The sequence below is a fragment of the Halalkalibacter sp. APA_J-10(15) genome (genome assembly GCF_023017105.1).
Taxonomy (GTDB): Bacteria; Bacillota; Bacilli; order Bacillales; family Bacillaceae_D; genus Halalkalibacter.
Map to the genome: position 1 here is coordinate 461372 of NZ_JALKEV010000001.1, position 115343 is coordinate 576714.

Annotated in this window: 97 protein-coding genes, 3 pseudogenes and 1 other annotated feature (2 of these 101 running past the window's edge); of the genes and pseudogenes, 70 read left to right on the plus strand and 30 right to left on the minus strand. The window is 39.4% G+C overall.

What is annotated here, in order from left to right:
- The 3 genes from MW695_RS02050 to MW695_RS02060 all read left to right on the plus strand — a co-directional run.
- A protein-coding gene (locus tag MW695_RS02050) for a glycosyltransferase family 2 protein (protein WP_247102541.1) crosses the window boundary here: on the plus strand, nucleotides 1–1333 show its 3' portion. It extends 92 nt beyond the left edge of the window; 1333 of the gene's 1425 nt are visible here — the last part of the coding sequence; the start codon falls outside the window, past its left edge; it ends in the stop codon at nucleotides 1331–1333.
- A gap of 21 nt (nucleotides 1334–1354) precedes the next feature.
- Nucleotides 1355–4618, plus strand: a complete 3264-nt coding sequence (locus MW695_RS02055) for a hypothetical protein (protein WP_247102544.1) — start codon at nucleotides 1355–1357, stop codon at nucleotides 4616–4618.
- 61 nt (nucleotides 4619–4679) lie between these two features.
- Entirely contained in the window at nucleotides 4680–7709 is a 3030-nt protein-coding gene (locus tag MW695_RS02060) for an ATP-binding response regulator (RefSeq protein WP_247102546.1), read from the plus strand.
- A gap of 267 nt (nucleotides 7710–7976) precedes the next feature.
- Here the strand turns inward: MW695_RS02060 and MW695_RS02065 are convergent.
- A pseudogene (locus MW695_RS02065) lies at nucleotides 7977–8502 on the minus strand (GNAT family N-acetyltransferase).
- Nucleotides 8503–8874: 372 nt separating this feature from the next.
- Here MW695_RS02065 and MW695_RS02070 point away from each other — a divergent pair.
- From MW695_RS02070 to rbsB, 7 genes are all read left to right on the plus strand, one after another.
- Nucleotides 8875–10011: a type II asparaginase gene (locus MW695_RS02070; protein ID WP_274169691.1), complete on the plus strand. Its 1137-nt coding sequence runs from the start codon at nucleotides 8875–8877 to the stop codon at nucleotides 10009–10011.
- A 290-nt stretch (nucleotides 10012–10301) separates the two neighbouring features.
- Nucleotides 10302–11288 (plus strand): LacI family DNA-binding transcriptional regulator, encoded by a 987-nt coding sequence (locus MW695_RS02075; RefSeq protein WP_247102548.1) that lies wholly within the window; start codon nucleotides 10302–10304, stop codon nucleotides 11286–11288.
- Nucleotides 11281–12177 carry a ribokinase gene (gene rbsK, locus MW695_RS02080; RefSeq protein ID WP_247102556.1) on the plus strand — a complete coding sequence of 299 codons (897 nt, stop codon included), beginning with the start codon at nucleotides 11281–11283 and terminating at the stop codon, nucleotides 12175–12177. Before MW695_RS02075 ends, rbsK begins: the two co-directional genes overlap by 8 nt.
- Nucleotides 12174–12563, plus strand: a complete 390-nt coding sequence (rbsD, locus tag MW695_RS02085) for a D-ribose pyranase (protein ID WP_247102560.1) — start codon at nucleotides 12174–12176, stop codon at nucleotides 12561–12563. The genes rbsK and rbsD overlap by 4 nt, the downstream gene beginning before the upstream one ends.
- A gap of 16 nt (nucleotides 12564–12579) precedes the next feature.
- Nucleotides 12580–14073: a sugar ABC transporter ATP-binding protein gene (locus tag MW695_RS02090; RefSeq protein ID WP_247102564.1), complete on the plus strand. Its 1494-nt coding sequence runs from the start codon at nucleotides 12580–12582 to the stop codon at nucleotides 14071–14073.
- Entirely contained in the window at nucleotides 14063–15007 is a 945-nt protein-coding gene (locus tag MW695_RS02095; RefSeq protein WP_247102565.1) for an ABC transporter permease subunit, read from the plus strand. Before MW695_RS02090 ends, MW695_RS02095 begins: the two co-directional genes overlap by 11 nt.
- Before the next feature lie 14 nt (nucleotides 15008–15021).
- Nucleotides 15022–15942, plus strand: coding sequence for a ribose ABC transporter substrate-binding protein RbsB (gene rbsB, locus MW695_RS02100; protein ID WP_247102567.1), 921 nt, complete (start codon nucleotides 15022–15024; stop codon nucleotides 15940–15942).
- 308 nt (nucleotides 15943–16250) lie between these two features.
- Here rbsB and MW695_RS02105 read toward each other — a convergent pair whose 3' ends face one another.
- Nucleotides 16251–16973: a DUF3801 domain-containing protein gene (locus tag MW695_RS02105; RefSeq protein ID WP_247102569.1), complete on the minus strand. Its 723-nt coding sequence runs from the start codon at nucleotides 16971–16973 to the stop codon at nucleotides 16251–16253.
- Nucleotides 16974–17226: 253 nt separating this feature from the next.
- Between MW695_RS02105 and MW695_RS02110 the strand changes: the two genes are divergently transcribed.
- Entirely contained in the window at nucleotides 17227–17316 is a 90-nt protein-coding gene (locus MW695_RS02110) for a putative holin-like toxin (RefSeq protein ID WP_247102572.1), read from the plus strand.
- A 448-nt stretch (nucleotides 17317–17764) separates the two neighbouring features.
- On the opposite strand, the gene MW695_RS02115 is transcribed toward MW695_RS02110, so the two are convergent.
- On the minus strand, nucleotides 17765–18628 hold the full coding sequence (locus MW695_RS02115; RefSeq protein ID WP_247102573.1) for a helix-turn-helix transcriptional regulator: 864 nt from the start codon (nucleotides 18626–18628) through the stop codon (nucleotides 17765–17767).
- A 124-nt stretch (nucleotides 18629–18752) separates the two neighbouring features.
- On the opposite strand from MW695_RS02115, the gene yicI reads away from it, so the two are divergent.
- On the plus strand, nucleotides 18753–21074 hold the full coding sequence (gene yicI, locus MW695_RS02120; protein WP_247102575.1) for an alpha-xylosidase: 2322 nt from the start codon (nucleotides 18753–18755) through the stop codon (nucleotides 21072–21074).
- 112 nt (nucleotides 21075–21186) lie between these two features.
- Here the strand turns inward: yicI and hepT are convergent, their stop codons facing one another.
- Genes hepT through MW695_RS02135 form a run of 3 tightly spaced genes read right to left on the minus strand, consistent with a single transcriptional unit; the run spans nucleotide 21187 to nucleotide 23169 of the window.
- The gene (hepT, locus tag MW695_RS02125) at nucleotides 21187–21594 is read right to left on the minus strand and encodes a type VII toxin-antitoxin system HepT family RNase toxin (protein WP_247102576.1); all 408 of its coding nucleotides are present in this window, start codon (nucleotides 21592–21594) and stop codon (nucleotides 21187–21189) included.
- Complete coding sequence (mntA, locus tag MW695_RS02130; protein ID WP_247102578.1) at nucleotides 21584–21982, minus strand: type VII toxin-antitoxin system MntA family adenylyltransferase antitoxin; 399 nt, start codon at nucleotides 21980–21982, stop codon at nucleotides 21584–21586. Before mntA ends, hepT begins: the two co-directional genes overlap by 11 nt.
- Before the next feature lie 59 nt (nucleotides 21983–22041).
- Nucleotides 22042–23169, minus strand: a complete 1128-nt coding sequence (locus MW695_RS02135) for a response regulator (RefSeq protein ID WP_247102580.1) — start codon at nucleotides 23167–23169, stop codon at nucleotides 22042–22044.
- Between the two features lie 475 nt (nucleotides 23170–23644).
- On the opposite strand from MW695_RS02135, the gene MW695_RS02140 reads away from it, so the two are divergent.
- Both MW695_RS02140 and MW695_RS02145 read left to right on the plus strand, forming a co-directional pair.
- Entirely contained in the window at nucleotides 23645–27664 is a 4020-nt protein-coding gene (locus tag MW695_RS02140) for an LPXTG cell wall anchor domain-containing protein (RefSeq protein WP_247102582.1), read from the plus strand.
- Between the two features lie 318 nt (nucleotides 27665–27982).
- Nucleotides 27983–28834 (plus strand): hypothetical protein, encoded by an 852-nt coding sequence (locus MW695_RS02145; protein WP_247102584.1) that lies wholly within the window; start codon nucleotides 27983–27985, stop codon nucleotides 28832–28834.
- 52 nt (nucleotides 28835–28886) lie between these two features.
- Here MW695_RS02145 and MW695_RS02150 read toward each other — a convergent pair whose 3' ends face one another.
- Both MW695_RS02150 and MW695_RS02155 read right to left on the minus strand, forming a co-directional pair.
- Nucleotides 28887–29636 carry a response regulator transcription factor gene (locus tag MW695_RS02150; protein ID WP_247102586.1) on the minus strand — a complete coding sequence of 250 codons (750 nt, stop codon included), beginning with the start codon at nucleotides 29634–29636 and terminating at the stop codon, nucleotides 28887–28889.
- Between the two features lie 3 nt (nucleotides 29637–29639).
- Nucleotides 29640–31499: a cache domain-containing sensor histidine kinase gene (locus MW695_RS02155; RefSeq protein WP_247102589.1), complete on the minus strand. Its 1860-nt coding sequence runs from the start codon at nucleotides 31497–31499 to the stop codon at nucleotides 29640–29642.
- Nucleotides 31500–31654: 155 nt separating this feature from the next.
- On the opposite strand from MW695_RS02155, the gene MW695_RS02160 reads away from it, so the two are divergent.
- The 3 genes from MW695_RS02160 to MW695_RS02170 all read left to right on the plus strand — a co-directional run bounded on the left by MW695_RS02160 (nucleotide 31655) and on the right by MW695_RS02170 (nucleotide 34873).
- Nucleotides 31655–32959 carry an ABC transporter substrate-binding protein gene (locus MW695_RS02160; protein ID WP_247102592.1) on the plus strand — a complete coding sequence of 435 codons (1305 nt, stop codon included), beginning with the start codon at nucleotides 31655–31657 and terminating at the stop codon, nucleotides 32957–32959.
- A 207-nt stretch (nucleotides 32960–33166) separates the two neighbouring features.
- Nucleotides 33167–34051 carry a carbohydrate ABC transporter permease gene (locus MW695_RS02165; RefSeq protein WP_247103101.1) on the plus strand — a complete coding sequence of 295 codons (885 nt, stop codon included), beginning with the start codon at nucleotides 33167–33169 and terminating at the stop codon, nucleotides 34049–34051.
- The gene (locus MW695_RS02170) at nucleotides 34052–34873 is read left to right on the plus strand and encodes a carbohydrate ABC transporter permease (protein WP_247102596.1); all 822 of its coding nucleotides are present in this window, start codon (nucleotides 34052–34054) and stop codon (nucleotides 34871–34873) included.
- 134 nt (nucleotides 34874–35007) lie between these two features.
- On the opposite strand, the gene MW695_RS02175 is transcribed toward MW695_RS02170, so the two are convergent.
- Nucleotides 35008–35949: an arsenic resistance protein gene (locus tag MW695_RS02175; RefSeq protein WP_247102598.1), complete on the minus strand. Its 942-nt coding sequence runs from the start codon at nucleotides 35947–35949 to the stop codon at nucleotides 35008–35010.
- A gap of 625 nt (nucleotides 35950–36574) precedes the next feature.
- Here MW695_RS02175 and MW695_RS02180 point away from each other — a divergent pair.
- The 5 genes and pseudogenes from MW695_RS02180 (at nucleotide 36575) to MW695_RS02200 (ending at nucleotide 40713) form a co-directional block, all read left to right on the plus strand.
- Nucleotides 36575–36724 carry a YwzD family small protein gene (locus MW695_RS02180; RefSeq protein ID WP_247102601.1) on the plus strand — a complete coding sequence of 50 codons (150 nt, stop codon included), beginning with the start codon at nucleotides 36575–36577 and terminating at the stop codon, nucleotides 36722–36724.
- A gap of 592 nt (nucleotides 36725–37316) precedes the next feature.
- Complete coding sequence (locus tag MW695_RS02185) at nucleotides 37317–38567, plus strand: multi antimicrobial extrusion protein MatE (protein ID WP_247102604.1); 1251 nt, start codon at nucleotides 37317–37319, stop codon at nucleotides 38565–38567.
- 169 nt (nucleotides 38568–38736) lie between these two features.
- Nucleotides 38737–39636, plus strand: a complete 900-nt coding sequence (locus MW695_RS02190; RefSeq protein ID WP_247102606.1) for an alpha/beta hydrolase — start codon at nucleotides 38737–38739, stop codon at nucleotides 39634–39636.
- A 111-nt stretch (nucleotides 39637–39747) separates the two neighbouring features.
- A pseudogene (locus tag MW695_RS02195) lies at nucleotides 39748–39996 on the plus strand (LbetaH domain-containing protein); the annotation flags it as partial.
- A gap of 72 nt (nucleotides 39997–40068) precedes the next feature.
- Nucleotides 40069–40713: an alpha/beta fold hydrolase gene (locus MW695_RS02200; protein ID WP_247102608.1), complete on the plus strand. Its 645-nt coding sequence runs from the start codon at nucleotides 40069–40071 to the stop codon at nucleotides 40711–40713.
- A 140-nt stretch (nucleotides 40714–40853) separates the two neighbouring features.
- Here MW695_RS02200 and MW695_RS02205 read toward each other — a convergent pair whose 3' ends face one another.
- The gene (locus MW695_RS02205) at nucleotides 40854–41687 is read right to left on the minus strand and encodes an SDR family NAD(P)-dependent oxidoreductase (protein WP_247102611.1); all 834 of its coding nucleotides are present in this window, start codon (nucleotides 41685–41687) and stop codon (nucleotides 40854–40856) included.
- Nucleotides 41688–41797: 110 nt separating this feature from the next.
- Here MW695_RS02205 and MW695_RS02210 point away from each other — a divergent pair, with 110 nt between their 5' ends.
- The 10 genes from MW695_RS02210 (at nucleotide 41798) to MW695_RS02255 (ending at nucleotide 52619) form a co-directional block, all read left to right on the plus strand.
- On the plus strand, nucleotides 41798–42730 hold the full coding sequence (locus MW695_RS02210) for a helix-turn-helix transcriptional regulator (protein WP_306421058.1): 933 nt from the start codon (nucleotides 41798–41800) through the stop codon (nucleotides 42728–42730).
- A 50-nt stretch (nucleotides 42731–42780) separates the two neighbouring features.
- A complete protein-coding gene (locus MW695_RS02215) occupies nucleotides 42781–42996 on the plus strand; it encodes a hypothetical protein (RefSeq protein WP_247102613.1) in 216 nt (71 codons plus the stop codon).
- Nucleotides 42997–43215: 219 nt separating this feature from the next.
- Complete coding sequence (locus tag MW695_RS02220) at nucleotides 43216–43677, plus strand: MarR family winged helix-turn-helix transcriptional regulator (RefSeq protein WP_252120609.1); 462 nt, start codon at nucleotides 43216–43218, stop codon at nucleotides 43675–43677.
- 11 nt (nucleotides 43678–43688) lie between these two features.
- Nucleotides 43689–43901: a binding site (T-box leader), on the plus strand.
- Between the two features lie 43 nt (nucleotides 43902–43944).
- Nucleotides 43945–45192 (plus strand): tyrosine--tRNA ligase, encoded by a 1248-nt coding sequence (gene tyrS / locus MW695_RS02225; protein ID WP_247102615.1) that lies wholly within the window; start codon nucleotides 43945–43947, stop codon nucleotides 45190–45192.
- Between the two features lie 1045 nt (nucleotides 45193–46237).
- Nucleotides 46238–47098: a PHP domain-containing protein gene (locus MW695_RS02230; RefSeq protein WP_247102617.1), complete on the plus strand. Its 861-nt coding sequence runs from the start codon at nucleotides 46238–46240 to the stop codon at nucleotides 47096–47098.
- Between the two features lie 37 nt (nucleotides 47099–47135).
- On the plus strand, nucleotides 47136–47933 hold the full coding sequence (locus MW695_RS02235; RefSeq protein WP_247102619.1) for a sugar phosphate isomerase/epimerase family protein: 798 nt from the start codon (nucleotides 47136–47138) through the stop codon (nucleotides 47931–47933).
- A complete protein-coding gene (gene surE, locus MW695_RS02240; RefSeq protein ID WP_247102629.1) occupies nucleotides 47930–48730 on the plus strand; it encodes a 5'/3'-nucleotidase SurE in 801 nt (266 codons plus the stop codon). The genes MW695_RS02235 and surE overlap by 4 nt, the downstream gene beginning before the upstream one ends.
- Nucleotides 48727–49803 (plus strand): ABC transporter substrate-binding protein, encoded by a 1077-nt coding sequence (locus MW695_RS02245; RefSeq protein ID WP_247102632.1) that lies wholly within the window; start codon nucleotides 48727–48729, stop codon nucleotides 49801–49803. Before surE ends, MW695_RS02245 begins: the two co-directional genes overlap by 4 nt.
- A gap of 15 nt (nucleotides 49804–49818) precedes the next feature.
- A complete protein-coding gene (locus tag MW695_RS02250; protein WP_247102635.1) occupies nucleotides 49819–51546 on the plus strand; it encodes an ABC transporter permease in 1728 nt (575 codons plus the stop codon).
- On the plus strand, nucleotides 51543–52619 hold the full coding sequence (locus MW695_RS02255) for an ABC transporter ATP-binding protein (protein ID WP_247102637.1): 1077 nt from the start codon (nucleotides 51543–51545) through the stop codon (nucleotides 52617–52619). The genes MW695_RS02250 and MW695_RS02255 overlap by 4 nt, the downstream gene beginning before the upstream one ends.
- An 89-nt stretch (nucleotides 52620–52708) precedes the next feature.
- On the opposite strand, the gene MW695_RS02260 is transcribed toward MW695_RS02255, so the two are convergent.
- Nucleotides 52709–53278 carry a cupin domain-containing protein gene (locus tag MW695_RS02260; protein ID WP_247102639.1) on the minus strand — a complete coding sequence of 190 codons (570 nt, stop codon included), beginning with the start codon at nucleotides 53276–53278 and terminating at the stop codon, nucleotides 52709–52711.
- Nucleotides 53279–53542: 264 nt separating this feature from the next.
- Between MW695_RS02260 and MW695_RS02265 the strand changes: the two genes are divergently transcribed.
- Complete coding sequence (locus tag MW695_RS02265; protein WP_247102640.1) at nucleotides 53543–55072, plus strand: AbgT family transporter; 1530 nt, start codon at nucleotides 53543–53545, stop codon at nucleotides 55070–55072.
- 346 nt (nucleotides 55073–55418) lie between these two features.
- Here MW695_RS02265 and MW695_RS02270 read toward each other — a convergent pair whose 3' ends face one another.
- Complete coding sequence (locus MW695_RS02270; RefSeq protein ID WP_247102643.1) at nucleotides 55419–55598, minus strand: H-type small acid-soluble spore protein; 180 nt, start codon at nucleotides 55596–55598, stop codon at nucleotides 55419–55421.
- A 69-nt stretch (nucleotides 55599–55667) separates the two neighbouring features.
- Nucleotides 55668–57221: a histidine kinase N-terminal 7TM domain-containing diguanylate cyclase gene (locus MW695_RS02275; RefSeq protein ID WP_247102649.1), complete on the minus strand. Its 1554-nt coding sequence runs from the start codon at nucleotides 57219–57221 to the stop codon at nucleotides 55668–55670.
- A 175-nt stretch (nucleotides 57222–57396) separates the two neighbouring features.
- On the opposite strand from MW695_RS02275, the gene MW695_RS02280 reads away from it, so the two are divergent.
- Nucleotides 57397–58188: a sugar phosphate isomerase/epimerase gene (locus MW695_RS02280; RefSeq protein ID WP_247102652.1), complete on the plus strand. Its 792-nt coding sequence runs from the start codon at nucleotides 57397–57399 to the stop codon at nucleotides 58186–58188.
- 275 nt (nucleotides 58189–58463) lie between these two features.
- On the opposite strand, the gene MW695_RS02285 is transcribed toward MW695_RS02280, so the two are convergent.
- Together MW695_RS02285 and MW695_RS22860 are read right to left on the minus strand one after the other, a co-directional pair.
- A complete protein-coding gene (locus tag MW695_RS02285; RefSeq protein ID WP_247102656.1) occupies nucleotides 58464–58862 on the minus strand; it encodes a bactofilin family protein in 399 nt (132 codons plus the stop codon).
- Nucleotides 58863–58891: 29 nt separating this feature from the next.
- Nucleotides 58892–59830 (minus strand): M23 family metallopeptidase, encoded by a 939-nt coding sequence (locus MW695_RS22860; RefSeq protein WP_247102659.1) that lies wholly within the window; start codon nucleotides 59828–59830, stop codon nucleotides 58892–58894.
- Nucleotides 59831–60163: 333 nt separating this feature from the next.
- Between MW695_RS22860 and MW695_RS02295 the strand changes: the two genes are divergently transcribed.
- The 10 genes from MW695_RS02295 to MW695_RS02340 all read left to right on the plus strand — a co-directional run bounded on the left by MW695_RS02295 (nucleotide 60164) and on the right by MW695_RS02340 (nucleotide 70948).
- Nucleotides 60164–61192 carry a LacI family DNA-binding transcriptional regulator gene (locus MW695_RS02295; RefSeq protein ID WP_247102671.1) on the plus strand — a complete coding sequence of 343 codons (1029 nt, stop codon included), beginning with the start codon at nucleotides 60164–60166 and terminating at the stop codon, nucleotides 61190–61192.
- Nucleotides 61193–61233: 41 nt separating this feature from the next.
- Complete coding sequence (locus MW695_RS02300; RefSeq protein WP_247102674.1) at nucleotides 61234–63204, plus strand: ABC transporter substrate-binding protein; 1971 nt, start codon at nucleotides 61234–61236, stop codon at nucleotides 63202–63204.
- Between the two features lie 148 nt (nucleotides 63205–63352).
- Nucleotides 63353–64351: an ABC transporter permease gene (locus MW695_RS02305; RefSeq protein WP_247102684.1), complete on the plus strand. Its 999-nt coding sequence runs from the start codon at nucleotides 63353–63355 to the stop codon at nucleotides 64349–64351.
- A gap of 3 nt (nucleotides 64352–64354) precedes the next feature.
- On the plus strand, nucleotides 64355–65503 hold the full coding sequence (locus MW695_RS02310) for an ABC transporter permease (RefSeq protein WP_247102687.1): 1149 nt from the start codon (nucleotides 64355–64357) through the stop codon (nucleotides 65501–65503).
- Nucleotides 65504–65525: 22 nt separating this feature from the next.
- Nucleotides 65526–66572, plus strand: coding sequence for an ABC transporter ATP-binding protein (locus MW695_RS02315; RefSeq protein WP_247102691.1), 1047 nt, complete (start codon nucleotides 65526–65528; stop codon nucleotides 66570–66572).
- Entirely contained in the window at nucleotides 66553–67548 is a 996-nt protein-coding gene (locus tag MW695_RS02320) for an ABC transporter ATP-binding protein (RefSeq protein ID WP_247102694.1), read from the plus strand. The genes MW695_RS02315 and MW695_RS02320 overlap by 20 nt, the downstream gene beginning before the upstream one ends.
- Nucleotides 67549–67575: 27 nt before the next feature.
- The gene (locus tag MW695_RS02325; protein ID WP_247102697.1) at nucleotides 67576–68127 is read left to right on the plus strand and encodes an HAD family hydrolase; all 552 of its coding nucleotides are present in this window, start codon (nucleotides 67576–67578) and stop codon (nucleotides 68125–68127) included.
- Nucleotides 68128–68135: 8 nt separating this feature from the next.
- Nucleotides 68136–69476 (plus strand): MATE family efflux transporter, encoded by a 1341-nt coding sequence (locus tag MW695_RS02330; protein WP_247102700.1) that lies wholly within the window; start codon nucleotides 68136–68138, stop codon nucleotides 69474–69476.
- A 25-nt stretch (nucleotides 69477–69501) separates the two neighbouring features.
- On the plus strand, nucleotides 69502–70164 hold the full coding sequence (locus tag MW695_RS02335) for a hypothetical protein (RefSeq protein ID WP_247102704.1): 663 nt from the start codon (nucleotides 69502–69504) through the stop codon (nucleotides 70162–70164).
- 139 nt (nucleotides 70165–70303) lie between these two features.
- Nucleotides 70304–70948 (plus strand): peptidylprolyl isomerase, encoded by a 645-nt coding sequence (locus tag MW695_RS02340; protein ID WP_483299837.1) that lies wholly within the window; start codon nucleotides 70304–70306, stop codon nucleotides 70946–70948.
- Between the two features lie 285 nt (nucleotides 70949–71233).
- Here MW695_RS02340 and MW695_RS02345 read toward each other — a convergent pair whose 3' ends face one another.
- From MW695_RS02345 to MW695_RS02365, 5 genes are all read right to left on the minus strand, one after another.
- Nucleotides 71234–72799, minus strand: coding sequence for a plasmid pRiA4b ORF-3 family protein (locus tag MW695_RS02345; protein WP_247102711.1), 1566 nt, complete (start codon nucleotides 72797–72799; stop codon nucleotides 71234–71236).
- 41 nt (nucleotides 72800–72840) lie between these two features.
- A complete protein-coding gene (locus MW695_RS02350; protein ID WP_247102718.1) occupies nucleotides 72841–73305 on the minus strand; it encodes a VanZ family protein in 465 nt (154 codons plus the stop codon).
- A 32-nt stretch (nucleotides 73306–73337) separates the two neighbouring features.
- Entirely contained in the window at nucleotides 73338–74180 is an 843-nt protein-coding gene (locus tag MW695_RS02355; RefSeq protein ID WP_247102722.1) for an SDR family oxidoreductase, read from the minus strand.
- Between the two features lie 123 nt (nucleotides 74181–74303).
- Nucleotides 74304–75608 (minus strand): hypothetical protein, encoded by a 1305-nt coding sequence (locus MW695_RS02360; RefSeq protein WP_247102724.1) that lies wholly within the window; start codon nucleotides 75606–75608, stop codon nucleotides 74304–74306.
- Nucleotides 75609–75810: 202 nt separating this feature from the next.
- On the minus strand, nucleotides 75811–76437 hold the full coding sequence (locus MW695_RS02365) for a GntR family transcriptional regulator (protein ID WP_247102727.1): 627 nt from the start codon (nucleotides 76435–76437) through the stop codon (nucleotides 75811–75813).
- A gap of 229 nt (nucleotides 76438–76666) precedes the next feature.
- On the opposite strand from MW695_RS02365, the gene MW695_RS02370 reads away from it, so the two are divergent.
- From MW695_RS02370 to MW695_RS02390, 5 genes are read left to right on the plus strand one after another with little or no spacing between them, the layout of a single operon-like run.
- The gene (locus tag MW695_RS02370) at nucleotides 76667–77581 is read left to right on the plus strand and encodes a phosphate/phosphite/phosphonate ABC transporter substrate-binding protein (protein ID WP_247102729.1); all 915 of its coding nucleotides are present in this window, start codon (nucleotides 76667–76669) and stop codon (nucleotides 77579–77581) included.
- Between the two features lie 13 nt (nucleotides 77582–77594).
- Complete coding sequence (phnC, locus tag MW695_RS02375; RefSeq protein ID WP_247102732.1) at nucleotides 77595–78365, plus strand: phosphonate ABC transporter ATP-binding protein; 771 nt, start codon at nucleotides 77595–77597, stop codon at nucleotides 78363–78365.
- Complete coding sequence (gene phnE / locus MW695_RS02380; protein ID WP_247102740.1) at nucleotides 78362–79153, plus strand: phosphonate ABC transporter, permease protein PhnE; 792 nt, start codon at nucleotides 78362–78364, stop codon at nucleotides 79151–79153. The genes phnC and phnE (MW695_RS02380) overlap by 4 nt, the downstream gene beginning before the upstream one ends.
- Nucleotides 79150–79965 carry a phosphonate ABC transporter, permease protein PhnE gene (phnE, locus tag MW695_RS02385; protein WP_247102744.1) on the plus strand — a complete coding sequence of 272 codons (816 nt, stop codon included), beginning with the start codon at nucleotides 79150–79152 and terminating at the stop codon, nucleotides 79963–79965. The genes phnE (MW695_RS02380) and phnE (MW695_RS02385) overlap by 4 nt, the downstream gene beginning before the upstream one ends.
- A 14-nt stretch (nucleotides 79966–79979) precedes the next feature.
- Nucleotides 79980–80765, plus strand: a complete 786-nt coding sequence (locus MW695_RS02390) for a tyrosine-protein phosphatase (protein ID WP_247102747.1) — start codon at nucleotides 79980–79982, stop codon at nucleotides 80763–80765.
- A 336-nt stretch (nucleotides 80766–81101) separates the two neighbouring features.
- On the opposite strand, the gene MW695_RS02395 is transcribed toward MW695_RS02390, so the two are convergent.
- Nucleotides 81102–81851: a zinc ribbon domain-containing protein gene (locus tag MW695_RS02395; RefSeq protein WP_247102751.1), complete on the minus strand. Its 750-nt coding sequence runs from the start codon at nucleotides 81849–81851 to the stop codon at nucleotides 81102–81104.
- Between the two features lie 15 nt (nucleotides 81852–81866).
- A complete protein-coding gene (locus tag MW695_RS02400; protein WP_247102754.1) occupies nucleotides 81867–83306 on the minus strand; it encodes a zinc ribbon domain-containing protein in 1440 nt (479 codons plus the stop codon).
- A 316-nt stretch (nucleotides 83307–83622) separates the two neighbouring features.
- Between MW695_RS02400 and MW695_RS02405 the strand changes: the two genes are divergently transcribed.
- The gene (locus tag MW695_RS02405) at nucleotides 83623–84333 is read left to right on the plus strand and encodes a response regulator transcription factor (protein ID WP_247102757.1); all 711 of its coding nucleotides are present in this window, start codon (nucleotides 83623–83625) and stop codon (nucleotides 84331–84333) included.
- Nucleotides 84334–84751: 418 nt separating this feature from the next.
- A complete protein-coding gene (locus MW695_RS22620; protein WP_260505822.1) occupies nucleotides 84752–84877 on the plus strand; it encodes a hypothetical protein in 126 nt (41 codons plus the stop codon).
- 259 nt (nucleotides 84878–85136) lie between these two features.
- Here MW695_RS22620 and MW695_RS02410 read toward each other — a convergent pair whose 3' ends face one another.
- The gene (locus MW695_RS02410) at nucleotides 85137–86819 is read right to left on the minus strand and encodes a methyl-accepting chemotaxis protein (RefSeq protein WP_247102765.1); all 1683 of its coding nucleotides are present in this window, start codon (nucleotides 86817–86819) and stop codon (nucleotides 85137–85139) included.
- Nucleotides 86820–87044: 225 nt separating this feature from the next.
- On the opposite strand from MW695_RS02410, the gene MW695_RS02415 reads away from it, so the two are divergent.
- Genes MW695_RS02415 through MW695_RS02425 form a run of 3 tightly spaced genes read left to right on the plus strand, consistent with a single transcriptional unit; the run spans nucleotide 87045 to nucleotide 90611 of the window.
- Entirely contained in the window at nucleotides 87045–87983 is a 939-nt protein-coding gene (locus MW695_RS02415) for a TAXI family TRAP transporter solute-binding subunit (protein WP_247102767.1), read from the plus strand.
- On the plus strand, nucleotides 87973–88458 hold the full coding sequence (locus MW695_RS02420) for a DUF1850 domain-containing protein (protein WP_247102769.1): 486 nt from the start codon (nucleotides 87973–87975) through the stop codon (nucleotides 88456–88458). The genes MW695_RS02415 and MW695_RS02420 overlap by 11 nt, the downstream gene beginning before the upstream one ends.
- A 14-nt stretch (nucleotides 88459–88472) precedes the next feature.
- The gene (locus MW695_RS02425) at nucleotides 88473–90611 is read left to right on the plus strand and encodes a TRAP transporter permease (protein ID WP_247102771.1); all 2139 of its coding nucleotides are present in this window, start codon (nucleotides 88473–88475) and stop codon (nucleotides 90609–90611) included.
- A gap of 581 nt (nucleotides 90612–91192) precedes the next feature.
- Here MW695_RS02425 and gloA2 read toward each other — a convergent pair.
- The gene (gene gloA2, locus MW695_RS02430) at nucleotides 91193–91579 is read right to left on the minus strand and encodes an SMU1112c/YaeR family gloxylase I-like metalloprotein (RefSeq protein ID WP_247102774.1); all 387 of its coding nucleotides are present in this window, start codon (nucleotides 91577–91579) and stop codon (nucleotides 91193–91195) included.
- Nucleotides 91580–91734: 155 nt separating this feature from the next.
- On the opposite strand from gloA2, the gene MW695_RS02435 reads away from it, so the two are divergent.
- The gene (locus MW695_RS02435; RefSeq protein WP_247102777.1) at nucleotides 91735–92349 is read left to right on the plus strand and encodes a zinc ribbon domain-containing protein; all 615 of its coding nucleotides are present in this window, start codon (nucleotides 91735–91737) and stop codon (nucleotides 92347–92349) included.
- A gap of 72 nt (nucleotides 92350–92421) precedes the next feature.
- Here the strand turns inward: MW695_RS02435 and MW695_RS02440 are convergent, their stop codons facing one another.
- Nucleotides 92422–92565 (minus strand): hypothetical protein, encoded by a 144-nt coding sequence (locus MW695_RS02440; RefSeq protein ID WP_247102779.1) that lies wholly within the window; start codon nucleotides 92563–92565, stop codon nucleotides 92422–92424.
- A 369-nt stretch (nucleotides 92566–92934) separates the two neighbouring features.
- Here MW695_RS02440 and MW695_RS02445 point away from each other — a divergent pair, with 369 nt between their 5' ends.
- The 3 genes from MW695_RS02445 (at nucleotide 92935) to MW695_RS02455 (ending at nucleotide 94792) form a co-directional block, all read left to right on the plus strand.
- The gene (locus MW695_RS02445; protein WP_247102782.1) at nucleotides 92935–93360 is read left to right on the plus strand and encodes a hypothetical protein; all 426 of its coding nucleotides are present in this window, start codon (nucleotides 92935–92937) and stop codon (nucleotides 93358–93360) included.
- Nucleotides 93361–93439: 79 nt separating this feature from the next.
- Entirely contained in the window at nucleotides 93440–94156 is a 717-nt protein-coding gene (locus MW695_RS02450) for a YebC/PmpR family DNA-binding transcriptional regulator (protein ID WP_247102785.1), read from the plus strand.
- 117 nt (nucleotides 94157–94273) lie between these two features.
- A complete protein-coding gene (locus tag MW695_RS02455) occupies nucleotides 94274–94792 on the plus strand; it encodes a hypothetical protein (protein ID WP_247102786.1) in 519 nt (172 codons plus the stop codon).
- A gap of 124 nt (nucleotides 94793–94916) precedes the next feature.
- Here MW695_RS02455 and MW695_RS02460 read toward each other — a convergent pair whose 3' ends face one another.
- Nucleotides 94917–96236 carry a Na+/H+ antiporter family protein gene (locus MW695_RS02460; protein WP_247102788.1) on the minus strand — a complete coding sequence of 440 codons (1320 nt, stop codon included), beginning with the start codon at nucleotides 96234–96236 and terminating at the stop codon, nucleotides 94917–94919.
- 242 nt (nucleotides 96237–96478) lie between these two features.
- Between MW695_RS02460 and MW695_RS02465 the strand changes: the two genes are divergently transcribed.
- Entirely contained in the window at nucleotides 96479–96733 is a 255-nt protein-coding gene (locus MW695_RS02465) for a hypothetical protein (protein ID WP_247102790.1), read from the plus strand.
- 445 nt (nucleotides 96734–97178) lie between these two features.
- Here MW695_RS02465 and MW695_RS02470 read toward each other — a convergent pair.
- The 3 genes and pseudogenes from MW695_RS02470 to MW695_RS02480 form a co-directional block, all read right to left on the minus strand.
- Nucleotides 97179–97340: pseudogene (locus MW695_RS02470) on the minus strand (IS1595 family transposase); the annotation flags it as partial.
- A gap of 338 nt (nucleotides 97341–97678) precedes the next feature.
- Nucleotides 97679–98533 carry an SGNH/GDSL hydrolase family protein gene (locus tag MW695_RS02475; RefSeq protein WP_247102792.1) on the minus strand — a complete coding sequence of 285 codons (855 nt, stop codon included), beginning with the start codon at nucleotides 98531–98533 and terminating at the stop codon, nucleotides 97679–97681.
- A gap of 14 nt (nucleotides 98534–98547) precedes the next feature.
- Nucleotides 98548–100410, minus strand: coding sequence for an InlB B-repeat-containing protein (locus MW695_RS02480; RefSeq protein ID WP_247102794.1), 1863 nt, complete (start codon nucleotides 100408–100410; stop codon nucleotides 98548–98550).
- A 181-nt stretch (nucleotides 100411–100591) separates the two neighbouring features.
- Here MW695_RS02480 and galE point away from each other — a divergent pair, with 181 nt between their 5' ends.
- Entirely contained in the window at nucleotides 100592–101605 is a 1014-nt protein-coding gene (gene galE, locus MW695_RS02485; RefSeq protein ID WP_247102797.1) for a UDP-glucose 4-epimerase GalE, read from the plus strand.
- 67 nt (nucleotides 101606–101672) lie between these two features.
- Here the strand turns inward: galE and galU are convergent, their stop codons facing one another.
- Complete coding sequence (gene galU / locus MW695_RS02490) at nucleotides 101673–102557, minus strand: UTP--glucose-1-phosphate uridylyltransferase GalU (protein WP_247102800.1); 885 nt, start codon at nucleotides 102555–102557, stop codon at nucleotides 101673–101675.
- A gap of 321 nt (nucleotides 102558–102878) precedes the next feature.
- Here galU and MW695_RS02495 point away from each other — a divergent pair, with 321 nt between their 5' ends.
- From MW695_RS02495 to MW695_RS02540, 10 genes are all read left to right on the plus strand, one after another.
- Complete coding sequence (locus MW695_RS02495; protein ID WP_247102808.1) at nucleotides 102879–103997, plus strand: glycosyltransferase; 1119 nt, start codon at nucleotides 102879–102881, stop codon at nucleotides 103995–103997.
- Between the two features lie 16 nt (nucleotides 103998–104013).
- Complete coding sequence (locus tag MW695_RS02500; protein ID WP_306421060.1) at nucleotides 104014–105141, plus strand: glycosyltransferase; 1128 nt, start codon at nucleotides 104014–104016, stop codon at nucleotides 105139–105141.
- 15 nt (nucleotides 105142–105156) lie between these two features.
- Nucleotides 105157–105927: a glycosyltransferase family 2 protein gene (locus MW695_RS02505; RefSeq protein ID WP_247102830.1), complete on the plus strand. Its 771-nt coding sequence runs from the start codon at nucleotides 105157–105159 to the stop codon at nucleotides 105925–105927.
- Between the two features lie 83 nt (nucleotides 105928–106010).
- Nucleotides 106011–106799, plus strand: coding sequence for an ABC transporter permease (locus MW695_RS02510; protein WP_247102840.1), 789 nt, complete (start codon nucleotides 106011–106013; stop codon nucleotides 106797–106799).
- Between the two features lie 34 nt (nucleotides 106800–106833).
- Nucleotides 106834–108417, plus strand: a complete 1584-nt coding sequence (locus MW695_RS02515; RefSeq protein ID WP_247102842.1) for an ABC transporter ATP-binding protein — start codon at nucleotides 106834–106836, stop codon at nucleotides 108415–108417.
- 14 nt (nucleotides 108418–108431) lie between these two features.
- Nucleotides 108432–110399: a glycosyltransferase family A protein gene (locus tag MW695_RS02520; RefSeq protein ID WP_247102845.1), complete on the plus strand. Its 1968-nt coding sequence runs from the start codon at nucleotides 108432–108434 to the stop codon at nucleotides 110397–110399.
- Nucleotides 110392–111888, plus strand: coding sequence for an ATP-grasp fold amidoligase family protein (locus MW695_RS02525; protein WP_247102848.1), 1497 nt, complete (start codon nucleotides 110392–110394; stop codon nucleotides 111886–111888). The genes MW695_RS02520 and MW695_RS02525 overlap by 8 nt, the downstream gene beginning before the upstream one ends.
- Nucleotide 111889: 1 nt before the next feature.
- Nucleotides 111890–113515, plus strand: coding sequence for an acylphosphatase (locus MW695_RS02530; RefSeq protein WP_247102853.1), 1626 nt, complete (start codon nucleotides 111890–111892; stop codon nucleotides 113513–113515).
- A 30-nt stretch (nucleotides 113516–113545) separates the two neighbouring features.
- Nucleotides 113546–115177: an acylphosphatase gene (locus MW695_RS02535; RefSeq protein WP_247102860.1), complete on the plus strand. Its 1632-nt coding sequence runs from the start codon at nucleotides 113546–113548 to the stop codon at nucleotides 115175–115177.
- 47 nt (nucleotides 115178–115224) lie between these two features.
- Nucleotides 115225–115343: the 5' portion of an ATP-binding protein gene (locus MW695_RS02540; protein WP_247102861.1), read on the plus strand. Its footprint extends 1489 nt past the window's final position; the window shows 119 of its 1608 coding nt (coding positions 1–119); it begins with the start codon at nucleotides 115225–115227; its stop codon lies beyond the right edge, outside the window.

Genomic DNA, 115343 nt, shown 5'->3' on the forward strand with positions numbered 1-115343 from the left:
GTTGACAGCCTTTATTCAACTTCGTAAGGAGCGCCAATTAGATAAATATGAAGACAATGAAGAGTATTTGCAGGATTACTATACGAAGCCAGTATCCATATTAATCCCGGCTTATAATGAAGAAGCGGGGATTATAGAGAGTATACGTTCTTTGTTAAGCTTACAATACCCACAGAAGGAAATGATTATAATTAATGATGGCTCCACTGATCATACAGTTGAGCGAGTCATTTCTCATTTTCGAATGGAAAAGATTGAGCTTTCCTATCAGGAAACATTATCTACTGCATCAATAAAAGCCATCTATCAATCTAAAATGATCCCAAGTCTATTATTAGTTGATAAGGAGAATGGTGGAAAAGCGGATGCTTTAAATGCGGGTATGAATGTGTCGAAATACCCTTATTTTTGCTCCATCGATGGGGATTCAATCTTGGAGCAGGATGCCCTGCTTAAAGTGATGAAGCCGATCATGAAATCAGGTGAAGAAGTGATTGCCTCAGGTGGGAGTGTACGTGTAGCAAATGGCTGTGAAATTCAAATGGGCAAAGTGATGAAAATCGGTTTATCGAATAAGCCACTTGTCATTATGCAAGTCATCGAGTATTTACGAGCTTTCTTTACTGGGCGAATTGGACTGAGCCGGCATAATTTACTTCTCATTAATTCTGGTGCTTTTAGTGTCTTTTCAAAGAAATGGGCGATGGCTGCAGGGGGGTATTCTAATAAAACGGTCGGTGAGGACATGGAGCTTGTCGTTAGACTTCACCGATATATTAGGGAGCAGAAGCAAAATAAACGAATCGTGTTTGTCTCAGATCCTGTTTGTTGGACAGAAGCTCCGGAAACACTGAAACAGCTTGGTAGGCAGCGTAGTCGTTGGCATAGAGGATTAATTGAAAGTTTATGGACTCATCGGAAAATGACGTTAAACCCCCGTTATGGTGTCGTAGGAACGGTATCATTTCCATACTATTGGCTTGTGGAAATGATTGGACCGATCATGGAATTATTGGGTTATGCAATGATCATTGTTTATTTGCTTATGGGTGGGGTTTATCTTGAATTTGCTGCTCTTCTAATGATCGTCATGGTTGTTTACGGTTCGATCTTTTCGATGGTAGCTGTTTTACTAGAGGCATGGAGTTTAAATAGGTATACGAACGTACGTGATTTAGTGACGCTGTTTTTATTTTCATTGTTTGAAACGTTCTGGTTCCGACCATTAACAGTGATCTGGCGTTTCCAAGGTTGTTTACAGTGGATGTTTAAATATCGTAAATGGGATACCCTTGAACGAAAAGGGTTAAATAAAATGAACGAGCATGCTTAGAAACGGGAGAAAGGAAAGATAATGAAAAAGTTAGTAGTGGCTTTAATAAGTGTTGCGGTTATTTTTTTGATTCCTTTTGTGCTTTGGCACTTTGAGAAATCTGATGAATTAAATATTGCGATTATCGATAAAACCGTTCCTGATGAATCTTATCGAGAGCACCATGGCTTAACATGGCTGCTTAATCATTGGAGGGTGACCGAAGAACGACTAAGTGCTTCTGAGGATTATCAAGGCTTTCGGCCAAATGAAAAGGAAGAAAGCTATGATATTCAACAGCTCTTAACGGATTACGACGGAATTGATTTGATCTATTTAGCGGATACGTATGGTGTTTATGAAGAGGACTTGCCTTGGGTGAATGAGAATGAACGAGAAGGCTCCCGTTCTAACCTTATTTACGGCGGTCTTGAAGTAGAGGAATGGTACAATATTTATACTAGACTAACGGATGGAACGCGCAGCACGCTTGTGGCGGAATTTAATACGTTCGCCTCTCCGACAAACACTGAGGTACAAAGTAGTGTAAGCAACTTTCTTGGAATAGACTGGAGCGGATGGGTTGGGCGCTATTTTGATGAACTAGATCCAGAATTAAATGAAGAAATTCCGCAATGGATTTTAGATGAGTATCCTGAATGGGACTACGAAGGTTCTGGATTTGTTATCGTTAATGACCTGAACTATGATTTAGTTGTTCTATTAGAAGAGGAGCATGTTGAGAAAGGTGGAATACGGCTACAATTTACGGAGCAGGGGCAGGAATTCTTTGATTTAGAGAAAAGCCCAGAGTATGCCTATTGGTTTGATATTATAGAAGCACGAGAAGAAGATCATGTGCTAGCGACTTATGATTGGCCATTAACGAGTTTGGGTGAAGAAATGCTGATCGAAAAAGGGATTCCCCTTCAGTTTGATGCCGTTATTCATCGCCAGGAAGGACCATCTGATCGTTTTTACTTTGCTGGGGATTACGTTGATGTTGCTGAAATTCCTTCCTTTTATCAATACAAATGGATGGCTCATTTGCAAACGTGGCGTAAAGGTTTCTCCAAAGAAGAAAACGCCTTTTTCTGGACGACCTATGTTCCAATGATGGAGATTATTATAAATCGAGCAGGTGAAGAGATTGAATACGAGCCTGTAACAGAAGATGGTTTAAATGAGACGAAAGAGTATCCTTCTATTGGAGAGAATCAATATAACTTCCGGATCGTCGGGGATCTTTATGAAGTATATGTTGATGGTCAGTGGGAGGAAATGACGATTAAAGGTGTGAATATGGGGATGGGGAAACCAGGTAGCTTTCCTGGTGAAGCGATGATTAGTGAAGAGGAGTATAGACGTTGGTTCAATTATATTGGCGAAATGGGCGCCAATACCATTCGAGTCTATACCATTCACCCACCTGGATTCTATCGCGCGTTAAAAGCATACAATGAAGCGAACCCGGATCAGCCGCTTTATTTGTTTCATGGTGTGTGGTTCAATGAAGAATCTGAAGTATATGAAGAAACAAAGGATGCTTTCGTTGGTGGAAATACGATCCCATTTCAAGAGGAAATGAAGATGATTGTTGATGTTATACACGGTGATACTCGAATTGAATATACGCCAGGACATGCTTATGGAATCTATGATGTTGATGTATCTGATTATGTCATTGGATGGATTATTGGGATTGAGTGGTATCCGCGCTTTGTGGAAGAAACAAATGATGTGCACTCTGATTTAGGTGATTATGATGGCCGTTTCGTCAAGACGGAGAAAGCTGAAGCGTTTGAGTATTGGTTAGCTGAACAAATGGACCTTGTGTTGAGTTATGAGGCTGATCATTATGGCTTTGTTCGACCAATTAGTTTTACGAATTGGGTAACGACGGACCTTTTGACACACCCAGCTGAACCAAATGAGGAAGAAGATCTTGTTGGAATTGATCCAAATGTGGTCAAGCTAAAGGACGGGATGGAAGAGGTTGGACAATTTGCTTCCTATCACGTTTACCCATATTATCCAGACTTTTTGAATTTTGAGGAAAGGTATTTAGAATATATCGATCATCGTGGACAACCGAATAACTATGCGGCTTATCTTGAAGACTTACATGAGGTTCATGATATACCAGTACTTATAGCTGAGTTTGGTGTTCCAGCTACTAGGGGAAAAACCCATAACAATCCATTCGGTTGGAATCAAGGCCATTTAGCGGAGGATGAACAAGGTGAAATTGTTGTCTCATTGTTCGAAGATATTTTGCATGAAGGGATGATGGGCGGGTTAATTTTCACTTGGCAGGATGAATGGTTTAAGCGGACGTGGAATACGATGGAATATGATAATCCAGAGCGCAGACCGTATTGGTCTAACCCACAAACGAGTGAGCAGCAATTTGGCTTAATGAGCTTCGATCGCCATAAAATTCGGATAAATGGGAGTCCGTCAGAGTGGGAGGAATCCGTTCCGCTTTATGACGATGGTGATGAGTTATTAGAACAATTTATCGTAGATCACGATGAAACTTATATGTATTTGAGAATTGATTTGAATGATTTTGATTGGAGTAAGGATGCTTTTCCGGTTGTGCTATTTGATACGATTCCAGACCAAGGTAATGAACAGATCGAGGGATTTGATGGTTTATCGTTAAATAATGGCATCGACTTTATGATGAAGTTGAAGGGGAAAAAGAGCTCTTCTCTTCTAGTGGATTGGTATTATGATTTCTTCGAATATGAATATGTTCATGTTCACATGATGATAGATTGGGACATTGATAATCCAAAACCTGTAAATAATACAGGGGTTTTTAACCCGATAATGTACGCATTAAACCAGGCGCTCTACATTCCAAGCCGTGATTTACACGTTGATTTTGAAGATTATGAAACGGGTAAACTACGTTACGGTATTGGTGATCCAGATCATGAGGACTATGATTCCCTTGCCGACTTTTATTACAATGAAGAACTGCAAATGTTTGAAGTGCGTATTCCTTGGCTCTTGTTGCAGTTCCGTGATCCGAGTCAGCGTGAAGTGATAGGAGATTTTTATAAGGATCCGTATGAATTTAGTCAGTTTGTTGACGGCATTCAATTAGCCGTTCTAATCGTTAATGAGCAAGGAGATTCGTATGAAATACTTGATTCCTTTCCTGCATTAGAAAATGGTCGCTTCAGTGAACCATTAGAGTTGTACGAATGGGAAACATGGGATTTGCCGTTGTATGAAGAGAGATTGAAACAGTCGTATGATGCTGTGAAAGAGGCATTTCGAGCGATAGAATAGAGACTGCCGTTATATAGTTATAAGGGATTGGGGTTTGCAGGCAGAGAGTGGGGCTGAAGCTATGTCAAAAAAACGAATACTGCTCATTGTGACAATATTTATGATTGTCCTCACCGCTTTTCGATTTGGATGGATTCACCTCCACGCGAAGCCTGAGCATCCTCCGATTGAAGCGGGGGTGCTTGATCTTCGTGGCTGGGACCAGCTGTCTGATTATGCGATTGGCTTAGATGGAGAATGGGAATTTTATCCGAATCTCCTACTTAACGAATTAGGTGAACAGACTGAATCAGAGTATGTTCAAGTGCCAGACGATTGGACGGGTACAGAAGGGATGGAGGGCTCTTTCGGTTACGGGACGTATCGTTTAGTTATTCATGTTGATGACGATTTGAACGAGACGTTTGGTTTTCGCGTTCATTCCATTTATAGTTCGTCGAAATTCTATGTAAATGGCGAGCTCATCGGCCAAGCAGGGCAACCTTCTGATGAAAAATCAAGCTACGAGCCATTGAATAACCCTTATTCAGCCTATGTTGAAATAGACGGTGGCAATGAATTAGAGGTTATGATACAGGTGGCTAATTTCCATGATCCGAATGAAGGTGGAATTGGTCATTCTATTTCATTTGGGTTAGAAGAACCATTAAGGAGTGAAATGAAATTAGTCGAGGGGATCGCGATTTTCGCCTGTGTCATTTATTTGTTTCATGCTTTGTATGGCTTTGTTTTATTTCTGATTGGCAATCGTGATCGCCGCTTATTTTTCTTTTCAGTTGTGCTTTTATGTACGGTTATAGGAACGTTCATTGGGGAACGGTTTATATTTGAATGGTTTTCATTTAGCTTTGAATGGCGTAACGATATTCTATATGTTGCCGGTATAATCGGGGGCTACTCTTTACTACAATGTATTCGTGATTTTCTACCTCGTTTTATGACGAGGAAAGTATTGACCCTATATGAGATTGCTTGCCTGATCTCTCTAGTCCTTGTACTTATCTTACCTGTTTCCCTAAACCTACGTATAGAAGCGATTTATTTAACGTTAATGCTTTTACCAACATTATTGCTCATTGCGCTTATGTTCAAATCGACGATAGCGATTGATCAGGATCGGATTTTTCTCTTGCTCGCGTCTATTGCTGCGGTAGGTAGCTTATTCTGGCTAGTGGCGATGCATACATTTAACATGATGATGGTTTCCTATCCGTTTGATTTGCTTATTGCGCTGACCTGTTTATCGACATATTGGTTCAAGCAATATTTTAATCGTCTGAAAGAATCGCAGCAGCTAGCTACTAAGTTAACAGAAGCTGATAGGCAGAAGGATCAGTTTCTTGCGGATGTCGCACATGAAATGCGTAATCCGCTTCATGGGATTATTAATATCTCTCAAGCTGTTTCAGAGCGGGAGAAGGATCAGTTAACGGAGCGAAGTAGACAGGATCTAACGTTACTGAATGATGTTGGCAGGCGTATGTCGCTTTTATTAAATGATCTACTTGAATTAGCAAGATTCAGAGAAAACCGTATCACGTTACACAAAAAGGCGGTTTCTGTTCAAAGCGCAGCAAGCGCGGTGATTTCGATGCTATCGTATATGGTTGATGAAAGGCCGATCACACTGCGTCAGGACATGTCTGACGAGCTTCCTCCTGCTGTTGCAGATGAAAATCGTCTCATTCAAATTTTATTTAACCTTGTTCATAATGCGATTAAATATTCAGAGAGTGGGGACATTGTCATTCGGGGTACATATGAAAATGAGAGAATCCATCTTGCTGTAGAGGATCAAGGTCAAGGAATGACGGCAGCTGATATTGAGGCGATCTTTCAACCGTACGAACAGGTCCGTGGTACCCAATCGAACGAGGGGGGATTCGGATTAGGATTGAGTATATGCAAACAATTGGTTGAGTTGCATGGGTGTACGCTGAACGTCGATTCAACTCTTGATAAAGGATCAATCTTTTCTTTTACTCTTCCAGTAGCATCGGAATCTGTCGGTGAGCATAACCAAGTCACATCGGTTATTGTGGAGAATTCCTCCTGGAATGAAGTGGCGGCTATAACGAATGAGTCTCAAAGTGATGTAGCTGGAACGATTCATCTATTAGTGGTTGATGATGATCGGGTTAATTTAAAAGTGCTTGAAAGTGTTTTCTTTGAAGAATACTATCAGCTTTGTACGGTGGTATCAGGGGCGCATGCTTTGGAAAAGCTCGATCGTGGGAAGTGGGATATTGTTATTTCTGATGTGATGATGCCGCAAATGACGGGCTATGAATTGACTGAACAAATTCGAAAGAACTATTCGATGACTGAGCTACCAGTACTGTTGTTAACAGCGTACAATCACGACATTGATATAGAAGCGGGCTTTCGCGCTGGAGCGAACGATTATGTGAGCAAGCCGGTTAATGGTCTTGAGTTAAAGGCACGAGTCGAGTCGCTTGTTGAAATGAAGAGATCGGTGAAAGAGGCATTAAGGCTAGAAGCGGCGTGGCTCCAAGCTCAAATTAAGCCTCATTTTATTATTAATACGTTCAATGCGATTGTGGCGCTTAGTCGAATTGATTTGGAGAAAATGGATGGACTCATTGAGGAGCTGTCACAATATATTCGTTACAGCATTCATTTTCAAAATGCGGATGATATGATTCCATTAAAGGATGAGCTTCAGCTAGTCCGCTCCTATGTCACGATTGAACAGGAGCGTTTTCCAGATTATTTCGAAGTAGAGTGGAAGGTTGATGAAACGCTTGAATTGAGTGTACCACCACTGGTGATTCAAACAATTGTTGAGAACGCGATTCAGCATGGACTATTAAAGCGACCTAAACGAGGGTTGCTAGAGGTTAAGGTGCACGATCGTGGCTCTTTTGTAGAGGTATCTGTTAGTGATAATGGACACGGCATAGAGAAAAGTAGAATCCATCATTTATTAGATCGTGGTGAAGAAAGCATGCATTCAGGTATAGGATTAGCAAATACAAATTACCGACTTAAACAATTATTCGGAAGAGGTCTTCAACTAGAGAGTGAATTAGGTGTAGGGACGTCGGTATCTTTTAAGATTCCGAAGTGAGTGACGGAAAGCTCTAGCTGATGTTAGAGCTTTTTGGCGGTATTTATAGATTGCAAACTCTTATTAGGAGCTAAATAAATAAGAAATGGGGTTTGATTTCACGCAGAGGGGCGACAAAGAAACGAGTAAACCCAATGTTTCTGAGTGCGTGTCAGAAATCTAATTTGATTACGGTTAAATTTTTGCGTGAGGTATAAAAAGGTTACTCCCAAAAGGAAATGACTGAACACGGTCTTCAACTAACGCTACCCGTTAATGCAATAAGACTCAAAGTTCTATCCAATATCTTTTTATAATAATTCCAACTTCTTCGATAAAATCTGAGTCAGGAATACCGCCGTTATTAATGATTGTTTTAGATGAACCAATATTACCTGCATCACAAACCACTAAAGCCTTTTTTATACCCAATTCCTTTGCTTTTATAAGAGATAAAGCCAATAAATCCGTTGCAAACCCTTTTCTTCTTTCCGAGGAACGGATACCATAACCAATATGACCTCCACTTTCTAACAGAGTATTTGTTAATTGATGCCTTATATTCACAGCCCCAATAACTCTATTCTTTTCGTTTATTAACCAATACGTTTGAATGAGGTACCCAACCTTCAGGAAGATTAGTAGCATTTTCATTTTCTTCTAAAGATAATACCATCTTCTCAAAGTTTGAAGGGTCTTTCTGAATAACCCAAGGTACCATATTTTCTCCACTATCTAGCCACTCGCTATAAAAGTTGAGATATTCTTCCTTTAAATTCACTGTCGGTTTAACTAAATATAGACTATTCCTCATTGATCAAACTCCCTTGACTTCATTTTAACCCTCTCCCTTTATACTTCAAAAGCTGTCAACTCTTCTTCATCTCTGCTGCCCGTTGAAGAGGAAATTATCATCTAATAATACCATGAAATAGTAAATAAATCCCTTTTATATGCTAGTAGTAACAATTTTTACGTAACAGCCTTTCTATAAAAAGTGAGCGTGTTTACATAATAGGAAATGTTTTATTTATAATAATGAAAGCGCAACTAAAATTATTTTCATGTAATAATTTCTTACAATAATCACCAAGAAGTAGGAGGTTCCTGCTATATTTCTAGCATACTACTTTTCTAATAAATAGTCAGAAATAGTAGTAGTAGAGATGAAGGAGGAATTTACAGCATGAAGAAGTTTACGTTTACGCTCATGGCATTTGTTACACTGATGGTGGCATGCTCACAGGAGACGGTTGAGCAAGCTGAGGCTGATCCGATTGAAGATGGAGAAGCCGTTGTCGCGGAGGAAGGAAATGGAGAAGAGGAAGCAGAACAGCAGGAATTTAATGAGGATTTACCAAACATTTCGATTCTAGCAACTGGTGGGACGATAGCTGGATCTGGTAGCGTGGGAACGAATACGACTGATTATCAGGCAGGGGATATTGCCATTGAAGCATTGATTGAAGCTGTGCCTGAAATGACCGAGATTGCTAACATTAATGGTGAGCAAATTGTGAATATAGGAAGCCCTGATATTACGAACGAGCACTTGCTAACATTAGGTAATCGTATTAATGAATTATTAGCGACAGATGATGTTGATGGGATTGTTGTCACACATGGCACAGATACGATGGAAGAAACAGCATACTTTTTAAATTTAGTCGTAAAAAGTGATAAGCCTGTCGTGTTAGTTGGAGCGATGCGGCCAGCAACTGCCATGAGTGCTGATGGTCCGTTGAATTTGTATAATGCGGTTTTAGTTGCGGGGCATGAGGAATCAGTTGGTCGCGGGACGCTTGTTTCCTTTAATGATCGAATTGCTTCAGCGAGACATGTTACGAAGACAGACACAACAGCTGTAGATACATTTGTGGCTACAGAAGAAGGGTACCTTGGAAGAATCGTTGGCGGTGTACCACATTATTATACTGAAATAACAAAATCGCATACGACCGAGACGCCATTTGACATCTCAGATTTAGAGGAATTACCACAAGTCGATATCATTTACGGTCATCAAAATAATGATCCATACATGCTTGATGCAGCAGTTGAAAATGGAGCAGAGGGGATTATTTTTGCAGGTCCAGGTAACGGTTCCATGTCATCGGTCATGCAGGAGGCGGCAATGGACATAATGGAAGAGGGTATGCCAATCGTTCGTACTTCGCGAGTAGGGAATGGAACGGTTTCGCATAAGGATGATTATTTGACTGCTGATTCATTGAATCCGCACAAAGCTCGCATACTGCTAATGCTTGCGCTCACGGTTACAGATGATGAAGAGGAAATTCAAGAATACTATGATTCGTATTAATAGAGAGAGGTGAATGGGAACCCCTCCAACTGGTGATGGAAGCCATTGAAAAAGTTAAAACCAAACTTTTTCAATGGCCTCTGGTGATGGCTGGAGGGGTTTTGTCGATGGATGTCAAGTGAGCGCTTTCAATTGTATTTAGAGTGTTAAAAATTAAAAATGAGGCGTTTTCATGTCAAGATAGGTCACTCTCGATAAAAAAGTGAGCGTTTTCACTAAGAATAACAGTTGACAAGAGTGCACGGACATATTATAGTATCTGTAACCGGTTACAGGCGAGGCGAGAGAACATGACAACAATCAAAGATGTAGCAAAGTATGCCGATGTGTCGGTTGCTACAGTATCTAGAGTGTTAAACAAAAAAGGATATGTGAGTAAGGATGCAGAAATAGCTGTATTAAAGGCCATTAAGGATTTAAATTATAAGCCGAATTCTGTTGCGCGATCTTTGTATCATAAGACATCTAAGATGATCGGCTTGCTCATTCCAGACATTTCGAATCCGTTTTTCCCAGAATTAGCACGTGCCGTTGAGGATGTTGCGTTAACATACGGATACACGGTTGTGATCTGTAATACGGATGAAGATAAAAAGAAGGAACAGCAATATGTGGATGCGCTTAAGCAAAAGTATATTGATGGTCTGATCCTATCAACGAATCAATTATCGATCGATGATTACAAAAGCTTACACGTACCATTGGTTGCTCTTGACCGCTCAATTAGTGATTCTGTTCCAATCGTAACAGCGAACAACTTTATCGGAGCACAACAGGCGACAGAGTACCTCATAGACAATGGAAGTACGTTTATAGCTCATTTAAGAGGGCCGGTTGGAGTGAAGACTGCTGACCAGCGCTACAAAGGATTCAAAGAAGTTGTGGAAAAGAAAGGAATTGCTCATGTAGTCGTGGAGTCTGAATTCAACATTCACCATGCTAAAAAGACCGCACTTGATTTGTTTGAACGTTATCCATATATCGATGCGATATTTGCCAGTAGTGATATTATGGCAGCTGGAGTGATGAAGGCAGCAAAGCAGGTGGGTAAAGAGATTCCAACGGATGTGCAATTAATTGGATTTGATGGGATTCCGCTTGGTGAGATGCTGACTCCTTCATTATCAACCGTTATCCAGCCAATTTATGAAATGGGTGCCATTTCTACAAGGCTATTAATTAAGCAAATTGAAAAGCAACCATTAGAAACATTGCATTATGAATTAGAGACACAATTGAATATACGCGAAACGACGAGGAGTGAAGAATATGAGTAAATCAAAGCCTATTATTACGGTTATCGGAAGTATCAATATGGATATGGTGACAATGACGGGCCGAGTACCGGAGCAAGGTGAGACAGTCATGGGTGAGGGCTTTCGCACAATGCCTGGTGGAAAGGGAGCGAACCAAGCCGTTGCGGCAGCTCGCCTAGGTGCAGAAGTTCATATGATAGCAAGAGTAGGGGAAGATTCTTTTGGTAAAGAGCTTCAGTCTCATTTGAAGGAGCAAAATGTTAATATCGACAATGTGGAACCGGTTACAGATAATCATACAGGTGTTGCGACCATTGTGCTTTCGGAGCGAGATAATCGAATTATCGTATCAGCGGGTGCTAATTATGATGTGACACCTGATTATATCATGCAGCATTTAGCTATTATTGATCGAAGTGATATCGTTATCGTTCAATTAGAAATTCCGATTGAAACGGTTGAATGTGTAACCGGTTACTGCAAAGAAAAAGGAATACCGATTCTGTTAAATCCGGCCCCAGCTCATCCGTTATCGCCTGCTATCTTAGATGCTGTGACTTATTTGACACCTAATGAGAAGGAAAGAGATGAGATGGAGCTTGATAGAGAGACCTATAAGGAGAAGCTAATTGTCACGCTAGGGGAAAAGGGCGTCAGTTATTTAACAGATGACCTAGCGGAAGAAATTCTTCCCGGATATAAGGTTGATGTAGTCGATACAACAGGTGCTGGTGATACCTTTAATGGTGCTTTGGCTGTGGCGCTTGGACGCCAAATGAAGATGAAGGATGCGATTCAATACGCGAATGCAGCCGCTGCATTATCGGTGCAGAAATTCGGAGCGCAAGGTGGGATGCCGACCGATGAAGAAGTGAGGGATTTTTTAGCAGAAAGGGCTCATGCAGAATGAAGAAAAAGGGGATTTTAAATAGAGATATTTCAAGTGTTCTAGCTAAGCTCGGACATACGGATCAAATTGTCATTGCCGATTGTGGGTTGCCCATTCCTGATGGTGTACCATGTATTGATTTGTCATTGGAGTTAGGTGATCCGACCTTTTTACGGACGTTAGATGTTGTGTTAGCTGATATGGAAGTAGAAAAAGGTATTGTTGCGAAGGAAATAAAAATGAGAAATGCCCAGATGTGTGAAACCATTCAGCAATATGAATTTCCAATTGAGTACGTAGACCATGAACGCTTAAAGAAACAGAGTCAAACGGCAAAGGCTGTTATTCGTACAGGTGAGACGACTCCATATGCCAATATTATTTTGCAGGCTGGTGTTATTTTCTAATTGGAGGTGAGTGTAGATGATTGAGATGACGGAAATCAACAAGTCCTTTAATGGGAATCAAGTATTGAAGCAGGTCAACTTTGAAATTAGAAAAGGAGAAATCCATGCACTAATGGGGGAAAATGGCGCTGGAAAGTCAACGCTAATGAAAATTCTTTCAGGTGTATACGAGCGAGATTCAGGAACGGTTGTCGTGAAGGGTAAAGACGTTCACTATACAAGTCCTAAGCAGGCAGAGAAGGATGGTATTGCTGTTATTCATCAGGAGCTGAATATCTTACCAGAGCTAACAGTTGCAGAGAATTTATTCCTAGGGAATGAGAAAACGCTTGGGAAAACGGGTTGGATGAAGACGAAGGAAATGAACAAGATCGCTGAGAAGCAGCTGGTCAAGCTAGGCTTGAAGCTTAAACCAACGACGTTAGCGAAACACCTTTCAGTTGGAAAGCAGCAAATTATTGAGATTGCCAAGTCACTCATGACCAATGCAGAGGTCATTATTATGGATGAGCCAACTGCCGCTTTGACTGATCGCGAAATTGATACGTTATTTGAGATGGTGGAGAAATTAAAGCAAAGTGGTGTCTCGTTTGTTTATATTTCTCATCGCATGGAAGAAATTTTTTCGATATGTGACCGAATTACTGTTTTACGAGATGGACAATATGTTGGTACGAAAACGATTAAGGACACGAGCTTTGATGAGATTGTGCAAATGATGGTTGGACGAGAGCTTGGTCAACGTTTTCCTGAGCGGAAAGAGAATGTGGGTGAAACGAAGCTTTCTGTAAAGAGTTTGTCACGTAATGATGAATTTAAAAACGTTACCTTCGATATAAAAAAAGGAGAGATTTTTGGCATCTCTGGATTGATGGGGGCAGGTCGATCTGAGTTAGTGGAGACGATCTTTGGTTATCGAAAGGCTGACCGTGGTGAGGTGTATATTGACGGTCAAAAAGTAACGATACGGAGCCCGGCAGATGCAATTGCCCAAGGGGTTGCTTTCGTTTCAGAAGATCGAAAATCAAAAGGATTAGTGGTTGATTTTTCTATTCGAGAAAATTTGAATATAACCAATTTAAAGACCCTGTCTGAAAAGGGCTGGATGATTCAATCTCGTGAAAAGGCATTGTATACCGAAATGGCTAAAAAGCTTCACATTCGCTCTTCTGGCTCTGAACAAAAAGCAAAGTCATTAAGTGGCGGTAATCAACAAAAGGTGGTCATTGCCAAATGGCTTGGGATGAAGCCCGATGTGTTAATTCTAGATGAACCTACTCGCGGAGTTGACGTTGGTGCGAAGAAAGAAATCTATTCGATTATGAATGATTTAGCGAGTCAAGGTGTGGCTATTATCATGGTTTCCTCTGAGCTACCTGAAATCATTGGAATGAGCTCACGAGTAGCGGTGATGTGTGAAGGTGAGCTTATGACCATATTAGATCGGAAGGAATTATCAGAAGAGAAGATTATGCATTATGCGACAGGGGGAGATAAGCATGTTCGCTAATAAACGGCTGAGTTCTATTCTAAGTATGTTAGGTCCTTTTATCGGCCTTATACTTATTGTTATCATCATTTCAATCTTGAATCCGAGCTTTTTATCCGCATCTAATTTGTTAAATATTTTGCGGCAAGTATCCATTAATGCGTTAATTGCATTTGGAATGACGTTTGTTATTTTGACAGGGGGAATTGATTTATCGGTTGGCTCCATTCTCGCATTTTCAGGAGCGGTAACAGCTTCATTAATTGCCTCGGGCGTTGATCCTGTGCTTGCGGTGTTAATCGGATTAATTGTTGGAACAATACTTGGTGCCTTTAATGGATTTGTCATTGCAAAAGGGAAGGTAGCCCCTTTTATTGCAACATTGGCGACGATGACAATCTATCGTGGATTAACGTTATTCTTTACAGGTGGACAACCTATTTCCGGTATTGGGGACAGTTCGTTTTTCGCGATGATTGGTCGAGGCTACTTCTTTGGCATTCCTATGCCAGCTGTGACGATGATGCTAGCATTTGTTGTTTTGTATTTAATTTTGAAGAAGACCACATTCGGTCGTCGTGTATATGCCGTTGGTGGTAATGAAGAAGCGGCGATCTTATCAGGAATTAGTGCGAGTCGCATTAAAATATACGTGTACTCGTTAACAGGTTTTCTATCTGCGTTAGCAGGTGTTATTTTAACGTCAAGATTAAGCTCAGCCCAGCCAACTGCGGGACAGATGTACGAGCTTGATGCAATTGCGGCGGTTGTACTTGGAGGAACGAGCTTAACTGGTGGACGAGGTTGGATCGTCGGCACGTTAATAGGTGCCTTGATCATAGGAGTTCTGAACAATGGTCTCAATTTATTGGGAGTGAGTTCATTTTTTCAACAAGTTGTCAAAGGTAGTGTGATCTTATTAGCGGTACTATTAGACCGCAAAAAAAATGCATAAAGGGGAAGGTTAAAATGAAAAAGAAATTAATGATGTTAGTTGTAACAATTATGAGCATGTGGTTAATGGCGTGCTCGATGGAATCTCCAGTAGAGAATGGTGATCGTGCAGACGGCGATAGTGATGAATTAGTTGTAGGGTTTTCCATTTCAACGTTAAACAACCCGTTCTTTGTGACATTGCAGGAAGGGGCGGAAGCTAAGGCAGATGAGCTAGGAATTGAATTAATCACCGTTGATGCGCAAGATGATGATGCGAAGCAAGTGAACGATGTGGAAGATCTCATTCAGCGTGGTGTTGATATTATTTTAATTAACCCGACCGATTCTTCTTCCGTTGTGTCAGCTGTCGAGTCGAGTAATGCTGCGAACATTCCGGTTATTACAGTGGACCGTGGATCTGATGGTGGAGAAATTACGGCTCATATTGCTTCAGACAATGTAGCAGGTGGCGAAATGGCGGCAGAATTATTAGTTGAGTTAGTCGGTGAAGGCGCTCAAGTAGCTGAACTAGAAGGTCTTCCAGGTTCATCAGCAGCACGTGAACGTGGAGAAGGGTTTAATAACGTAGCAGACAATGATCTAGATGTTGTAACGGCACAATCAGCGAACTTCAATCGAGCAGAAGGTTTATCCGTGATGGAAAACATTCTCCAAAGCAATCCAGATATCGTCGGTGTTTTTGCTCATAACGATGAAATGGCTCTTGGGGCATTAGAAGCAGCTATTGCGGCTGGGCGTGATGATTTAGTTATTGTAGGGTTTGATGCGACAGAGGATGCTGTTGCAGAAGTGGATGCTGGTCGTTTAGCCGGTACAGTTGCACAGCAACCCGTCTTAATCGGAGAGGAAGCGATTGAAGCGGCAATGAGCCTATTTAATGGTGAGGATATAGAAGAATTTATTCCAGTTGAGCTTGATCTTATTAGAGATTAGCTGTAAAAGAATCTGCGTTTAAGGTTGGATGAAAGGGGAATCCATCATCCAACCTTAAAGCCTTTGTCGTGCTGGTAGGCCAAACGGAACCTCATTCCGTTAAAAGGAAGAAATACGTCGTTTAAGCGTATGAAGAGGAACGTCATTCCGTTAATGAGCCAAAAAAAGAGAAATGTGAAGCACAAATAGTCAAATAGCGGAATGAGGTTCCATCAAGAAGGTTGTAATAAGAGGAGGGTCCTGAAAAAGTAAAAATCAACCTTTTTCAGGGCTCTCTCCTGCATGATTTTCTAATCTGAACAGATCTATTAGTTAATCGTTAACTGATAGGTACAGCCACATGCGCCACAACTGCATACTAACCAATTACACGTTTGACATTTATAATCGAATTGTGAGTCAAGGCCCTGTTTACAGTCAAAGCAGTGTGTGACTCGTTGAGCAGACTGCGGTTTGGAAAAAAGGAAATCGACCATTGAGCCTAGTAAGCTTGAGTTTTTTTGAGTGGGTGGGGGAACCTTTTGTGTTTGCATATAGGTTCGATTTTTCGCTTTTATTTCAGCTATTCGTGCTCTTGTTGCTTTTCTTTGCGCTTGTTGTTGGCGCCTGTCCTCTTGTTGCTTTTGTAGTTGTGCCTCGAATCGTCGCTGTTTTTCCTGTTCTTCTCGCTCTTGCTGCTTAACGTATTCATCGACCTTAGCGACTAATGCTTCGTCATCTTTAGCGGTTATTAAAAGATAGACGTTTTGTGTCGATGATGGATTGTTTCTTTGTATGTCGTAGCAAATGCCGATTAGCTTCTTGCTGTCATGAAAATGAGGCAGGATAGTGTCTGTAGTGTTAGGGAGTAAGGAGATCTCTCCATGCTTCGTAAACGCCTTTAATTGATCCTTTATCGTAAAAAAAGTGATTTTCTCCCGTTTTGATATCGCGACAATAGCAGGTAGCTGTAATTCAACGTGGGTAAATGTTTGCTTCATGACCAACCTCGCTTTATCCTTCTTATGATCTAGGTATATCGTAACACGCATGACTGAAAGAGAGAAGATGTTGAAATTAAATAAACGTTTAATTAAATGGAGTCTAGAGCAATTGAAATCAAATTTCTTTTAAGTCTATCGTTAAATAGTCGTTCACTTTTATGATGGCATGAAGTTATTTTACAATCTAATTAGAAATATCAAGATGGGAGGAACTCGAAGGAAAAATAAGGTATACTAGAAGGCAGGTATTAGATAAGAAGGTGAAGGGTTAGCTGATCCCCTAATGGAAGGGGGTGATGCGTTGACTGCTTTTGAGGGCATCTCATTGATGATTATGTTTGGAATGCTTGTGATTTCAATCTTATCATTTAAGGATGAGGACAAGAAGTAGCCACCCTTTGCTGGCAGCATAAAGGGTGGCTGTGTGTCACCGGTTTTAGAAGATGACAGCTTCCCAAAACTGGGAATATCTAATGCTCAGAATGGCTAATGTTACCAGCATTGGCCATTCGTTTTTTTAGTGTATGTGTTGATAGGTTAAAAATACCATAAAGTGAGTCAATTCGCAAATGGTTGAGTAAAAATAAATCCTAGTATGTGCTGCGCGAAGAGGAGATTGCCGCCATCAGAGAGTTAATGAGTACTCCCCCTGCCGTTAAATAACGGAAAATCCGTAGGTTGAGGAGATAGGGTCCTCCTCCTTGCGCTATTTCAGCAAAAATAGGGTGAAATGGGTCTGGAAAGCTTAAATAGAGGAATGAGGAACCCAAACGCTGTGAATAGACGAACTTGAGAGGGAATAGCGGATTGAGGAACCGCTACACTGAGAATGCCCCCAACTACCCACGACCTTTCCGAAATTCAGATGGTGTACATGATTTCTTTCGTTTGAATATGCGAATGAAATAACTTGTGTTCTCAAAACCTACCTCAAGAGAAATGTCGAGAACGGAGCGATCTGTCTCCTTTAGTAGCTTCGCGGCTTTATTAATGCGGACATGATTCATGTAGTCAATTGGTGTCATTTTAATATACGATTTGAAAAAACGACTAAAGTGACCGTCGCTCATTTGAATATGCGAGGCAAGGTCGTTAACAGTAAGACGTTCTTGAAGGTTTTTATCCATATACGTGAGCACCTGCTTCAGACGAGTGATGTTCTCGCTCTTTTCGGTTCGAGCTGGTGATTTCCGTTTAACCTCATATTCGTCCATAAGGTAAGCGAATAGGAGAAAGAGCTCCCCTTTTATTAGCAAAGGATAGGTTGAATTCTTTTCATCATAATGTGAGAGGATGGCTTCGATATGACGAAAAGCGCTAGCTTCTTTAATGAGAATTGGTTCGTCATCGTCCCACTCTAAAAGTCGGTCAATGAAATGACTTTGTATCGTATCATAGGTCGCGCTGTTGATGAGCTGACTATGAAAGACGATTGCTTGCAAGCGGAAAGGCTCGTTGCCCACTGGATAAGCAGCGTGTAGCTGTCCGCTCGGAATGAATAACGCCTCTCCCTCCTGCAATGTCACTTCAGATGCACCGACCCGAATTAGCGCTTGACCATGTTCCATAACGAGAAATTCCATCTCATGGTGCCAATGCCATTGAAAAATCACATCCCCATCAAGATAATCGACCATATAAATATGAAAGGCAAACATCGGGTCACCGTGAACGCGATCCTCTAATAATGTATCCTTATTCATTTTATTCTCTCCAATATATCAGAATTGTGTTATGATTATGTGTCAATTATACAAGAAATACTCGTAATTAATCAGTATTATTTTAATTATAAAATAAAATAAGTGAACGAGAGGGGAATGCGAGATGAAATTCAGTAATGGACAATGGCTGACAAAAGAGGGTTATCAATTAATTAGTCCAGTCGAATTGTTTGATGTTGATCAGCATAAGGATTCGGTTACGCTAGTTGGTCCTCCAAAACCAATTGTGAATCGTTCGGGGCAGCTTGATACACCGTTAATTGAAGTGAATTTATCTTCACCGATGAAAGATGTGATTCGAGTACAAGTGGATCATCATAAAGGAGCACGTGATCTTGGGCCTCATTTTGAAATCAAAGAGGATGAAAATGTAACCGTTTCAATTAAAAACAATGATGAAGGTGTTGTTTTTTCAAGTGGAGATGTAAGCGCACAAATTAGTAAAGAAGGTGGATGGGAGCTTGGCTTCTATTATAAAGATGAGCTTCTAACAGCGAGTGAATTCAAAAGTGTTGCCCATGTTATTGCTGATGATGGCCAGACGTATATGCGTGATCAGCTCAGTATTGATCCTGGTGAATATGTGTATGGATTAGGTGAGCGTTTCACGCCATTTGTGAAAAATGGTCAGGTCGTTGACATTTGGAATAAGGATGGCGGTACGAGCTCTGAGCAGTCGTATAAAAATATCCCGTTCTACTTAACGAATAAGAATTACGGTGTGTTTGTTAATCATCCTGAAAATGTTTCATTAGAAGTAGCTTCAGAGCATGTGTCAAAGGTACAGTTTAGTGTGCCAGGGCAGAAGCTAGATTACTTTATCATTGGTGGCTCGTCGATGAAGGAAGTGTTGGAGAATTACACATCGTTAACGGGTAAGCCAGCATTACCTCCTGCGTGGACGTTTGGGTTATGGCTGACGACTTCCTTTACAACAGATTATGATGAGGACACAGTTAATTCCTTTATCGATGGAATGGCAGAGCGTGACCTGCCGCTACATGTGTTCCATTTCGATTGCTTCTGGATGAAGGAATTCCAATGGTGTAACTTTGAGTGGGATGACCGTATCTTTCCTGAGCCTCAGCAGATGCTTGAGCGCTTGAAGGCGAAGGGCTTGAAGATTTGTGTTTGGATTAATCCGTATATCGCACAGCGTTCTAGCTTGTTTATGGAAGCGAAGGAGAATGGCTATTTCATTAAAAAAGAAAATGGTGATGTATGGCAGTGGGATTTGTGGCAGCCTGGAATGGGAATTGTCGATTTCACGAATCCAGCAGCGTGCCAATGGTATGCGGATAAGCTACGTGATCTTGTTGATATGGGTGTCGATTCCTTTAAGACAGATTTCGGTGAGCGTATTCCGACAGATGTCGTATACCATGACGGTTCTGATCCAGTGAAGATGCATAACTATTACACGTTCCTCTATAATAAAGTCGTCTTTGATGTGCTAGAGGAGAAGCTTGGCAAAGGGGAAGCTGCATTATTCGCTCGTTCAGCAACGGCTGGTGGTCAGCAATTCCCGGTTCATTGGGGAGGAGATTGTACGGCAACGTATGCATCGATGGCGGAGAGCTTACGTGGTGGGTTGTCGTTAGGAATGTCAGGGTTTGGCTATTGGAGTCATGACATTGGAGGCTTTGAAAGCACAGCAACGGCGGATGTGTATAAGCGTTGGGCCGCATTTGGTTTATTATCGAGTCATAGCCGTCTCCATGGAAGTAGATCATATCGTGTTCCGTGGTTATATGATGAGGAAGCCGTTGATGTCGTCCGTCACTTCACGAAGCTGAAATGTCAGCTCATGCCATATTTATTCAGTGAGGCCAATGAGTCCTCACAAAAAGGAATTCCGATGATGCGACCGATGGTACTTGAATATTCGAATGATCCGAATTGTGATCAGCTTGATCGTCAATACATGTTAGGTCAGTCTTTACTTGTAGCGCCAATCTTCAATGAAAAAGGAATCGCTAAATATTATTTACCAGAAGGAACGTGGTCGGACTTTGTAACAGGTCGTACGATTGAAGGAGGAGCGTGGAAGCAGGAGCACCATGATTATTTAAGTGTGCCACTCTTTGTTCGCCCGAACTCTGTCATTGCGGTTGGTCACAATGATACGAAGCCTGACTATGATTTCGCTGATCACGTCGACTTCCAGCTATTTGCGCTTGAAGCAGGAAACAAAGCGGAAACGACTGTTTACGCTGAGCAAGGTGAGGAGGAAGTATCGTTTACAGCAACGCGAGAAGGAGAAACGATTACGATCTCGGTTACAGGAGCCAGTAAGCCATATACGGTTACGTTACGTGGTGTGAATCGTGTAGCAGGTGTGACTGGAGCAACAGCTGAGGATAGAGAGCTTGGTATAAGCTTAACTCCTGCAAAAGGTGAAAGTACGATTGTCGTTACGTTGTAAGGTGGTACCGAAAGAGTTACAAATCAATTTTTTCAGTTCCCTTTTGTAAGAGGACGTATCCTGTAAGGTCAATGCTGACCTTATGGGATGCTTTTTTTCCTCTAGGTGGATATTATTTATGAGCAAGGATTGCTTTCGTATATGAGGTGAAATCAACTAAATGATTCTCAATCACTTTCTCTAAAATTTGAATGTTGATTTCTTGATAATCATGTACAGCTACATTTCGAAAACCTACCATTGCTTTCATACGATGGGATAATGATGAAGGTATGAGGCCTTCCTGTTCGATGATGGTAAAGGCATCACGGCTATTTTGTGGAATACCTAGCTGCTTCGTTGCAACAATATGCATCGCTAAATCAATACACGCTTCGCAAGCTCTTTGTAAGTTGAGAACAATGGAGTCTTGTTTGGTGAAATCTGTTAGGTTGTTACGGTTATTGTCATAAACGTCTTTAATTCGTGTTAGGCAGCGTTCCACAGTACTTACTTTGTTTAATATGACATTATTCTCCATATATAGTCCCCTTTTCGTTGATTGTATCTAAAACGGGTTTGCGTTCTTCGTTCAGTTTTGCATACATTTTGAGCGCTCTCATTTCATACCACATTCGCTTTGTCTCGTCTGAGCAGTAAATGATTTTGCCTGATTGGATAATTTCAACTCGAAAGACAATGCTTGCTTCTTTCAAGTCAATGAGATCCACATCGCGATTAAGTTGTGACGCTAATTTTTGTGCAAGCATAAAGCGTTCATAATTAGTCAAAGACGTTTCGCTTAAGTAAGCAATATCAATATCACTGTCGTTTCGGAAAAATCCATTCGTTGCAGAACCAAACAGAACAATGAAAATAGGGGAAACTCTTTCAACAAGACAGGCTATTATGGCATGCTTATCCACCAATGGAAATCCCTCCATTTCCTGTTTGCAATTATTATATCATCTCTTATAGGCCTTGCGCATTAGTATTGTTGCTTCCACCGTGAGTACCAATCGCTAATAACTGGATCTATTTCTAAGTTCATATTTGATAAACTTTTCGATAATTGTTGATATTGGTAGTCGACAAACATTCGGTAGTTTAAGCTTGCGTATGTTTTCATTAAGGAAAAGGATATTTGTTCATCTTCAGGTCTGATTTCAAGTATTTTTAAATACCAGTGAACGGCTTTTTCTAAATCATTGGTTTCCATATAACAATTTGCAATAAGTCTGGCACGATGAAGCCATAATTCCTCTAATTCAAACCTTTCATTCTCTAGCCATATGTAATCATTTGTTACTAAATAAGACCCTGAATACAAGGACATAATGTCTTCATAAATCTCAAGAGTACTATTAGTGATTGAAGGAGCTGCTTCTAATTTTCGTTTCCATTCATTTTTATCTAATATAACGTTTTTTAATTCTAGTAAATATCCTTCATGTACATTAGATACGACTATATAATTTTGAAATGACCCAAAGGTTTTGCGAATATTGTAAATACTCATGTACAAGTTAGAATAAGCCTTCTTTAGGTTGTGCTGTCCCCATAATACGTCAATAATTTGCGATTTTAAGACTGTTTTCCCTTCATGTTGAAGTAGATACAGGAATAATTCCTTGGATTTACTTGTCCTCCAAGTAATCTTTTCAAAGCTGTAGGAATGAGAATAGTGTACCTTAAAATCACCTAATACATTTATTCTAAGTGGACTAGTAGAATCTGATTTTGTTTTATTTAAAGTTGAAGGGAGTGTTTCGATTCGTTGAATTGTATTTTCTAATCGTTCAGGGGAGACAGGCTTTAGTATATAATCTAAGGCATTCAATTCAAAGGCTTCAATTGCATATTGGTCGTGCGCAGTGACAAAGACAATATTAATAGAAGGGTTAACTTGAAGTATCTTTTCTGCAAGAACGAGACCATTTACTTTTCTCATCTCGATGTCTAAGAAAACTAAGTCGGCTTCAGCTAATAGCTTCTTCTTATCCTCGATCGAAGGTTTAGTTGATTTGAAAAGTATATTAATATATTTTAATTTAGCTAATTTCCGTTCTAAAAACGTTAATGCTAATGGCTCATCATCAAACAAACAAACATTCATATTATATTCTCCTTTTTTTAGATAGTTTTTCAGTAATGAACATATAAATTTAATGGATATACATAGTACGCATTTGCTAGTTCGAAAGAATATCGTTCCGTGTAGCGAAAATACATATTTCTATATTGATATAATGATAACCTACTACAAAACTATTTATGGAATCGTTTTGTAGCAATCTCCTAAAGAGTAAGTAATGAATATGATAAAAGTATAATAGTCAGAAATCTATACAAATATAAAAAACAGGACTATATAATCATTTTAAATGAAAATAGAGTTCTATATTCAGCAAAAACCGACAAAGTCATTATAAAGAACTATTAATTTATGCCTATTTATGTCGTTTTTGTTTAGTTATTGTGAATGTGATCCTTCTATACTAAAAAGGTGGTGGCTGCTCCGTCCTTAGAGTAAAAGTCTAAGGCTTTTGGAGGAGTTAATCAAAATTTGAACGAGAAGGAGTGATACGGAAATGAGACGCTACAAGTCCAAAATGGTCATTTTTATGATTTTTATTTTAATTTGGGGAATAGTCGTACCTGGATTCGGTGGTCAAACAGTATTGGCTGCTGGATTAGAAGACATTGAATACAATCCGCTTATTGGCGATGAGGTACAAGTGGCTCCTAATTTTCAAATTAGTGAAGTCGCTACTCCGTCATTAGCTGAGGGGAAACTAATCTTTCGTATTGAAGAACCATATGTGGGTACGGATAAGTTAGTTATCCCAGAAGGTACTACGACGACAGTTGATGTGGATGGAGAAATCAAGACGATTACTATTAATGCGAATGGAGAAATCCTTCTAGATGGTGCTCCGATTGCTTCTGTTAATCGTATAAATAACGGGGAAGCGGGTCCACTTCAAATTGATTTGTCTACACCATTACCGAATGGGAACTTTGAGCAAGTTGGACACACTGGTTATGTCCCTGATTGGGATATCTATCCTAATGAACATGTAACCTATGAATCCTATCAACCTATTATTCTAGGTGAATTGGCTTCTAGAACACAAGGGAGACCGTACACGCAAATTTCAGACAGTGGACCACCATATACGGTCTCTGGCCCAGATTATACGTACATAACGGATGTAAGGTATGATGGGACAGGTGGGAGACCTAATTATGAAGGTTCAGAATCGACCCAATTTGATATTCGAGATATAAATAATTTATACAGAGGCGTTTTTATAGCGAATGATCCTAATGATGATGAACCTGAAAGTAGAAATTATTTAAAATTAGGATTTCAACGAGGACTAGTGAACGATTCAACGTCTTCTGCGCAGACATCAGCTTTTGCTGTACAGGCAACAAGTAGTGCGTTTTATGCGAATGCAGGCGATCAATTGTACTTTGATTGGAGAGCGAGAACGACATCGAATACGAGTACACATGACGATTATGAAGTGTATGGGTTTCTTCTAGATGCTAATACGGAAGAGGTCGTTAGTTTATTGATGTATGGTAGAGGCTTTGATCAATACTGGACAACGACTAATGGAACTGTTGATGAAACCGGAAATTATAAATTCCGTTTTGTAGCTGGTTCATTTGATCGAACAGGTGGCCGAGCATTAGGTGCAGAATTACGTATTAATAATGTCCGTGTTGTTAGTAGTCAAGTTTCTACAGAAGTGGTAGAGGCGATTGCTCAGCTTGTCTATTATCAGAATACGGAATACAGTGGTGACCGTCCAGTTAACATTGAGTTAACAGATGCCAACAATGGAAGTGTTGAATTAGTAGATAGTGAGCTTGTTATTAAAATGAATACGCAAGAGGAGGCAAGTGCAGAGTTAACATCTGATTTAGAGATTGTTGGACCCGAAGATGGTGAATTCATTTATCATCCAACGCAAAAAGGGATTGCAGGTACGACGCAACCAGGTTCATCTGTAGATGTAGTCGTTACTAGTCCTGAAGGTCATATAGTCTACAATGGTCCAGCAAATGTAGAAGAGGATGGCGCTTGGTCTATTGAGCTTGCTGATGATTTGATACGAGGGGAGTACACGATAGAAGCTACTGCATCTAAGGGTGGCGCAACATCTGATGTAGAAGTGACGAATTTTACGTTTGTCGATTATGCTGAATTAGAAGATTACTATAATGTAGTGAAGGATTTAGTTGAATCCGAGTATCAGTCAGGGTGGGATAGTGATTCATCAGATCGTGATCCTGCATTTTCAGAAGCACTTCAAAATGCAAAAGATATTTTAGACGAAATAGCTAATGCAGGTGGTTCAAATCCGAACCAGGCAGCTATTGATCAGGCTTTAAGTGAATTACAAAATGCAAAAGATGGTTTAGTTAGAGTGTCTCCAGTAGAACATTTTGCAAGCTTTGAACATGGTTCAAATGAGCTTGTGATTGAATTTGATAAAAGTGTTGTGTTTGCAAATTTGGAAAATACGACAGATGGATTTACTGTAACAGTAGGCGAAGGTGAACATGAACGTCAATTAACAGTTACAAATGCAGTCGCTAATGGTGTTAACGTGATATTAACTGTTGATGAGGAGTTAGATAGTGATGTGAAAGTCACTGTTGCATATAATGAAGAATTAGCAGGTAGCAACTTAATTGGTGCTGAAGAAGACAATCCAGGACCAGTTCGAGATTTTCAGGGAGATTTTCCTGCGACGGATGAATTTGGGGCAGCGCTTCAAATTGAAGGAACGACTGGTAACACAGATGACTCAACGCCGTCATTTAATGGTACAGTAGACGGGGAAGTAGACTCTGTTAAGGTTGATATCGTTGACGCAGATGGGAACGTTGTGACGGAGATTCTTGCTATAGTCAATAAAGAGGATGGCACGTGGACGGTATCTGATAGCGAGTGGGCAGGTTTGGAGCCACTTGATTTAGGTGATTATCAAGTAGTTGTGACAGCAACAAAAGAAGGTCGTTCTGCAGTTGTGAAGGAAGAATCATTCACAGTGGTTGATAAATCCGTTCTTCAAGAAGTACTTGATGAAGTCGTTCAATTTGAAGAAGATGATTATCGATCAGGATGGGATGATTTTGTTAGAGAATTAGAAAATGCGCAACAAGTAATAAATAATCCAACAGCTTCACAGAATGAAGTAGATCAAGCGTTAGAAGATTTACGAGTAGCGCGAGAGGGATTAGAGAAGCATGCACCTATTGCAGAAGATGCAAAGTTTCTCCATGGACACGGTGAAATCATTGTCGAGTTTGGAAAGAATGTAACTTTTATAGATGAAAATGCCGATTTAACAGCAGGATTTACGGTTACTGTTGATGGACAATTAGTCGAAGTGATCGCTGTTGAACGAATTGGCTTAGATCAAGAAGGGAAGTCAAATCAGTTAAAGCTTACTTTGGCTGATGGCACACAGCTTTCAAGTGATGCAGATATCCAAGTATTGTACGATGAAGAAGCTGGTAGCTCCAATCTCATTGGTGATGAAGAAAACGGAACGGCAGTAGCTAATTTTGAATTTGCTGCATACGATAGCTTCGGTCAAGCTCTGCAAATTGAAGGACCGAATGGCATCACAAATGATACGACTCCAGCGATAAGAGGTACTGTCGATCCTGATGCAGATCATGCGGTTATTACTATTATTGCGCCAGACGGAGAACGAATGGTCGTCAATCAAGATGATTTAATTATCAACCCAGATGGAACTTGGTCGTATCAAGTTCTAGAGAAGCTTGAACCAGGTGAATATCAGGTAGAAGTGACATCATCACAAGAAGGTCGTACAGATGTTACAAAATATCATAGCTTTATTGTTGTTGATAAGGAATCACTTATTCAATTAGAAGAAGGTATTGCAAATAGAGGATTACAAGATTCTGCATATACCGGTGATTCATGGAATGATTTTGACCGAGCGTTACAACATGCAAGAAATGTACTGTCAGATCCAGAAGCATCTCAAGATGAAGTAGATCAAGCTCTGGCGAATCTTGAAGAGGCTTATAAGAATCTTGTATATAAGCAAGGTTTGAAAGAAGAAGTAGCACAGTCAGAAACGCTCGATGAAGCACATTATTCGAAAGAGAGCTGGGCTCGTTACGTACAAGCCTTAGAGGCTGCTAAGCAAGTGTTGAATAATCCGGCATCTACACAAGAGGAGATCGATCAAGCAAGAGCTGACCTAGAAGCTGCGCGACAAGCATTAACTGTCGACAAAACCGCACTTCAAGAAGCTGTCGATTATGCGAAAGGGTTAAACAATTCTGATTACACGAGTAAAAGCTGGGAACGCTATCAAGAAGCATTAAGCAGAGCGCTGGACGTGTTAAATGACCCTAATGCTACTCAATTAGAAATAGATCAGGCGTTAGCTGAATTAATCAAGGCTAGCGAAGGGCTTGAAGAGTATAAGGAATTACCTAATACAGCTACTGCTCTATTTAATTATATGTTCCTTGGATTAGGATTATTGTTTGTAGGATTGACATTTATGCTTTTGAGAAAGCGTAAGCGAAGAGTGAATGTACAATAGATCGTTGAGAGAAGACTGCTTTCAAATGTAAGGAATAACGATGGAGCTTAGCTCTATTCACCTCGAAAGGAGAAACGACTTCTCATAACACGAAAAAATATAGCGACTCCGTACATTTTTTCAGGGGTATCCCAAAAGGTCCAGATGTACCTTTTGGGATACCCCCTTTTCATTGTACATAAAGCATAAAGCGTTTCTATTATATGATCTCTTTTAGGTTTTACACATTTCTGTAAAAAGGAAAATGATCCTATACTATCCGCGTTGTCTTCTGTACTATAATCATGAAAGAATAAGGAGTGGTTGGAGGGTATAGAAGTGGAGATTAATCGGAAGACCTTCGGTGGGATAGTTGTCGTTATAGCTTATCTGATTTGGTTTAGGGGAGGAGACAATCAATGGGTCATATTGCCCACATCGCTGATCTTTTGTATTGTTGGTGTGCTAATTTTAAAGGAGAAGGAACAACGGTGGTATGAGAATAATTGGTTTAAGGTGTATGTGAGCGCCTTTTTATTTATGTGTGTCTTTTTAGTGATGGAGTTTATTTTTCAAATGAAGGTTAGCTGGTTTATTCCTGAAGAAGCGATTTATTCCAAACCATATACTTCATTTTACACACAAATTTTAACGTATATCCTCTGTTTTTACTTATGGTTCGTATTTACTCGATGTTACTTTTGGGGTGAAGGTGAACAGTGGATAAGTAGATGGAGATCTTTTTTAATAATGCTTATGGTATTTGTAGTGGTTAATATATTGCTCATGAATGAATACCAATATGTAGATGAACGTTCGATACATAGTAATAGTGTATTTCATTCTAATACAACCATTGAGTGGGAAGAGATTCGATATACATTTATTGATTCGAACGTAAGAACAATGGCTGGTATGTATGGAAGGAAAGAGCGTATTTTTGAATGGGAGTTTCATTTCATTAGTGATGGGGATGAAATAACTTTTGCTGGTATGAATTTTAATCGAGATGATATTAATGGTTCTGCACTTATCATGAATGAGCTTAGGGAGAGAGATGTAACAATTATCGGTTTAATGTGGCAAATGCCTAAGAATGATTGGGATTATTTATATACTATTTTAGAAAGAGTTGATGAAGAGTTAGCAGAGCTTTATTCTGAGACTTTTTTTAATCATCCAGGCCAGTAGTGAATGTGCGAGCCATTGCAGTGTATAGTACTGTAATGGCTCTTACACTTTTTTAACGTTCTCTATACTCACTCGGATAATAATCCGTATTATTTTTAAAGACACGACTGAAATAGTGCTGATCCGGATATCCGACGAGCTTACCGACAGTTTTAATATCCATGTTTACGTTTGTCGTGAGAAGTCGCTTCGCTTCATTAATGCGAAGACGAGTTAAATATTTAATCGGAGTTTCTCCAGTATGTTTTTTGAAAACTTTGCTTAAATAATCGGTAGAAAAATTAAGCTGAGCTGCGATGTCCTTTAATGATAAGTCCTCATGAAAGTGATTTTTTATATAAAGCTTAATCGTTTCGATAAGCTCCTCAGGATCATAGCCAGCTAAGGAATTTACGACATGAGCTAGGGACTCAAGATCATTTTTTAATTGTAATTCGATTCGAGATAAGGTGGCACCGAGCTCCTCATTGACGGTTGGTTTCAACAAATATTCATTCACTTGAAAGGCAATGGCTTGGCGTGCGTATTCAAATTCGTGATGACCACTTATAATGACCACTTTAATATGCGGATAGCCGAAAAATAGCTGCTTGGCAAGCTCAAGACCATCCATCATTGGCATGCGAATATCAGTTAAAACAAGGTCAGGAAGGTGCTCTTCAATGAGAGTTAAAGCCTCTCTTCCGTTCATGGCTTCACCAACGACTTGGATCGTCTCGTTTAGTTCGTGAACTTTTTTCGTGATGCTGCGTCTTATTAATGCTTCGTCCTCGACGACGATCGCTTTGAATTTAGTTGTCATCCTTCATTCCTCCCTTTTTCTTTCGTGGGTGGAGGTGCTGATCGTAATCATTGCTCCTCCATTTTTTTTGTTTTGGATATTTACATTCAATTCTTGTTCGTACATGAGCTTCAACCTCGTTATGACATTCTTTAAGCCCATTCCGTTAATACTAAGCTGCGGTAACGCACGAAGCTTGTTTTCAGTAAGAAAGGCTTGAAGCTGGCTTATAATATCAGGGTCAAAGCCTGGACCGTTATCAGTAATCGTGATGGACCAGCTTGTATCAGTTTGTTGGCCAGTGATCGTAATATGCCAAGGGGGTGGAACATGTAACCCGTGCTTAATCGAGTTCTCCACGAGTGGTTGAATCGACAATTTCGGAACAATAATTGTGTTCATTTCGTCTGGGATATCAAAGGTATAGATAAGCTGATCTTCATAACGAATGTCCATACATTCTAGGTAGTGCTTCGTATAATTTAATTCGTCTCGTAATGGAACACCTTGTTTGCTCTCTGTAGCTATATATCGCAGCATAAAAGACATATTCTCGCAAAGCTTTACAATTTCATGATCCATTCCAGCCTCCGCCATTGCGCTAATGTTCGAAAGGTTGTTGTATAAGAAATGTGGATTCATCTGTGACTGGAGGGCGAGAAATTTCGCATCCATTTCCTGTGAACGGGCAATAAGTAGCTCATCGAGGGAATGAGATAGCTTTTGATTCATCGCGTGAAATGAACGATTTAATGTGTCGATTTCGCCGATCGAAAAGCTTTCAGTATGGAGATCATTCGTGTTGGATAAATTAGTTAGATCTATTTGCTTGATCTTTTTCGTTAATTGATTCAATGGTTGAGTCACTCGTTTGGAAACGATGAAGGAAATCCAAAGAATCACCCCGAGTGCAACAATGAAAATGATGGCGAACAAATAGGTCATTCGATTCAAAAAGGCGTAGAGCTCCTTTTGATTTTGAACAATGATGATGCTTAACCCTGTATCGGCAGAAGACGTATGGATCATTAATTGTTTACTATGGTCAGCTGGACTCGTAATGTGATGAGTCTTATCCTCTTGTAGCTGAAGCTGATGAATGATATTCAAATAGTCATCTCCATAAAAGGAATCTGATTGTTGTTCATAAGGGTAAAAAAAAGTGCCGCTTTCGTTAACGACATAAATATCAATTTGTTCATTAGCGTTCATCGTATTGTGAATCGAATGAAAGACCGTATGTGCCCCTTGTAAAATTTCAACAATCCCTTGTTCGACATAATGACGATCTTTATACACTCTTGTTAGCGCAACGTATGTTGGATTTGTCGAATGCTGTTTAATCGAATATGGGAGCTCCTCTTCACGAACGAGACTTATATGCTTAAATCCGTCTTTTGCTTTTGTTTCTGGATACCATGTACGATTTATGACGTCGATTGTAAGTTCACCATTAAAAAGACCAGCTCCGAGCATTTTGCCGTCAAAATCGTAAATGTTCGCTTGCTTCGCTGTTTGTGAGCTACTAATAATGGCAAGAATGACATCGATTAGTGTTGTCGTGCTTTCATATCGTTCAAGGTCAATTAATATGCCACCTTCATACTCCTCAGAAATGGGAGTGAGATCATTATTGAAATGCTCCTTTACTAAATTTGAGTAGACGATGTTCATTGAGAAATTGTTTATTTTCTCTAGCTCTTGATCAATCGCATGTGAGATCGAACGGCTCAATTGCTGTTGTTGCTCAGCTATATTATTGCGATTGTAATTGTATAAGGCGGTGAACAAAATGGCCGCAATTAAAAATAAAACGATACAAAAGAAGAGTGAATAATAGTTAAATAAGCGTGACTGTAGCGTTTGATGAGTAAGCGGTAACATCTTTGTTCCTCCTATGGTTATACCGTTCTAAAAAGTGCAAACGATAGGCCGTTTTTGTCTATTGAGCAAACATGAATGTAAGCGTATTCTTAATTTAGTAGGCGGCGCCGTTCTAGATAATAGTAAATCAAAAACACAGGGGGTTCAATAACCTTATGAAAAGAAAATGGATTGCACTTATGATGTCGACTTTATTATTAATCGTTCTAGCAGCATGTGGCTCAAGTGATGACTCAACAGGTGAAGAAGAGCGTAAAGATGTGACATTATCGTTTGGAACGCATCAATCTGGTATTCCTCGAACAGGGATTATGCAAGAGATGGCTGAGGATTTTGCAGAGGAAACAGGTATTAAGATTGATTTTCAAGTCGTACCAGATGCCCAGTGGCGTGATTTAATTCGAGCGAAATTATCAACAGGAGAAGCGCCAGATATTATTAATTTAGATGTCGATCCTTTAAGTTTAAATGCGAACTTAAGACCTGAGGATAATGCCCTTGACTTAACAGACGAAGAGTTTGCAAGTCGGATGGATGAAGAAATTTTACCATCCGTTAGCTATAACGATAAAGTCTATGGCGTAACGTATGCACCAAGAAAGATTTGGTATGTCTATTACAATAAGAGTATTTTTGAAGACTTAGGGTTGGAAATTCCAACAACCTATGAGGAATTTAAGCACGTCGCTGGTGCGATTCATGAAACAGGTGTTATTCCATTTTGGCAAGCGCCAGGAAGTGGCTGGTACCAAGTACTACCTTTATTTGAAATTGGTCCACATTATGAGAATGTAGAGCCAGGCACTTATGAGAAGCTTAATAACAATGAGATGCTCGTAGCTGAGATGGATCACTTAAAGACAGTGATCGAGCAGGTGAATGAATTTGCTGATTTGGGCTATTACGGTGAGAACTTCATCTCGAATACAGTAGAAGCAGGCTTAGATGCGTTCGGTCGTGAAGAAGCAGCGATGATTCTACGAGTTCCTGGTACTGAGCAAGAAATTATTGATGCTCATCCTGAAATGGACGGTAATATTGGATTCTTCGTTATGCCGTGGGGCGATAACCAAACAATTGGTGTGAACCCAGGTGGATCAGCGGCTATGTTTGGGAATCAGAATAGCGAGCATGAAGAGGAAATTCGTGAGTTTTTCCGCTGGATGACGAAAAATGAAAACATTCAACGTTTCTTTGACGGTGGTGAAGGAAACTTAACGATCAGCTGGCCAGAAATTGAACCGAAGCTAACACCTGATTATATTGAATACGAAGAAAATTTAGATTCAGGAACTGTTATGCAAGCGGCTGTCACATATATTGACCCACAGTGGATGGATATTGGGAAAGACATTTCTGGTATGTTTGCCGGAGCACTTACTCCAGAGCAAATCCTTGAGAATATTGACAATCGGCGAGCAGAACTAGCAAAAGTTCAGCAAGATCCTGCTTGGGATTAATGAAGCAAAGGGGGGTGTCCTAAGAGGTATTTACCTTTTGGAACACCCCTGAAAACGATGATAGCTGTTTTAGTGAGTACGGTGGCACCAAAAAAGTTAAAAATCAAACTTATTAGTGCTCCTGCAAGAACGAGTTGCTTACAACGAATAAAAAAAGAGACCTTTACTATCGTTGTTTCATTCATCGTCAGCAAAGATTTGGAAGGAGTGAGAGGATTGAATCGAAATAAGCTGTATCCGTGGTATTTTTCGCTTGGGGCGATTGTCATTTATTTTATCTTTATTGTATTGCCTTCCTTTATGGGGATTTATTATTCATTTACAGATTGGAATAGTTATTCGGATATTAAAAATTTCATTGGTTTGGACAATTATCGGACCATTTTGTTTGGGGATCAAGTGTATATGACGTTCATTAAAAATACATTTGTGTTCACGCTTGTGACGTCGATCGCCAAGACGGTATTAGGACTTTTAATTGCGATTCTGCTAGTTAATGGGGTACGGGCAGCAAATTTCCACCGAATGGTCATTTTTTCTCCGCAAGTGTTGTCCTTTTTAATTATCGGACTGGTTTTTAAAAGTTTGCTAGATCCGAATTTCGGTTTTGTCAATAATACGTTACGTTCTATTGGTTTAGATTTTTTGGCGATGGATTGGTTAGGCTCGCTAGCGTGGGCCATGCCGTCCGTGATGGCCGTTGATACGTGGAAGGGAATGGGCTATATTATGGTTCTCTTCATTGCGGGATTACTTGCCATTCCGAACGATTACTATGAGGCGGCAGAAATCGATGGGGCAGGCTTTTTCAAGCGCTTGTTCTCGATTACATTGCCGATGCTTTTGCCCACGATTACAATTACGACGGTATTGAACATTACGTATGGATTACGTGTATTCGATATCATATACGTCTTAACGAACGGTGGACCAGGGAATGCAACAGACGTGATTAACACAGCTGTCTATTCGGCGTTTGCAAAAGGATATTGGGGCTTAGGAAGTGCCTTGTCAACGTTACTATTTGTCATCATGGTTGTTGTTTCCTTCTTCATTATTCGTACGATGAACAAAAAGGCGGTGGAATACTAAATGAAAGCAAAAAAAGGGGTATCAATCCTACTGAATATCGTTGCTTGGCTATTAAGCATTATTGTGATTCTTCCGTTTGCTGTTATTTTGCTTAACTCTTTTAAAACGGATGCAGAGGCGACTGTTCTGACATTGCGATTGCCAGAGCAGTGGATGTTCGAAAACTACGCGATCGTGTTTGAACGTGGGAACTTGGCTGTATCGTTTTTTAATAGTATTTTACACTCGGTTGTGAGTACATCGATCTTAGTCATTCTCGTTGCGTTTGCAGCTTTTGTGTTAGCGCGTAATCCTTCAAAGCTCAATCAGGCGATTTATTTCTTCATTATATTAGGGATTACCCTGCCACTTAATTATATTCCGTTAATGAATGTAATGAAGACGCTTGGATTAATTAATTCGCATTGGGGGATGATCCTGCTATACACGGGAATGGGACTACCGATTTCATTATTTATTGCTTACGCATTTGTGCGGAATATTCCGCGCGAGCTTGATGAAGCGGCGGTCATTGATGGCTGCCATGCATTTAGTTTATTTTACCGAGTGATTTTGCCGCTATTAAAGCCAGTTCTTGTGACGATTTTTGTATTGAATTTCATGAATGTCTGGAATGAGTTTACAGCGCCACTTTATTTCCTTAACTCTGTAGATAAATGGCCAGTGACGTTAGCCGTGTTTAACTTTTTTGGACAGTTTAGCGCACAGTGGAATTTAGTGAGTGCGAATATCGTGCTAACATCGATCCCCGTATTGATTGTCTTTATTATAGGACAGAAGCATATTGTCGGGGGCTTGACGTCTGGTGCGGTGAAGGGGTAAGGATTGTTTAGCACACAAAGAATTGGAAGACTCTTTGTGTGCTTATTATTGTATATAATACGCTATCTCAAATGATAAAGGGACAGCGTATTTAAGAAATGAAGGACTCCGAAGAAAAAGTGAGATGCAGTTATTCAATGCTTTCTCATCATCAACATTTGCGTCACAATAGCCAGAATAGGCAATTCAAGCAATGGGCCAATCACTAACGCGAGGGCAATGAGTGGTTCATTCGGAAATGCGGCTATCGCTATCGCAAGGGCGATCGGAGAATTTCGGGCTAATGTCGCTAAGCTTAAGCTTACGCGGTCAGCTGTTACAAAGCCAATCCATTTCCCTATTCTTTGACTAATGACATAATTAATGATGAAGAAGCAAAGAATCGGAAGGATGAGTAGCCATAGTATGTCAAGGTGCTCGAATAGTAAGGAGCCTTGTGCAGCGAATAAGGAAGCGATTGCTAGGCTTAATAAGAGCATGGGAAAGACGCTTAGCGTTTGTAGTAGCTTTGTTTTTAAGACTGGCTTCCTTCCTAATACAAGGTTCGTTCCGAATGCGAGTGCTAGTGGAAGTACTAATACGACTACAAGGCTTTTAAGTAAAAGAGAAGGCTCAATCGTCCCAGATGTTCCGGCGAAGATAAACAGGTAAAAAGGCAGTAAGATGACCTGTAAAAGTAAGTTTAATGGTAGAATGGCTGTCGACAATGCGACATTCCCTTTTGCTATTCCTGTGAAAATTAAGTACCAATCCGTACAAGGTGTTACCATGAGCATGATGAAGCCGATCATTAACGCTGGATGATCACTCAAAAAGATGAGGGCAAGTATCCATGATAAAAGGGGTGTCCAAGCAAAATTGATGATGACGGATGTATAGGTGAAGCGAATGTTTTGAAACGCTTTTGTCATATCGGCAATCGGAATGTTTAAAAAGGTCAAATAAAGCATCAGCATTAAAAGCGGTGTGATCGCAGCTTCAGCATATAGATGAATGCCACTAATTTGTCCGACGCCAAGACCGATGATGACAGCGGCTAAAATGAGAAATGTATAGCTTTTTTCTAATAGATTCATTGCCATCACCTTCTATCTCTTTTTCTTTGACAATTTTATCATATTTTTTGTCTATATCTACAAACGTGACTCCTGTATGCTACACTTACAGATGATTTTGATTTAAAAAAGGAGTTCACTATGGAATTCATTGAGGTGCTTAAATACATATTTCTTGGAATTGTTCAAGGCGCGACTGAGCCTTTACCTGTTGTTTCGCAATTATTTTGGGGTGGATGTACATTTTGAGGTATTTCTGAAGGAAGCATCCCTACTGGCTGTATTTATCGTCTATCGGAAGGATTTAATCGTATGAACGATGGACGTAGTTAAGTATGTACGAGCTCGTAATTTCCCGTTAGTATTGGAAGCCTTGTACTTGAATCGACGACGATCTATGAAGCAATCGTTCATAATGATTTGCTGTGGCTTTATGTAATTGCTTTTGTAACGTCATTACTTGTATCGATTTTGGCGATTAAGTTGTTGACGTAGTGACGTCTGGAAAGCTCTTATATTTTGCGATGTATTGCTTTGCTGTCTCGATTCTTATTTGGATCTTTTGAGGGGGAGGTTTAACGTATCTCCGTTGAGGGTATTCGCTATTGTGAAGTGAATGTTTTTCATAAGAAGGAGAAAGATAAATATGGACATTGAATTGTCTCAGGATGATTTAAAGAGAATACTAGAGGATGCACATGATAAAGGACTAGATCAAGACGTGAGCGTTAATGCAGAGCGACTTGTGAAAGAAATCGTTACGTATATTCAATCAACGCAAAAGAGTACTAAATAAAATTCTACTTGGCCTATAAAAGAAGACAAAGGAAATACATTTGATTGGCAATAGCTTCACCCATTGCTCGCCTGATAGGAGAAATCCACTCTATCAGGCTTTTTAAATAGGAGACGGTTTTGCACATTGCGTAAAGGACACCAAAAAAGTTAGAAACCAAACTTTATTTTCCATTACGTGAGGAAAAAGGAATCCTCATTCCTTTAAACAGGTGGAAACGAGGTCAAAGAGGTCATAGCGGAATCGCTGTTCCGCTATTCGGTCGAAACGAGCAGTGAGCACAATGGAAAAGGTGAAATAAAGGAATGAGGATTCCTCAAATGATGGAAATCTAGCTAGGAGGAGAAAATAGAGGAATGAGGAACCGCTCATTACTCATTCGAACAAATAATAGACCGTATCACTTAACGGGCTCATATAAGTAATTCTTTTTTCATGTTTGTCTATTTGTGGCATAATAGAATAGTAAGCGATTTCAATAACAGTCTAGATTAGAAGAAAGAAGGGGATTTCTTTCATACAAACAGAGGAAACGCTGAAGACGTCGAAAATATTAGCCTTTTTTGTTCCATTAGGGTTATCGGCCATCCTAGTGACCTTATCTCATATTATTATTAATGGTACGTTGGCACGGGCGAGTGATGCAGAGGTCATTATTGCTAGTTATGTGATTGCGATGAGTTTGTTTTCGATCATGGAGCGACTTGGTGTGTTATTACGGAATGCTTGCTCGGCATTAGTTCGCGATCGCGTTTCATTTCAAGCGATGTCAATGGTTGCGGTCTATGTTGTTGCTACACTCATGCTCTTATCGGCAACGATTGCTTATACACCGATTGGTACGTGGATCTTTGCTCATATTTTTGGTGCGGAGTCGGCGATGATCGGCCAGATTGTTGATGTGTATCAAATTTTGATTATTGTCACCTTTTTTTCAGCTATTCGTTGCCTGTTTCAAGGTGTGATCATTTTAAATCGGCAAACAAAATGGCTGACGATTGGGATGGTCATTCGTTTAATTGGGATGTACTTATTATCTCTTGTGTTTATTCAAACGGGTTACATTAACGCGAAAACGGGCGCCTATATTTTTTTATTTGGGATGATGATTGAGAGTTTAGTAAGCTTCATTGAAGGGCGAATTCTCGTGAAGAAAATGACGAAAAAAGACCCCGCCCATCATATTGAACGGAAATCACAAGTGTTTCGTTTCTACTATCCTCTTATTATATCCTCGCTCATTATCGTTATGGTTGGTCCTGTTATTAATATTTTTCTAGGACGGACAGCTGAGATTGAACTGGCGATTGCTTCCTATGCACTTGCTTTAAGTGTTGCGCAATTGTTTTTAAGCTTTTTTAGCTACACCCACCAGATCGTACTAACTTTTTATAAGGATCATCCGAGAAAGGTAAGGCAATTCACATTAATGATCGGTTTTATACCAACGTTGGTATTAGCTTTGTTTTGTTTTACACCAATTGGACCCTTTGTCGTTGAGCATGTTCTTGGTGCGAACGAAAGGCTGATGCTTGCGACCCTTGATACGTTGAAAGTATTTATGATTATGACACTTGTGTTTCCGTTTATTGATTATTGCAATGGCATCTTAATGGTGCGAAATCAAACGAATAGCATGGTGATCTCTCAATCTTCTAATCTCTTGATTACATTTATCGTTGCTGTATGTATGACGATTCTAGTTCCTGCCTGGAACGGGATGATTGGTGCGATGGCGCAGTCACTCGGTATGGCTATCGAGCTCGTTGTGCTAGTGTTCATTGTGACAAGAGGGAAACAAGCTAGGATGATGAAGAGGAAGGCTGAAGAACTCGGTATGTAGAAAGAACAAATCTTGGCCAATGGTAACACACTATGCCTATTGAAAGCTGATCGTTCGGAGTAGTAAGAGATAGAGATCCTATTGTAATCCTTCTATATAAGTAGAATAAAGGAGTAGAACGGTTTGTCATAGAAATAAAGCAAAGTGGTAAACAAAGGGAGAGTGAGTAATGATGATTCATAAAAAAACATTATTGTGGAACGACGACAACGAAGCGAAATTAATGACCTATGTGTGGGAGCGTTCAGAAGAATTGCAGCCAAATAAGAAAAGGCCTGCGGTGATCATATGCCCTGGAGGTGCTTATTTAGGGACGTCGGATAGGGAGGCGGAGCCTGTTGCCTTGAGGTTTATGACGGCAGGATATCAAACATTTGTCCTTCGATATACGACGTACTACCCAACCTTTACAATGGATTTTAGTCAAAAAGGAAGAGAAGAGCCTGTCTTACCACAAGCCTTGTTTGATTTAGGTAAGGCAATTTCGATGGTGAGAGAGCATGCAAAAGAGTGGAATGTTGATCCAGATCAAATTGTTTTATGTGGCTTTTCGGCAGGGGGCCACTTAGTTGCAAGCATGGGTGTTCATTGGCATGAATCCTTTTTACAGGAACCAATATCAGCTTCCAATGAACAACTGAAGCCAAATGCCCTTATTCTAGGTTATCCACTGACCGATTATTTGGTCATGAAGGAAGAAGCGGAAAAAGAAGTTGATGAAGGAAAACGGGAGCTTTGGAGAGTATCCAATCAAGCTGTATTTGGAAAAGAACAGCCTTCGATAGAGGAGTTGGAAGGGAGAAGTCCTGTCCGCTTCGTAACGGAGGCAACGCCACCCACATTTATTTGGCATACAGCAGATGACGATTTAGTTTATGCACGAAATGCCTTGAATTTTGCGACGGCATTAGCAAAACAGAAAGTTCCGTATGAACTGCATGTCTTCGAAAATGGAGTACATGGTTTGTCTCTAAGTGATGAAACGACAGCGAATGATCCAGCACAAATCAATCAAGAGTGTGAAGTCTGGGTTGATTTAGCGTTAAAGTGGTTGAAGAAGCGAATGTAAGGAATGAGATATAGAAAGTTGAGCGAATTTTATGTGCAACATCATAGAATTCGCTTTTTCAGTCCCGAGCCCTAATCAAAACGACCTGTTTTAAACGAAAAGAAGAAAAATATTGGTGAGAACTGCTTTGTGGCACTTGGCGTTCACATCTATACGGCAACGCATCCGCTTCAGGTAGAAGAGAGAATTTCTGGTGCTGAATTTGGGAAGCCTGTTCGTATTGGGGGAAGAGCGAGTATTAACCCTGGTGTGACAGTCGGCCATAATGTTGTCATTACTTCCAGTTCCGTTGTCACAAAAGGTGTTCCAGATAACGGTGTTGTAGGTGGGATTCCTGAGAAAATTATCAAGCGTCATTAAGTTCTACTGAGCAGTCTATCATTCTGAAATTGATGACTGAAATGAGAAAGTGCTAACAAAGAGTGAAAGGAGATGACGGTCATTCGTGCAATGCTCATTCATGGTTTTAACAAGCATTCAAATGATATGAAGCCACTGCAACACCATTTAGAGGAGCTTGGATATACGTGCTTGTTGCCAGAGCTTCCGCTTACTTTTCAGGATGTTGAGGATGCAACGGCATTATTAGAGGATATCATGAGCAAGCTCGACAATTCTGAAGGTCAGAAGGTCCATCTTATTGGGCATAGTACAGGTGGACTTGTTATACGTAAGCTTATTACAAATCGTAATTATACTGATAAAATTGGACGCTGTGTCTTAATCGCAACACCTAACAACGGCAATAAACTGGCAATGCTTGCAAGTAAGGTGAAGCTATACACGAAAATTTTTAAGACCATTAAGTCGTTAACAAAAGAAAAGATTGACTCGTACCAATTTAGTTATGATCACAAAATTGAAATCGCGGCGATAGCCGGAAATAAAAATCAGCTATGGCTAGGACGTCTTCTTGATAAAGCGAACGATGGACGTGTCGAGGTGGATTCTGTTTACTTTCCAGAGCTAACAGACTTCACTACTCTTCCGTATGGCCATAAGGAGATTCATCATCAAAAGGAAACGGCGGAAATGGTTGATCGTTTTTTGCGTGGAGGAAGGCTGCTGCCACGATAAGTGGATGTAATACGAGAGAATACAGTATCGCAAAATCACTTCATTTTCATAAGACGTAATGATAGAGATATGGAAGAGGTGATAAGCAAAATGTTTATCACCTTAGTTTAACTGGAAAGACTAAAAGCTAAGTCTAGAAATTACAACGTAAACGGTGGAACATAACGTCCATCTATATCAGTAAATCGATACTCTCTTGCTAAATCACCAACTCTTAATACCTGTCCATTTTTATCCATAACATGGGAGTCGCTTGCTAATGCTGTAATTCCACGACCGATATAAAATGGTGATTCCGTTCTTCTTAACTCCTCTGACTCTTTCCAATGGTCCTCATCTGATCCATGGTGCTTTAGGACAAGTTCGGTTCTCATAAAACCAGGTGAAACGGCAAGTACCGTAATATTGTCTTGTTTTAATTCTGTTGCGAGTCCGTATGCCATCCTTACTAAAGCGTGCTTTGCTAAATCGTAATAAAATTGCCCAGTGTACTTATTATGATCCCAAAAGGTAGTGTGCACAATGAGAGCTTCATGATTTTCACGTAGTAATGGAATGGCAAAATGATTAGTAGCTAGTTGGGCACGGACACCTGCAGTGAACATCGTATCCCAATGCTCTAATGGTAATTCCCAAAAAGGCTTTGCTTCAACTCCGAGGTCATGTGCACCCCACACATTATTGACTAATAGATCTAATTTCCCTTGTTCCTTGCGAATGGCTGCGATGGCAGCTTCTGTTTCTGAATCATTTGTATGATCACATCGTATGGCAATCCCTTTTCCGCCTGAAGCGTTAATTTGTGAAGCAGTGTCATCAATGGTACCAGGCCATTGATTAGTTGCATTCCCTATAACACTTCGTCCTGTAATGTACACGATTGCGCCAGCCTTACCTAGTTCTAGAGCGATGCACCTGCCGGCTCCTCGACTTCCTCCTGTTACGAGAGCTATTTTTCCTTTAAGTGGTTTCATTATTCTCATCCTTTCTTGGTAAGGTATTCTTATTATAAGGTCTGAATCTTGACAACAAGTGTCATATTTAATTAAATGAATATAATCTATTCATATACAAGGTGATCATAATGAGAGGAGATCGATTAATTTCCATTCTTTTGTTGCTGCAATCTCAAGGACAGTTAACTGCGAAGGAATTAGCTGAAAGGTTAGACGTGTCCGAGCGAACAATTTATAGGGATATGGATGCCCTAAGTGGTGCGGGCATTCCCGTTGTTGCTGAACGTGGCAAAAAGGGTGGCTGGTCATTTCTTGAAGGATATCAGACTAACTTAACAGGCTTAAAGGAATCTGAAATTCATGCTTTGCTTGTCTCACCTTCAAAACAATTACTTGATGATTTACAGTTAACTCGTACATCAGAAGATGCGCGAACTAAGCTAATAGCCTCACTTCCTGCTGTATATCGTGAAGGTGCAAAAGAAGTATGGAATCGAATCTATATTGATACAAGCTCATGGCGAAACGAGAAAGAAAAGCTCAAATCTTTCGAAGCTCTTAAACAATCTATTTGGAAGAACCATAAATTAAATATGGTCTATCAGCGTTCAGATGGACAAACGATTGAACGTATTGTACAGCCACTGGGATTAGTGGCTAAGGGGAACAGATGGTATTTGATTGCATCAAAGGAGAATGGTGAGATTCGAAATTATAGAGCTTCACGAATTCAGCAGGCTTCTCCTATTAACGAGACATTTGAACGACCAAAGAGCTTTGACATTGCTCAATACTGGAAGTCTTCAACAGAGGCTTTTATTAAAGAATTACCGACCTATGAAGTGCAGGTGAAGGTTACTCAGTCCATCATAGGGAAGCTATCTTATTCCAGTCACTTTGTAAGAGTTATTGAAATAAGTGAGGTCGATAAGGAAGGCTGGGTGCTTGTTAAGCTATCTTTTGATACGGAAGAGGAAGCTATTAGGTATATACTTGGATTTTCTAATCAGATGTTCGTGGTCGAGCCTCAGTTTTACGCAAAAAGGTATGTAAAATGGTAGAAGCTGTTGTTGAGCATTATATCGAACAAATTGAATAGAAGAATAGCTGAATGGAATGGTATGATTTCGTAAATATTATCGCAATAATGCTAATGGTAACAGGGCTTGTTTTTTTAATGCCAGTCTGGCAGCAAATAAGAAAGGTCAATGTAGGAGACCGTATTCCAAAGAATGTCGCCAAAAAGGTTAGCAAAAATAGCAAACGGGTGAGTTATTTTATTATATTAGGAGGAATACTGGCGGTCATTGCGGTTGTAGCTAGATAGAAGGCGAACTGCCACTTGAAGTAAGGAGCCTGAGGGATATAAGAGGGGATTGAAAAAGTCAGTGTCTTCGAATATAACGCTTTTTTACAGTTCACGCTTGCATCCTCATCTTTTTTTTGTTAATATCGTTTCGTAGCTAACGATTATGACAATTAAGGAGGGTGTCTTATTCATACAATTAATGAAGAGGGAGAACTGCTTCCTGAAGAGAAAGAGACGATGAATCGCTTAACGAAGCTACCAATCGATTCATTGAACGTTGATGCAGTTACCGTTGTAACGAATATTTATCGTGTTGCCCAAGGATTACGTATTAAAATGGAGCGCGAAGTTTTGGCAGAATACAATCTATCTTGGACATCGTTTTCCATTCTATATGATTTGTGGATAGGACAGTCCATAGAAACGAAGAGATTAGCAGAGCTAGCAGGTGTTACAAAAGCAACGGTTAGTAACATTACGAAAACGTTAGAAAATAAGGATTTCTGTTATCGAAAAAAAGATTTACGAGATCGCCGCATCACCTACGTGACGATAACGGAAAAGGGAAAGCATGTGATGGAGGAGCTATACCCTCATTTTCATAAAGGCGAGGTGGAGATTGTGTCGAGTTTATCGAACGATGAGCAAAGAACAATCTCTAAGCTACTAAGAAAAGTTGTGAAAGATCAAAAGTTTTAACAAAAATGAATGGAAAAGCAATGATAGAAAAAGAAGTAGCCTTTATCTCCCTGTTTTTAGAGAGTCGATGGTTGGTGTGAATCGATACATAGATAAGGTAAATTACATTTCTTGAGCTTTCTTTGCTGATTAATCAGCAAAGACGGACGAGCCGTTATTCGTACAAAGTGGGAGATGTTGCATCTTCAACAAGGGTGGTACCGCGTGACAACCACGTCCCTTCTATAGGAGGGATGTGGTTTTTTTACTATATTTGGAGGGATCATAATGAATGAAGTGATGAAGCAATTAACAGAAGAGCAACGGATAGAAGTCAAAAGGCAAATGGATATGTACACACTAGGGGTTCACGATATTATTCCAGTTGAGGAATTAGAAGAGAAGGTGGCCAAATCGGTAAGAGATCAACGGCCGCTAAAAATTAAACTAGGATTAGATCCGTCAGCGCCAGATGTTCACCTTGGTCATACGGTTGTTCTAAAGAAAATGAAGCAGTTTCAAGACAATGGGCATACGATTCAACTGCTAATTGGTGATTTCACTGGAAAGATAGGAGATCCTACAGGGAAGTCTGTAGCAAGAAAGCCATTAACAGATGAGGAAGTTCAGTACAATGCGAAGACGTACTTTGAACAGTTTGGCAAAATCGTTGATATGGACAAAGTTGAGCTTCATTACAATTCAAAATGGCTGTCAAAGCTCCATTTTGAAGATGTTATTCAATTAGCTGGGAAAATAACAGTGGCAAGATTGATGGAGAGAGATGACTTTGAAGAGAGAATGGCCTTCAGTAAGCCGATTTCCCTGCATGAATTTTTCTACCCGTTAATGCAAGGTTACGATTCAATTGTACTCGATTGCGACATTGAACTCGGTGGGACGGATCAACATTTCAATGTGCTAATGGGGCGTCATTTTCAGGAGAAGCTGGGTAAAGAAAAGCAAGTCGCTATATTAATGCCATTGTTAGAAGGTCTTGATGGTGTAGAAAAGATGTCAAAATCTAAGAGAAATTACATTGGAATTGATGAGAGCCCACAAGAAACGTACGGGAAAGCGATGTCGATTCCAGATGAACGAATGGAGAAATATTTCGAATTGGTCACAGATTTCTCTCCTGAACAATTAAACGCAATAAAAGAAGACCTTCAATCAGGTCAATGCCATCCACGAGATGCAAAAATGCAATTAGCCAAAACCATTGTTACGATGTACCACGGTGTTGCAGCAGCGGAAAAGGCTGAGCACCAGTTTATCTCGGTCTTTCAACAAGGTGCCATTCCTGATGAGCTACCGGTCATTGAATGGAACGGTGCTAGTGACATATTAGTGATCGAGCTACTTGTACAATTAGGTTTGCTAGGCTCAAAAGGGGAAGCGAGGCGAATGATTGCGAATAAAGGAGTAAAGGTAAATGGAGAGCGAGTAGAGGATGTTGATTTGCGTATTTCCGTTATAGACGGCTTAGTCATCCAAGTTGGAAAGAGAAAGTTTGTGAAGATAGCGTTGAAGTAAGCTGTACGTGAAACGCACCCGCCACTGCTATATTTTACATTCAGCAGTGCACGAATAATCGTAGCGAGAGCGGAACCTCATTCCGTTAAAAGGAAGAAATAGGCTATATAAGTGTTCGAAACGGAACGTCATTCCGCTAATACGTCAAAAGACGAGAGAAACGAAGAACAAACGGTTAAATAACGGAATGAGGTTCCGGAAGGGCAGTCAAAAAGGGCTTTATAAATGAAATAGCGGAATGAGGTTCCATCAAGGAGCATAGAAGTGGTTTCGCGGGTAGTGTGGTCGTTGATCTGAAATGAAACTACATTCAGATCATTGCCCCATACGCACGGCGACCGCTACAAAGAACACGGATGGAGTTTGGCGGTTCTTTTAAAGCAATGTGCGATACGGCTGCTTTGTTACAGTGGTGGATTTTCCGTATTAAGTGAAGCAATCGCTAGTCATATCAAAGCCAATGAAAACTTTTTCAGTGGCTTCCACTGTATAACCTTAACCCCACAGCAGGTCTCACACTTCTTCCTACTTTTGCAAGGGCAGAGTTCGTTGCGTCCGATCTTTTTTCCTGTTTGAAAGCTGATCACGTTGTCTGGAATCGGCTTTGATCGGCTTGAATCCGTCCGGTAGTCATTCAACAAATGTGTAGCATTTCAAAAAGCAGTCTCGTGTAAGATTCATCAGGTGAACGAATGAATGAAGTAGTTTATTGACTTCGGCTTTCTTATTCTTGGGATTTGTTAGCTGTCATTATAAAGGGAAAATAGATGAGATGATAAATTTTTCGTAATAGTAGAAGTGGAAATATAAAAAAACAGTAGAATGTAAAGGGAACCATGCCGAATTATGTAAAGGAATGATAAATTTTTTACAATAAATTTACATGTAACCTCTCTATGAATCGTGTCAACCTGTTGTTATACCTCGATTCCTCCTATCATTTACCTTATCTTTACAAATGACAGCTTCACAAACCTTTTACAAAATGGTTAAGTCTTCTTTATTCTCACTTGATGTTCATTTTATACGATGGTAGCAGAAAGAGATGGGGGGATGTGATTGGTTGCGGATTGATTTACATATGCATAGTACACACTCAGACGGAGCGATGACGCCGAGAGAAATTGTTGCTGAGGCTTTACGTCTTGGACTTTCAGTTATTTCTATTACTGATCATGATGAAATTTCCGGTTATTTTGAAGCGAAGGAACTAGCGACTTCTTGTGGACTTCAGCTATTGTCTGGCATTGAATTTAATACAGACGGTGCTCAAGGAGAGCTTCATATTCTTGGTTATGGCTTTGATTCGAATCATCCGAGCATGCTGGAGTATGTGAAATGGAGAAAGGACGAAAGACGTGAATGGTCAAAGGAAATCGTTGAACGCCTTCAGAATCTCGGTTATCCAATTGATTGGGAGGACTGCTGGCAAAGAGCCGGAGGACAAGTAATTGTACGGACTCATATTGCGGATGAACTCGTAGCGAAGGGCTTCTTTTCGTCATCGAAGCAAGCGTATGATCAGCTATTGAAAAAGGGAGGACAAGCTTTCGTTAGCCGAAGAGGACTTTCGGCAGAGGCTGCAATTGGGCTTATTCATGAATGTGGTGGGAAAGCATTTCTCGCGCACCCAGGCGAGTATGATTGGAGCTATTCCTTCGAAGCATTGCTTGAAGCCGGTCTAGATGGAATTGAAGTGTACTACTCCAAGCATGAGCATCGTGAACGTGAGTATTGGCTCAAACGAGCGGCTAAGCATCAATTGCTTGTCAGTGTCGGCAGTGACTTTCACGGTTACGATTCACGAAGTCCGTATCCTATTGGTTCAGTTGACTATGATACTAAGCGTTTAGAATGGGTCTTTGGACAACTAGAAGGAAAGGCACTGAAAAAGTTTCGTATTTAATTTTTTTTAGTGTCCTCCTAGAAGGTGAGGTGGAGAAGTGAAGCTATATGCATCATCTACTTTGTTATGGGGAAAGAGCATTCATGATATCGGAGCGGCTGTCTCCTTTTATGGTCTTCATGGAATCGAGCTATGGGCAGAGCAAATTTGGCATAGCAAAATGACGGTCCGTGATATTAAGCGAATGTTAAAAAGATACAACCTTGAAGTGAGCTTTCATGCTGCGAGCTGGGATTTAAATATTTGTTCGCTTAACGAAGGGATTCGAAAGCAATCAATCAATGAGGTCGTTCAGTCATTTGCATTAGCAGCGTCGATCGGTGCGACGAATGTAACGGTACACCCCGGTAAGCGTACACTTTCAAAGGATTGGACGTTATGGCATATCCGCAAGCTAGAAGAGAGTTTGGACTATTTGGAGGAAGCCGCAGCGACATTCGGGGTTACGATGTCACTCGAGCTGATGGAAGTGGAGAAAAAGGAATTCGTTACATCTGGTCAGCAGATGGCGCCCTTTTTATTCAATCGCTCTGAGCATGTGCAAGCGACTTTTGATGCAGCGCATATTTCTTTGGACAAAAATATTGTAGCCGAATTTGAACAAATGACGAGAGTCAGCAAAATACATTTAAGTGATTCGACCTCCTCTGTCTATCATGTTGCCTTAGGAGAAGGAGAGCTAGAGCTGGAGCCTTTTTTAGAGCGTGTACAGGGTAGTCATTTGCCTGTCGTTCTTGAAGGTTATGATGCAAGTGAGGAAAGTGAACTATTAAAGAAGCATGCTCACTATATGAAAGCTTACATCGAAAAGAATATGGAGGAAGTGACAAGTTGAAATTTCTTGTGACAAATGATGATGGAATTTTTGCTCCTGGTGTGGCGGCGTTAATTGAAGTGCTACAGCACTTTGGTGAAATTTATGTTGTTTGCCCGGATCAAGAAAGGAGTGCGATTAGCCATTCTATTACACTACGACAGCCTTTAAAGGCATCACCTGTGAAGCTGTTTGGGGGGAATGTGCACGCATGGGCAGTGAATGGGACACCGGCCGATTGTGTGAAGCTAGGTATGGATGTCTTAATGAAGGAGCCGCCAGACTTCGTTGTATCTGGAATGAATATTGGCCCGAATTTGGGTCGAGATGTTTATTATTCTGGAACGATGGCAGCTGCGGCAGAAGCAGCATTGTACCAAATTCCAGCAATGGCTGTTTCAATTGATCGATTGGAGGTTAAGGACCTTAATTTTCAAGTTCCAAAGCGGTTGTTATATCAGGTACTAGAACCATTATTAGCAAATAAGATACCTGGCGGGGTTTTTGTGAATGTGAATTTGCCTTATGTGAAAAAAGAGTATTGTAGAGGGATTGCAGTAGCTCCACTAGATCTATCGGTTGCGCGCTACCGGTATGTCGGTCTGAATGATCCGTATGGCAACGTCTATTATTGGTTAAAGGATCGCTTGCAGCAACTGACAGAGTTTGATGATGAAGGGGACTTCGCTAAGCTTAAAGGGGGCTATATTACGGTGACTCCACTAGAGGGTAAAGTGAGTCAACGCAAGCATTTGCGTAAATTTGAACGTTGGTTACGTGTAAAAATGATACAAGAAACGAAGGAGGAAACAATATGATAAAGCAATGGTTGATGGCAATGATTTTAATGTTAGGGCTTGTATTAACAGCGTGTGGGTCGGCAGAGGATAGTCAGACAGATTCTGAAACTAACGGTGAAGAGGATCAGCAGGATCAAGAAACAGAGCAAGTGGATAGTGAAGAAGGTCGATCTATTTCTGGTGAGGTTCAATTTTATACATCACAGCCAGATGCGGATGCAGAACAGCTTGTTAGTACGTTTAATGAGCTACACCCAGATGTACAGGTGACGATCTTCCGTTCAGGTACGGAGGAAGTCATTAGTAAGATTCTCGCGGAGCAACAGGCGGGTGACATTCAAGCAGATGTCCTGTTAGTAGCTGATGCTGTTACATTTGAATCATTAAAGGAACAAGAATTATTATTGGCATACGAATCTGATGAGTTTGCTCATATTCCGGATGAGTTCATTGATTCAGACCATATGTATGCGGGAACGAAAGTGATGGCGACTGTATTAGCGGTTAATACGAATGATGTAGCAGAGCTTCCGACATCTTGGCACGCTGTAAATGAAGATGATGCGAATGGAGAAGTCATTATGCCGAGTCCTCTTTATTCAGGAGCTGCTGCTTATAATGTTGGGGTTTTCTCAAGACAAGGTGACTTTGGTTGGGAATTCTTCGAAAATCTTAGTGGACAAGATGTCACAGTCGTACAAGGAAATGGAGCCGTTCTCCAAGCTGTTGCTGGTGGGGAGCAAGCATATGGAATGGTTGTGGACTTCATTGTCGCTCGTGCGAAAGCGGAAGGGTCACCGATTGAATTAATTTATCCAGAGGAAGGTGTACCTGTTATAACAGAGCCAATTGGAATTATGAATGGAACGGACAATGAAGAAGCTTCAAAGGCATTTGTTGATTTTGTTTTATCAGAGCAAGGACAGCAAATGGCGGCTGACATTGGTTACACACCTATTCGTGAAGGGATAATGGCACCTGAAGGCTTGAAGACAATTGATGAAATGGATGTATTGACTTCGGATGTTGCTGATTTACTTTCAACGAGAGAGGAAGATAAACAAAGGTTTGTTGATATCTTTGGAGAATAATCGAGGTGTTCGATCATGAATCAAACTGTACAAGGAAGACTCCCGCTTGAGTCTTCCTTCTCCTTTACACGTAACAGGAAAACGCTTTGGCTGATTTTGTCGTTAGTCTTTGTTCTATTCCTTTTTGTTTGGCCGATTATGAAGCTTGTTGGACTGAGTTTTTCGGTGGAAGAAGGCCATGTGCTAACGAACTATACAACGGTTTTGCAGGAAGCAAGAACGTGGCGGATTTTACAAAATACGGGGATTGCTGTTGCTGGTTCAACGGCATTGTCAGTTGGACTAGGTGTGTCCTTAGCGTGGCTAGTTGCTTATAGCGACATTCGTGCGAAAAAGCTCTTACATGTATTTGTGCTCCTTCCTTTTATTATTCCTTCGTATATTATTACGTTGTCGTGGACGCAGTTTCTTAGTCGGAACGGAATGGTCGCTTCTATCTTAGATTGGTTACCTGGTCAGCTTGAACCGTTTAATTTATATAGTCATTTTGGAATGATTCTCGTGCTAGGTCTCTCACATTATCCACTTGTTTTTTTATTGACGATGAGTGTGTTAAGGCGGATTCCGCGTGATTTAGAGTGGGCTGTTCGTTCTTCAGGTGGCAGTGGTTGGACAGTGTTTCGAAAGGTAACGTTTCCTTTAGCATTACCGGGAATCGCAAGTGGTGGACTACTAGCTTTTTTAGCAAATTTAGATAACTTCGGAATACCGGCTTTTCTTGGTATACCTGCCAATATATCCGTATTAAGTACAGTCATCTATCAAGAAATCGTTGGTTTTGGTCCAAGTGCATTCGCTCGTGCGGCGACGTTTTCTGTGATTTTAGGTGTCATTGCTTTGCTCGGGACATTATTTCAATGGTTGCTTTTACGACGATCTAAGGAAGGGGAAAGCAGTGAGATAGACCATAAGCCCCGCTTTACTTTAGGTAAGGCTCGGCCTGTGATGGAAGGTATTCTGTGGAGCTTTTTAATCGTTATTAGCATTGTGCCGCTTTTTTCAATGGTAGGAACTTCGCTTATTCGTGCGTACGGACTTTCTTTTGCTTTAGAGAATTTGACGCTTGATCATTACCGCTTTATTTTATTTGAGAACGATAAGGTACGTGGAGCGATGACGAATAGTTTGAAGCTGGCGATCGGGACAGGGGTTATATGCTTAGTTATCGGTACAGCAATTGCTTATTATCGTTTGCGGAAGAAGACTTTAGTGAGTAAGGTGATGGAATTAGCCGTTGGATTACCATATGCCTTACCGGGAATGGTGCTTGCGCTTGCGATGATCTTAGCGTGGATGCAACCCATTCCAGGCTGGAATCCAGGTATTTACGGTAGTATTTGGATTTTGTTTATCGCTTATGTGACGAGATTTATGATATTACAAGTTCGTGGAAGCATGACAGCGATGTCGCAAGTTGCTCCATCAATGGAGGAGGCTGCACATGTGTCAGGAGCATCCTTCTTTGCTAAATGGCGCTTTATCATGCTACCTCTTTTATTACCAGGCTTATTAAGTGGTGCGTTTCTTGTTATGCTAACGACGTTAACGGAATTGACTGTTTCAGCGCTGCTTTGGTCAAGTGGATCGGAAACGATTGGTTTGATGATCTTTAACTTTGAGCAATCAGGCTATACGACGTATTCTACAGCATTTTCAACGGTTGTTGTATTAACAATGCTTAGTCTAACAGGTGTACTTCTTATCCTTCAGAAGGTATACGAACGAAAGGTGGCACATCGATGAGTACAGTATTATCAAGTGTAACGAAAGTGTTTGGAAAAACGACGGCTTTATCTGCTGTTGATATGACCATTAATGATGGTGAATTCGTTGCGATTGTTGGTCCGTCTGGTTGTGGGAAAACGACGCTGCTACGCTTGTTAGCTGGGTTTGATTCTCCTACTTCTGGTGAAATTGAAATGAATACAGAAGTCGTTGCGAATGCACGACGAATTGTTCGTCCTGAGAAACGGAATATAGGTATGGTCTTTCAATCCTTTGCCCTTTGGCCGCATTTAAAGGTGAAGGAGCAAGTTCTATTTCCATTACAGCATCATCGCTTTGTAGATAAGGAGCTTAAGCGTCATAGTGAGGAACGAGTCATAGAGATGCTGAAGCTTGTCGGACTTGCGGATTACGCACAACGCATGCCGAACGAATTATCAGGTGGTCAGAAGCAACGAGTAGCCATTGCTCGAGCTCTAGCCCCGAAGCCCGCATTGCTATTAATGGATGAACCGTTAAGTAGTTTAGATGCAGAGCTGAGAATGGAGCTTAGAAAAGAAATCCAGACGATTCACCGAATGATGAATACGGCGATTGTGTACGTGACACATGATCAAGCTGAGGCATTGGCAATGGCTGATAAAATTGTTGTCATGAAGGATGGACAAATCGAGCAATTCGGTTCCCCAGAAGAGGTTTATATGAATCCGAAGACGCCGTTTGTTGCTACATTTGTAGGAAAGGCGAATTTAATTCAAGGGAAATGGCTAGGAGATGCATTTAAGCCGTTTCATGATGAACAGGTTCTTTGGATCGCTTCTGATGTGACCGACGAAATGAAGAGGCATGATGTGTTACCGGTACGACCAGAGCAATTCACTATTTCTCGATCAGGTAATGGATTGAGGGGAATCGTACGTAATGTGATGTTTCAAGGGAAGGAATTTCACTACTCAGTTGATGTAAATGGCCAGCTTTTAAATGTGCATAGTGATTATAGCTCAAAAGTAGAAGTTGGAGACGAGGTAGTACTAGCTCATACGAGTTATACAAACGAGAGAATGCCAGCAGAAGAAATCCCATCCTACTAGCGAATAGAAAAAGCACCACAGCTCTAAGTCGAGCTGTGGTGCTTTTTCACATATAAATAAATAAGTGCAAATAGTTATAAGTTTAGTCATTATTTTTTAACGTACTTCGCTATTAATTGCTGATCGACCCCCATTCTTTTCGCTTTTTTGGCGAGACGATCAAGCATAAATCTTTGGACAAGCTTAGGAACTTGTACGAGACGAGTATCTTGCATATCAAGTGCGAGAGCAGTATACATCGGGTTTTTGAGTGTCCCCTTCTTCTCGTCCATTTCCCCATCAGCAGCGAGTCCATAAATGATTCTCATTGACGTTTCAAAGTTATTTGCAGGAGTTAATTTGACTCTAAAAGTAACAGGGTGCTTTTCAGAAGCATTTAAAAAGGCATGATGAGTTTCCTTTTCTACAGTGAAGCTTTCTCTAGGCTGTAAGATTACTTCTTTGTTAGCAAGTAAAATTTTCAACTCACCATCTACTGTTTCGAACGTTTCTTCAAATTGTCGGTGATAATGTAGCGGAGGCCCTTCTCCTTTTGGCGGTAGAAAAACCTCGATATATTCATATTTCCCACCGGTTTCCTCACTAGATTTAAGGAAGGTAATTTCTTCTCCTGTAATCGCATGAACAATCGTTTTGTTGTAGTTTGGTTCAGCTGTCATCTTTCTTCTCCTTTCTAATTCATTCGTTCAGTTATATCTTTCGACTGATATAGTGAAAATCCTACATCGTCGCAACAGCTTTCAATAAACTTTAAGAACATTTTAAATTATTTTAAAAAAGTGAATAGTTATATTATTTTAAAATATCTTTATATTATGTATACTTACTATTTTATTTACAAAATGAAAGCATTTTAATATACTTTTAAAGTATTTCAGTATATTAATTTTCAGAATATTTTGGAGATGGAAGGAGTATCCATAATGAAGAAAGCGAAAAAGCAAGGGTTTGTTCTTCGTTCGTTAGATACAATTGAGGTTGTTGGTAATAAACTCCCCCATCCAGTGACATTATTCTTTTATTTTGCTTTAGCTATTGTAGTGTTATCGGCTATTTTTTCACTGGTTGGTTTACAAGTGCAAGATCCACTTAATGAAGGGGAGATCATTGAGGTTAAGAACTTACTAAGCGCTGAAGGAATTTCTTATATGTTCACAAGTGCAGTAGCCAATTTTACAGGTTTTGCCCCGCTTGGTACGGTCCTTGTAACGATGCTAGGGATTGGGATTGCGGAGCGTTCTGGTTTAATTAGTGCGATGCTGCGCGGGCTTGTTACGTCTGTTCCGAAGCAGCTTTTAACGGCTGCACTCGTCTTTGGTGGTATTATGTCAAGTATGGCAGCGGATGCAGGCTATGTTGTATTAACACCGCTTGGTGCGGTTCTTTTTGCAGGTTTAGGGAGACATCCATTAGCGGGACTAGCTGCCGCTTTTGCAGGGGTTTCAGCTGGTTATAGTGCGAATCTCTTACTGACATCACTTGATCCGCTATTAGGTTCATTGGCACAAGAAGCAGCGGCAACCTTTGATCCAGGTTATGCGGAAACGATGAACTATGCGATGAACTGGTATTTTATGATTGCTTCTGTGTTTGTGTTAACGATTGTGGGAACGTTTGTGACGGAGAAAATTGTTGAACCACGGCTAGGAACATTTAAAGGTCAAGTAGAAGAAGAGGTCAATTATTTGAAAGCCGAAGAAAAGAAAGGCTTATGGGGGGCACTTATAGCATTTGTTGTTACATGTGCAGCTTTAGCTCTACTCATTGTTCCTGAATGGGGACCGATGAGAGGTGAAGATGGTGCGGTTATTAGCTCACCGTTCTTTTCATCACTTGTACCTGTTATTTTAATTATGTTCTTCATTCCTGGTTTGGTGTACGGGAAGCTAACGAAAACGATTAAGGATGATAAGGATGTTGCCAATCAATTGTCTGATACGATGGCGACAATGGGTGCGTATATCGTCCTAGCATTTGCAGCAGGTCAATTTGTCGCTTATTTTAACGAAACGAATCTCGGTCAAATCTTAGCGATTAAAGGTGCTGAATTCTTGGAGAATACAGGATTTACCGGAATTCCACTTATTTTGACGTTTATTGTTGTAGCTGGGTTTATTAATATATTTATCGGAAGTGCCTCAGCAAAATGGGCGATAATGGCACCTGTGTTTGTACCGATGATGATGGGTGTTGGCTACTCGCCTGAATTAACATTAATTGCTTATCGAATTGCCGATTCGACGACAAATATTATCTCACCTTTAATGCCGTACTTTGCTATCGTAATTGCCTTTGCGCAAAAGTATGACAAAAAGGTTGGGATCGGAACCTTGATTTCAACGATGCTTCCTTATTCAATTGCTTTTTCGATCGTTTGGATCATTATGTTAATTGTCTGGATGACATTAGGTATTGATTTAGGACCTGGATCACCGATTTATTATACAAATTAAATAAAATAAGCGTAACGCTGAAGGCCACTGAAAAAGGTTGATTTTAACTTTTTCAATGGCCTTTTTTTGTATCAAACGGAACCTCATTCCGTTAAAGGGAAGAAATACGTCATTTAAGCATATGAAGAGGAACCTCATTCCGCTAATACGTCAAAAGAAGACAAAAAGGAAGCCCAAACGGTCAAATAGCGGAACGAGGATCCGAAAGTCTAGTCAAAAAAGGCTTCATCAAGCAAATAGCGGAATGAGGTTCCACGAAGAATACCAAAGCGGATGCTCGTGTGACGTCGGCTCCGAATAGTACACTATGATCATGCAAATAAGAAAAGCTACTAACGAGCTTTTCTTATTCTTCTGTTAGTTCGCTAATGGCCACGCTTTGCTTTTGATCTGGGTTGTCAATTGGGTGGATCGTTGCTTTTCCGTTGCTGCGGTCAACATGCTCAATGTAAATCTTTTGACCGTTGTGTATAACTGGAATCATTGTTTCAGAAGAAGATATTTCTTGTGCTCGTTCTGTTTCCATGACATTAACCTCCTAAATGGTTGTACCTTTACTATTTATCAATCTGACGGAGGTTATGCATGTGAATCGTTATAAGTTGAACGTAGTAGGCATTTTAATTGTGTTTCTTTCTTCTTTTGCTTCATATAGTAACTGATCTGCTTCAAGAAGTAGCTTGTCAAACGTGTCATTCCCTTTTTTTGTAGAAAGACCAATACTTACGGTAAGCTTAATCGTAGCAGTTAATTCCGTGCGTTCAAACGTTTGCTGAATCGTCTTAGCTGTTTCATAGGCTTGATCTAATGATGTTTTCGGTAATGTGACCGCAAACTCCTCACCACCAATACGACCAAAAATCTTATCGTGCCCTAATAAATCACTACAGATTGTTGCGAATTGGTGCAATACTTGATCACCAACGTTATGGCCGTACGTATCATTAATCGATTTGAAAAAGTCGATATCAATGATCATAAGGGAAAAAGAGGTTTGTTCCTCAAGTGACTTAGAAAACGCTCTTTTTGATAAATCGACAAAATGACGACGGTTGTGAACTCTTGTTAGATAATCTGTAGTTGCTTGAATAAAGAGGCGCTTCTCTGTCCATTTTCGCGATGTAATATCCATTAACGTTGTTAAGTGACCGATGAATTGTCCTTTGTAATTCTTCAATGGCGAAACTGATACTTCATAATAGATTTTAGAGTCAGGTGTAACTTCAATTTGAACTTCTCTTAAGCTAGAGTAGCTTTTCTTCCATTGCTCATATTCATCTAATTGTTCATGCCAATTTTGTCCTATTGTAAGTGAATCTTGTCCGAAGTTTCGAAAATCTTGTGTGATGATCTCTTTCGCTGAGGGATTTTGATCGATTAGTGTTCCTGAAATATCAGTAACGATAACACCGCTCTTCATCTTTTCAATGAGCTGATCCCTAGCGATTGGCCATATATAAAAGAGTCTGTAGCGAAAAAGACCCCATGCAATGAAAAGGCCACTGAAAATAAGTACGATCGAAGTTGGAGCAAATGGTGCAAATGGATTGAAGCCCAATAAATCCAAGAGCATCGAAATAACTGGAATTAACAGTCCGATTAATAATATGGCATATTGCCGATTAAAAGGGTGTATAGAATGTTTATAAGCACGATATAAAATGAAAAAGCTAATACATATCAAAAAATACGCATAAACAATGAAAAGAAGGCTTAATATCGTTCGCTCATATTGAATAAAAGATAAGGAACCAGCCTGTTCTAGTGAAACAGTTGTATGCAAAAGAAAATGGTAGTCGTTAGTCCATATAAGGATGGGTGTTAAAATAAGCGGAAGACTAATCGGAACAAGGTATTTTCCTTGAAACCATTTACTGTACCCGCAATATTGAAGAGCAAAGATGAAATAGCAATAGGCTGAACCATAAACGCCCAGCTGAGAAAAACGCATCCAGAATTTCTTCGCTTCAAAGCTTTCAACAAGTATTTCAAATGTATAGCCAAACGACCAAACTAGGGCACAAGTCATTAGCCAAGCAAAGGAACGCGATCCATTAGCATGATGGTTGCGTAAAGCATATATAATTAATAGTATTGAGATGATTGATGACGATGTTAATATAAAGTGATGTGGCGTATCGAAATTCATGTCGATTCTCCCATATTAAAGTAATAATCATGTGAAAATGAATAAATGTAGTTCAATTTCACTAACGTCTCTATCATATATGATCTATGTGTGTTTATCCATTGAAATGTGTGTGGAAAGAACTAAGACCTTTAAATAAAAAGAGATATTATGAGCTAGTAAGGAGATGGAGAGGATGATGAGAATGGAATGGACCCGGTTAAAATCAGGCTTAAGAGAGGATCATCTCGCTAATCGCTTAAAGCATAACCCGAAAATTTTAGAGCTTCATTTGAACGAGGAGGACATGTATCAACCTAGTCGCCTTATTGATACGATAAATTGGATACAGAGTCAAGGGACAACGGTCTACCTTCATCATCCTTCTAAGTATAAAGGCCACTATTTAGATATTATTAGTCATGATAAGGAAAGAAGAGATTTTTACGATTGGTCATCAAAAGTACTTGCTACTATTTGTGGGAAAACGAATGTGAAATGCGTGATTCATTGCCATTATGCTAACTCGGAAAGCTCAAGAGGTATTGATGATCAGGTCAAACGGTGGAATGTACGTAAGCGTATTGAAGAAATATTATCAATTCATCCGACATGTTTTTTATGGGAAGATACAATAGGAGGGATCTTTTCGGCTGAAAACCCTCATTTACACGAAGAAATCATCGAGCCATTGAATTTACCCCTAACGATTGATATTAGTCATTCATTCATAGCTTTAAACGGATCTAATGAACGACTCCGAAAACATCTTGAAAATTACGCTTTTTATGCCCAGTACTATCATGTGGTGGACAGTAAGGGCCTAAACCACGATTCATTGCCACTTGGTGAAGGGAACATTGATTGGAAGATGGTCAAGCCATTTGTAGTCGATACGGATTTTATCTTTGAGATTGGATTAAGTGATTCAGACCATTTGGATTGTAGCCCGATGCTTGCGAGTGCGGCGTATTTTGCGAAGGTCTAATCTAGTTGGACAGTAGCTTAGGCTCTAAGAGCTCAAGGGGGGGATAGAAGTGGACTATTTCTGAATCAGTCTTAGCAACGTAGAGAATCCTCATTTCGCTATATAGTGGGAATAGGGCTAGAAAGTGAATGAAAGGAATCCTCATCACACTAATTCGATCGTAGTTGAGAAAACTGCGATTGAAAAGGTTAAATAGCGGAATGAGGAAACGATTCACGTTCACGCTAATCGCAATGACTACGAACGAAACAATTAAGAATGCTTCAATTTCCTCATTACTCGATAGCCTCTTTTTTCTGTGACTGATCCTTCTTTTCCAAAGGTGTTGGTTCCTTTTTTTCGTTCATTTGACTTTCACCGTTAAAGCGTGCACCATCTTCTATAATCATTCCGTTCATTTGGGCTTTCCCGGAAAAAGAGCCTCCGGATTGTATTTGTAGTTTCTCTGTGACGTGAAGGTTTCCTTTGATTGTTCCTGCAATGATGACATTTCTAGCTGAAATTGACGGCTCTACTAAACCATCTTTACCGACGATGACATCTCCCTCACTTTCAACCCCTCCAAGTATTTTACCTTCCACTCGTAAGCTTGTTTGTGTCTTAATCGTTCCTTCAATAGTCGTATCAGCACCTATGATCGTGTCAAATACTTTTGTTTTATCATTTTTAAACATCGAATCTTCCTTTCTGTGATAGAGCTTCCTTACTCGTAATCAAAAAATAGAGTCATATATGGATACGGATCTACTGGCTCGCCATACTTCCAAATTTCATAATGTAAATGTGGACCTGTACTTCGTCCTGTACTTCCTAGTGAACCAATTATTTCCCCTTTCTTCACTTCCTGTCCAGTCTCAACCTTCATTTCCGATAGATGTGCATACAACGTTTCATAGGTTGAAGAATGCTCGATGATAATCGTATTTCCATATCCACCGTAATATTGAGCTAACGTGACCGACCCATCTGCTCCGGCATAGATAGGTGTTCCAGTAGGTCCACCTAAATCAATTCCGGAATGAAAGGCTGATGTACGGCGGAATGGATCTTCTCTTAGCCCATAATGGGAGGTGATCGTTTGTACGTCAGCAGGCCATGCGGTAGGGACTCTTTTTAATGCTTCACTCATTTCATGAATATCCGCAATTGTTGTTTGATAGCTTTCAATCAAGCCTTGAAGCGTCAGGTTATCTAGATCAATCTCTTCATTTTCCGTTAATGAATTCGAAACAGGTATGTCAATACCTCCACTAGAATCAGAAGAATCTGCTCGTTCGTTAGCTTGCTCGACCGTATCAATGATCTCAGACATATATTCACGCATTTCATTTTCTAGATTGGCGAGGTTTTGCATTTTTGTCTCATATTCTGTAGTTTCATCTTCTAAAAAAGCTAGATTTAAGCGTAGTGATTCGACCTTTTCCGTATGATACGCTAATTCATCACTAAGCATTTCGTTTTCTTGTGTGAGCTGTTCGTTCGTATGTTGGGAGAAAAAGAAAAAAGCTAAAGGGATGAAGATGACTAAAGGAAGTCCAGTTAAAAGAAAGGACGGAATATTTAGATGAATCACAGGTTTGGATGAGTTCGAAAAAATAATAAAAGACCAGCGGCGGCTATTGAGCCGTTTCTTCCAATTCACTCGTTTATCCTCCTTAATTTTAAATGTACTTCGACATGTTTCCCAGGAAATATTGTAAGGGATTACAGCATATTTTGTATTTCAACATTTGCCATTATAACATCAAATTATGACATAATACCTATTTTTTCGATAAAATCTAAATTTTTATTGAAGCTTGTCAATGATTTCATTTTCAGCCTTTGCAACTATTGCTCAGTTACTATCATTCTCCAATATAAAATTGTAAATCATAAATATACATATTCTTAACATTTTTTTACATGTCGTTTATTGAAGGTTAATAAAACCGGTTTAATATGAGAGACGAAGTAACACGAAAGGTGATGATCTATGCCCACAATTAATGATGTAGCAAAAGCAGCTGGCGTCTCAAAGAGTACGGTGTCTAATGTGTTTAGTCAAAAACGACCGATTAGCGAGGAAGTAAAAGAAAAAGTATTAGAAATTGCCAAGGAACTGAATTATCGACCGAATTATTTAGCGCGTAGCTTAGCTATTAAACAGACGAAAATTATTGGATTGAATATGATTGGAGAAAAAGTGAAATTCAACCCATTCCATTTGTCTTTTATTAATGGTGTGTTGCAGCAATGCTATTTGAATGATTATCGATTGCTGATTAATACGTTGTCAAATGATTACAAGGAACAAGTTATGAACATATCATCAGATCCCACAGATGGAGAAATTATTTTAAATCCATCGATAAAGGACTCGAGGATTGAGGAATTTATGGAATATCAAATTCCAATGGTTATCATTGGCCGGCCACCAAAACAGTATGAGGAAATTCTCCCATCTGTTGATAATGATAATTTCCCTGCTGCACAAAAGGCTACGGATTACTTATTAGCTTTAGGACACCGTCATATTTTATTTTGCAATGCACCGAAAGTTAGGACAGTGAGTATTGATCGTGAACAAGGGTATCAATTTGCTCTTAAGCAATTTGGTTTAGGAGGTCACTATCAGCATATTGAATATCGTGACGAAACGAGGACCTCAATTGAATATGGCTCTTATATTGCTCATAACGTACTTAGCCAAAATAAGGAGATTAGTGCGATTATTACGGACAATGATAAGGTAGCTCTCGGTGTATATAGAGCTTGCAAAGAGTTAGGAAGGTCGATTCCTGAGGATTTATCAATTATCGCCTTTAGCGATGGATCGATGTATTCTGATGAGTTACAACCGTCATTGACGACGATGACGCTCAATGGTGTGACATTAGGGATAGAAGCGATGAATTTGTTATTAGAGAGGTTAGAAAATACAGATTGTATAAAAAGAGTAACCGTTAAGATTGAATTACACGAACGTCAATCTTGTGCGCCAATGGATAAGCTACAGAAATGAATAGGAGAAAAGTTTAATTGTAAAAGGGAGAGAATGAATTCATGAAACGAAAATGGGCTTTATGTATCATCTTTTTAATTGCTTTGGTGATGGGTGGTTGCAGTGGTGGAAATGAGGAAGCTTCTTCAGAAAATGAGCAAGATGAAGTACCTGAGGTGGATCAAGTTGACCTTAATCAAACCGGTTTAATGGAAGCGCCTATGTTAATGGATCTAGTTGAAGCAGGTGATCTCGAACCAGTTCAGGATCGAATGCCGATTATGGAAGATATTATGATTGAGGATGTTGTAGAGGAGATTGGTCAATATGGTGGGGAGTGGGTTTTCCCGTGGGCTGGTCCTGATGACAAGTGGGGGATTGGAAAAGCGACAGAAGAAGCGCTGTTTCGATTCCAAGAGGATGGTGATGGGATCGAGCCAAACGTAGCAAAAGGCTATGATGTGAATGAAGATTCAACAGAATACATCATTTACTTGCGTGAGGGAATGCGTTGGTCTGATGGAGAACCATTTACTGCTGATGATGTTATTTTTTATTGGGAGCATATGTTATTGCCAGAAACGTTCGGAAAGGCTTTATACGATTGTTACTATTCAGTAAATCCTGAAACTGGTGAACGAGTACGTTCAGATGTGACAAAGGTAGATGATTATACAATAAAGGTCACTCACGAATATCCGAGTGTGCTTTTCTTAGAACGGTTAGCCATTGATAACAAGTGGTTCTTTGCACCGGCTCATTTCTATAAGGATATTTTACCAGAGTTAATTGGAGAGGAAGAAGCTTTAGAGGTAGCAAGTGAATGGGGATATAACGATCTTGATTCATTTGGTGAGTGGACAGGCTATTACTTCTGGTTGTTTCCTGAACGTCCAACATTACGTCCATGGGTAGCTAGTAATGATCCTTATAGCGACCGTTTTATTATGGAGCGTAATCCATACTATTTTAAAACCGATGCGGAAGGGAATCAGCTGCCGTATATCGATTCAATCGTGTTAGATCGTATGCAGGACGATAGTCATTATTTACTAGAAACACTAGCAGGTAATATCAATTTAAGAATGTTTGGTTTTGAGGAATTTACAGTGTTAAAGGAAAATGAAGAACGTGGCGATTACCGAATTCTACAATGGTATCCAGCGTCGTGGTCTAGTACCGGTTTACAACTGAATCAAACGGTAGAAGATCCTAAGTTGCGTGAGCTCTTTCAAGATATTCGTTTTCGTGAGGCACTATCAGTGGCTGTTGATCGTCATGAGCTTTCAGAGATTCTTACCCATGGGCTAGGTGAGCCTCAACAGGCGGCAGTTCCAGAGAGCCTACCAAACTATCAAGAGGGATGGCAAGATCAATGGGTAGAGTATGACGTTGAGCGGGCAAATGATTTGCTTGATGAAATTGGACTTGTTTGGGACGAAAATGAAGAATTTCGAACGTTTGCCGATGGGTCAGAGCTACGGCTCGTTATTTATCAAGAAAGTCGTGGAGAGTCACAGGTTGGAACGTTACAAGAATTATTGAAAATGTATTATGAAGAAATTGGAATTAAGACAGATGTTACGATTGCTGATCAAGGTCGCTTCTTCGATTTAAAATATGACAATCAAATTCCTGCGACTACGCAAACCGTTAGTGTCGTGAAAGTGTCTTACCGTCCAGATGAGCTTGTGCCATTACGAGTGATTACTCCTTGGTTCGGACATTATGGCTTGTACCATTCTTCTGGAGGTGAAGAAGGGGTAGAGCCTGAAGGTGATGTTGCGAAGCTATTAGAATATTGGGGGAATCTTACATCTTCAACCACTTCTGAGGATGTCGATTATTGGAGCGAGGAAATTATTAAGCTTCATCAAGAGAATCAGTGGGTTATTGGGTATACAGGCCCTACTCCAACGTTAGTCGTTGCAAGTAATGATATGAGAAATATCCCTGATGGCATTGTCGATAGTGATGAGTTCCGTGGGTTCGGTCATGCCAAGCCTGCACAGTTTTTCTTGAAACAAGATTAATTTAGGAGTGGAGAGTAAGAGAAGGGATTCTTTCCTTACTCTCCCTTCCCCATAGATCTAAAATATGGACTTTTTTTAGTCATCAGGGAAGCGATGAACGTATATGTGGTGACACACACATTTGTCCTACAGAAGGAGAGGTTCAGTTATGTTTCGGTACATCATTCGTAGAACTCTATTAATGATCCCAGTTGTCTTTGTCATCTCACTCATTGTTTTCTTTATTATCCAACTGCCTCCTGGTGATTTTGTGAGTAATTATGCGATGCAAATGGAACAGGAAGGCGATGTGATTAATAGTGAGCAATTAGAGAGATTGAGAGATACATATGGTTTAAATGAACCATGGTACGTTCAATATGGGAAATGGATGGGAGGAATCATTACGAGAGGCGATTTCGGGCATTCCATGAGCTACAACCGACCTGTCTCAGAGGTTATACAGCAGCATATGGGGATGACCATTGTCGTATCAGTCGCTTCATTATTGTTTACATATTTTGTTGCGATTCCGATCGGGATTTATAGTGCAATTAAGCAATATTCGTTAGGAGATTATGTGTTTACAACGATTGGTTTTATCGGAATGGCCACACCTAATTTCTTATTAGCGATTATTTTAATGTATCTTTCCTTCGTCTATTTTGGAGATCCGATGCTCGGTCTTCAGTCCCAAGAATTTGTTGATCAGCCTTGGAGTGTGGCAAAAATAATGGATATGTTAAAGCATTTAGTTATACCTATTGTCGTAATAGGTACAGCGAGCACGTGTGAGTTAATCCGTGTGATGCGTGGACAAATGTTAGACGAAATGAATAAGCCTAATGTGTTAACAGCACGCGCAAAAGGTTTATCGGAAGCAAAAGCATTACGGAAATACCCGACTAGAGCAGCATTAAATCCGATTATTAGTACGATTGGTTGGTCGCTAACTGCGATTTTTACCGGTTCAACGATTACAGCGATTGTCTTGAATTTACCTACGCAAGGACCGGTTATGCATCGGGCTCTATTAGGTCAGGATATGTATTTGGCAGGGACGTGGTTGTTTTTCATGGCAATTTTCACCGTTATTGGCACATTGATTTCGGATATTCTGCTAGCTTGGCTAGATCCAAGAATCCGAATGGAAAGAAAAGGAATGTAGTAAATGAATACACACATACCGAATGAAGTTAATCGAAAGCCAATTCTTTGGAGAAGAAAGAAAAATGAAGACTCTATTCATATTGCATCACAATGGAGTTTAATTTTTAAGAAGCTTAGAAAGCATAAGCTAGCGCGAATAAGCTTAGTGATCCTCTTTACATTGTATGGTGCGGCCCTTTTCGGTCAATTTATTGCACCTTATGGATTGCAAAGCTACAACAGTGAGTATATGAATGCTCCGCCGACACAAGTTCATTTCTTTGATGAGGATGGGCAGTTTCATTTTCGGCCGTTTGTGTACGGGTTAACGTCATCACGAGATCCTGATACGTTAAGAAAAGTGATTGTCGAGGATACGTCGGTTATACACCCGGTTCAATTTCTAGTTCGAGGGGAAGCCTACCAATTTCTTGGCTTGTTTGAAACGAACTTGCGCTTGTTTGGTGTTGAGGCACCTGGTCAAATTTTTTTATTTGGTACGGATGGGACAGGCCGTGATTTATTTTCCCGTATTATTCTAGGTAGTCAAGTTTCCTTATCGATTCCTCTTGTCGGTGTAGCGATTAGTTTTGTTTTAGGGGTGATTATTGGTGGAGTTTCTGGTTATTTTGGTGGCGTTGTGGATTCGGTTATTCAAAGGTTAATTGAAATTATCCGCTCATTCCCTACACTGCCACTTTGGATGGCATTATCTGCCGCGATCCCTCCACGTGTTCCCGTTGTGCAAATGTTTTTATATATTACGGTTATTATGGCATTCCTAGAATGGACAGGTCTGGCTCGTGTCGTGCGTAGTAAATTTGTTTCATTGAAAAATGAAGATTACGTGATGGCAGCAAAACTGTCTGGTGTTAGTAACTTTAAAATTATTTTAACCCATTTAATACCTGGGTTTATGAGTTATCTCGTTGTGGCAGCTACATTGGCAATACCGGCAATGATTCTTGGTGAGACAGCTTTGAGTTTTTTAGGATTAGGAATGCAGGCTCCTGCTACAAGTTGGGGCGTGTTATTACAAGAAGCACAGCAAATAGAAAATGTAGCTCTTTACCCATGGAAGCTGATTCCTTTAGGGTTTGTCATCTTAACCGTCTTAGCGTTTAATTTCTTAGGTGATGGACTACGTGATGCAGCAGACCCTTATAAGTAAGGAAAGGAGAGCGGGATTTAAAATGAGTCAAGAACAGGAAGCATTTTTACAAGTGAAAAATTTACGTATCGAATTTAAAACAGATAATGGTCTTCTTCAAGCGGTTAGGGGCATTGATTTCTCTCTAAAAAAAGGAAAGACACTCGGCATTGTTGGGGAATCTGGTTGTGGAAAAAGCGTTACGAGTAAAGCCATTATCGGCTTAAATCCGAAAGAATTTCAAACGACTGGAGAAGTATTATTGCAGCAAGAGAACACAAAGGAGCCATTAGACTTATTAACTATTAAACAAAATGGACCAGTGATGCGTTCGATTCGTGGGAAGCGTATTTCAATGATTTTCCAAGAGCCAATGACGGCATTTTCTCCTTTATATACAATTGGCAATCAAATAATGGAGGCTGTCTTGCTTCATCAGACGAAGGATAAAAAGCAAGCGAAGGAATGGACACTGAGAATGCTTGAAAAAGTAGGTATTTCAGATGCTGAAAAAAGATTTGAACAATATCCTCATGAATTTTCTGGTGGGATGAGACAACGGGCGATGATTGCGATGGCTCTTTCATGTAATCCGGAAATCTTAATTGCTGATGAGCCGACGACCGCACTGGATGTGACGATTCAAGCCCAAGTGCTTGAATTAATGAAGGACCTACAAGAAGAGTTTGGAATGTCGATTTTGTTCATTACTCATGATCTTGGGATCGTCGCTGAGATGTGCGATGAGGTTGCTGTTATGTATTTAGGGAAAGTGGTCGAGCACGGGACCGTACATGATCTATTTAAACGTCCAAAGCATCCGTATACGAAAGGATTAATTGACTCCATTCCGGTCATTGGTAGCCGTAAGAAGAGGTTACTATCGATTGAAGGGACGGTTCCTGTTCCAATTGGGTTAACAACAGGCTGTGGTTTCTATGAACGCTGTCATGAACGAATACAGGGAGTGTGTAATAAGCGTGATGTGAATACAATTCATGTCGATGACCGACATAAAGTTGCATGTGTTCTATATGATTCTACGCTTGAAAAAAAGGAGGTCCATGTCGGTGAGCGAGACTATTCTTGAAATCGAGCATTTATCAAAAGAGTTTAAAGAGAAAAAGTCTTCACAAGTCGTTAAAGCTGTTTCCGATATTTCATTTTCATTAAGAAAGGGAGAGACACTAAGCTTAGTTGGAGAATCGGGTTGTGGTAAGACAACGCTTGGACGATGTATCGTTCGAGGGATTGAGTCAACAGCTGGACACGTTTATTTTTACGGTAGTGGAGCTAGGAAAGTTGATTTTTTAACATTGAAAAGCCGGGCTTATAAAGAGGTGCGTCCTGATATTCAAATGATCTTTCAAGATCCTTATTCGTCTTTAAATCCGAGAATGACTGTGTTTGATATTATTAGTGAACCGTTAAGGGCTATGAAACGGTTTAGTAAGCAAGACATAGAGGATAGAGTGAAGAATATAGCGCGAAAAACAGGCTTAAATGTTAGCTATTTAAAAAGGTATCCGCACTCCTTTTCTGGTGGACAACGGCAAAGGATCGGAATAGCTCGTGCGCTCGTAACAGAGCCGAAAATCATTGTTTGTGATGAGGCTGTTTCGGCTTTGGATGTTTCCATTCAAGCACAAATTATTAATCTATTGAAAGACTTGCAAGAAGAATTTAATGTAACGTATTTATTCATTTCACATGATTTATCAGTTGTTGAGCATATATCTGACCGCGTGGCTGTGATGTATTTAGGCGAAATCATTGAGCTTGCCAATACGAATGATTTGTATGAGAGACCGATGCACCCTTATACAGAGGCGCTGTTATCTGCTGTACCTAAGGCGAATCCGGATCTTAAGACGAATCGCAAAGTTTTAACAGGAGAGGTTCCTAATCCAGCAAACCGTCCAAGTGGATGTCATTTTCATCCGAGATGTGCTTATCGAACAGAAAAATGTGAGCATGTGGCACCTACATTAACGGAGATAGAAGATGGTCGTAGTGTTTCGTGTCACTATGCGAACGAGCTTAAGCTACAAGGTGTATTTCAATAGCATGTTAACAGGAAGGGCGTGGACACGTTGAAAAAAGAACTAATTATATTAATGGATTGTGGAGATACGATTATAGATGAATCTACGGAAATTCGAGATAAGAATGAAGTAGTGACCTCAGCAAAGGTTATACCACATGCAGATGAAGTCGTCCAGGAGCTAGCAAATCAGGGATATAGATTGGCTCTCGTAGCTGATGGACTGGCACAATCGTTTAAAAATATGCTAACAGATCATAACATCTATGATTGTTTTGAGACAATGATTTACTCAGAAACGATTAAAGTGAGGAAGCCTGATGCACGAATGTTTAAGGCAGCATTAGGAGCACTTGATTTATCATTGGACGATAGAGAGAGGGTTGTCATGGTTGGAAATAATTTAAGTCGTGACATTCGTGGGGCTAATGAACTTGGGATTACAAGCATTTTCCTTGATTGGTCGCCACGCTATACGAATAAGCCTGAGAATGAACAGGAAAAGCCTGATTTTACAATTCATGAACCAAGACAGCTTCTTTCGCTAATAGAGCAATTGAATGAACAGGTCTCTCAACAGCAAGTGATAGATGTAAAGTAGAATGACCTATGAAATTTAAACGTGAAGTGACGTTATTAGTTGTACCTTTTGTTTTACATATGCTCATTAGTAACTCTTTTTCCTTTATTGACACGTTAATGATCACCGGTTTAGGAGAGGTAGCTGTTGCATCGATTGCAGCGGCTAGTCAATTTACCTTTGTACTTGGAATGGTTTTGTCGGCTACATATGGAATGTCGGCGTTTATTACACAGTTTTATGGGATTAATCAAATGAACAACGTTTATCGGACGATGGGATTAATGCTCGTCACAAGTCTTTTCTTTTCCGTACTAGCATTTATAATCGTTACTGTGTTTAAAGAACAACTACTTTCGTTTTTTATTAACGATGAACAAGGAATTGCTTATGGTGTGCAATATGTAAGTGTCATTGTGTTTGTATTTATATTAAACGCGATTAAGGATACTTTTGGTCATGCGCTTGGTGCGATCGGCAAAATAAAAGTAAACGTCGTGTTCGGTTGTATCGGAATGGGGTTAAATACGTTATTCAATTATTTGCTTATTTATGGGATTGGCTGGTTTCCTGCTTATGAGGTAAAAGGGGCGGCGATTGCGACGCTACTTTCGACGATTATTAGCCTCCTTCTACTCGTTGGATTTATTTATGGTCGGCGCTACTATTTACATGCGCGCTTTGATCAGCTTTTTTCGTTTAATTGGTCCTTTTGTAAGAGGGTGTACAAAACGATTTATCCGCTCGTACTCCATGAAGGGATCTGGTCGTTAGGAAATATGCTTTATGCCGTCGCATTTGGACATATGGGGATTGTTGCTTTAGCGACCTTTCAGCTAGCACGAATATTCAATCAGTATTTTCTAATGGGGATTTCGGGATTCTCGTATGCGGCTCGTGTAATGATTGGAAGAAAGCTAAGCTCAGAAGATCCATCAGCAGCTATTACAAATGCTAGAGAATTTACTAAGCTGGCCATCTACTCAGCGATCGTTGTAAGTGTGCTGATCATTCTCTTGAATCCACTAATTGTTAGTTTGTTTGCACAACTAAGTCCTGAGGTACAACGGACATTTCAAAACGTGCTTTATATACAAGGTGTCGTCTTAACGATGTATTTCTTAAATCATCTTTGGATTGTTGGAGTGTTTCGCTCTGGTGGAGATAATGTATTTTCAATGAAGCTCGTTTTATGTACAACATGGTTCATTGCGCTTCCACTTGTGTTCTTAGGAGCGTATGTTTTTCATTGGTCGATTGAGCTTGTTTACTTTATGTTTGCTTTAGAAGAAATTACAAAATCAATTTTTGGTTATTTCCGATATCGGTCAAATAAATGGGCACGCAATTTAGTGCAGGATTTTTCATAAGATAAAGAAAGAAGGTGAGAATGTAATGAATCTTCAGCATGCATTGAAATATGCACCACATCTTTATTTTGATAAGAAAGAGCCCTTTTTTCCATGTATGATTGGTGTAACGGAAATAAGAAAGGGTGAAGTCTCTCCTTCCTTTCGGCGTTCTTTTATATTTGATGATGAGCGTCTAGACCATATTATCGAATATGCGATTTACTTCGACTTTGACATTCAGCATTTATACGAGCTTGAGCACGTGTGGGTGTATGTGAGTAAGGAGGAAGATGTGCTTGATTGTGAGGCGAGCTTTCACGGTCGCTATTTCAAAGGTCTGTTTCCTGACCGAAGAAATCTTGTTAACAACACACATGTGAAGCTGTATTCTCAGCCTGGAAAACATGCTTTCTTTCCAGATGAGCAATTCTTCCATTTCATTCCGGATGTGATGACATGTACAGATGAAGGTGCAGGTCAGGACGGTTTAACCGTTCCATTCTTCTATAAACATGAACAGGTATTTCAACAGAATGTAAATACGAATCAATTGATCAAGCAATATATGAAGAGGTTTCGTTTCACTCCGTCGTTGAAATTTGAATATTTCGAGTTAAAAGATGTACTATTTCGTTCTTGGACTGAGGTGTTTGAGGAGATACCTAGAAGAATGAATAGTCGGTTGGAGGAAATGAAGAAAGGCTAGCTAGGTTTGGCTGTTTGAAAGGTATTTGACAGCTAATGATAAAGGGCACTAAAAAAGGTAAAAACTAAACTTTTTTAGTGCCCTCGCGTGTAATAATTCTCTTGTATAATAGTGATTAAGAATATGAGAGATGGAGTGAATGAATGTGAATATATTCGTACGAGTTCTTATGATCATTTTCTTGTTGTTTTTAGTAGGATGTGGGACAAGCAATGAGCCTCATAGCCATGATAAATCAATTACAGGGGATTGGTCAGATGAGGATAATCCGATTGTGACTATTGAGATGGAAACCGGAGGCGAGGTCGTCATTGAGCTTTATCCTGAGGTCGCACCAAATACGGTTGCGAATTTTATTGCGCTAGTCGAGAGTGGTTTTTATGATGGCTTAATTTTTCACCGAGTTATTCCTGGGTTTATGATTCAAGGTGGAGACCCCGAAGGAACAGGAATGGGTGGATCTGGTTACTCCATTGAAGGTGAATTCTCCTCAAATGGCTTTGAAAATGAACTTGTGCACGAACGTGGAGTCATTTCGATGGCTCGTTCACAGCATCCTGATTCGGCGGGGTCACAGTTTTTTATTATGGTAGATCAAGCGGACCACCTCGATGGTGACTATGCGGGATTTGGACAAGTGATAAGTGGAATGGATATTGTTGATCAAATTGTAGCAGTTGAAACAGGGGCGCAAGATCGTCCAATTGAAGAACAGCGTATGTCTCGTGTTGTTGTAGATGTGAAAGGGCTCGACTATTCTGACCCTGTAAAGATTGAAAATTAAGCAAAAGAGAGCACTGAAAAAGTTGATTTGTACTTATTCAGTGCTCTTTGAACTGACAAGCAATCGCTTCACACGTTCCTCGATTGATACGAGAAACACCACTCGTACCAATCTTTTAAAAAAGCAACGGTTTCGCAGATGCTTACGGGGAACAAAAAAGTTAAAAAGCAAACTTTTCCAGTTCGCTTTGGGATACACTTTTGTCACAGCTTCTTTTTCTTTTTATGAACGTGAGGTAGATACACTGGAAGAGAAGAGCTTTCAGTGTAGATCGAGCTTACTTCATCACGAGTGCTCCATTGATGAAAGCACCATTTTTTTTGCATCTTCCAAGTGAACTAATGCTTCTACATGGTTCATCATAATTGGTAAATGCGCTATAAGAGGGGTGAGAGCTCGATGTAATGGCTCCGATTCAATCTCAATTTGTTTAGGGATGCTTAGAAGCTGGTGTATCAATTTTAACAGTAGCTTCTGTAGATTTTCCTCCAAGTTATCATGTTGAAGCAACTCAATAAAGGTAATCATTCCGTTTTGTTTATTCATAGCAATGACAACAAATGGAAAGAAAGGTCGGTCATCCTCTTCACTTTGAACAGGCTCTGATGCAAAGAAGGAACCAATTTCAAGCGTTACATCTGCCACCTTGAGCTTTTTCACTCGCATTAGGTCAAGTTCATTAATAAATAAATGGGCAGGCTGTTTGATTGGATTCTCTAATGATGGTTCAATATAAGCGTTATACCACATTTGATTTTGATCGAGCTTACGGGTGAACCAAGGCCCTTCAAACGCAGTTGGAATGTTATATTTGTTTTGTCTAATAAAAGGTGCAAGTTCAATCATTTGTTCTAGCAATCCATTTAAGATATCAATTTCCTCATCATTGATAAACCAAGGGTAATAGGCTGGCTTGAAGCTACGAAACATAGGCCATTGCTTCTTACCACGGAACGAGGCATTTTGTGCTTTGATAAACTCATGGTCCTCAGGTTCAAGCTCGTTACGATCACATAGAGACAATAGGATTGAACGTTGCTCGAATAAAATCGCTTCATGATGATGAAATTCACCATTTAATGTAGAATGTAATGCTTTTAGTCCATCATTTCCTAAATAGCATGCGAGGCCAAACTCTTCCTTCATTGCCCCTAGCACAGAGCAATAAGCATAGTCCTGTATGATCGGAACCCAAATGACGATAATTTGATCATCATTTAGGAATTCCCATAGAGCCAATTGGTTAAATGTTTGTGTTAAATCGAGTAAGTGAGCCTCTTTATTCTGATGAGCATGTTCAGAAGCGATTTCATTTAAAATATGAGTGTGCTCGGCTAATTGAATATTAATCATCTCACGTAACTCTTCATTATTCAGCTCACCCTGAATGGATTCACTAAAAGGATCTTCGCCAGGTGCAGCACGCATGGCTTTGACACAATAAGGGTATTCGATTTCAGGCTGGGGTTGAACGATCTTCTCTAAAATAATCTCGTGCTGCCAATCTTCACCAAGGTCATATGTATAAATGCAACGATCTTTCTCTTTTTTGAAATGTGTCTTTAAGCGCTCGTTTTCAGTATTTAAAGGTGGATTGAATGCGCCAAATTGAGAAAAATATAGCTGGAAATTATCTGTTACATCATCTGGAGTAGTTGGTTCAATGAATGTTGTAGTGCGTTGTCCATTCGTCTTCCTCATTTCAAATTGGTGTAGATGCATGTCCTCCCAATCAAACATCATTTGAATTAGCTCATCTAAGTCTTCGAATGTGCTCTCACTATCAATTAATATGCGACGCCAAATGGGTGGTTTTATATGAGATAACGTTATTTTTAATTGATAAATCATCAAATTCCTCCTTGCGTTGTAAAAGAAACAATCCTTTTATCTTATTCTTTTGCCATCCTATTTCCCCTGCTGTTAATGATCATAAACAGCATCACAAAGCTGATAATACCTAGTTGGTTTACGAAAATATCAAGTATTCGACCATCACGATTAAAGAACGGCTGTATTAATTCAAGAGCGATGCTAAGTGAAAAGCAAATGATAAGTGTTATTCTCCATTTTTTTAAACATGTATATAATAAGCCTGTTAATACGAAAAAGGATACAAAATGTCCGATTTTTTGGATGGTCAAAAAAGGTTCTTGACGAGATAAGGCATAAGGCTCCAAGAACTCAGAATAATCAGGAACAACGAAAGAAAAACGAATAACTCCATCAGAAATGAATAATGTAAAGCTACTTGTACAATACAAAATAAATACAAAAAGAGACCATATCATAAGTAGGAGCCATTTAGTGTACATGAATGTGTAATCACTCCCCTTGAAACGTACTACATCTTTCATTTCTAGGCGAACTGTCTAAATCCTGCTGTATGCTAAGAACTCTTAAAGATGTTCTTTAAAATGAGCTTTTGCCATATGGACCACGGGAGTATGTGTTTCATGAAAACGGTTAAGCGAACACCTTTGCCAATAGGGTAGCGAAGTCTTGTTAGCCTTTCTTCACGAGCTAATTTGACGACTAGATGAGCGACCTCTTTTGGATCTCCATATGCTGGAGAAGCCTTTTTAACATGTTGCTTGAGCATAGCAAGTGTACGTTGATAAGGTGAGTGTTCATGTGTTCGTATGTTGGCAAGTCCTGACGACCAAATGTTTGTTTGATAGGAGCCAGGCTCTATTAGAGCAACCTGTACGTTGTAAGGAGCAAGCTCTAGCCGGAGGCTCTCTGCATAGCCTTCTAACGCTTGCTTTGAAGCAACGTAAGCCGACAACCCGGGAAAGCCAATCTGGCCGCTAATACTACTCATCATTAATATGGTTCCTTTTCTATTCGTTCTCATGTGCGGAAGTATAACTTGAGTAATAGCCATAACGCCGAAAAGGTTCGTTTCAAATTGCTGACGATAGGCATCAATACTTAACTCTTCAGCAAAGCCGGCTTGGGCAAAGCCGGCATTGTTAATTAATAGATCAATAGGCGATAATGATTGAATGAAGTCTTGAAACTCTTGAATGGAAAGGGAGTTGGTGACATCAAGCTCGGTAAAGCGAATTCGTTCAAGAATTTGAGAGTCTTGGATAACCTCATGTACGATATGCTGCTTTGATAGATTGCGCATTGTCGCGACAACGGTAAATCCAGCCTTTGCTAGTTCGATCGTGATGTGGAGGCCGAATCCACTTGAAGCACCTGTTACTATCGCATATTTTTCCATGCTTGTAGTCCTCCTTTCACTAACGCTACGTCACCATTCGTCCAAGGGTATTCGCAAAGTTATTTTATACATTTTGGAATGCCTCTTTAGTTCTTCTGATCTATCAATAGAATGAGAGTGAGTTTACCTTAATTGTAAGGAGCGAACCTGGTCGTCATTATAAGGATCACTCGTAAAGAATAGTCGGTACTCATTTGCTTCATAATAAAGGTAATACAGACCATCAAGCTCACTATAGCCTTCCTCATATGGTGGTCCTAGAGCTTGTTTAATTTCATTTGTACTCATCGATAACGGTAAGTATATAGTAGAGATTGGCATATTTGGCCATTCATGATAATCATAGCCTACACCTAATCCACAAGCACATTCATCATACATTAAATAATAGCCACCTTCAGTTGGGCGCTCTTCGACAGGCAGTCCCCACATGGCATCGATTACACTACTAATGGGGGCTCCGATTTTCGTGTGAATACCGTTTATTTCCCCTCGGCTAGCATCGTTTAAAAAATGTGGATCGAGAATCCGCTCTCGGTTTATTTGTTCAACTTCATTCATAGATTCTTCAGTAGAAGCCTCATTCTCTTGCGAAGTAGGTTGATTCTCAACAGGAATATTCTGCTCGAATCCTTGATTACCTGCTGAAATAGAGCGTTCAATTGTTTCGTAATGGGCGGAGTTAAACCATGTTTGATAACTGATAAACCCACAGAGAATGAGAGCAATCATAAATAGAGAAAAAGACGCTAGTTGTATAATTTTTATTTTCGCAGTGATGGTTAGAATAACGAGAATAATAAGAATAGAGATTGCTATTATAATTGTTAGGTAAGGGATGGGCTTAGAGAACTCCCCATTTAGTTCAACCGTTTGATCGGTATGAAGTGATAACTGCCAAATGAGTGTTTGATCGTCCATTCGATCAGCATTATGATGATGAATCTTGAACGCATCTGGTAGTGTTACCTGAAACGTTAAATCAAATGATTCTACCATTGCTTCATCAAGACCTTCTAATAATGGGTTCTCAGACTGAGGCTGCCCAGAAAGATCATGTCCAATCCATTCTAGTAAAAAATTAACTTCGTAGCTAAAGGCTTGCTCCTGAATACGAAAGATTGTAGGTAATTCCTCATTTGAGATAGGAAGCTCTATATCATTAAATGAAGTAAAGCGTTTATTAGCTTTTATTCCACGATAGCCGTTAATGGATTCTTCTGTAAGTGTATAGCCCTCTTCAAAAAGCTGTTCGTCATGTAAACCCTCGCTTTCCATGAGCCCTGCCATCATTTCTGTTATCCCTGTAAAAAGCTCGATCTCTGCTGAGCCGTCATCATGAAAGATGATATGGTACTCAGCCTTTACACAACCGCTCATAAAAAGAATAACAATCCATAAAAAAGGTATAAAAATATGTCTGTTCAAAAAATCACTCCTGCTGTTTTTCATATGTATGTAAGAGAACTCTCTTATTGTAGCATAGGGCACCTTTTTTATAGAATCAGAGTTTATACATCCATGAAAAACATATAAAAAGAGAGGATGTAGGAACTCGTGGGAGGTTCTATCCTCAGAAAAAATAAGCTATTATAACCGGCTCAACACAACGCTATTACCGCGTCTTTTCTCATCCGAAACGTGCTTTCACCCTTTCATAATAGGTATGTAGTAATTGCTTAATTTGATTAAAATCTCCCTTTTCTAAAGCGTCTACAAGCTTTTGATTCGTTTCATTTGCTGAGTAATGGCTTTGATGGGGGGTACGGATATAATTGACGATCGCAAACCGAATGATTTTATCAAAAAAGCCGTCAATCACTTTGAGCATTTCTTTGTTGTTCGTCCCAGATATCATAGTGTGTAAAAATGAAAGTGAATGCTTTGTATAGCCTAAATAATCTTCGTTGCTCGTACATGTATATTGCTCTTTCAAATGATAGTTCAATTGCTGTACATCAATATGAAGGTCTTCTGGTTCCTGATAATAAAATTGATAATGTTGAAAAGAAAAAATCACTTCAAAAATTTCGAGAAACTCCTTATAGGAAATGTCACGTACTAATATACCACGATTTTTAACGGTTTCTAAAAAGCCTTCGCGTTCTAATTGGGAAATCGCTGCTCTGACAGGAGTTCGACTCATTGCTAATGTTTTGGCTAATTCATTTTCAGATAGAAGTGTACCAGGCATATATTCGCCATTTATTAAACGCTCCTTTAGAAAATCAAATGCTTTATCTTCAAGTGGTTGCATGTTCATCTCCAACTTTCTACATTAAATCCAATTTTAATGATCATCTTATTTTCTATCATAGCGTTCCTTTCCTTTCATTGTAAATAGTTGTGTCCTATAACTTGTTTTACAAAACCTTTACGACTTTTGAATAACTCCTTTATAGAAGCTTTACAATATGCTGATATCCTTTAGTTATATACAAGGTTGTATACAACTTTGTATCCTAATACTATAAGGATGGTGGATTGTGGTGAAAAAAGTAGGTTTCATGTTGTTATGGATGACAGTGCTATTGATCTTTACAGCGTGTTCGGAAGGTTCGGGCGCGGGAGAGGTGGACGAAAATGGTTGGCCAACGACATTACGAATGGGAATGATGGCAACAGAGGATGACAACAATATGGCGCGTTCATCAAGTGCCTTTGCTGAGGATTTAGCAGAAGAGTTAGGAATTGAAGTCGAGATGTTTGAGGGTCAAGATTACAACATGATGATTGAAGCGATGCGGGCAGAACAAATTGATTTGACAAATTATGGGCCGTTTGGGTATATTATCGCCGTTGAGCGAAGTGGGGCACTGCCTTTAGCAATATTAGGAGAAAGTGAAGAATCTGCGATGTATCATAGTGTCATTATTGTACCTGCTGATTCGCCTGTTGAAAGGTTAGAGGAGTTAGAAGGAGAGGATTTCCTGTTTGTTGACCCAGCTTCTACTTCAGGGCATTTGTTCCCGAGAGCTTCTATGCTATCACAATTAGGTATTGAAAATGAGCAGCTAGAAGGCTATTTCAATAGTGTTGCGTATTCTGGAGGTCATGATAAATCGATTTTAGCGATTGCGAATGGAGATGCAGCCGGTGCGGCGGTTTGTGAATTCTGTGTGGAGATGTTTGCTGAATCAGGCTTGTTTGATCCAAGTGATGTTCGTGTTATTCAAACAACTGATCCAATCCCTGGAGGCCCTTTAGCTTATAGAGATGGTCTACCGGAAGATTTAGTTGAAAAAATGAGAGATTTTGCTCTTTCCTATCATGAGAAGAACCCAGAATATTTTGAGATCATGGGAATGAAAGGCTATTTCCCAGTTGAAGATAGTGATTTCGATGTCATTCGTGAAACAGCGGAGCTATTAAATATGTCACCAGAAGAGATGTTGAATTAAGGGGGCGATCATTATGGCATTATTAGAAATTAACCGGCTATCAAAAGTATATTCAGACGGTACAACGGCGCTTCAGGATATTAGCTTTGAGCTACATCATGGTGAATTTATTGTCATTATCGGTCCGAGTGGAGCTGGGAAAAGCACACTTTTACGTTCCATTAATCGTCTTGTTCAGCCAACAGCTGGTGAGCTGGTATTTAAAGGCCAAGAGGTTGTGGGTGCGAATGCAGCTCAGTTAAAGAAGCACCGTCGTGAGGTAGGGATGATTTTTCAACGGTTTAATTTAATTGAGCGTTCCTCTGTTTTGCGCAACGTTCTTCATGGTCGGTTAGGTTACATGAATACATTTAGAGCGGTGTTAAGTCTTTTTTCAAAAGAGGATAAGGATGAAGCGATTCGACTATTGGAGCGTGTTGGCTTAGGGGAACAAGTATACAAGCGTGCTGATGAACTAAGTGGTGGTCAGCAGCAACGTGTAGGGATTGCACGTGCTATTGCACAAAAGCCATCTCTCATTTTAGCTGACGAACCAATTGCGAGCCTTGATCCGGTTTCCTCAGAAATTGTGATGGATCAGCTCTACTCTATTTGCAAAGAAGAAGGGATAGCTTGTCTTTGCAATTTACATCAAGTTGATGTAGCGAAGAAATATGCGACTCGTATTATCGGAATTAACAAAGGGGAGAAAGTATTTGATGGGCGTCCAGAGGAATTAACGGATGCGATCATTGAGCGCATATATCGTGGAAGTAAGGAACAGAAGGAGGAAATGGCTTCGTGAAACAGGAACACCTTCTTGAAGTACAGCGTAATAAGAACTTGCTCCTTTGGGGTTTTGTGGTTGTCCTTGTACTGTTAACGATATGGTCTGCATTTGAAACAGGCTTTTCTATCCCGTCCCTTTTTTCAGGAGCGACTCAAGCTGTTTCGTTTATTATGTATGATTTATTTCCACCTGATTTTTCTGTACTAGTAAGCTTAATTCCTCCGGCGCTTGATACGATTTACATGAGCTTTGTGGCGATGGTTATTGGAGCGATCATCGCAACTGGCTTAGCTTTTTTGGCAGCTGCAACGACGTCACCACATCCAAGTGTACAAATATTCATGCGGGGATTTAGTTCGCTATTCAGAAATATTCCTGTGTTTATTTGGGCAATTGTTCTAACAGCTTCTTTTGGTCTTGGGGTGTTAGTTGGAACGTTATCTTTAATTATCGTTTCAGTTGGAGCGCTAACGCGAGCATTTGCAGAGGTGCTTGAGGAAATTGATATGGGTCAGCTAGAAGCAGTTAAGGCAACAGGTGCGAACTATTTTCAAGTATTAGCACAAGGTGTGATGCCACAATTTTTACCGGGATTTTTCGGATGGACGTTATACATGCTAGAAATTAATGTTCGTGCTTCAACGATCATCGGAATGGTTGGCGGTGGAGGGCTAGGCTTTGTCATTCAATCAAATATTAAGCTTTTCCAATATGGTCAAGTATGTATGGGCGTTATTCTCATTCTATTTATTGTGCTAATGACTGAATGGCTGACAAATCAAATTAGGGAGCGAATTATATGAGAGGAGATATCGTCGTTCATAAGGAATTAAATAAAACAAGTCAGCGTGAAAAGAAAAATCGCTTTATGAGGATCGTACTTATAGGTGCTATACTTTTTTTCTTCTTCTCGTTGTATCAATTAAGTATTGATTACGGTAGATTGTTTTCGGGTGTTTGGACCTTTCTCCAAACGTTGACAATCATGGTACCACCTGATTTCACCTATTGGCGAGAAGTGTTAGCAGCAGCGTTAGAGTCGCTTCAAGTGGCGATTGTCGGATGTGTCCTTGCGATTATTATTGGGTTTGGGCTAGCCTTTCCAGCAGCAGATAATTTAACACCACACCGAACGATTTCGTGGCTGCTAAAAGGGTTCGCCTCACTTGTACGAGCCATTCCAACGTTAATTTGGGCTCTTATTTTTATCGTTGCCGTAGGAATGGGCCCTTTTCCAGGTATTTTAGCGATAATGATTGGATCGATCGGAATGCTGATTAAAGTTTTTGCTCAATCGATTGAAGAGGTTGAGCATGGTGTGATTGAGGCGATGCAGGCTACGGGGGCTAATTGGTTTGCAGTCGTTATCCAAGGTGTCATTCCGACCGTTATGACAGCATTGCTAGCTTGGTGCATTATGCGTTTTGAAGGCGACATTGCTGAGTCTACGATACTAGGTGCGGTTGGTGCTGGTGGAATTGGCTGGGAGCTGATGCACGCGATGCGGCTATATCGCTTTGATCAAGCGTTCTTTGTCGCACTCGTTATCTTTGTCATGGTATTTAGTGTTGAATTTGTATCCAACCGACTGAAAATGAAATTAAAACATACATAAATGGCGGTGGTAGAATGAATATACAGCAAACAAATCGATTAATAGAATTTACGGGAACATTTAATTTTCGTGATCTAGGTGGCTATGAAACAACGGATGGACGAAAAGTGAAATGGGGAAAGGTTTTTCGGTCGGGAAATTTAAGTATGTTAGACGAACAAGATATGAGACAAGTGCAGCAGTTAGGAGTTACAGCGATTTGTGATTTGCGTGCGGAAGATGAACTAGAACGATTTCCGACCCCATTGATGGAATTCATTCAGTCGTATCATGTTCCTGTCATTCCGAATAATGGGGATGAAGAGTATCGTCAAGCACTTGATTTAACGGAAGAATTTGTTGCAAGGCTATCAAAGCCAGGGGATGTATTAACGCAATTAAATGAGAAAATGACCGTTTATACAACGGCGTATCGAAAGGTATTTGATGTGTTATTAGAAGAAGAAGGAGCCGTTCTATTTCATTGTATGGCAGGGAAAGATCGTACCGGAGTGATGGCTGCTCTTATTTTAAGTGTCCTAAATGTCCCAAGAGACATCATTGTAGAGGATTATTTATATACGAATCGGTCATCAGATCGCTTAAAGAAAAGCTTAGCCTCTCATGATCATGAGCATATCAAAGTGCTAGATGCTAAGGTGGTTGAGGCGATGCTTGAAGCTCGTATGGAATACATTGAAGCTTTTTTCACTAAGATTGATCGTGATTATGGAAATGTTTACAATTATATGGCAAAGGCAATTGGATTATCGGAAGCTGAAATTCAATTACTGCATGAAAAATTACTAGAGCGATTATAAAAGGAAGAAGAAGCAAGAAACTACGATGTGGCTTCTGATCACGCGCTATATGTGATTCCTCATTCCGCCATTCTCTCTATGTCACTCTTTTTCGTGTCGCTCCGTACTAGTTTCTCACTTTTGATTTGCCTAGCAATGGCTTCACTCGTTGCTCGCTTGTTACTAGAAAACCACTCATATTAAGCGAGCAAAATAAGCGAGGGCCTCCATTACTTAAAAGGGTACCGAAAAAGTTAAAACCAAACTTTTTCAGTACCCTCTAGATTTATCTATGGAAGAAAATATCTTTGTACGCTTTCAGCCCGGAATTCCTTATGCGTTCATGAATGTTACTTATTAAAAGAAGTTCATAAATGTCATTCGTTCAACTAAATCTGTTAGAATGCTTTCGCTCACTAAGTAGGACAAGAAACCAAGTGCGACATAGGTAAGGAAAATGCCATAAAAGGTATCAAGTCCTCCGTTATTTTCTCTATGAAGCGAGAAAATGGTTACAGCGATTGCCACAAAGTAGCCGAGTGAAGCAAGAATTACTAAAAGAACACTAAAAGTAATGATAGATACAAGAATAAGAATGTTGGCTACAATTAAAATAGCTGTTGGAATCGTCATAAATGCTCCGAAACGAGCAATAATGGTTTTATAATTTACTTCAACCTTCATCAGCTTAGCTACTCCGAGCATAATGGCTGCTAGAATGAGGAGCATGATAATCGAGACGATAGCTGGCATAAAAACGATATCAGAAAAAGAAAGAGGCATAAAGCCCATACTCATTTTACGAAGTACATTATAGAGAAAGAGTGGCAACAAAATTGAGTATAAAATCATTGAAATAAGGCCATTGATCATATTATTTTGCCCAAGGTGAGCAGAAAATTGATATGGATGTTTTAATGCTGACTTAGCAAAGGAAAAGTATTGTTTTCCTACTTCCTTGCTTTGCTCTAAATAAGCATTCTGAGCAGCTTCTGTCGTTGTACTGGCAGCAGCTATCTCACCAGTATCGGATGTTTTGGTGCCACAGCTTGTACAAAATTTCGCTTCAGCTTCTAAAGGTGCTTGGCAATTTGTGCAGTTTGTCATAAGAGATCCTCCTTGTTATTCAGAACCGTCACGATGAACGGTCTCATCATTTTGATCAAAATAAGAGTAATAGTAGCCCACAACGATCCAGTTATTATCTGATGAATCATAGGCTAAAGATAGTTCTAATGATTCGGTCTTCTCATCAGTCATCATTTCATCAAACCATTCATATTCCTCTTCATATACAAATTGAACAGGTAAATTTACGATAGGCATTTCATCGTAGTAGCTTAAATAAGCGGTATGTGGGTTGAAGGATGCTTCAAGGAATTTAAGCGAATATTTCCGCTCCTCATCAAAGTAATTTTCTATATCTGACTTAATCGAACTAGAAACAGTTGTAAGGCCAGAGCTATCATTATTCGTACGGGCATTGGCATATTCCTTAGCAAATCTAAAGGCAGTTCCAACCACATCATCAGCGATATCATCGGTTAATAATCGATTAATTGATAAGTAAATGTAGCTATGATCAATCGCTTGCTTATCTGTGACAATCGTTCCCCATGGGAAATCGAGTTCAGCATGAACCTCATAGCTGCCATCAAGGGAAATGGGACCAAGTGCTTCATCATATTGATCCTCTAATGAAAATTCGATATCCTCATCGTTAATATAAATCCGCGAATCATCAACAAAGCCTTCATAATCAGAGTCAATGACAATATAGTCTCCATATAAATAAAGGTCGACATACGTGTTGTTCCAGCTAGGGTCAATTAATTGTAATTCATTAGAGCTCTCCAATAACGAATAGTCTCCTGTATACGAGGCACTTACTTCATAAATACCTGGCATGTATGGACCGAACTCTTGTTCAAAGTCTTCATTGAAACTGACCATTAATTCTTCACCATTTAATGTAATGATGGCATCTTCATAGTTTGTTGATAAGGTGAAGTAAAAGGGCATCACTTGGATACGGTAACGGTCAAAGAGGAAAGCTGTCCTCCCAACTTGTTCTAATGTAAAAATCGATGAATCCTCATAATAAAAGTCATCAGGATGATTTTGATCATAAAAGTCGGCTTTGCTTTCTAATTGATCCATTAAAAAGTCATAGTATGAAGGGTTGTTGTTTAAATATGTAATTAAACTGTCCACACTAGCTTCATCAATCGTCATCCGTGAGTCATTTGTATAAAGTAAAGACATGACTCTACTTGTATCCTCTGATAAAACCGCAGATTTAAAATTTTCTACGATTTTATGTTGGTTGGTAAGCGATGCTCCAGCTTGATAGCCAATAAATAATAAAATAATAGCAGCGAGAATGGTTCCTCCAATCATTTTTTGCTTTTTTGAAAATGATTGGAAAGAAAAAGAGGATTTACTTTCAGTTGCTTGTACGTTAGATGTTGCTTCATTGTTTGGCTGTACGGATGTACCGCATTCACCACAAAAAACGGCACCTTCATTTAGTTGGGTGCCACATTCTTTACAAAAGGTCATGGTTGCGCCTCCTAGGTCTAAGTTGTTTATATAAACACTGTATGACCAGTGTGATTTTTGATTAATACAATGTAAGATTGTTTAACAATGAAACAACTAATACGAGTATAGTATACAGGAAAATAGTCATGAATGATAGGAGGAATATAGACTTTTGTATTAGTTCAAATGAAATGGATAGAAAATGGAATAAATCATTTAAGTAAAAACTCAATACAAGCTTTAAGAACTCTTAACAGTTTCTTAATATTTTTTGTGTAGTATTTAAATGTGGAAGCTTAAAGAAAATGACTATGGAAAGTTAGGAAGTTCCTTCATGAATGAATCTATTTTGTTATTAGATGCAGGCAACGATTTGATGGGTATGTTAAAAAATCATTTACCTAATTATAAATTTTATCATGATAAGACAATTGATCAGGCATTAAGGGATGCCATAATAAAACATGTAAGCTTAATCATCATCATGAAGGATCACTTTACGGATACAGGTGGGCATATATGTCAGCAATTTAGAATGCAAAATATTCAGACACCCATTGCTGTTATTTCTTCTTCTACAGATGAGTATGATATGGTGGTGGCTTATGAACTAGGAGCGGACGACTATGTGACGCTTCCTATTAATGAGCGGGTTTTGTTAGCAAGAATAAAGGCTCAAGTACGTCGAAGTTATTTGTGTAATATGAAAAGTTTTGAAATCGGACCTGAGCGAACTTTAACAGTTGGTAAGCTGAGAATATTCCCTGAAAGTTATAGGGTAGAAGTACAAAATCGTAAGTCTGATCTAAGTGGAAGAGAGATGAAACTGTTACTGTTTTTTTATGAAAACAAAGATAGAGTATTAACACGTGCAGAGCTATTAGAAATATGCGATTCAAGTGATGAGCGTATTATTGATACGTATGTCAGCAAGCTAAGGAGAAAGATTGAACCGAAACGAACGAAGCCAACGTATATCGAAACGGTTAAGCATGTTGGGTATCGCTTTCGTGTTCCGGTCATCGGTTCAACAGAAGTACAATAAATGGTATAGAGTGTGCCTGTTCAGGTTGTGTTACCTGAATAGGCACTTTTTTATTTAGACACGACGTAATTTTGAAAAGGTATATATCGGCGATTTGTGTAATAAGGAGACAATGGACCTATTAGTTTATTACGATCATTAGTTGTGTCGAACAGCCATACTTATTAGATGGATAAGTCGAATAATTTGAACGTTCAACAATAATGAGTTCATTATAAAGAACGTAAAAGAGTGTGTATTACTAGTGGAGTTAATGAAAGGACGCTTTATCAATCATTGTATAAGCGCTTTTCTATTGTGGCTAGTGGTGTTCTATTATCGACAAAAATAGTCAAATTCAACCTATTGTTCTTCATAAAGAACGATGGTACCTTTGTAGTAGTAAGAGCGATGAATCTTATTTTAGGAGGTGATAAATTTGCCATTAGTGCGCTTGAAAAGTATATGGACACCGTTAAGTTTAGTTGGTATAAAATTATTGAAAGATGATTATGGTGCTTATTATATTAAGGTATGGGGCTCGGATTTAAAAAAGCTAGGATGATTTTGGAATTATACAGTTAATTATTTCATTGTTGAATGATTCAATATTATAGAGTGTAGAGAGCTTTTTAGCATTTGGGGTCAATGATATGTTCGGAGTATATTTATATAAATTCTTGTGCTGGCTTATTTATTATGAAAGAAATGTATACCTAAAGGCCCCAAAAAAGTTTGGTTTTTAACTTTTTTGGGGCCCTCGTATACCTCGCTCCATTTTTATCCTAACCTAGATAGGGAACGTATAACGATTCGTACAAAAGTTATACGTTAAATTTTTGAATAGATTGTTGTAATTCTTCAGCTAAGTGAGCGAGTGAGCTTGCCGATGATGCGATTTCTTCCATTGTAGCCAATTGCTGTTGAGAAGAAGCGGAATTTTCTTGGCTCGATTCAACATTTGATTCTGCGATTTGTTGGATCGATTCAACTGAAGTAAGCACGTATTCACTAACACTTGTCATTTCTTGAATAGATGCTGAAACTTCCTGTACTTTTGCTGTGACGATTTCGACGCTTGCCTTAATATCGCTGAATGTGTTTGTAACTTGATCTGTTGCAGCAACACCTTTGCTAAAGCGTTCATTTCCGCTTTCCATAGAGCTTACAACTCGGTCGGTTTCCTCTTGCATATTAGAGATCATTTCATAGATTTTATTTGCTGACTTTCCAGATTCTTCGGCAAGCTTCCGTACTTCATCGGCTACGACAGCAAAGCCCTTTCCATGTTCACCAGCACGAGCTGCCTCGATGGCTGCATTTAAAGCAAGTAGGTTTGTTTGTTCTGAAATGCCTGTAATGAGGTGAATAATTTCACCGATTTCAGCTGACTTCTTACCTAGATTCGTGACGGAAGCAGATGTATCATTCATGGATTCAGCGATGGCATTCATTTGCGCATTTACTAATTGAATGGCCTTAGAACCGTAATCAGTCGACTTTGCTGTTTTCTCAGAGTAGGATGCCATCTCATGACTATTATGTGCGATTTGTTGTAGGCTTCCATTCATTTGTGTTAAGGAGCTAGACACTTGATTAATACTTTGCAGCTGTTTATCTGCCCCTTCAGAAGTATTCAAGGCAAGCTGGGTCATTTGCTCAGATGCACGCGAGCTTTGCTCCGAGCTAGCAGACATTTGTTCTGAGCTTGCTGAAACCTGATGACTGGCTTCAGATGTTTTAAGAATAAGCTGACGTAGTTGCTCCTGCATCGAATGAAGCCCCTGTGCAAGGGTAGAAAGCTCATCTTTTGATTTTAGTTTCATAGGTTCGCCTGTTAAATCACCCATCGCAATCGCGTTAAGACGTTGTGTGATTTTCTTTAAATTGGACGATAAGTATCGACTAAAGAACAGCGCATAGATGACGGAGCCTGAAACGATCACAATCGTTAAAATAATCGATAACCCTACTGTTAATTGGTAAGAAGAGTTATTTGTTTTAAGCAGCTGTTCTGCTTCTGTATCATTGATTTCAACAAGTGCCATTAAATCAGCCGATGTCGACTCAAATAATTGCATACCTCCATTTAAACCTTCTCGAGCATCATCATACCTTTGCGATGAGATGAGTCCTCTGTTATTTCGTACACGGCGCTCGAAGCTAGACCAGCTTTCAGAGAATTGTTCAAAAAGCTCTCTTTCATGAGCTGTTAAAGGCATTTGTACATACTCATCTAAAATCATGCTGATCTCATCTAAATTTTGAATCGCTTCATTCGTTAATGAAGGATCTTCATTAATAATTGATTGCACCATTAGAAAGTTTGTGTTTTCTGTTAGCCTTGCAAGGTCAACGAGGTGTTTCGTTGGGACAAGTCGCTCATGGTAAATGGTATTCGCATCACGATTTAACTCAGTTAAATTATAAATCGCATACGAAAGTAATCCTAGACATACTAGGATGACACCTAAAAATGAAAATAGTAATTTCTTCTGTAAATTCATGATTTCCTCCTAAGCATATGATTTCTCTCCATAATTGCTTTCTCTTTATCTTTATTTTTTTATTTAATAAAGAGGCCTTTTATACTATAATACCATTTTTTTTGAATAGTACAAATGTAGTGAACTTGTCATATTCAAGGAACTGCAATTATATACTGTATCGTCACATTGTTTCTGTTTGTTCTTTGATAGAGACAAGAAATTTTAAAGGGGGATGATGGTACGGTGAAAAAAATAGGATTGGTTGCAGGAGCAATGCTTCTTCTTGTACTAGCTGCATGTGGTTCAGATATTGAAGATGTAACGATTATGACCGGGGGGGAGCAAGGGACGTATTTTCCGTTAGGTGCTGCGTTAGCTAACAATATTATTAATGAACATGTTGATGGGGTAAATGCCGAATCAGTAACCTCTGGAGCATCAGTTGTAAACATTAATGGTCTTGTTGATGGCGATGCCCAAATGGCGCTCGTACAAAATGACATTGCGTACTATGCAAGCGAAGGGATCAATATGTTCGAGGAGGAAGGGCCGTTATCTGGATTTCATGGAATCGCGACTTTATATCCAGAAGTCATTCAAATCGTGACATCAGCAGATAGTGGCATTGAGACCGTTGAGGATTTATCAGGAAAGAGAGTGGCTGTTGGTGATCTAGGATCTGGTGCAGAAGCAAATGCGAAGCAAATTCTTGAAATTCATGGTATTACGTATGAAGACATTTCAGAAGAATATATGGATTTTGGGACAGCAGCTGGAAATATTCAAGATGGTAATGTCGATGCAGCATTCATTACAGCCGGTTTACCAACAGGAGCGGTTGAGGCATTAAGGGCAACAAAGGAGCTTCGCCTCGTTGAAATTAGCTCTGAAAAGCTTGGTGAATTAGCAGCTGCTTATCCATACTATACAGAATATGTAGTGGAAAGTAATGTATATGGTACGGATGGAGATGTCACAACTGCAGCGGTTTTAGCGATGTTAGTCGTTGATGAGGATTTACAAGAAGATTTAGTCTATGACATAACAAAAGCGATGTTTGAAAATGTGGACCAGTTCAGTAATGCGCATCAGCAAGGTACAAATATTACATTAGACTCTGCACTTGATGGGATGCCGATTACGATTCATCCAGGAGCTCAACGTTATTTCGATGAACAATAAACTTAGAAGGGGAAGCGAAAAGGCTTGGCGTTTCGGCGCTGCCTTTTTGTTTACCCTCCTCATTTGGCAATTAATCGGCTATATGACAGCTACTGAATATTTGCAGCTATATGATCAGATGGAAGGAAAGGTTATATGGGAGGAGCCGATTCAGGCAGGAGAGACGTTTTATCACGAGTATATTCATTCTGTCTCATTATCTCCTGTCCGTGAGTATTACAAGATGAATGCTGAAAGAAATATGGTGGCAATCGAAAGCTGGGTACAATCTTTTGGAGCAGGACTCCCATATGAGCGCAAAGACAAGCTGTTGTATATCGATGGGTTTTATGTGATTGAGGAGGAACGAGAGGTAGAAGCGTTAACGATTATGCCATCATCTTTGTTTCCACATTCCTTTTATCTTAAAGAGCATACTGTAGATTTAACAGCTTATGAAGGTCATAAGCTTCGCATTCGAATCGTCCGTCAATGAGAGGAGGGATTAAGTTGGAGCGTGATCAAACAGCTAATCAAAAAGTCAATGAGCTCGCTGGAAGCGATCGAGTGGTCAGAGGTTGGATGGCGTTGCTTATATTAGTTATTGCAGTGGTCATGTCGATTTATCACCTATATACAGCTGGATTCGGCTTAATGCCTGGTGTTGGAACAAGGTCGCATATGATCATTCACTTGTCGTTAGGATTAGCACTTGTCTTTCTTATTTTTCCAATAAAAAAAGGGCTTAACCAACAGCGGATAGCGACATATGACTTTGTCATTGCAGGTATAGCGATTGTCGTAGGATATTATTTATATGCCAATCAAACATCACCTTCGATATTATCTGGACGTATGACGTTCATCGATTTACTTGTTGGAATTGTCTTACTGCTTTTAGTGATAGAAGCTACACGGCGAGTCGTTGGTAAGCCCCTCGTCATTATTGCTTGTGTATTTATGACGTATTTCTTCATCGGTGGCTTTCTTAGTCCGCCTTTTCGCCATACACGTGCTAATTTTCAGCAATTTATTTATGAAATGGGCTATACGACATCTGGTATTTTCAGTACACCGTTATCCGTTTCGGCAACATATGTGTTTATCTTCATCTTATTTGGAGCCATATTAGAAGCGACAGGTGCAGGAAAGATGTTTATTGACCTTGCTTTACGAGCATTTGGAAAGTATAAAGGAGGCCCAGCGAAAGCGGCTGTCGTCTCTTCAGGAATGCTCGGCTCTATATCAGGCAGCTCCGTTGCAAATGCTGTAACAACAGGAACATTTACGATTCCATTAATGAAAAAAGTTGGCTTTAAGCCACAGGTGTCAGGTGGAATTGAAGTAGCTGCATCGTCAAGTGGTCAGCTCCTGCCGCCCATTATGGGGGCTGCAGCCTTTCTGATGATTGAATACACACCATATACGTATGCGGAAATTATTAAATCTGCTGCCATTCCAGCAATATTAAGCTATATCGCGATTTTGTTTATGGTTCATTTAGAAGCATCGAAACATCACATTAAAGGATTGCCAAAGGAAGCGCTTGTTTCTGGACGGAAAACGCTCATCCAACATGGCTATTTAATTTTACCTGTTATCGTGCTTGTATACTTTTTAGTACAAGGAAACACAGTACCCAATGCCGCTTTTTTTGCGATTATATTGTTACTTGTGCTAGCAAGCTTCACACATCGATTAAGGGAACGATTTGGTGCAGGTATGCTCGTTGCAGGGGGAGTCGCTGTTATCGCGTTTGCCTTACATTATTTCTTTGCATGGCGATTAGAGGTTGCGGTGATGGTGACGATTGGAATTATCGTTGCGCTTATGGTTGTATTGTTACAGCGTAGCTTTCATGTACAATCAGCTCCTGTACGCTTTGGATTAAGAGAGCTTATTTCTGGTTTAGAAATGGCGGCACGAAACTCTTTAACGGTTGTCGTTGCTTGTGCAACAGCTGGGATTTTAATTGGAGTGATTAATTTGACTGGCTTGTCAGCGAAGCTACCAACGATTATTGTAAACTTTGCTGGTGAACACTTAATACTTGCGCTTGTATTTACATTAATAGCGTGTTTAATTTTAGGATTAGGGTTACCGACGACTGCTACATATGTCATTTTAGCAGCGATGGTTGCCCCGGCACTTGTACAAATGGGGGTGCCGATTATGGCAGCGCATCTCTTTGTCCTTTACTATGGAATACTAGCTGATGACACTCCACCGATTAATCTGCCTGCATATGCTGTTTCGGGAATTGCGAAATCAGAGCCGATTCGAACCGGGATACAAGGGTTTAAGTTCGACTCTGGCGCTCTGTTATTACCCTTTGTATTTACGATGAATACAGCTATTTTACTTTTGCCAGAACAAGCAGGTATGTATAGTTGGTTGGAAATAGCCCAATATATTTTAACTGCACTCGTTGGTATATTGGCATTTGTTATGTTCATTCAAAACTATTTACTTGTGCGACTAACGATTATTGAACGACTGCTTGCCCTTGTGACAGCACTTGTCTTTATTCACGGATCGAGTATGACAGATATCATTGGGGTTTTCCTGTTTGGAGTGTTAATGGTATGGCAAGTGATGAGAAAAAGGAAGAGTGAGGTAGAAAAAGCTCACGAGCTTAATAGGCAGTAATGGGTTGAAGTATTTGCATAGTTAGCTCTTCAAGCCATAAATGAGCAGCAGAACAAATACACAGAGTGCACGTTCACCGCACCTGAAATATCCTTTGCTTTCCGCGGGAAACTAGTGAGTCTTCTCGCGGTAACGGCGAAGGCACTGAAAAAGTACAAATTCACTTTTTCAGTACCTTTGTAACGATCTTTTCTTTATTGAGTTCACTCCTCACACGAAGTTATTTTCATTCTTTTTGATGGAACGTCATTCCGTTATTTCCTTTATAAAGACTATATGACGGACATTTCGGATCCTCGTTCCGCTATTTAACCTGTTGCGCTTCGCTTTGCTCTTATTTTGGCCTATTAGCGGAATGACGTTCCACTTCGTACTGAAAAATGCTATATCTAGCTATTTTAACGGAATGACGTTCCGCTTGATACAAAGAAAGATCGCTTTGGTTGTTGCTTTTTCAGTGCTACGGCGCGGGGTCTCACCTTTGCTTTTTATCCGCTACGCTCTTCAAAGCGACTTTTGACAGCACTCCAATCACAAAGGGATTGTTGCTTTAACATGATGTTGTTTCATGCTGAACTAATTCATTGCTCATACAACTCAATAGGTAAGCCGTCTGGGTCTGGAAAGAAAGTAAAACGTTTTCCTGTTGTATCATCTAAACGAATAGGCTCAACTGAAATTCCATTGAACTCAAGCTCAGCCTTTGCTTCTTCCACATTTTGAACTAAAAAAGCTAGATGTCGTAACCCTTGAGCCTCGGGATAGCTAAGGCGTTTAGGACTGTTTGGAAAGGAAAAAAGCTCAATTTGATTGTGCGCACCTACAGCTAAGTCAAGCTTATAGGAATCACGCTCCTCACGATACGTTTCTTTTATAATAGGTAAATTAAGAACCTTTGTGTAGAAATGTTTAGACTTTTGATAATCAGAACAAATAATGGCTACATGATGAATGTGGTTCAAGTTCATGACACGGCCTCCTCATAAGATAATACTCATCCTACTTTTTTACTATTTTCCACTTTTTCCTACTTATTTTATCAACTAACCTTGTTATATAGTATAATAGAATGAAGGAAAAAAGTAGCCCTAGTAGTAAATTAATACAATGTGAGGTTATGCTTATGGTCATAAATTTTTGCCCGACATGTGGTGCAAAAAAAGAAGAAGGAGCGAAATATTGTGTTTCCTGTGGATTGGATCTTGAGTTAGTTAATGTAGGAACTGTGCAGGAGGAATCGAGTGAGGAAGAGCAAGCAGAAGAGTTACGGTCGACTTCTAGAGTGCGTAAACTATCAGAATATTCGTCTGTGATCTCGTATGTTGCTAATGTATGCATGTTACTATCATTAGTGTGGATTTACGTTGTAGCACGCAGAATCGTTACACATGGCGAATATACAATTGTGCCGCTCATTGCGCCAATGGTCGTGCTGTTATTGCTTTTATTCATCAGTCTGTTTTTGTATGAGCGTTATAGAGGCTATGCCCTATGGGGAGCTATTGCTTTATCTGTTATTGCATTTATTCCGTTTATCATGTTGTTCATTGAGTATACAAGAGTGTTTTCTAATGGGTTGATTTCAAGTGCAGATCGGATGGGATTTGTTGTATTAGCCATCTTGCCATTAACGTTATTGAGTATTATTGTACTATCCCAAATCTCTTTCTTAGTCTGGACATTTATGAGAAGTAAGATAGAGAGCACCGAGCATGCGCAGCAAGCAATTGAACAATAATAGAGAGAAAACGTCTAGTGATCCGAACTTCATCACTAGACGTTTTCTCTATTACTATGTAGCCCTTGCTAATTAGAGCATGCTGGATAGAAATGTAACACCTACACCAATGGCAATCGCAATCATTGGTACAACTACATATGTGACTAAAAATTTCTTGCGCTGCTTCCGTTGCGCGATTTCTTCTGGTGTTAAATACACGATAATAGCCCCCATTAGTCTATTTCACCATACAGAGAAGACACTATTATAATCATTGTTTGGTAAAAATTCTAAGCGTTAGTCCCTGTAAATATGTGTTTAACTGTATGAACTGATTTAGACTTTTGTATGATATAAATTAGTATACTAGGAAAAAAGAAGGTAATCGATCCTTTTTAAGAAAAAAAGGACTATTTTACTATGCTGTTGGCACCTTATATAATGGCTAATCTTTGAATAGCATTTTTGATGATTTTTGACAGAATCATGTAGACGATGTATGTTATTATTTTTTTGATTAACTTATGATTCTCTTACCTAGATAAAAGAATTTACATTATAGTTAGGGTTTTAGGTAAAGTAATCAAAAGAGGTGAATGACAAGTGAAGAAATTACTAGTACATGTAGGTTTCCTTTTTTTATTAAGTGGGTGTTTCTCTTCTGATTCAACTATGTCACTATTGGATGAAGAAGTTATTGCGATTGGAATTTCTGAATCGAAGGGATTTGGAGGAATTAACGAAGATATTCTAATTCTTATCGATGAACAGGACGAGCTTGATACTCTAATGCATATTATTGAAACAGCACGAAAAGAGAATGAGATCAAAATGACCGATGTTCAACCTGAGTTTGACTTGTTAATAGAATATAGTGAGGTAGATGGAACGTTTCCGACTCATGGGTTACATGTCATTATTGGGATGGATGGCGAGAAAAGTATTCTCTATTATATTGGCGATGAGACAGCTTATGTGACCTCAGAGGAAGACACGAGTGTTATGAGAGAAATGTTGTTGAATGATTAACACTCGATTCACAGTCTGTTTGTGCGGTATACTATAAGAAGAAAATACGAATCAAAAGAAATGAAGGTGAGTGGGTAGGATGGGTCGTAAATGGAATAATATTAAGGAAAAGAAGGCTTCTAAGGATGCAAATACGAGTCGAATTTATGCAAAATTTGGCCGTGAAATATATGTCGTCGCGAAGCAAGGTGAGCCAGATCCGGAGTTGAATCAAGCGCTAAAGGTCGTTCTAGAACGTGCGAAAACGTATAATGTTCCAAAAGCAATCATAGATCGTGCTATTGAAAAGGCGAAAGGTGGCGAAGAGGAAAACTACGATGAGCTTCGTTATGAAGGCTTCGGCCCTAATGGCTCGATGATTATTGTCGATGCATTAACAAATAATGTGAATAGGACGGCCTCAGAAGTTCGTGCTGCCTTCGGTAAAAATGGTGGGAACATGGGTGTGAGTGGTTCTGTTGCCTATATGTTTGATGCGACAGCTGTTATTGGAGTTGATCAGAAGAATGAAGAGGAAGTGCTAGAGCTTTTAATGGAAGCGGATGTTGAAGTGAGAGATTTGTTTGTAGAAGATGAGGCTGTCATTGTATATGCTGAGCCTGAGCAATTTCATGCTGTACAAGAGGCTTTTAGGCAAGACGGGGTTACAGAGTTTACTGTTGCTGAGTTAACGATGCTCCCGCAAAGTGAAGTATCATTAGAGGCAGATGATCAAACGCAGTTAGAGAAATTAATTGATGTACTAGAAGATTTGGAAGATGTGAAGCAAGTGTATCATAATGTCGATTTAGCTTAAAAAATCGTAAAAATGGGTATAAAATAATAAATGCTTATAGAGGCTGTTCAATAAAGGGTGTTTTTCCCTTTTTGAATGACCTCGAACAATGAGTGTAGACAACGAGGAGTGATACCGATGAAAAAGTGGATTTTTACATTGTTATTTGTATCTTTTATAGTAGTAGGCTGCAGCCAAGAAGACAACGATATAGACATTGAGCAATTAGAGGCTGAGTATGAAGAGTTACTTGAGAAAATCGAAGAAAAGGAGCTTGAATACGAACAGCTAGTAGAAGAGGTTGAGCAGCTTCGCCAAGAATTAGAAGAACCAGGAGGTGATTCTGAGTCGAATGATGAATCAGATCCAAATGGAGATAATGGTGAAAATGGACAAGAAGAAGAGTCTGCTGAAGAGCCTGTCGAGGGGATTGATGGATCGATTACGCTAGACCAAGGTTATTATATTATTGGAGCAGACTTACCGAGTGGAAGCTATTTGGCTCAAGCTGATGGTGCTGAAGGCTTGCTAAGCATTAGAGGTCCAGACGGTACAACCAAGTATGAAAACATCGTCTCAAATGAAGGTGTGTCGATTGAGTTAGAGCAAGGAGATACGTTTGAAATTGAAGTATCAACGACGTTAACAGTTGAATAGCAGTAAAATAAGAAACAAGCACAGAGCGATAATACCGGCTGTGCTTGTTTTTGTTATGATTGGAATGGAGAAAGGCAAGGAAACTAGTTGAATATATGGATCATTGCTTTAATTCAAGTCTGACTTATAACACCATTGCTGCGAGCCAACCAAATAATAGCAATGGGATATTAAAGTGTATGAAGGTTGGGACGCATGTATCCCAAATATGATTATGCTGTCCATCGGCGTTTAAACCAGCTGTTGGTCCGAGTGTACTATCAGATGCAGGAGCACCAGCATCACCAAGTGCACCAGCTGTTCCGATTAAAGCAATAATCGCTAATGGCGAAAAACCAGCAGCTATTCCTAATGGAACAAACAGTGTTGCGATAATTGGGATTGTCGCAAAAGATGAACCAATGCCCATTGTGATGAACAAACCTATGATAAGCATGAGAAGAGCAGCTGCGGCTTGATTGTCACCGATCATATTTGTAGCTTGAGTGACGAGCAAATCAACGTGACCAGTTTCACGGATAACAGCAGCGAAACCCGAAGCTGTTAACATAACAAAACCGATGAAAGCCATCATTTTCATTCCTTCTGTTACAACTCCGTCCGCTTCCTTCCATTTCAAAGAGCGTGTAGCAAATAAGACGATTAACCCTGATAATGCAGCCGCAATCATTGACTCAAAAGCCGTCTGAACGACCAATGTCACAAGAATGGCAGCAACAGCTGAAATGACAGACCACTTAGTATAATCTTGGTTTGTTTCAGATGAGCCAATCACAGGCTTGTTCTCATAGACTCGTTTTTTTCGGTAAGTGAACAGGACGGCAATGAGTAAACCGACGACAAGACCTATCGTTGGTAACAGCATCGCAGTTGGAACGTCTGATAAGGCAATCGTTAATTGATTTTCATTCATATTGTCGGCAATAATTTCGTGGAAAAGCGCCCCGAAACCATATGGCAAGAAAATATAAGGAGCTGTTAATCCGAATGTTAAAATTGTAGCTATTGCACGTCGGTCCACTCCTAATTCATTTAGAATTTGCAGAATAGGTGGAATGAGAATCGGAATAAAGGCAATATGAATCGGGACAGCGTTTTGAGAAAGGCATGCAACAAATGTTAATAAGAAAAAAATAAGTGCCTTTGATAATGCGGCTTTTTGCGAATCATTTTTTGTTCCCACTAAGCGGATAACGAACTTCACCATGACATTAGGTAAGCCAGTTCGAGCAACAGCAACAGCGAAAGCTCCTAGCAATGCATAGCTTAATGCGACAGAAGCTCCTCCACCTAACCCTTCATTGAAGGTAGCCATTGTATGTTCAAAGCCTAATCCGCCAATAAGACCACCAACAAGTGCACCGATCGCTAATGCAAGGACTACGTGTACTTTTGATAAACTAAGAATAAGCATAATTAAAACAGCTATTAAGACAGCATTCATGGTGTATCATCTCCAAAATCCTTTAGTTTGATAAATCGCTAATATGTGAAAGTCTTTATCAAACTATCATTTTTCTAGAATAATGTCAATCTGTAATTCTAATGTAAGAATCCAAACCTATGTAAAAAAAGGGCGAAAGATTACCTAACCAAAAAGAGGATAATCTGTCATAGACGTCGTACAATATACATAATAATAATGAACTTGCTGATTACATTTTAAAAATGAAAAGGAGAGTCATGATGGAAAGAAACGTTAAAAACAGTGCTAGAGTAAATAAATATTATTTAGCTGAAATTGATATTAACCCTAAAAAGCATCAAACGGAACGATGGAGCTGGGACATATACATTTCAACAAATGATGACGATCAATACTATGGTAAGGCTCATGCACCTGGTAGAGGGCTTGAGATTCCGTGGACTCAATTAGAGAAGCCGGACTTTTTAGCTGAAATGATTGATTTATGTGAACAGAAGATTCCACGTACGCAGTAAGAAATAACACTTAACTTTATGTACTTAAAATTTAGGCTGTGTTAAATAATATTGTTGATTTTTAACGAAAATAAAGAGAATTTCTATTTTTAGAAGTTTCCAGCCTGTCGACAAAGTCTCGCAAAAGCGAGACAGTCGACAGGCTTTTTTATTGCCAGGAAATCGTCCTCCGACCACGCTACCGGGATGGGGGGCACGCTTTCCGCAGGAGGGCGTTGAACTAACCGGCTCGCCGGTGGATTTCATCCTCCTGCAGGAGTCGGCCCTCCCATCCCGTCCGCTTTGTCTAGTGCCAAAAGGGAAGTTGGCTTCTCCTCAAATAAGAGACAGAAATTTTTTTCTATATCGGACCACAAACCGAGAAGGTTAACGCGAGTAAATGTGACCCAATCAACTTCAAGAAAATCGCCCCTTTCTTGAACAACGCAGACTTCCATTTAGGAAATTATGGTAATATCGGTTTATCATAGGTTTCGACTGTTGAGAATAAACAACTTTCTATTATCATTTTGCTGACGGTTGCATCGTTGTTGCGTTGTCTGATGCTATTGAGGAATCGAAACCAACTCAAATAATGGTCGAGGTACTTTGCAGCCACGCCATTGAATAGAGGAAATAGGTCTCGTCCATCTCGACAATCCCTTCAAGACAGGCTGAGTGTATTATTCCCTCCATTAATGATATGTGCTCCTAAAGAATGGTTTCTTTTCATGCCGTATATGTCTCTCTTTCCTTGATCATACTTGTTCATAAAGGAGGAGAGGGTCTATGCACGAAGATCATAATATGGTAAAGGGGCTCTTGTGGGGGACATTATTAAGCTTACCGTTGTGGCTGTCACTGTTTGGATGGGTGAAGATGTTAAGTGGGATATTATAATAAAGAAAGCGCAGAGTCTGGTGTTACCTTTTCTGCGCTTTCTTTACTACGTATGGGAGGCTTTCTTTAATTAGTAAGCAACTCATATAATGCCTCAGCCCAAACTTGGTGGCCTTGTTCATTCGGACGAGCACTATCAATATAGTTTTGTAAATCAGGATCATCCGTTGCTGGCCAAGCGAACCAATAATCAACAAATAAATAGCCTTCCTGTGCAGCGAATTGTTCCAATGCCTCGTTTTGCTGTAAATAATATTCAGCACCATAGAGTGGATTCCCAGGCATTAAAATGATTTCAGTCTCTTCTAACCCTACTTCAATAGAAGATAAGATTCTTCCGAGCATTTCAATCGAGTCCTCTTTCATTAACAACCCATTATCATTTAACAAAAATGGTTCAATAAAAAGGACATCTGGTTGGAGATTCATAACGGCATCAATGTGATCACTTTCTGCTACTTCAAATGTATTCAAGCGATCTACATCGACAATGTCCATCGTTATTTGAACGTCCTCAGCATGGCCTTGTAAGGAGCTAGCTAATAAATTAGGCCATGATGCTTCTGTGTTATCAAGTGTAATGGATGTCGAGCCTAATACGGCTATTTTTAATGTACCGTCCTCACCATATTGTTCGATCCATTCGCTAAGCATCCCGCTAGCTGAGGTAGGTGTTAATTGCTTGCTTGAGTCCTCGGATGAATCGTCATTGTCTAATGCTTCATCCTCATTACTTGGTTGCTCGTTATCACGTATTTCTTCGTTCACATCTACATCTGTTTGATTGGCGTCATCGGCAATCGTTTGAAGCTTCTGTTGATAATAGTAATGCCCTCCGATAATTAAGATGATGGCTAACACGATCGTGCTAATAAATAACGTCGTTTTCAAAACAAATTTTCCGCCCTTCTCTAAATTCAAAGATTAAGATAATTTTAGTCATCCTCAGTTTCTTGTTGCTCATCTTCCCCATTTTGTATTTCGGTAAAGACAGCTGTGATTGATTTCGATTGATCCATTGGGATTGTAAGTGTCTTTCGAGAACCTGAAGCATCTCCTTCCCAATGACTAAACTCCCATCCACTATTAGGACGTGCCTCAAGTGTAATTGAAGTCCCCTTTTCTATTTCGTGTTGAGTACGGTTGGATAGGACAATCCCGTTTCCTCTACGAGATACAGTCAGTTGAACGCTCTCTGGTTTTGGTTCTTCCTTCTCCATTTCTTTCTTGTCCTCATTATTCGTTGGCGGCATCTCCTCTGCAGGTGGAGGCGGGCTTGCTGAACCGTTATTGCTATTATTATTGCTAGAAGGTGTATTTGAGCCTGAATCTGCATTAGAGCCTGAGCTAGACCCTGCATTCGAATGAGAGTTGCTTTGTCCACCTGACGTTTGTTCGACTTCTCTGAAAATAGCTCGTAATGATGTATCTTCCTGCATTGTAATGGTAAATGTTGGTTGCGTACTTTCCTTTGTGCCTGTCCAACGAACGAATTCCCAGCCAGAGTCAGGTGTCGCTTGTAACGTAACGGTATCGTTTGCTTGGAATGTTGAATCAGCACGGTCCTTTGTTACAGTCCCTGCTCCTGATTTTGATAAGGCTAATGTATATTCGCCTGTGTCGCGTGTGAACACAGCCATAATGGAGAGGTGATCATCTGCGGTGATATCACGTATAGCCTCAGATCCTTCTAAGTCTCCTTCCCACCTTGCAAATGTCCAGCCTTGAGCAGGGATCGCTTCAATTGTAATAAGTGTTCCCGGCTCATACGTGTCCTGATCGGGGAAGATCGCTACTTGCCCTTCTCCAGTAACATTCGTTAACACGGTATGATTGTCACCAGAAATTCGAATATCCAATGAAGAGGTCAAGCCATCAGCTGTTGCGTGAATCGTTTCAATGCCCTCTTCTTCAGCACGAAATTGAATCGCTTGAGTATTCGTTTCATGTTCTATTAGTGTACCAAGCTCCTTTTCTAACGCCCATTCAGGGGTAATGTCCATGAATTCATCGTTGCTGTCATATGCCACGATCGAAAGCTCTAGCTCTTGGTTCATGGCAAGTAAAGGTGTTTCATCGATGTTTTCCCAGACGATTTCTTCGGCAACTTGTTCTTTTACTATGATAGCTAATTCGCGCTCTATAGAACCAGATGTGGCAACAATGGTGGCTTCCCCAATCTCGATTCCTTCAATTCGTAAACCGAGGTCGTCCTCTTCATCCATTATAGAAGCGATATCATCATTTTCACTCGACCACTCCGCCTCAAGAGGGATCATGCGGCTTTCTCCGTCTGACCAAACAAGTTCAATAGCGCGTTCGTGTCCGATTTGAATGAAAGGACGCTCTATATGAATTTGAATGTGATCCATAAATTGATCGTACGTCTCTTGAAACTCTCCTATGTCTGCTTGTTGCATGCCAAGCTCTAGAGTAGCAATAGCATCAGTTAAGTTGGATTGACTAGTGTATAAATCAACTAAATGTGAATAGAAAATCGATACTTCTGGTTGTAAATCAATACCGGCCTTTAATGTTTGCTCAGCTAAATCAAGCCTAGCGATGCCGACGTAGCTATGTGCTAATCCAACACGTGCATTGATGTGCAAAGGGTCGATTGCTAGAATTTCTTTATACAGTTCAATGCTTTCATCGAAATGAGCTTGATCAAAGGAATTTTTTGCTTCAAGCTCTAACTCTTCAATCTTACCACTAGATTCGAAAGGGAATACAAGCATAGATCCGACACCAATTATAATAACAAAGCTGATAATGGAAATGACAGCTTTCTTAGACATAGAAAACACCTTCTTTTACTAGTTGTTGGGTCAAAATAATAGAGGATAATAAGGATATTTGCTAGAATACTATTTTTATTATAATAAAAGCACCCAAATAAAGGAACAGTTCGTCGCAAAAAAGAGTGAAGGATGTTGAAAGAAATTTCCTTATGATATAGTTACGATAAAGGAGTGAGTAGTGATGATTCTTGTTACTGGTGGAGCTGGATATATCGGAAGCCATACTTGCGTTGAGTTACTTGAGGAAGGTTATGACATCATTGCTGTGGATAATTTATCCAATAGTCATCGTGAAGCGATTAGAAGAGTAGAGCAAATTACAGGGAAAACGTGTGCCTTTGAACAGGTTGATTTATTGGATTATGAACAGTTAGAGACAGTGTTTGAAAAATACAACATTGATGCGGTCATCCATTTTGCTGGATTAAAAGCAGTTGGTGAGTCTGTTGAAATGCCATTGCACTATTATCATCAAAATGTGACAGGGACGATTTATTTATGTGAAGTGATGCAAAAGTACGGAGTGAAAAAGCTAGTATTTAGCTCATCGGCAACAGTATATGGATTATCTGACGATGTACCTTTAGTTGAAACAACTCCACTTGGAGCAACAAACCCTTATGGACGAACGAAGCTTGTTATTGAACAGATGCTAGAAGATTTGTTTCGTGCTCAGTCAGATTGGTCGATTGCGCTGCTCCGTTATTTCAACCCAGTAGGAGCACATACTAGTGGACTTATTGGTGAAGACCCAAATGGAATTCCGAGTAATTTAATGCCTTTTATTACTCAAGTGGCAATCGGAAAATTGGACGAGCTAACGGTATTCGGTCATGATTATCCGACAAAAGATGGGACAGGCATTCGTGATTATATTCATGTCGTGGATTTAGCTAAAGGACATGTGAAAGCACTTAAGAAATTAAGCCAATTCACAGGGATCGATGCGTATAATTTAGGAACAGGGAATGGGTATAGTGTCCTAGAAATGATTCAGGCCTTTGAGCAGGCATCAGAGCGAAAAGTACCATATGTCATAAGTGAGAGACGTCCAGGAGATATAGCGATCTGTTATGCTGACCCGACAAAAGCGTTTCGGCAGTTAGATTGGAAAGCGGAAAAAGGAATCGAAGAAATGTGTCGCGATGCGTGGAATTGGCAGAGGATGAATCCTTATGGGTATGCTGAATAGTCGTTTAGAGGAAATGGAGAAAAGACAGCGAATCATCAAATGAGGCGCTGTCTTAATTATTGTAGCCTTACTTTACAAGGTTTTCGTTCGCTTTCTTTTCGATGTATTTCAACACATCATCGCGAAGATCATCACGGTTTAACGCAAAGTCAATCGTTGCCTGGATAAATCCGAGCTTATCACCGACATCATAACGTTTTCCAGTAAATTCACATGCTAGCACAGCTTGCTGCTGATTAAGCTTAACGAGCGCATCTGTTAATTGGATTTCGTTCCCTGCTCCAGGCTCGAGCTTCGCTAAAATATCAAATATTTCAGGGCGTAGAACGTAACGTCCCATAATGGCGAAGTTCGATGGAGCTTCTGCAGGTTTAGGCTTTTCTACTAATGTTTCGACATGAATGACATGCTCTTCAATTTCATTGCCCTTTGGTGCAATGATGCCGTATTTTGAAACGTCCTCATCTGCTACAGGCTGAACGCCGACAACAGATGAATGGTATCGATTGTATACATCTATCAGTTGCTTCAAGCAAGGAGTATCTGATTCAACAATATCATCGCCTAATAGAACTGCGAAGGGCTCGTCACCGATAAAGCGACTAGCACAAGCAATCGCATGTCCAAGTCCTTTTGGTTCCTTTTGACGAATGTAATGGATGTTCGCAATATTGGATATCGACTGAACCTCTTTTAGCATTTCATACTTTTCTTTGTGAGCTAATGTTTCTTCAAGCTCATATGATTTATCAAAATGGTCTTCAATAGCCCGTTTTCCACGGCCACTCACGATGATAATATCTTCAATACCGGCAGCTACTGCTTCTTCCACGATATATTGAATCGTTGGCTTATCGACAATTGGAAGCATTTCTTTCGGTTGGGCTTTCGTAGCAGGTAAAAATCGTGTTCCAAGACCTGCAGCTGGAATAATGGCTTTACGAACCTTCATGAACAGTCACCTCTTAAAGATAATGTCAATCTATTTTATCATAAGTATGAAATGAACGTGTCATTCCAAACAATGTAAATCGTTGAAATTGCTTCAACTCTATTAAACCTCTTTCTGTATCAATGAGCAACCTATATTAGATAATTAAAAGAATTAAAAAAGTCTTGTGTAGGTAGAGATATATGAAAAATATTAAAAATGTTGTGTCATCGTTTGTAACGATTAAAAGAAAAGAGACTTCATTTAAGTGAATATGGTATAATCGATTATTGGTTTATGAGCAAAGTACGTACCGCTAATTAGAAAGGTCGGTAGCTTGTGATGAAGAAAGTGAAAATCCTCTTTTTTATTTACCAAATGGGTGGAGGAGGAGCGGCGAGAACGTTATTAAATATTATAAATAATGTTGATCGTGAACGCTTTGCCCCTTATTTAGTGACCCTTAATATGAATGGGTCTTATGAGAATGAATTAAAGGAAGATGTGACATTTATTAAATTAGAAACAGCTCGCTTAAGTCGGTCGATTGGACGGCTTAAGGAGATTATACAAACGGAACAAATTGATCTCGTGTTTAGTACCATTCCGCGAGTGAATACGATTGCGATTCTTGCCAATCGTTTATCAAGGACAGGTGCTAAAAATGTGATTCGAGAAGCAGATAATTTAGGTGGAAGCTTTAAAGAAAATATGCAGCTGCTCGGCTTTGGTCTTGTTTATAAACTCGCTCACCAAATTGTGTCATTATCAGAAGGGGTGAAGGCGAATTTAGTGAAGCGGTACAAAGTGAAGCCTGAAGAGGTTAAGGTCATTTATAATCCGGTAGATTTACGATTGATTGCACAGAAACGGAAAGAAGAAGATATGGATTCTGTTCATCAAGCATTATTTGATACGGGAGATAAGGTCATTGTAACAGCAGGGCGTCTAGTGAAGCAAAAGGATCAAGAAACTCTTATACGCGCGTTTTACGCATTAAATCAAAAAGTGAGTAGCCAACTCATTTTATTAGGAGAAGGGCCGTTAAAAGAGAGCTTACTCTCACTCGGTGTCGAATTAGGGATTGCTGATCGTATTCATTTTTTAGGCTTCCAGGCGAATCCTTATCAATATTTTTCCAAGGCTGATTTATTTGTACTGACGTCGATTCATGAGGGCTTCAGTCATGTTATTGCAGAAGCACTTGCTACAGGGACACCTGTCGTAGCGACGGATTGTCATTCAGGGCCAAGAGAGGTATTGGATGATGGTAAGTATGGCGAGTTATGCGAAGTTGGTAATGAAATCGATGTAGCAAAAAAGATGGAAAAAGTACTTTTATATAATAAGGAAAAGAGTGAACAGGTTTCTCGAAATGGAATGGAACGCGCGGCTCATTTTGACGCTAATAAGATTGTTGCTCAATATGAAGCGTTATTTCTACAAACGTTAAAGCGTTAAAGGATGTGATTTACTGATGAAAAATCAAAAGGTCGTACATATAACGACCGTTCATCATCCACTAGATCCAAGGATTTATTATAAACAGTGTCAATCATTACAAAAAGCAGGCTACGATGTCACATTGATTGCTCCAAATGGAGAAGAGGTTATCGGTACAAGTGATATTCATGTTACGTCATTACAAAAGAGAAACGGACGGATAAAACGAATGCTGCTTTCTACGTTTGAAGCGTATCGAAAAGCAAAGAAGCTTCAAGCGGATGTTTACACGATTCACGATCCTGAATTACTTCCAGTTGCGTGGCTTTTGAAGAAGAAATCTAATGTCGTCATCTACGATATCCACGAGGATTATGAAACGAGTATTTTGCAAAAAGAGTATTTACCAAAGCTCGTACAAAAGGTGTTAGCGAAGGCGTATCGATTAATGGAATCGTTCTTCTCGAGAAGGCTTGAGCTTTGTTTAGCCGAAAAATATTATCAAGAAAAATATGAGCGAGGCATGTGCCTATTAAATTATCCTATCCTTGATCAAGGTGCGATTCAAGCAGAACGAAAGACGAATGAAACTTGTGATGAGCTAATCTATACAGGGAACCTTTCTGAAACGAGAGGAGCACTGACACAAGCACGAATTCCACTTTTTCATCCTGATGTAACCGTACGTTTCTATGGGAAGTGCGCAAAAGGTTTAGCTGAACAAATGTATGTCGAAGCTAAAGGTAAACAAGAGCACATTATCATTGAAGGGATTGAACGATATGTGCCAAAAGACGAAATTGACCAAGCCTATTTAGAAAAGCAATGGCTGGCTGGAATCGCGCTTTTTCCGTATGATCCTCATTATATGCGCAAAGAGCTTACGAAGTTCTTTGAATACATGAGTCATGGCCTGCCTATTTTATGCTCGGACTTTCCGGTGTGGAAGTCGTTTATCGATAAGCATCAATGTGGATTAGCAGTTGATCCTCATGATCAGAAGGCCGTTTATGATGCGATTGAATATTTACGAACGAATCGTGAAGAAGCGAGGAAAATGGGTGAAAATGGTCGACAGGCTGTAGTTAACGAATTAAATTGGGAGAAGGAAGAGGAGAAGCTAGTTGCTTGGTATCATAAACTAATCCCTTCTCATCAATAGAAAGGAAGGGGAGTAATGACTAAGCTGAATAATCAACAAGCCGATGTTTCGATTATTACCCCTGCATACAATGCAGCAACTTATATGGCTGATACAATTGAATCAGTCTTAGCGCAAACGTATGGAAGCTGGGAGATGCTAATTGTAGATGATTGTTCAACAGATGATACAGCTCAAATCGTACAATCGTATGCAAGCCGCGATCCACGAATTCGCTTTATTCAATTAGCTCAAAATAGTGGTCCAGCTATTACTCGAAATACAGCCATTGAAGCAGCAAGCGGCCGCTATCTTGCTTTTTTAGATAGTGATGATATGTGGCTACCAAATAAGCTAGAGAGACAGCTTCAATTTATGCAAGAACGTGATCTCGCTTTTTCCTTCACTCAATATCGTGTGATGGATCTAGAAGGGAATATTACAGATAAGCTAGAGGATGTGCCTGACGAAGCGACATATAAGGATTTATTGAAGCATAATGTGATTGGCTGCCTGACGGTTATGCTCGACAAAGAAAAGGTCGGAGCCGTTGAAATGGTCAATATCCGCTCGCGCCAAGACTACGTCCTCTGGCTACACATTTGTAAGCGAGGCTTTACTGCATACGGTCTAAAGGAGCCATTAGCTTTGTATCGTGTTGGACGTCAATCAGTTTCAAGCAATAAGGTGAAAATGGCTAAGCAAAACTGGCGCGTGTACCGCGAAATCGAAGGGTTAAATCTTGTTAAAAGCTTGTGGTATTTTAGTCATTATGTGGTGTTTAAGTTGGTGAAGTATGCTAGGTGAAATGGGAGATGTTCACTACAGTTAAAGTATTGTATAGTAACTATAAATGTGGGAACTTTGAAATGGCGGTGTGAGAAAATAAAATGCGTGATTATATAAATGAAATGTTAAAGAGAAAAGATTTATTAATTTACCTTGTAAAATCGGGATTAAAGGCCGAGCATCGAAACAGTTACTTAGGTTATTTTTGGTGGCTACTAGATCCTTTATTGAATGTTTTGGTTTATTATTTTTTAGTTGTAGTTATTTTAGGAAGGAATGAAGGAGAAAATTACGCTGTATTTTTAGTAATCGGTTTAATTGGATGGCGTTGGATGAATACAACTGTCAGTTCTTCTGCAAGAGCTATAACAAGACAATCGGCTATTATAAACCAAGTATATTTACCTAAGTCGATTTTTTCGATAGCTGTTTCATTTACACAGATGGTGAATTTTGTCTTTGGGATGGTTGTTATTGCCATTTTTTTAATTGCTTTTGGCGTTATTCCAGGATGGCAGGTGGTATTTTTGCCATTAATTATACTGGTTCAGCTTGTGTTTCTGCTATCAATTAGCTTATCAATTTCATATGTGTGTGTGTTTATTCGAGATGTTGATAATATTTTAACTCACATATTACGAGTATTTTTTTATGCCTCGCCTATAATATGGGAAGGCGGTCGACTAAGACGACTAGGTCCTGAGTATAGTTGGATTGTGGATTATAATCCAGTTGCAATTATCTTGGATTCTTATAGAGCTGTTATAATGTATCAACAATTACCACAAATAACTGGTTTGCTTGTTATTTTAACTGTATCTTTCATACTTATAGTCGGGATGATATTCTTCTATAGTAAGAATGAGCATAAAATAATCAAGGCGCTTTAAATGCGTTATAACCCAAAATAAAGAGGGAATGAACATGTTTGATGAAAATGAACAATCAAAGGAAGTTGTATTGGATGTTAACAAATTAAGTGTTGCATTTAGACAAGGGCTTAACAAAGATGATTATAAATCGCATATTATTAAACTATTCAAAAGAAAAAAAGAGCATGAGGACGGGTCTGGGAAAGTTGTTTGGCCTTTAAAAGATATTAGTTTGAAGGGATATAAAGGGGAAATCCTTGGAATTATCGGTTCGAATGGCTCTGGAAAGACAACATTATGCAAAGTGATTTCAGGTATTTTACAGCCTGATGAAGGTAGCTATAAGGTAGATGGTCGTATTTCAGCGCTTTTTTCATTAGGAATGGGTTTTAATAAGGAATTAACAGGTAGAGAAAATGTCTACTTGAACGGTATGATGCTTGGGATTGATAAGGGTAAGATTGATGAGTTTATTGATGACATACACGAATTTTCGGAATTAGGTGTGTTCCTTGATCAACCGATGAAGCGATATTCAAGTGGGATGAAGGCACGCCTCGGATTTAGTGTGGCTTCGTTTCTTGAGCCAGAGGTCTTAATTTTGGACGAGGCTTTGAATACAGGGGATGCTGGCTTTAGTTATAAAGCGGCGGAGAAAATGCGCGATTTAGTGAAGAAAGCAAAAATGGTTATTCTAGTTACACATAGTTTGAGGTTTGCTGAAAAGAACTGTGATCGCCTCGTATGGTTGGAAAAAGGGAGCATTCGCGAAGTTGGAGATCCTTCCACCATTGTGCAAATGTATAAAGAGTCGGTTCCTGTGAAAAAAAGGCGCCCTAAAAAGAAATTGGAAATTCAGAAAACACAACAGAATGTTCGTGATAAAGTAATAGTTGAAGCACATAATGTGGGCGTTGGATATAAAATGAAAGATTCAACATTTTGGGCTTTAAAGGATGTTAGCTTTCATGTCAGAGAAGGAGAAGTCGTAGGTATTATTGGACATAACGGAGCTGGTAAGAGTACGCTGTGTCGATTAATGACAAATATCTTAACTCCTGATACTGGTGATTTGACGTTGAGAGGAGAAACAACTTCACTGCTTGGATATGGGACAGGTTTTAACACTCAGTTATCTGGAAGTGACAATATTTATTTAAATGGTATGCTCCTTGGGATTCCGAAATCGAAAATTGAAGAGGATTACCCTAAGATTGTTGAATATTCTGGGTTGAAAGCCGCTATCGATAAGCCTGTAAAGGAATATTCTAGTGGGATGCAAGCTAGGCTAGGGTTTAGCATTGCGGCGACGATACAACCGGATATCTTTATTATTGATGAGGCGCTTTCAACAGGTGATATGGCTTTTAAACAAAAAGCGAGTGAACGTATTCAAGAAATGATGGAAAAGGCTAAGGCTGTCATCATTGTGTCACATAGTATGAACTTTGTTGAAAAGATTTGTACAAGAGTCATTTGGATGGAAAAAGGCCAGGTTCGTTTTGATGGTGATCCTGAGGAGGCAGTCGCTCTTTATCGTGAAAGTGTAACAGGTAGCCGGAAGCAAAAGAAAAAAGTAACGTTAAGAAAGCCAAGTAAAAGAGTAAAGAAGCAAAAGAAATCAAGTAGTAAGTAAGGTGTTGAGATAAAATGAAAGCAAACATCCGAAAAATGCTTCACATGACAGAACGGTTAAGCTTTAAATTGTTTACCCCTAAGCAAAGGGAATGGGTGAAGGATCATCTAACAGATAAGCAAAAATTTTATATTAAGAAGTTACTTTTTTCTGGAAAATGGCAAAGAAGCGAAGTGAACCAAGTTAAGCATCGGCTCTACAATTTAGGGTTTACGAGACGGGCTTTAGTAGACCTTGAAGCCCTTTGTACACGTCAGAACGAACCGTATTTAAATCGCCTTGCACGTTGGGAAATGGCCCTTTGGTATGCCAATCAATATAGTAAGGAAAGCGCTGAAAAATGTATAACGATTTTAGAGCAAGCGATAAAGGATGAAGTGGACACGAATCGATTACGACAGGCGGCGATCATGAAGGCGGAGTGTCATGAGATTCTAGGGAATAGAAGTGAGGCAAAGAAACTGTTAGACGAAGCACTAGCTATGGAAGAGCACCCAGATTTGTTTTTAGCCTATGCTAATTTAGAAACGGATTCTGAACTTCGATTAATCTGGATTAATCGATCATTGCAAATGTGTGGTGTTCCTCATGTGTCTTTGTCTCGGGGTAAGGGAACGAAGCTGGACTATGACCGTTTACAGTCAGAGGAGAGAAGAGCTCATACTAACGATAATCGTGAGCAAGATCCAAAAGTGTCGGTTATTATGCCCGTTTATAATGCGGAAGATGTTATCAAAACATCGATACAGTCTATTTTATCGCAAACGTGGAGGAATCTTGAGCTATTTGTTGTTGATGATTGTAGTCAAGATAACACGGTGTCGATTGTTCAGAAGTTTACTGAACAAGATTCTAGAGTGAAGCTGCTACAGGCCGAAACGAACGGCGGTGCCTATATGGCGCGAAATTTAGCGTTAAAGCAAGTGACAGGGGACTTCATTACTGTTAATGATGCAGATGATTGGTCACATGTGGAAAAAATCCGTACACAAACTGAGCATTTGATTGCTAATCCTACTGTAATTGGAAATACGTCAGAGCAAGCTAGAATGACGAATGAATTGAAGCTTTATCGAAGAGGGAAGCCTGGGACGTACATTTTTAGTAATATGTCTTCCTTCTTATTTCGTCGTGAGCCCGTTTTAGGGGATATTGGTTATTGGGATAGTGTAAGGTTTGCAGCTGATTCGGAATTCATTCGCAGAATTAAAAAGGTGTATGGTGAGAAATCGGTTGTTCCATTAAAGACAGGTCCTCTCTCGTTTCAAAGGCAAACAAGTGGCTCATTAACAGGGAATTCAGCGTTTGGGTACCATGGGTTTAAAATGGGCGTAAGAAGAGAATATGAAGAGAGTCATGATTATTATCATGATACAACTAATGATTTATATCTTTCATTTCCCCTTACTAATCGTCTGTTCTCAGCGCCAGAACCAATGTGGCCTGAAAAAGAAGCAAAAAGTGAAGGATTTCGGTTATTTGACATTGTCATTGCTTTCGATTTCAGACAAGCGGAGGAGCAAATTGCTCCCATTATAAAGGAGATCGAGGCTTTTGAAAATAAGGGTTACCGTGTTGCTTTATTGCAATTATTTACGTATGAATTAAGCCCAGATAAAAAAGTGAACCCTCTCATTCGAAAGTTGTTAAATCAAAGTAAAGTTGAAATGGTTTGTTATGGTGAGCGGGTCCAGTCGAACGTCCTCGTATTTAGGGATTCAAATATATTAACTGATTGGCAAAAGTACCGTCCTTTAATAGTAACTGATAAAGTTTCTGTAGTTAAAAATGAGAGCTTGATTAACTCGTTTTCAGTTGAAGCTTCTTTGATTTCTGAATACGTAGAAGGAGACTTTAAATGCTCTTGGTACCCTAAAAATAATGATGTTAGAAAGAAATTAATTGAACAAATAGAACTAACAGATGAAAAAGTTGAGATCGCTTCTGAAAATTGGTCACAGGAGGCGATGCTTTTTGAATAGTAAAGGTTCAAAACAGGAAAGCGATAATGAAAAAAGATTATTAAATGAACTAATTACTAAAGATGAAAAGTTAAGAAATGCTATAGAAGAAAAAAGACGGATTGCTAATGAAAAGCTAGCATTGGAACGTAAGAACAAAGAAGTGACGTCAAGTTATGTTTGGAAAGCAACTTGGCCAATTAGAAAAGTGTTAACATTACCTCAGACGATAGTCAATAAATTGAAGAGTAAGTTGGCAGCTAGAGAAGTAGCAAAAACTAAAAAGCTCGAACTACTAAATCGCCGATTAAAGAGAGACCTTGAAGTTTTAACAGAAAAATATCATTATGAAGTTTATGTACGTAAAGAGTTAGAAGGGAAGTCTCTTAAACAAAATTTAGAACAGTTAGATACATCATTTTCATTATTGACCGAAGCTCTGAAGCAATCGATATATAATGGTGAAATACTGCCTTCTTTGGAGACGCTCATGAAATCGAATTCCACTTTAAATGAGGAATATGTGCGGTCTTTAACTGAAGTAGCAAAACACTTTGAAAATAGTGAAGAAGTATTGAGACAACCAATTTATCAGAAAATATTAGATGGTTTAAAAGCACATCAAGTACCAGAGTTTATGACGCGCAGTGCTTATCCAGAGGGAGATATTTATTTAAATCAAGTTGCATCTTTCAGGTCATGCATAACCCTCCGAATTAGAAAAAGACAGTTAGATTCTTTTATACCTGAATGGATATTGGATAATAAAAGCGTTGCTTATCAATTTGTAGATCATTTAAATATTCCTCGACCGAATGTATCTAAGGAAACTTATTCTTACCAAAATCTTAAAGAACAGTATGGAGTGGCGATTAAACCATTATCAAGTGCGGGTTCTAGAGGTGTATATCTCGTTTATGATAGGGGAGATATTGTTAACGTAAGAAGCGGACAAGGGTTATCCAGTTGGAGGGATCTTCAATCTCATATGAAAGCGGACTTGCAGTCGGGACTAGTTGAACATGATACATGGTTGATTGAGGAATTGATATTCGAAAATAAAGAGTCAAAAAAGCCTGCTAGAGATTTTAAATTCTATTGTTTCTATGGAAAGGTTGCCTTAATTCTTGAAGTGATAAGGTCACCTGATCTTAAATATTGTTGGTGGAATCGAAATGGTAAAATGGTTGAAACGGGGAAATATGCTCAACAGAATTTCAAGGGCCAGGGAGTGGACCTTGAAATGATAGAACGTGTAGAAGAGTTAAGCACTGAAATTCCAAGTCCTTTTATCAGAATGGACTTTCTTTTCGGTGAAGAGAATCAAATGTATTTTGGTGAATTCACACCGAAACCAGGACATTATGACAAGTTTAATAAAGAAACTGACCTTCTGTTAGGCGAATACTTTCTTGAAGCAGAGGTAAGGTTAGTAAAGGATTTGTTGGAGGGAAAAGAGTTTTCAGAATTTAATCATATAGCTAATAGTGTGCTAAATAGGAGGATTTGATATGAAAGAAGAAAAAGGATATCCATTTAGCCTCGATTCTAATGTACTTGAAGGAGCATATGGACACTTAATGTGTCCATATTTAATAGCTCTTGAAGGATGGAGAAGAGGGTTATCGTTGAAGTGGTACTCTAAAGAAAGTGGTCATTTTGCTAATATGAAGGTGTGGTATGTTGATGAGCCTGGCCGACTTTTTTCATTAAGCAGTGAAGATAGAACTCACTATTTTTTTCGTTCAAGAGGAGATAAGGTGACAAATCAAGGCGTTGAACTAGCGTCAAATAAAGAACTAACGAAAGAAGAGTTAGGAAAAGCTCATGTCCCTATTCCTCGTGGTGAGACATTTAATAGTAGAAATAATTTAAATGAAATCATAACTAAGTGTCAAGATATAGGCTTTCCATTAGTAGTTAAGCCTGTGGATGGGAGTTTTGGTAAAGGGGTTAAAACAAATATTACAAATGAGAAACAGTTAGAAGAAGCTGTTATTTTTGTGCGTGATGAAATGAATTACAATGAGATTATTGTTGAAAGATACATCGAAGGTGCAGATTTACGTTTATATGTTGTTGGTGATGAAGTAGTTGGTGCAATTCAAAGAAAACCTGCACATGTAATAGGTGATGGTGTTAATTCCATTAAAGACCTAATTTACAATAAAAATGAGTCGAGAAAGCAACACCCTAGATTAAGGAGTTGCTTAATTAAAGAAGACGATGAACTTAAACACTTTCTTAATGAAAGAGGTTATTATTTGGAGAGTATTCCTAAAGAAGGCGAGGTAGTTGTCCTTAGGGAAACTGCAAACATTTCACTAGGAGGGGATTCACTCGACGTTTTGGATATTATACCATCGCAAATTAAAGAAATCGCCATAAATGCAATTAAAGCAGTACCAGGTTTATTGCATGGAGGAGTGGACTTAATATGTGATATGGAGAATGTTGACAACACAGTTGTAATTGAGTTAAACCCTACTTCGCAAATTGGATCTTTAGTGTTCCCTTTGGAAGGGAAGTCTAGAGATATTCCAGAAGCAATTATAGACTTTTATTTTCCAGAAACTAAAAATAAAAAGAAGTCTAATTTCTTTTTTAATTATAAAAAAGTATTATTGCCATTATCTACAGGTGTTTCAAGTGAAGTAGAAGTTGCGGATGCACCATTAGGTGATGTATATGCATTGAAATATAAGGTATACGGAAGGGTTAATAATGTTTCATATCATCAGTGGTTAAGAAAAACTGCATTTGAGTTAGGTTTAGATGGCTATGTAGATAACATTTCAAATGAAAGTATTGATATAATAGTAGCTGGAACTAATAAAGAGAGTGTAGAGGGGTTTCAAAATCATTTATATCAATCAAATCATGATATTGAGATTTTCAAAATTGATCCTATTCCTTGGTCAAAGCCAATTTGTATTGGCTTTGATATACATGCAGAATTAAAAGAAATAAAATATGAAATTAAAAAGGTTAATAAGAAAATTGAGAAAATCGAGAAACAACGAGAAAAGGCAGAAGCGAAATACTTAGCTTTATACCAAAGTAGGTTGTGGAAATTAACGAGACCCATAAGGTTTACAATAGACCTGTTAAAGCGTATAAAAAAAATCTTTAGCTAGTATGAGAACAATATATTAGGGGTGAGGATAATGGAGAAAAAGGATAAAGCCACTACTACATGGTTAGAACATTTAGAGGGAGCAATTCCACTTGAGGCATATGGAGATCAATTAAGCATGTATACGATTGCTTTAGAGGGCTGGAGACGTGGCTTAGAATTAACCTTTTATCATTTAAGAGAAAAAAGAAAAGATAAAAATGTGATTAGATATCTTCTTAAATCAAAGGAAAGAACCCATTACTTTTCTTATTCAAAAGGGGATAAAATAACTTCAGAAGCAATTAAAGCTTGTAGAAGTAAAGAGTTAACACGGGAGTGTTTAGTTAAACATAATGTACCGACTCCAATTGGAAAGAGCTTCCCTAGAAACTACAATAAAGAAGAAGTACTTGAATTTATTGATGAAATTGACTTTCCTGTTGTTGTAAAGCAAATGAAAGGGAGTCTAGGTAAGGGAGTTTTTGTTAATATTACAGATATAGATACTGCATTTAAGGCAATACAGTACAACTGTGAAGTGATGAACTCAGAAGATTTTATTATTGAAAAACATGTAGATGGCGATGAATGCAGAGTATATGTAATTGAAGATAAAGTTATTGCAGCTGTAAAAAGAGTACCTGCAAATATAGTTGGCGATGGAAAAAGTACAATTAAAGATTTAGTAGAGAAGAAAAATATATTAAGAAAAGAAAATCCTAATTTATATAAAAGATTAATCAAACTTGATGATCAAGCCTTGACAGCTTTAAAAGAACTTAATTATAACGAGCATACAATCTTATCAGAAGGAGAAATTGTATTTTTGAAAGAAACAAGTAATTTATCTTCTGGTGGGGATCCAATCGAAGTAACGAATCATTTTAGTCCCGAATTAGAGAAGATCGCGATTTCTGCTGCCAAAGCAGTTGGTATGAATCATTGTGGGTTAGATATGATTATTGATTTTAAGAAGAATACTGGATATGTAATTGAAGTAAATTCACGTGCTCATTTAGGAGCATTTTTATACCCCATTAAAGGAGTTGCAAGAGATGTACCAAGAGCAATAGTGGATCATTATTTTCCAGAAACGAAGAATAATCCTAGAACCGATTTAATATTTGATTATGAAACGATTGTTAATCTTTTTAAAGAAGGTAAAGTATACGAATATACATTACCATCACTTACTATAAGTGATTTTATAAAAAAGAAGGTTTTTTTCAACACTAAGACGCAGTCTAAGTCTCTAAAAGTGTTAATCAGAAATTTGGCTCTTAAACTAAAACTGAACGGTTATGTCGAAAACAGTAATGAAGGAATCGAAGTTCAATTAGCTGGATCTAAAGAGAATATAGAAAGTTTCTTACGTGAGTTTCATACCAATTCTATATTTGTGGATGAAATTAACAATATCAATGTTGAAGAGTCGAACAGTATGATTGTCAGTGGGTTCAGTATTCGGGAAAATAATAGTCTTCAAGAGAAAACAGTTAATTTACAAAGACATGTTGGAGTACTAAAGAGAAAAAATAAAAAATTACATGACAAGAATCATATATTGAATGATAAGAACCATAAATTAAATGCTGAGTTAAAAACGATAAAACATGAATATAAGAAGTTGAGCAAAGGTTTGATAAGAAGAATAATAAATAAAATAAGAAATAGAAAATAATAGGAATGAAAGCTTATACTATATAATGATAAAAGAGGTAAATATTTATGTCTGAACAAAAGAAATGGCTCTCACATTATGTAGATGCGATCCCATTAGAGGCACGGCGAAAAAAAACTAGTATGTATGTAATTGCGTTAGAAGCATGGAGAAGAGGTATAGAGGT

Bases quoted from the DNA above. Each gene is read 5' to 3' on its own strand.
- MW695_RS02055 (WP_247102544.1), top strand. From the start codon at position 1,355: ATGAAAAAGTTAGTAGTGGCTTTAATAAGTGTTGCGGTTATTTTTTTG.
- MW695_RS02060 (WP_247102546.1), top strand. From the start codon at position 4,680: ATGTCAAAAAAACGAATACTGCTCATTGTGACAATATTTATGATTGTC.
- MW695_RS02070 (WP_274169691.1), top strand. From the start codon at position 8,875: ATGAAGAAGTTTACGTTTACGCTCATGGCATTTGTTACACTGATGGTG.
- MW695_RS02075 (WP_247102548.1), top strand. From the start codon at position 10,302: ATGACAACAATCAAAGATGTAGCAAAGTATGCCGATGTGTCGGTTGCT.
- rbsK (WP_247102556.1), top strand. From the start codon at position 11,281: ATGAGTAAATCAAAGCCTATTATTACGGTTATCGGAAGTATCAATATG.
- rbsD (WP_247102560.1), top strand. From the start codon at position 12,174: ATGAAGAAAAAGGGGATTTTAAATAGAGATATTTCAAGTGTTCTAGCT.
- MW695_RS02090 (WP_247102564.1), top strand. From the start codon at position 12,580: ATGATTGAGATGACGGAAATCAACAAGTCCTTTAATGGGAATCAAGTA.
- MW695_RS02095 (WP_247102565.1), top strand. From the start codon at position 14,063: ATGTTCGCTAATAAACGGCTGAGTTCTATTCTAAGTATGTTAGGTCCT.
- rbsB (WP_247102567.1), top strand. From the start codon at position 15,022: ATGAAAAAGAAATTAATGATGTTAGTTGTAACAATTATGAGCATGTGG.
- MW695_RS02105 (WP_247102569.1), bottom strand. From the start codon at position 16,973: ATGCGTGTTACGATATACCTAGATCATAAGAAGGATAAAGCGAGGTTG.
- MW695_RS02115 (WP_247102573.1), bottom strand. From the start codon at position 18,628: ATGAATAAGGATACATTATTAGAGGATCGCGTTCACGGTGACCCGATG.
- yicI (WP_247102575.1), top strand. From the start codon at position 18,753: ATGAAATTCAGTAATGGACAATGGCTGACAAAAGAGGGTTATCAATTA.
- hepT (WP_247102576.1), bottom strand. From the start codon at position 21,594: ATGGAGAATAATGTCATATTAAACAAAGTAAGTACTGTGGAACGCTGC.
- MW695_RS02135 (WP_247102580.1), bottom strand. From the start codon at position 23,169: ATGAATGTTTGTTTGTTTGATGATGAGCCATTAGCATTAACGTTTTTA.
- MW695_RS02140 (WP_247102582.1), top strand. From the start codon at position 23,645: ATGAGACGCTACAAGTCCAAAATGGTCATTTTTATGATTTTTATTTTA.
- MW695_RS02150 (WP_247102586.1), bottom strand. From the start codon at position 29,636: ATGACAACTAAATTCAAAGCGATCGTCGTCGAGGACGAAGCATTAATA.
- MW695_RS02155 (WP_247102589.1), bottom strand. From the start codon at position 31,499: ATGTTACCGCTTACTCATCAAACGCTACAGTCACGCTTATTTAACTAT.
- MW695_RS02160 (WP_247102592.1), top strand. From the start codon at position 31,655: ATGAAAAGAAAATGGATTGCACTTATGATGTCGACTTTATTATTAATC.
- MW695_RS02170 (WP_247102596.1), top strand. From the start codon at position 34,052: ATGAAAGCAAAAAAAGGGGTATCAATCCTACTGAATATCGTTGCTTGG.
- MW695_RS02175 (WP_247102598.1), bottom strand. From the start codon at position 35,949: ATGAATCTATTAGAAAAAAGCTATACATTTCTCATTTTAGCCGCTGTC.
- MW695_RS02180 (WP_247102601.1), top strand. From the start codon at position 36,575: ATGGACATTGAATTGTCTCAGGATGATTTAAAGAGAATACTAGAGGAT.
- MW695_RS02190 (WP_247102606.1), top strand. From the start codon at position 38,737: ATGATGATTCATAAAAAAACATTATTGTGGAACGACGACAACGAAGCG.
- MW695_RS02200 (WP_247102608.1), top strand. From the start codon at position 40,069: ATGACGGTCATTCGTGCAATGCTCATTCATGGTTTTAACAAGCATTCA.
- MW695_RS02205 (WP_247102611.1), bottom strand. From the start codon at position 41,687: ATGAAACCACTTAAAGGAAAAATAGCTCTCGTAACAGGAGGAAGTCGA.
- MW695_RS02210 (WP_306421058.1), top strand. From the start codon at position 41,798: ATGAGAGGAGATCGATTAATTTCCATTCTTTTGTTGCTGCAATCTCAA.
- MW695_RS02215 (WP_247102613.1), top strand. From the start codon at position 42,781: ATGGAATGGTATGATTTCGTAAATATTATCGCAATAATGCTAATGGTA.
- MW695_RS02220 (WP_252120609.1), top strand. From the start codon at position 43,216: ATGAATCGCTTAACGAAGCTACCAATCGATTCATTGAACGTTGATGCA.
- tyrS (WP_247102615.1), top strand. From the start codon at position 43,945: ATGAATGAAGTGATGAAGCAATTAACAGAAGAGCAACGGATAGAAGTC.
- MW695_RS02230 (WP_247102617.1), top strand. From the start codon at position 46,238: ATGGGGGGATGTGATTGGTTGCGGATTGATTTACATATGCATAGTACA.
- MW695_RS02245 (WP_247102632.1), top strand. From the start codon at position 48,727: ATGATAAAGCAATGGTTGATGGCAATGATTTTAATGTTAGGGCTTGTA.
- MW695_RS02250 (WP_247102635.1), top strand. From the start codon at position 49,819: ATGAATCAAACTGTACAAGGAAGACTCCCGCTTGAGTCTTCCTTCTCC.
- MW695_RS02255 (WP_247102637.1), top strand. From the start codon at position 51,543: ATGAGTACAGTATTATCAAGTGTAACGAAAGTGTTTGGAAAAACGACG.
- MW695_RS02260 (WP_247102639.1), bottom strand. From the start codon at position 53,278: ATGACAGCTGAACCAAACTACAACAAAACGATTGTTCATGCGATTACA.
- MW695_RS02265 (WP_247102640.1), top strand. From the start codon at position 53,543: ATGAAGAAAGCGAAAAAGCAAGGGTTTGTTCTTCGTTCGTTAGATACA.
- MW695_RS02270 (WP_247102643.1), bottom strand. From the start codon at position 55,598: ATGGAAACAGAACGAGCACAAGAAATATCTTCTTCTGAAACAATGATT.
- MW695_RS02275 (WP_247102649.1), bottom strand. From the start codon at position 57,221: ATGAATTTCGATACGCCACATCACTTTATATTAACATCGTCATCAATC.
- MW695_RS02280 (WP_247102652.1), top strand. From the start codon at position 57,397: ATGATGAGAATGGAATGGACCCGGTTAAAATCAGGCTTAAGAGAGGAT.
- MW695_RS02285 (WP_247102656.1), bottom strand. From the start codon at position 58,862: ATGTTTAAAAATGATAAAACAAAAGTATTTGACACGATCATAGGTGCT.
- MW695_RS02295 (WP_247102671.1), top strand. From the start codon at position 60,164: ATGCCCACAATTAATGATGTAGCAAAAGCAGCTGGCGTCTCAAAGAGT.
- MW695_RS02300 (WP_247102674.1), top strand. From the start codon at position 61,234: ATGAAACGAAAATGGGCTTTATGTATCATCTTTTTAATTGCTTTGGTG.
- MW695_RS02305 (WP_247102684.1), top strand. From the start codon at position 63,353: ATGTTTCGGTACATCATTCGTAGAACTCTATTAATGATCCCAGTTGTC.
- MW695_RS02310 (WP_247102687.1), top strand. From the start codon at position 64,355: ATGAATACACACATACCGAATGAAGTTAATCGAAAGCCAATTCTTTGG.
- MW695_RS02315 (WP_247102691.1), top strand. From the start codon at position 65,526: ATGAGTCAAGAACAGGAAGCATTTTTACAAGTGAAAAATTTACGTATC.
- MW695_RS02330 (WP_247102700.1), top strand. From the start codon at position 68,136: ATGAAATTTAAACGTGAAGTGACGTTATTAGTTGTACCTTTTGTTTTA.
- MW695_RS02335 (WP_247102704.1), top strand. From the start codon at position 69,502: ATGAATCTTCAGCATGCATTGAAATATGCACCACATCTTTATTTTGAT.
- MW695_RS02340 (WP_483299837.1), top strand. From the start codon at position 70,304: ATGAATGTGAATATATTCGTACGAGTTCTTATGATCATTTTCTTGTTG.
- MW695_RS02345 (WP_247102711.1), bottom strand. From the start codon at position 72,799: ATGATTTATCAATTAAAAATAACGTTATCTCATATAAAACCACCCATT.
- MW695_RS02350 (WP_247102718.1), bottom strand. From the start codon at position 73,305: ATGAAAGATGTAGTACGTTTCAAGGGGAGTGATTACACATTCATGTAC.
- MW695_RS02355 (WP_247102722.1), bottom strand. From the start codon at position 74,180: ATGGAAAAATATGCGATAGTAACAGGTGCTTCAAGTGGATTCGGCCTC.
- MW695_RS02365 (WP_247102727.1), bottom strand. From the start codon at position 76,437: ATGCAACCACTTGAAGATAAAGCATTTGATTTTCTAAAGGAGCGTTTA.
- phnC (WP_247102732.1), top strand. From the start codon at position 77,595: ATGGCATTATTAGAAATTAACCGGCTATCAAAAGTATATTCAGACGGT.
- phnE (WP_247102744.1), top strand. From the start codon at position 79,150: ATGAGAGGAGATATCGTCGTTCATAAGGAATTAAATAAAACAAGTCAG.
- MW695_RS02390 (WP_247102747.1), top strand. From the start codon at position 79,980: ATGAATATACAGCAAACAAATCGATTAATAGAATTTACGGGAACATTT.
- MW695_RS02395 (WP_247102751.1), bottom strand. From the start codon at position 81,851: ATGACAAACTGCACAAATTGCCAAGCACCTTTAGAAGCTGAAGCGAAA.
- MW695_RS02400 (WP_247102754.1), bottom strand. From the start codon at position 83,306: ATGACCTTTTGTAAAGAATGTGGCACCCAACTAAATGAAGGTGCCGTT.
- MW695_RS02405 (WP_247102757.1), top strand. From the start codon at position 83,623: ATGAATGAATCTATTTTGTTATTAGATGCAGGCAACGATTTGATGGGT.
- MW695_RS02410 (WP_247102765.1), bottom strand. From the start codon at position 86,819: ATGAATTTACAGAAGAAATTACTATTTTCATTTTTAGGTGTCATCCTA.
- MW695_RS02420 (WP_247102769.1), top strand. From the start codon at position 87,973: ATGAACAATAAACTTAGAAGGGGAAGCGAAAAGGCTTGGCGTTTCGGC.
- gloA2 (WP_247102774.1), bottom strand. From the start codon at position 91,579: ATGAACTTGAACCACATTCATCATGTAGCCATTATTTGTTCTGATTAT.
- MW695_RS02435 (WP_247102777.1), top strand. From the start codon at position 91,735: ATGGTCATAAATTTTTGCCCGACATGTGGTGCAAAAAAAGAAGAAGGA.
- MW695_RS02440 (WP_247102779.1), bottom strand. From the start codon at position 92,565: ATGGGGGCTATTATCGTGTATTTAACACCAGAAGAAATCGCGCAACGG.
- MW695_RS02450 (WP_247102785.1), top strand. From the start codon at position 93,440: ATGGGTCGTAAATGGAATAATATTAAGGAAAAGAAGGCTTCTAAGGAT.
- MW695_RS02455 (WP_247102786.1), top strand. From the start codon at position 94,274: ATGAAAAAGTGGATTTTTACATTGTTATTTGTATCTTTTATAGTAGTA.
- MW695_RS02460 (WP_247102788.1), bottom strand. From the start codon at position 96,236: ATGAATGCTGTCTTAATAGCTGTTTTAATTATGCTTATTCTTAGTTTA.
- MW695_RS02465 (WP_247102790.1), top strand. From the start codon at position 96,479: ATGGAAAGAAACGTTAAAAACAGTGCTAGAGTAAATAAATATTATTTA.
- MW695_RS02480 (WP_247102794.1), bottom strand. From the start codon at position 100,410: ATGTCTAAGAAAGCTGTCATTTCCATTATCAGCTTTGTTATTATAATT.
- galU (WP_247102800.1), bottom strand. From the start codon at position 102,557: ATGAAGGTTCGTAAAGCCATTATTCCAGCTGCAGGTCTTGGAACACGA.
- MW695_RS02495 (WP_247102808.1), top strand. From the start codon at position 102,879: ATGAAGAAAGTGAAAATCCTCTTTTTTATTTACCAAATGGGTGGAGGA.
- MW695_RS02500 (WP_306421060.1), top strand. From the start codon at position 104,014: ATGAAAAATCAAAAGGTCGTACATATAACGACCGTTCATCATCCACTA.
- MW695_RS02505 (WP_247102830.1), top strand. From the start codon at position 105,157: ATGACTAAGCTGAATAATCAACAAGCCGATGTTTCGATTATTACCCCT.
- MW695_RS02510 (WP_247102840.1), top strand. From the start codon at position 106,011: ATGCGTGATTATATAAATGAAATGTTAAAGAGAAAAGATTTATTAATT.
- MW695_RS02515 (WP_247102842.1), top strand. From the start codon at position 106,834: ATGTTTGATGAAAATGAACAATCAAAGGAAGTTGTATTGGATGTTAAC.
- MW695_RS02520 (WP_247102845.1), top strand. From the start codon at position 108,432: ATGAAAGCAAACATCCGAAAAATGCTTCACATGACAGAACGGTTAAGC.
- MW695_RS02530 (WP_247102853.1), top strand. From the start codon at position 111,890: ATGAAAGAAGAAAAAGGATATCCATTTAGCCTCGATTCTAATGTACTT.
- MW695_RS02535 (WP_247102860.1), top strand. From the start codon at position 113,546: ATGGAGAAAAAGGATAAAGCCACTACTACATGGTTAGAACATTTAGAG.